The organism is Micromonospora sp. A3M-1-15, assembly GCF_024213425.1.
Lineage (GTDB): Bacteria > Actinomycetota > Actinomycetes > Mycobacteriales > Micromonosporaceae > Micromonospora > Micromonospora chersina.
In genome coordinates, this window is record NZ_JANAVK010000005.1 from 170,533 (window position 1) to 285,875 (window position 115,343).

The 115,343-nt window shown below is 75.0% G+C and carries 63 protein-coding genes (2 of these 63 only partly in view); 30 read left to right on the forward strand and 33 right to left on the reverse strand.

Translation table 11 applies throughout. The features are described 5' to 3' along the window. The 4 genes in view from NLX85_RS24950 to NLX85_RS24965 are tightly spaced (at most 16 nt apart) and all read right to left on the reverse strand, a layout consistent with a single transcriptional unit that may run on beyond the window. Positions 1-16,042 carry the 5' portion of a non-ribosomal peptide synthase/polyketide synthase gene (locus NLX85_RS24950; protein WP_254339038.1) on the reverse strand. 10,199 nt of this gene lie to the left of the window's left edge, so 16,042 of the gene's 26,241 nt are visible here — the first part of the coding sequence; it begins with the start codon at positions 16,040-16,042; its stop codon lies beyond the left edge, outside the window. Next, complete coding sequence (locus NLX85_RS24955; protein WP_254339450.1) at positions 16,042-37,149, reverse strand: non-ribosomal peptide synthase/polyketide synthase; 21,108 nt, start codon at positions 37,147-37,149, stop codon at positions 16,042-16,044. Before NLX85_RS24955 ends, NLX85_RS24950 begins: the two co-directional genes overlap by 1 nt. A 5-nt stretch (positions 37,150-37,154) precedes the next feature. Continuing rightward, positions 37,155-43,553 carry a non-ribosomal peptide synthetase gene (locus NLX85_RS24960; RefSeq protein WP_254339039.1) on the reverse strand — a complete coding sequence of 2,133 codons (6,399 nt, stop codon included), beginning with the start codon at positions 43,551-43,553 and terminating at the stop codon, positions 37,155-37,157. A 16-nt stretch (positions 43,554-43,569) separates the two neighbouring features. Next, a complete protein-coding gene (locus tag NLX85_RS24965; RefSeq protein WP_254339040.1) occupies positions 43,570-43,842 on the reverse strand; it encodes an acyl carrier protein in 273 nt (90 codons plus the stop codon). Between the two features lie 489 nt (positions 43,843-44,331). On the opposite strand from NLX85_RS24965, the gene NLX85_RS24970 reads away from it, so the two are divergent. The 3 genes from NLX85_RS24970 (at position 44,332) to NLX85_RS24980 (ending at position 48,708) form a co-directional block, all read left to right on the forward strand. After that, on the forward strand, positions 44,332-45,921 hold the full coding sequence (locus tag NLX85_RS24970; RefSeq protein ID WP_254339041.1) for an MBL fold metallo-hydrolase: 1,590 nt from the start codon (positions 44,332-44,334) through the stop codon (positions 45,919-45,921). Between the two features lie 10 nt (positions 45,922-45,931). Next, positions 45,932-46,732, forward strand: coding sequence for an alpha/beta fold hydrolase (locus tag NLX85_RS24975; protein ID WP_254339042.1), 801 nt, complete (start codon positions 45,932-45,934; stop codon positions 46,730-46,732). 77 nt (positions 46,733-46,809) lie between these two features. Then, the gene (locus tag NLX85_RS24980) at positions 46,810-48,708 is read left to right on the forward strand and encodes an ABC transporter ATP-binding protein (protein WP_254339044.1); all 1,899 of its coding nucleotides are present in this window, start codon (positions 46,810-46,812) and stop codon (positions 48,706-48,708) included. 81 nt (positions 48,709-48,789) lie between these two features. Here NLX85_RS24980 and NLX85_RS24985 read toward each other — a convergent pair whose 3' ends face one another. After that, a complete protein-coding gene (locus NLX85_RS24985; protein WP_254339046.1) occupies positions 48,790-49,956 on the reverse strand; it encodes an amidohydrolase family protein in 1,167 nt (388 codons plus the stop codon). Positions 49,957-50,123: 167 nt separating this feature from the next. Next, entirely contained in the window at positions 50,124-51,143 is a 1,020-nt protein-coding gene (gene hppD, locus NLX85_RS24990) for a 4-hydroxyphenylpyruvate dioxygenase (protein WP_254339048.1), read from the reverse strand. Between the two features lie 579 nt (positions 51,144-51,722). On the opposite strand from hppD, the gene dpgA reads away from it, so the two are divergent. From dpgA to NLX85_RS25025, 7 genes are all read left to right on the forward strand, one after another. Then, positions 51,723-52,865 (forward strand): 3,5-dihydroxyphenylacetyl-CoA synthase DpgA, encoded by a 1,143-nt coding sequence (gene dpgA / locus NLX85_RS24995; protein WP_254339050.1) that lies wholly within the window; start codon positions 51,723-51,725, stop codon positions 52,863-52,865. Beyond that, positions 52,862-53,560, forward strand: a complete 699-nt coding sequence (gene dpgB / locus NLX85_RS25000; protein WP_254339052.1) for an enoyl-CoA-hydratase DpgB — start codon at positions 52,862-52,864, stop codon at positions 53,558-53,560. The genes dpgA and dpgB overlap by 4 nt, the downstream gene beginning before the upstream one ends. Further along, positions 53,557-54,891, forward strand: coding sequence for a (3,5-dihydroxyphenyl)acetyl-CoA 1,2-dioxygenase DpgC (gene dpgC, locus NLX85_RS25005; RefSeq protein ID WP_254339054.1), 1,335 nt, complete (start codon positions 53,557-53,559; stop codon positions 54,889-54,891). Before dpgB ends, dpgC begins: the two co-directional genes overlap by 4 nt. Then, complete coding sequence (dpgD, locus tag NLX85_RS25010; RefSeq protein WP_254339056.1) at positions 54,888-55,682, forward strand: enoyl-CoA-hydratase DpgD; 795 nt, start codon at positions 54,888-54,890, stop codon at positions 55,680-55,682. Before dpgC ends, dpgD begins: the two co-directional genes overlap by 4 nt. 45 nt (positions 55,683-55,727) lie before the next feature. Beyond that, a complete protein-coding gene (locus NLX85_RS25015) occupies positions 55,728-57,053 on the forward strand; it encodes a PLP-dependent aminotransferase family protein (RefSeq protein ID WP_254339058.1) in 1,326 nt (441 codons plus the stop codon). A gap of 844 nt (positions 57,054-57,897) precedes the next feature. Beyond that, the gene (locus NLX85_RS25020) at positions 57,898-58,914 is read left to right on the forward strand and encodes a ParB/RepB/Spo0J family partition protein (protein WP_254339060.1); all 1,017 of its coding nucleotides are present in this window, start codon (positions 57,898-57,900) and stop codon (positions 58,912-58,914) included. A 93-nt stretch (positions 58,915-59,007) separates the two neighbouring features. Beyond that, positions 59,008-59,691: a nucleotidyltransferase domain-containing protein gene (locus NLX85_RS25025; RefSeq protein WP_254339062.1), complete on the forward strand. Its 684-nt coding sequence runs from the start codon at positions 59,008-59,010 to the stop codon at positions 59,689-59,691. Positions 59,692-59,727: 36 nt separating this feature from the next. Here the strand turns inward: NLX85_RS25025 and NLX85_RS33305 are convergent, their stop codons facing one another. The 3 genes from NLX85_RS33305 to NLX85_RS25045 all read right to left on the reverse strand — a co-directional run bounded on the left by NLX85_RS33305 (position 59,728) and on the right by NLX85_RS25045 (position 64,068). Continuing rightward, entirely contained in the window at positions 59,728-62,418 is a 2,691-nt protein-coding gene (locus tag NLX85_RS33305) for a LuxR family transcriptional regulator (RefSeq protein WP_305885065.1), read from the reverse strand. Positions 62,419-62,458: 40 nt separating this feature from the next. Then, positions 62,459-63,088 carry a TetR/AcrR family transcriptional regulator gene (locus NLX85_RS25040; RefSeq protein ID WP_254339064.1) on the reverse strand — a complete coding sequence of 210 codons (630 nt, stop codon included), beginning with the start codon at positions 63,086-63,088 and terminating at the stop codon, positions 62,459-62,461. 80 nt (positions 63,089-63,168) lie between these two features. Continuing rightward, the gene (locus tag NLX85_RS25045; protein ID WP_254339066.1) at positions 63,169-64,068 is read right to left on the reverse strand and encodes an alpha/beta hydrolase; all 900 of its coding nucleotides are present in this window, start codon (positions 64,066-64,068) and stop codon (positions 63,169-63,171) included. A gap of 137 nt (positions 64,069-64,205) precedes the next feature. Between NLX85_RS25045 and NLX85_RS25050 the strand changes: the two genes are divergently transcribed. Then, on the forward strand, positions 64,206-65,513 hold the full coding sequence (locus NLX85_RS25050; protein WP_254339068.1) for an aminotransferase class V-fold PLP-dependent enzyme: 1,308 nt from the start codon (positions 64,206-64,208) through the stop codon (positions 65,511-65,513). A gap of 133 nt (positions 65,514-65,646) precedes the next feature. After that, positions 65,647-66,285 (forward strand): hypothetical protein, encoded by a 639-nt coding sequence (locus NLX85_RS25055; protein ID WP_254339070.1) that lies wholly within the window; start codon positions 65,647-65,649, stop codon positions 66,283-66,285. Position 66,286: 1 nt separating this feature from the next. On the opposite strand, the gene NLX85_RS25060 is transcribed toward NLX85_RS25055, so the two are convergent. The 5 genes from NLX85_RS25060 to NLX85_RS25080 all read right to left on the reverse strand — a co-directional run bounded on the left by NLX85_RS25060 (position 66,287) and on the right by NLX85_RS25080 (position 73,213). Next, entirely contained in the window at positions 66,287-67,438 is a 1,152-nt protein-coding gene (locus NLX85_RS25060) for a glycosyl hydrolase (protein WP_254339072.1), read from the reverse strand. Between the two features lie 100 nt (positions 67,439-67,538). Beyond that, positions 67,539-68,651, reverse strand: a complete 1,113-nt coding sequence (locus tag NLX85_RS25065) for a glycoside hydrolase family 26 protein (protein WP_254339074.1) — start codon at positions 68,649-68,651, stop codon at positions 67,539-67,541. Further along, positions 68,651-69,763 carry a glycoside hydrolase family 26 protein gene (locus tag NLX85_RS25070; RefSeq protein ID WP_254339076.1) on the reverse strand — a complete coding sequence of 371 codons (1,113 nt, stop codon included), beginning with the start codon at positions 69,761-69,763 and terminating at the stop codon, positions 68,651-68,653. Before NLX85_RS25070 ends, NLX85_RS25065 begins: the two co-directional genes overlap by 1 nt. Continuing rightward, the gene (locus NLX85_RS25075) at positions 69,760-71,670 is read right to left on the reverse strand and encodes a glycosyltransferase family 2 protein (protein ID WP_254339078.1); all 1,911 of its coding nucleotides are present in this window, start codon (positions 71,668-71,670) and stop codon (positions 69,760-69,762) included. The genes NLX85_RS25070 and NLX85_RS25075 overlap by 4 nt, the downstream gene beginning before the upstream one ends. A 70-nt stretch (positions 71,671-71,740) precedes the next feature. Further along, positions 71,741-73,213, reverse strand: a complete 1,473-nt coding sequence (locus tag NLX85_RS25080) for a glycosyltransferase family 39 protein (protein WP_254339080.1) — start codon at positions 73,211-73,213, stop codon at positions 71,741-71,743. A gap of 525 nt (positions 73,214-73,738) precedes the next feature. Here NLX85_RS25080 and NLX85_RS33535 point away from each other — a divergent pair. Beyond that, entirely contained in the window at positions 73,739-74,764 is a 1,026-nt protein-coding gene (locus NLX85_RS33535) for a tetratricopeptide repeat protein (protein ID WP_254339082.1), read from the forward strand. A gap of 4 nt (positions 74,765-74,768) precedes the next feature. Here the strand turns inward: NLX85_RS33535 and NLX85_RS25090 are convergent, their stop codons facing one another. Both NLX85_RS25090 and NLX85_RS25095 read right to left on the reverse strand, forming a co-directional pair. Further along, complete coding sequence (locus tag NLX85_RS25090; protein ID WP_254339084.1) at positions 74,769-75,716, reverse strand: hypothetical protein; 948 nt, start codon at positions 75,714-75,716, stop codon at positions 74,769-74,771. After that, positions 75,713-76,093: a hypothetical protein gene (locus NLX85_RS25095; protein ID WP_254339085.1), complete on the reverse strand. Its 381-nt coding sequence runs from the start codon at positions 76,091-76,093 to the stop codon at positions 75,713-75,715. The genes NLX85_RS25090 and NLX85_RS25095 overlap by 4 nt, the downstream gene beginning before the upstream one ends. Before the next feature lie 168 nt (positions 76,094-76,261). On the opposite strand from NLX85_RS25095, the gene NLX85_RS25100 reads away from it, so the two are divergent. After that, positions 76,262-80,029 carry a CHAT domain-containing protein gene (locus tag NLX85_RS25100; protein ID WP_254339086.1) on the forward strand — a complete coding sequence of 1,256 codons (3,768 nt, stop codon included), beginning with the start codon at positions 76,262-76,264 and terminating at the stop codon, positions 80,027-80,029. 17 nt (positions 80,030-80,046) lie between these two features. Here NLX85_RS25100 and NLX85_RS25105 read toward each other — a convergent pair whose 3' ends face one another. The 3 genes from NLX85_RS25105 to abc-f all read right to left on the reverse strand — a co-directional run bounded on the left by NLX85_RS25105 (position 80,047) and on the right by abc-f (position 84,544). Continuing rightward, complete coding sequence (locus NLX85_RS25105; protein ID WP_254339087.1) at positions 80,047-81,588, reverse strand: long-chain fatty acid--CoA ligase; 1,542 nt, start codon at positions 81,586-81,588, stop codon at positions 80,047-80,049. A 102-nt stretch (positions 81,589-81,690) separates the two neighbouring features. Continuing rightward, the gene (locus NLX85_RS25110; protein WP_254339088.1) at positions 81,691-82,839 is read right to left on the reverse strand and encodes an acyl-CoA dehydrogenase family protein; all 1,149 of its coding nucleotides are present in this window, start codon (positions 82,837-82,839) and stop codon (positions 81,691-81,693) included. 67 nt (positions 82,840-82,906) lie between these two features. After that, positions 82,907-84,544 carry a ribosomal protection-like ABC-F family protein gene (abc-f, locus tag NLX85_RS25115; protein ID WP_254339089.1) on the reverse strand — a complete coding sequence of 546 codons (1,638 nt, stop codon included), beginning with the start codon at positions 84,542-84,544 and terminating at the stop codon, positions 82,907-82,909. 261 nt (positions 84,545-84,805) lie between these two features. On the opposite strand from abc-f, the gene NLX85_RS25120 reads away from it, so the two are divergent. Next, entirely contained in the window at positions 84,806-86,149 is a 1,344-nt protein-coding gene (locus NLX85_RS25120) for a glycoside hydrolase family 18 protein (protein ID WP_254339090.1), read from the forward strand. A gap of 80 nt (positions 86,150-86,229) precedes the next feature. Here the strand turns inward: NLX85_RS25120 and NLX85_RS25125 are convergent, their stop codons facing one another. After that, positions 86,230-86,781, reverse strand: a complete 552-nt coding sequence (locus NLX85_RS25125; protein WP_212835197.1) for a DUF5872 domain-containing protein — start codon at positions 86,779-86,781, stop codon at positions 86,230-86,232. 82 nt (positions 86,782-86,863) lie between these two features. Between NLX85_RS25125 and NLX85_RS25130 the strand changes: the two genes are divergently transcribed. Next, positions 86,864-87,658, forward strand: a complete 795-nt coding sequence (locus NLX85_RS25130; RefSeq protein WP_254339093.1) for a class I SAM-dependent methyltransferase — start codon at positions 86,864-86,866, stop codon at positions 87,656-87,658. Positions 87,659-87,704: 46 nt separating this feature from the next. Here NLX85_RS25130 and NLX85_RS25135 read toward each other — a convergent pair whose 3' ends face one another. After that, positions 87,705-88,277 carry an ABATE domain-containing protein gene (locus tag NLX85_RS25135; protein ID WP_254339095.1) on the reverse strand — a complete coding sequence of 191 codons (573 nt, stop codon included), beginning with the start codon at positions 88,275-88,277 and terminating at the stop codon, positions 87,705-87,707. Positions 88,278-88,429: 152 nt separating this feature from the next. Here NLX85_RS25135 and NLX85_RS25140 point away from each other — a divergent pair, with 152 nt between their 5' ends. From NLX85_RS25140 to NLX85_RS25165, 6 genes are all read left to right on the forward strand, one after another. Beyond that, positions 88,430-89,431: a LacI family DNA-binding transcriptional regulator gene (locus NLX85_RS25140; RefSeq protein ID WP_254339097.1), complete on the forward strand. Its 1,002-nt coding sequence runs from the start codon at positions 88,430-88,432 to the stop codon at positions 89,429-89,431. Positions 89,432-89,562: 131 nt separating this feature from the next. Beyond that, positions 89,563-90,006 (forward strand): YbaB/EbfC family nucleoid-associated protein, encoded by a 444-nt coding sequence (locus tag NLX85_RS25145; RefSeq protein WP_254339099.1) that lies wholly within the window; start codon positions 89,563-89,565, stop codon positions 90,004-90,006. Further along, positions 90,003-90,329 carry a hypothetical protein gene (locus tag NLX85_RS25150; protein ID WP_254339100.1) on the forward strand — a complete coding sequence of 109 codons (327 nt, stop codon included), beginning with the start codon at positions 90,003-90,005 and terminating at the stop codon, positions 90,327-90,329. Before NLX85_RS25145 ends, NLX85_RS25150 begins: the two co-directional genes overlap by 4 nt. Beyond that, a complete protein-coding gene (locus NLX85_RS25155) occupies positions 90,326-91,027 on the forward strand; it encodes a WXG100 family type VII secretion target (protein ID WP_254339102.1) in 702 nt (233 codons plus the stop codon). The genes NLX85_RS25150 and NLX85_RS25155 overlap by 4 nt, the downstream gene beginning before the upstream one ends. Positions 91,028-91,038: 11 nt before the next feature. Then, positions 91,039-91,875, forward strand: coding sequence for a hypothetical protein (locus NLX85_RS25160; protein ID WP_254339104.1), 837 nt, complete (start codon positions 91,039-91,041; stop codon positions 91,873-91,875). A gap of 33 nt (positions 91,876-91,908) precedes the next feature. Further along, positions 91,909-92,598 (forward strand): hypothetical protein, encoded by a 690-nt coding sequence (locus NLX85_RS25165; protein WP_254339106.1) that lies wholly within the window; start codon positions 91,909-91,911, stop codon positions 92,596-92,598. Here NLX85_RS25165 and NLX85_RS25170 read toward each other — a convergent pair. Both NLX85_RS25170 and NLX85_RS25175 read right to left on the reverse strand, forming a co-directional pair. After that, positions 92,588-93,481 carry a hypothetical protein gene (locus tag NLX85_RS25170; RefSeq protein ID WP_254339109.1) on the reverse strand — a complete coding sequence of 298 codons (894 nt, stop codon included), beginning with the start codon at positions 93,479-93,481 and terminating at the stop codon, positions 92,588-92,590. The two genes, NLX85_RS25165 and NLX85_RS25170, sit on opposite strands and share 11 nt — an antisense overlap. 111 nt (positions 93,482-93,592) lie before the next feature. Beyond that, positions 93,593-93,778, reverse strand: coding sequence for a hypothetical protein (locus NLX85_RS25175; protein WP_254339111.1), 186 nt, complete (start codon positions 93,776-93,778; stop codon positions 93,593-93,595). 224 nt (positions 93,779-94,002) lie between these two features. Between NLX85_RS25175 and NLX85_RS25180 the strand changes: the two genes are divergently transcribed. After that, complete coding sequence (locus tag NLX85_RS25180; RefSeq protein WP_254339113.1) at positions 94,003-95,787, forward strand: discoidin domain-containing protein; 1,785 nt, start codon at positions 94,003-94,005, stop codon at positions 95,785-95,787. Positions 95,788-95,905: 118 nt separating this feature from the next. Further along, complete coding sequence (locus NLX85_RS25185) at positions 95,906-96,355, forward strand: VOC family protein (protein WP_091305409.1); 450 nt, start codon at positions 95,906-95,908, stop codon at positions 96,353-96,355. Positions 96,356-96,397: 42 nt separating this feature from the next. Here NLX85_RS25185 and NLX85_RS25190 read toward each other — a convergent pair whose 3' ends face one another. Together NLX85_RS25190 and NLX85_RS25195 are read right to left on the reverse strand one after the other, a co-directional pair. Then, complete coding sequence (locus NLX85_RS25190) at positions 96,398-97,360, reverse strand: N-acetylmuramoyl-L-alanine amidase (protein WP_254339115.1); 963 nt, start codon at positions 97,358-97,360, stop codon at positions 96,398-96,400. Then, complete coding sequence (locus NLX85_RS25195; RefSeq protein WP_254339117.1) at positions 97,360-97,512, reverse strand: hypothetical protein; 153 nt, start codon at positions 97,510-97,512, stop codon at positions 97,360-97,362. Before NLX85_RS25195 ends, NLX85_RS25190 begins: the two co-directional genes overlap by 1 nt. A 170-nt stretch (positions 97,513-97,682) precedes the next feature. Between NLX85_RS25195 and NLX85_RS25200 the strand changes: the two genes are divergently transcribed. After that, complete coding sequence (locus tag NLX85_RS25200) at positions 97,683-99,257, forward strand: FMN-binding glutamate synthase family protein (RefSeq protein ID WP_254339119.1); 1,575 nt, start codon at positions 97,683-97,685, stop codon at positions 99,255-99,257. 18 nt (positions 99,258-99,275) lie between these two features. Here NLX85_RS25200 and NLX85_RS25205 read toward each other — a convergent pair whose 3' ends face one another. Next, complete coding sequence (locus tag NLX85_RS25205; RefSeq protein WP_254339121.1) at positions 99,276-99,905, reverse strand: VOC family protein; 630 nt, start codon at positions 99,903-99,905, stop codon at positions 99,276-99,278. 119 nt (positions 99,906-100,024) lie between these two features. Further along, on the reverse strand, positions 100,025-100,573 hold the full coding sequence (locus NLX85_RS25210; protein ID WP_254339123.1) for a winged helix-turn-helix domain-containing protein: 549 nt from the start codon (positions 100,571-100,573) through the stop codon (positions 100,025-100,027). Positions 100,574-100,868: 295 nt separating this feature from the next. On the opposite strand from NLX85_RS25210, the gene NLX85_RS25215 reads away from it, so the two are divergent. Beyond that, complete coding sequence (locus NLX85_RS25215; protein ID WP_254339125.1) at positions 100,869-105,281, forward strand: S8 family serine peptidase; 4,413 nt, start codon at positions 100,869-100,871, stop codon at positions 105,279-105,281. 102 nt (positions 105,282-105,383) lie between these two features. Here the strand turns inward: NLX85_RS25215 and NLX85_RS25220 are convergent, their stop codons facing one another. Further along, positions 105,384-105,878, reverse strand: coding sequence for a winged helix-turn-helix domain-containing protein (locus tag NLX85_RS25220; RefSeq protein WP_374628381.1), 495 nt, complete (start codon positions 105,876-105,878; stop codon positions 105,384-105,386). A gap of 211 nt (positions 105,879-106,089) precedes the next feature. Between NLX85_RS25220 and NLX85_RS25225 the strand changes: the two genes are divergently transcribed. Beyond that, positions 106,090-106,506, forward strand: a complete 417-nt coding sequence (locus NLX85_RS25225; protein ID WP_254339129.1) for a hypothetical protein — start codon at positions 106,090-106,092, stop codon at positions 106,504-106,506. Between the two features lie 76 nt (positions 106,507-106,582). Here NLX85_RS25225 and NLX85_RS25230 read toward each other — a convergent pair whose 3' ends face one another. The 4 genes from NLX85_RS25230 to NLX85_RS25245 all read right to left on the reverse strand — a co-directional run bounded on the left by NLX85_RS25230 (position 106,583) and on the right by NLX85_RS25245 (position 108,543). Then, on the reverse strand, positions 106,583-107,173 hold the full coding sequence (locus tag NLX85_RS25230; protein WP_254339131.1) for an NADPH-dependent FMN reductase: 591 nt from the start codon (positions 107,171-107,173) through the stop codon (positions 106,583-106,585). Between the two features lie 93 nt (positions 107,174-107,266). Further along, the gene (locus tag NLX85_RS25235; protein WP_254339133.1) at positions 107,267-107,710 is read right to left on the reverse strand and encodes an SRPBCC domain-containing protein; all 444 of its coding nucleotides are present in this window, start codon (positions 107,708-107,710) and stop codon (positions 107,267-107,269) included. Between the two features lie 24 nt (positions 107,711-107,734). Then, entirely contained in the window at positions 107,735-108,085 is a 351-nt protein-coding gene (locus tag NLX85_RS25240) for a metalloregulator ArsR/SmtB family transcription factor (protein WP_254339134.1), read from the reverse strand. Next, positions 108,082-108,543, reverse strand: coding sequence for an SRPBCC family protein (locus NLX85_RS25245; protein WP_254339136.1), 462 nt, complete (start codon positions 108,541-108,543; stop codon positions 108,082-108,084). Before NLX85_RS25245 ends, NLX85_RS25240 begins: the two co-directional genes overlap by 4 nt. A gap of 150 nt (positions 108,544-108,693) precedes the next feature. On the opposite strand from NLX85_RS25245, the gene NLX85_RS33540 reads away from it, so the two are divergent. Together NLX85_RS33540 and NLX85_RS25255 are read left to right on the forward strand one after the other, a co-directional pair. Beyond that, positions 108,694-111,846, forward strand: coding sequence for a hypothetical protein (locus tag NLX85_RS33540; protein ID WP_254339138.1), 3,153 nt, complete (start codon positions 108,694-108,696; stop codon positions 111,844-111,846). A gap of 74 nt (positions 111,847-111,920) precedes the next feature. Beyond that, a complete protein-coding gene (locus tag NLX85_RS25255) occupies positions 111,921-114,161 on the forward strand; it encodes a hypothetical protein (protein WP_254339140.1) in 2,241 nt (746 codons plus the stop codon). Between the two features lie 85 nt (positions 114,162-114,246). On the opposite strand, the gene NLX85_RS25260 is transcribed toward NLX85_RS25255, so the two are convergent. Then, entirely contained in the window at positions 114,247-114,987 is a 741-nt protein-coding gene (locus NLX85_RS25260; RefSeq protein WP_254339142.1) for an SDR family oxidoreductase, read from the reverse strand. 128 nt (positions 114,988-115,115) lie between these two features. Here NLX85_RS25260 and NLX85_RS25265 point away from each other — a divergent pair, with 128 nt between their 5' ends. Continuing rightward, a protein-coding gene (locus NLX85_RS25265) for an Rrf2 family transcriptional regulator (protein WP_254339144.1) crosses the window boundary here: on the forward strand, positions 115,116-115,343 show its 5' portion. It continues 294 nt past the right edge of the window; the window shows 228 of its 522 coding nt (coding positions 1-228); its start codon is at positions 115,116-115,118; its stop codon lies beyond the right edge, outside the window.

Genomic DNA, 115,343 nt, shown 5'->3' on the forward strand with positions numbered 1-115,343 from the left:
CCTCCTGGAGCGGGGCGAGCGGGTAGACGTCGGCGACGTTTGCCGCTCCGCCGGGGACCGCCGCGACCACGGTGGCCAGCTCCTCCGGGGTCAGGTCGACAAGCGGGAGCATCTCCGGGCCGATCTCCCGGGCGCCGTCGGGGATCCGGTTGGGCGGCACGGGCACCGACGTGACGCCCGTGGCGGCGGCCAGGCCGGCCGGGGTGGGGGTGGTGAACAGCGCCCGCACCGGCACCGTCACGCCGAGCCCGCGCAGGTGCTCCACGAGGGCGACGGCGAGCAGCGAGTGCCCGCCGAGGGCGAAGAAGTCGTCGTCCACCCCGACGGCCGGCAGGCCGAGCACGGCGGCGAACGCGGCGCAGAACAGCTCCTCGCGGGCGTCGGCGGGAGCCCGGCCGGCCCCGGCGGCGTGGTCCGGGGCGGGCAGCGCCCGGCGGTCCACCTTGCCGTTGGCGGTCAGCGGCAGCGCGTCGAGCACGACCACCGTCGAGGGCACCAGGTACGCCGGCAGCAGCCCGGTCAGGTGCCCGCGCAGCGCGGCCACGTCCACCCCGGCGGGGCCGGCCGGCACCACGTAGCCGACGAGCCGCCGGTCGCCGGGGCTGTCCTCGCGGACCGCGGCCGTGGCCCGGGCGACGGCGGGGTGCCCGGCCAGCGCGGCCTCCACCTCCCCCAGCTCGATCCGGAAGCCGCGGATCTTCACCTGGTCGTCGGCGCGGCCGACGAACGCGAGGCTGCCGTCGGCCCGCCAGCGGACCACGTCGCCGGTGCGGTACATCCGCTCCCCGGCGGCCCCGTACGGGCAGGCCACGAAGCGCTCGGCGGTGAGGTCGGGGCGGTTCTGGTAGCCCTGGGCCACCTGGGCGCCGGCCAGGTACAGCTCGCCGGGGCAGCCGACCGGGACAGGGCGCAGCGCGGCGTCCAGCACGTACGCCCGGGTGTTCCACAGCGGACGGCCGATCGGCACCTGGCCGGCCGGTTCGCCGCCCAGCTCGGCGGTGGTCGCCCAGACGGTGACCTCGGTCGGGCCGTACAGGTTGGTCACCGAGCGGGCCCGGGCGGTCAGCGCGGCGGCCTGGGCGGGCGGCAGCGCCTCGCCGCCGACCAGCACCCGCAGCCCGGCCAGCGCGTCGGCGTGCCCGGCCGCGAGGGCGTGCCACCAGGCGGGGGTGGCCTGGGCGACGGTCACCCCGGCCCGGCGGATCAGCGCGGCGGCGGCCGCCGGGTCGCGGACCACGGCCTCGTCGGCGAGGACCACGGCGGCGCCGGCGAGCAGCGGCAGGTACAGCTCCAGCACGTGGATGTCGAAGGCCACCGTGGTGACGGCGAGCAGCCGGTCGTCCGGGGTGAGCGGGGTGGTGGCGGCCATGGCGGTGAGGAAGTTGGCCAGCGCGCCGTGCGGGACCACCACGCCCTTGGGCCGGCCGGTGGAGCCGGAGGTGTAGATGACGTAGGCCGGGTGTTCGGGGCGCGGCGCGGCCGCCGGCGCGGGTCCGGCTTCGGCGAGCCCGGCCACGGTGGCCGGGTCGTCCAGCAGCAGCGCGCCGGCGGCCCCGGCGAGGGCGGCGTTGCCGGCGCGGGCCCGGGTGGTGGTGAGCAGCAGCACGGGCCGGGCGTCGGCGAGCATCCAGCCGACCCGCTCGGCCGGGTAGCCGGGGTCGATCGGCAGGTAGGCGGCGCCGGTGCGCAGCACCGCGAGCAGGGCGACCACCAGGTCGGCGGTCCGGTCCAGGCAGATCGCGACGAGCGCGCCGGGGCGGGCGCCGCGGGCGGCGAGGTACCCGGCGAGCCGGTCCACCCGGGCGGCCAGTTCGGCGTGGTCGAGCCGGGTCTCGCCGGCGAGCAGGGCGAGGGCGTCCGGGGTGGCGGCGGCCCGGTCGCGGATCAGGTCGGCGACGGGCCGCGCGGGCACCGGGGCGTCGGTGGCGTTCCACTCCCCGACCACCCGCCGGTGCTCGGCGGGGTCGAGCACGTCGACCGTGCTCAGCCGGGCGTCGGGGTCGGCGGCGAGCCCGGCCAGGACCCGGACGAGGTAGCCGGCGACCCGCTCGACCGTGTGCCGGTCGAACAGGTCGGCGGCGGCGATCAGGGTGCCGCTCATCCCGGCCGGCGCGCCGTCCGGGTCGTACGCCTCGGTGAGGCTGACGTCCAGGTCGAACTTGGCCGGCACGTCGTCGGTGGGGAACGACTCGGTGGACAGCTCGGGCAGCCGGGGCGCGGAACCGGCGCCGGTGGCCAGGTTCTGGAGAGTGAGCAGCACCTGGAACAGCGGGTGCCGGGCCAGCGAGCGGGCCGGGGCCAGCTCCTCGACCAGCCGCTCGAACGGCACGTCCTGGTGGGCGTACGCGTCCAGGGCGGTCTCCCGGACCCGGGCCAGCAGCTCCGCCACGGTCGGGTCGCCGGACAGGTCGGTGCGCATCACGAGGGTGTTGACGAAGAACCCGACGAGGTCGTCGAGGCCCTGGTCGGTGCGCCCGGCCACGGCCGCGCCGATCGGCACGTCGGTGCCGGCGCCGAGCCGGGACAGCACCACCGCGAGGGCGGCCTGCACGGCCATGAACACGGTCACCCCGGTCGCGCGGGCCAGCCCGACGAGGTCGCGGTGCAGCGCGGCGGGCACGTCGACCTCGACCAGGTGCCCCCGGTACGAGGGCTGCGCCGGGCGGGGCCGGTCGGTGGGCAGCTCCAGCTCCTCGGGCGCGCCGGCCAGCACCGCCCGCCAGTGGGCGACCTGCCGGGCGACCGTGCTGTCCGGGTCGTCCTCGGCGCCGAGCAGCTCGCGCTGCCAGAGCGCGTAGTCGGCGTACTGCACCGGCAGCGGGGTCCAGTCGGGGGCCCGGCCGGCGCGGCGCGCCGCGTACGCGGTGGCGACGTCCCGGGACAGCGGGCCCATCGACCAGCCGTCCGCGGCGATGTGGTGCACCACCAGCACGAGCACGTGCTCGTCCGGGGCGACGGCGAAGAGGGTGACCCGCAGCGGCACCTCCACGGCCAGGTCGAACGGGTACGCGGCGGCCTCGGCCACGCGGGCGGCCAGCTCGGCAGGGCGCACCTCGACCACCTCGACCCGGACGCCGGTCTCGGCCACCGGCAGCACCCGCTGGTGCGGCTCGCCGTCGGCGACCTCGTAGACGGTCCGCAGCACCTCGTGCCGGTCGAGGACGTCCCGCACCGCCGCGTCCAGCGCGGCCCGGTCCAGGTCGCCGGTGAGGCGCAGCGCCACCGGGATGTCGTAGGTGGCGCTGGGTCCTTCGAGCTGGCCGAGGAACCACAGCCGGCGCTGGGCGAAGGACAGCGGCACCCGGTCGGGGCGGGGCCGGGCGGTCAGCGCGACCCGGCCGGCCCGCGCGTCGCGCAGCCGCGCGGCGAGCGCCGCCGGGGTACGCGCCTCGAACAGCGCCCGGATCGGCACCTCCAGCCCGAGCAGCGCCCGGACCCGGCTGACCAGGCGGGTGGCGAGCAGGGAGTGCCCGCCGAGGGTGAAGAAGTCGTCGTCCACGCCGACCCGGTCGAGGCCGAGCACGTCGGCGAAGGCGGCGCAGAGCAGCTCCTCGCGGGCGTCGGCCGGGGCCCGGCCGGCGGGGCCGCCGTGGTCGGGGGCGGGCAGGGCGGCCCGGTCGAGCTTGCCGTTGACGGTCAGCGGCAGCGCGTCGAGGGTCACGAACGCGGCCGGCACCAGATACGCGGGCAGCCGCTCGGCGGCGTGCTCCCGCACGGTGTCGGCGATCGGCGCGCCGGCCTCGGCGGGCACCAGGTACGCGACGAGCCGCGGGTCGCCGGGGGTGTCCTCGCGGACCACCACGGCGGCCTGCGCGACGGCCGGGTGGTCGGCCAGCACGGCCCGCACCTCGCCCGGCTCGATCCGGAAACCACGGATCTTCACCTGGTCGTCGGCCCGCCCGGCGAAGACGAGTTGGCCGTCGGCGGTCCACCAGGCCCGGTCGCCGGTGCGGTACATCCGCTCCCCCGGCGCGTACGGGCAGGCCACGAAGCGCTCGGCGGTGAGGCCGGGCCGCCCGACGTAGCCGCGGGCGAGCTGCCGGCCGGCCACGTACAGCTCGCCGGTGACGCCGACGGGCACGGGCTGGAGCCGGTCGTCGAGCACGACGAGGCGGTTGCCGGCGACCGGGCCGCCCATCGGGACCCGCCCGTCGGGGCCGACGTCGACCGCGCCGGCGGTGACCATGACCGTCGCCTCGGTCGGCCCGTACGTGTTGACCAGGTTCCGGCCGGCGGACCAGGCGCGGGCCTGGGCGGTGCTGATCGGCTCGGCGCCGACCAGGATGGTCCGCACCTCGGGCAGTTCGGCCGGGTCGAGGGTGGCCAGCAGGGACGGGACCACGCTGGTGGCGGTGACGCCCTGGGCACGGACCAGGGCGGTGAGCTGCGCGGTGTCGGCGCGCTCGGCGGGCGCGGCGACCACCAGGGTGCCGCCGGCCACCAGGGTGACGGCCACGTCGAGCACCGAGGCGTCGAAGCTGAACGAGGCGAACTGGAGCACCCGGACGCCGGGGGCGGCGCCGAGCACCGGGCCGTAGTGCACCGCCATGCTGGCCAGGGCGGCGTGCGCGACGGCGACGCCCTTGGGCCGGCCGGTCGACCCGGACGTGTAGATGACGTAGGCGAGCTGCTCGGGCGCGACCCGGGGCAGCGGCCGGTCGGCGTCGTCCGCGCCGAGGTCGTCGAGGCGCAGCGCCGGCCGGCCGGGCAGCCGGTCGACCAGCTCGCCGGGGCCGGCCACGAGGGCGGCGCCGCTGTCGGCCAGCATGAACTCCAGCCGGTCGAGGGGGTACTCCGGGTCCAGCGGCACGTACCCGACGCCGGCCCGCCACGCGGCGACGACGGCCACGACCATCTCGGGTCCGCGCGGCAGGCAGAGCCCGACCACCGACTCGGCGCCGAGGCCCCGGGCCAGCAGCGCGCGGGCCAGGCGGGCGGAGCGGTCGTCCAGCTCGGCGTAGGTGAGCGTGACGCCGCCGCCCACGACGGCGAGCGCGCCGGGGTCGGCGGCGGCCCGCGCGGCGATCAGCTCCGGCACGGTCGCCGTGGGCCCGATCCCGACCGGCGGCTCGGGGAGCACCCGGCGCCGCTCGCCGGGGTCGAGCACCCCGATGGCGGCCAGCGACGTGCCGGGTGCCTCGTCGAGGGCGGTGACCAGGTTGGTGAGGGCCGTGGTGAGCAGGGCGCAGACCTGCGCCGGGTCGACGGGCGCCACGGCGGTGGCGGTGATCCCGAAGTGCGGCCCGTCCACGTCGACGGCGACGTCGAGGGGGTAGTTGGTCTGCTCGCGGGCGAAGACGGTGTGCATGCCGCGCATGCCGTCGCCCGCACCAGCCGGGGCCTGGTTGTGCCGGTAGTTGAAGATCGACGTAAAGACGGGGCTGCCGCCGGGCAGGCCGCTGGCGGCCTGGGCCAGGGCGAGCGGGGCGTGCTCGTGCACGAGCAGGTCGGCGAGCTGCGCGCGGAGGCCGTCGAGCGCCTCGGCGACGCCGTGCCCGGCGAGCCGGACCCGGACCGGCAGAGTGTTGATGAACAGGCCGGGCACCCGGTCGGCGCCGGCGCCGGCGTTCATCCGGCCGAACAGGACGCTGCCGAAGACCACGTCGTCCCGGCCGGAGACGGTGCCGAGCACCCGGGCCCAGGCCAGGTGGAACACGGTGGCGGGGCTGACCCCGTGCGTACGGGCCACCGCCCGGATCCGCTCGGCGAGCGCGTCGTCGACGGGGACGTGCGCGTGCACGGCGGCGGCGCCGTCGCCGTGCACGTCGGTGAGGCCGTACGGGGCGGTCGGCTCGGTGACGTCGCCGAGGAGGCGGGCGAAGTGCCGCTGGTGCGCCTCCCGGGAGAGCCCGAGCCGGGCCTGGGCGACGAACTCGCGGAACGGCACGGGCGGCGGCAGCTCGTCGCCGCGCCCGTCGAGGAACGCCTGGAGCTGGTCGAGCACCACGTCCAGGGCGGTGTGGTCCTGGACGAGGTGGTGGACGCGGAGCAGGGCGAGCCAGGCGCCGCCGGCCTCGCCGGCAACGTGCACGTGCAGCAGCGGCGCGGCGCCGAGGTCCATCCGGTCGCCCGCGGCGGCCAGCAGCGCCTCGACCGGGTCGGCGCCGGCCGGGTCGAGCGCGACCTCGCGCACCGGCAGCGGGGCGTGCCGCAGCACCACCTGCACGGGTTCGCGCAGCCCCTCGTGGACGATCGCGGTGCGGTAGACGTCGTTGCGGTCCACCACCCGCTGGAGGGCGGCCAGGAACGCGTCGAGCCGGTCCCGGGAGTCGAAGCGGACCACGGTCGGCGTGACGTAGACGTCGGGACCGTCGCCGAGCAGGTGGTGGAAGAAGATGCCCTCCTGGAGCGGGGCCAGAGGGTAGACGTCGGCCACGTTGGCCGCGCCGCCGCGAACGGCGGCCACCACGGTGGCGACCTCGGCGTCGGTGAGGTCGACAAGCGGCAGCATGGCCGGGGTGATCTCGTCGGCGCCGTCGGGGATGAGGTTCGGCGGGACGGCCACCGCGCCGCCGCCGGCCACGGCGGCCAGCCCGGCCGGGGTGGGCGTGGTGAACAGGGCCCGCACGGACAGGCTGACGCCCCGCTCGCGGAGCCGTTCCACGAGGGAGACCGCGAGCAGGGAGTGGCCGCCGAGGGCGAAGAAGTCGTCGTCGACGCCGACCCAGTCGATGCCGAGGACCTCGGCGAACGCCTGGCAGATCCGCTCCTCACGGGCGGTGGCGGGCGCCCGGCCGGCGCCGGCCGTGCCCGCGTAGTCGGGGGCGGGCAGGGCCTTGCGGTCCAGCTTGCCGTTGACGGTCAGCGGCAGCGCGGCCAGCACCACGAGGGCCGACGGCACCAGGTACCCGGGCAGCCGCGCGGCGGCGAAGTCGCGGACGGCCCCGGCCAGGTCGGTCTCCTCGGCGCCCTCGGCGGGCACCAGGTAGCCGACCAGGCGGGTGTCGCCGGTGTCCTGCCGGGCCACCACGGCGGCCTGCCCGACGGCGGGGTGCTCGGCGAGCGCGGCCGCCACCTCGCCGGGCTCGATGCGGAAGCCGCGGATCTTCACCTGGTCGTCGGCCCGGCCGGCGAAGACCAGCCGGCCGTCGGTCGTCCACCGCGCCCGGTCGCCGGTGCGGTACATCCGCTCCCCCGGCACGAACGGGCAGGCCACGAAGCGCTCGCCGGTCAGGCCGGCCCGGCCCACGTAGCCGCGGGCGAGCTGGGCACCGGCCACGTACAGCTCACCGACCACGCCCGCCGGCACCGGGTTGAGCCACTCGTCGAGCAGGTACACCGACAGGCCGGGCAGGCCGCGGCCGATCACGCTGCCGGCGTCCACGTCGGACGGTTCGAGGGCCTGGTAGGTGACGTGCACCGTGGTCTCGGTGATGCCGTACATGTTGACCAGCCGCGGCCCGGACTCCCCGTGCCAGGCCCACCAGTCGGCCAGCCGGGCCGGGTCGAGGGCCTCGCCGCCGAAGACGACCGCGCGCAGCGCGCTGGGCCGCAGGCCGGCGGCGAGAAGCTGGTAGAAGGCCGACGGGGTCTGCGACAGCATCGTCACGCCCTCGCGGGCGACGAGGTCGGCGAACTCCTGCGGGGACCGGGAGACGGCGTACGGCACCACGACGACGCGGCCGCCGTGCAGCAGGCCGCCCCAGATCTCCCAGACCGAGAAGTCGAACGCGAACGAGTGGAACCAGGTCCACACGTCGTCGGCGCGGAAGTCGAACAGGTCGCCGGTGGCGGCGAACAGGGCCACCACGTCGCGGTGCGACACCAGCACACCCTTCGGGGTGCCGGTCGACCCGGACGTGTAGATCACGTACGCCGGGTGCTCGGGGCGCAGCGGGCGGGTACGGACCGCCCGGCCCGTCCCGGCCGCCGGGTCGGGCTCGTCGAGCACCAGCACGGGCGCGCCGGGCGGCACCACCGCCGCGTGCGCGGTGCTGGTGAGCACGCAGGCCGCGGCCGCGTCGGCGAGCACGAAGGCGATCCGCTCGGCCGGATAGGCGGGGTCGATCGGCAGGTACGCGGCACCGGCCTTGAGCACGCCGAGCATCGCCACCACGAGGTCGGCGGTGCGGGCCATGACCACACCGACGAGGGACTCCGGTCCCACGCCGTGCCCGACGAGCCGGCGGGCCACCGCGTCGGCGCGGGCGTCGAGTTCGGCGTACGTGAGCCGGGTGTCGCCGTCGGTGAGCGCGACGGCGTCGGGGGTGCGGGCGGCCCGCGCCTCGAACAGGTCGGGCAGGGTGACCTCCGGGACCGGCACCGGGGCGGCGTTCCACTCCGTGAGGACGCGGCGGCGCTCGTCGGCGTCGAGCAGGGGCAGCGCGCCGATCCGCTGCCCGGGGTCGCGGGTGAGCGCGTCGAGGACCCGGACCAGCCGGTCGGCGAGGCGGGCGGCGGTGTCCGGCTCGAACAGGTCGGCGGCGGCGATCAGCGCGCCGCGCAGCCCGGCGGGGGCGCCGTCGGCGTCGTACGTCTCGTCGAAGCTGACGTCCAGGTCGAACTTGGCCGGCACCGCGCCGGTCGGCACCACGGTGGCGGCCAGGCCGGGCAGGTCGGCGCGGGGTCCACCGGACCGGTCCGCGTTCTGGAGGGTGAGCATCACCTGGAACAGCGGGTGCCGGGCCAGCGAGCGGGACGGCGCCAACTCCTCCACCAGCCGCTCGAACGGCACGTCCTGGTGGGCGAGGGCCTGCAACGCGTTCTCCCGCACCCGCGTCAGCACCTCGGCGACCGTCGGGTCGCCGGTCAGGTCGGTGCGCATGACCAGGGTGTTGACGAAGAACCCGACGAGGTCGTCGAGCGCCGGGTCGGTCCGGCCGGCGACGGCCGCGCCGACCGGCACGTCGGTGCCGGCGCCGAGCCGGGACAGCAGCACGGCCAGCCCGGCCTGGAGGGTCATGTAGAGGGTGACGCCGTGCCGGCGGGCCAGCCGGTGCAACCGGTCGTGCAGCTCCGCGGGGACGTCCAGGTCGACGAGGTGGCCGCGGTGGCTGGCCTCGGTGGGCCGGGGCCGGTCCGCGGGCAGGTCCAGTTCCTCGGGTACGCCGGCCAGGGCCCGCCGCCAGTGGTCGAGCTGGGCGGCGGCCAGGCTCTCCGGGTCGCCCTCGGCGCCGAGCAGGTCCCGCTGCCAGAGGGCGTAGTCGGCGTACTGGACGGGCAGCGGCGGCCGGTCGGGCGCCTCGCCGCGGAGCCGGGCGGCGTACGCGGTGGAGACGTCGGCGGCGAGCGGGGCCATGGACGCGCCGTCGCCGGCGATGTGGTGCACGACGAGGACCAGCACGTGCTCGTCGGGGGCGACGGCGAGGAGGGTGGCGCGCAGCGGCAGCTCGACGGCCAGGTCGAACGGGTGCGCGGCGGCCCCGGCCACCCGGTCGGCCACCTCGTCGGCGGCCACCTCCACGACCTCGACCCGGAAGCCGGTCTCCTCGACGGACAGCACCCGCTGGTACGGCTCGCCGCCGGCGACGGCGTACCAGGTGCGCAGCACCTCGTGGCGGGCCAGGACGTCGCGGAGCGCGGCGTCGAGGGCGGCCCGGTCGAGGTGGCCGGTAAGCCGCAGCGCGACGGGGATGTTGTAGGTGGCGCTGGGCCCTTCCAACTGGCCGAGGAACCAGAGCCGGCGTTGCGCGAAGGACAGCGGGACGCGCTCGGGGCGCGGCCGGGTGGTCAGCGCGACGCGGCCGGCGCCGGCGCGGGCCAGCCGGTCGGCGAGCGCCGCCGGGGTGCGCGCCTCGAACAGGGCGCGGATCGGCAGTTCGACACCGAAGACCGCGCGGACCCGGCCGACGAGGCGGGTGGCGAGCAGGGAGTGCCCGCCGAGGGCGAAGAAGTCGTCGTCCGGCCCGACGGCGGGCAGGTCGAGCACGTCGGCGAAGACCTGGCAGAGCAGTTCCTGCTGGGCGGTGGCCGGTGCGCGGCCGGCGCCGCCGGCGGTCCAGTCGGGGGCGGGCAGGGCGGCGCGGTCGAGTTTCCCGTTGCCGGTCAGCGGCAGGCGGTCGAGTTCCACGAACGCGGCCGGCACGAGGTACGCGGGCAGCCGCTCCTCGACGTGTGCACGGACGGTGTCGGTGACGGGCTGTCCGGCCTCGGCGGGAACGAGGTAGGCGATGAGGCGCTTGTCGCCTGGGGTGTCCTCGCGGACCAGCACGGCGGCCTGCGCGACGGACGGGTGGGCGGCCAGCACGGCCTCGACCTCGCCGGGCTCGACCCGGTAGCCGCGGATCTTCACCTGGTCGTCGGCGCGGCCGACGAAGACGAGCGTGCCGTCCGGCGTCCAGCGGACCTGGTCGCCGGTGCGGTACATCCGCCCGCCGTCGAACGGGCAGGGCACGAAGCGTTCGGCGGTCAGGGCGGCGCGGCCAAGGTAGCCGCGGGCCACACCGGCCCCGGCCACGTACAGCTCGCCGGGCACCCCGACCGGGACCGGCTGGAGCCGGTCGTCGAGGACGTAGACCCGGGTGTTGTCGAGGGGGCGGCCGATGGGCAGGACGTCGCCGACCTGGGCGGGGTCGGTGACCTCGTGCTGCGTGGCGCAGAGGGTGATCTCCGTGGGGCCGTAGAGCTGACGGACCCGCAGGCCGGGGTTGGCGTCCAGGACCCGGCGGGCCGCCTGCGCGGGCACCACGTCACCGCCGGTCAGCAGTTCCCGGATCCCGGCGAAGCAGCTGGGGTCCTGCTCGGCGAGGACCCGCAGCAGACCCGCCGTGACATGCACGTGGGTCAGGTCATGGCTGGTGACCAGCGCCCGGATCGCCGCCACGTCCGGCACCCCGGCCGGGGCGACGACCACCGTGCCGCCGGAGAGCAGGGGCACCCAGATCTCATACGTGGACGCGTCGAAGGCGTGCGGCGCGTGGAACAGCACCCGAGGGGTGTCACCCCAGCACCTGTCGCGCGCCAGACGCACCACGTCCCGGTGCGTCGTCACCACACCCTTCGGCACACCGGTCGAACCCGACGTGTACATGAGGTACGCCGCCGACGACGGCGACACCGCGGCCGGCGGATCCGCGACGGCGTCAGGCGAGCCGGGTAGGTCCACCCGCAGCAGCGTCAGCCCCTCGGCGCCGGTCACGAACTCGTGCCCGGCCGTCGGCTCGTGGACCAGCACCACCCGGGCGCCGGCGTCGGAGGCCACCGCCCGCATCCGGGCGACCGGCCAGGCGACATCCAACGGCAGGTACGCCGCACCGGCCTTCAGCACCGCCAGCAACGCCACGAGCAGTTCGGCCGAGCGTTCCAGCACCACGGCCACCGGCGACTCCGGACCGACACCCGCCGCCACGAGGCGACGGGCCAGCCGCTCCGCGCGGCAATCCAGCTCGGCGTAGGACAGCGACTCCTCGCCGCAGACCACGGCGATCCCGTCCGGGTCGGCGGCCACCCGGTCGGCGAACGCCTCGGGCACGGACATGTCCACCGCCGGGACGGCAGTGTCGTTCCAGTCGACCAGGACCTGCCGCCGCTCGGCCGGGTCGAGGGCGGCCACGGCGCGCAGCGGGGTGGCCGGTGCGTCGGCCAGGGCGTTGACGAGGTTGTCTAGGCAGGTGACCAGCAGGGCGCCGACCTTCGCGGGGTCGGCGGGGGCCATGGCGTCGACGGTGAGGCTGAAGGCCGCCTCGTCGGCGTCGACGGCCACCGCGAGGGGGTAGTTGGTGAGGTCGCGGGCGGAGACGACCCGCATCCCGTCCAGTTCCTCGCGGGCGGCGGAGGGCTGGCTGTGCCGGTAGTTGAAGATCGACGTGAAGACGGGGCTGCCGCCGGGCAGGCCGCTGGCGGCCTGGGCGAGGGCGAGCGGGGCGTGCTCGTGCACCAGCAGGTCGGCGAGCTGGTCGCGCATGCCGGCCACCGCGTCGGCGACGCTGCCCCGGTCGAGGCGGACCCGGACCGGCAGCGTGTTGATGAACAGGCCGGCGACCCGGTCGGCGCCCGCGCCGCCGTTCATCCGGCCGAAGAGGACGGTGCCGAAGACGACGTCGTCACGGCCGGAGGCGGCGGCGACGGCGCGGGCCCAGGCGAGGTGGAACAGGGTGGCGGGGCTGACCGCGTGGGCGCGGGCCAGCTCGCCGACCCGGCGGGCCAGGTCGCCGTCGACGCGCAGGTGGGCCTGGGCGGAGGCCATGCCGCCGGCGTGCACGTCGAGCAGCCCGTACGGGGCGGTCGGTTCGGTGACGTCGCCGAGCAGGTCGGCGAAGTAGCGCTCATGCTCGGCGCGCGGGACACCGAGCCGGGTCGCCGCGACGAACTCGCGGAACGGCACCGGCGGGGGCAGCTCGTCGCCGCGTCCGGTGAGGTAGGCGCGGAGTTCGTCGAGGAGCACGTCCAGCGCCGTGTGGTCCTGGACGAGGTGGTGGACGCGGATCAGGGCGAGCCACCGCCCGGTGCCGGGTTCGGCGGCGACGCCGGCGGTCATGAGCGGCGCGCGGCGCAGGTCCATGCCGGCCGTGCCGGCGGCGAGGAGCTGGTCGGCCGGGTCGGGGCCGGACGGGTCGAGGCGCAGTTCGGCGACGGGGAGTTCGGCGTGGCGCAGCACCACCTGGACGGGTTCGCGCAGGCCCTCCCAGAGGACGGCGGTGCGGTAGACGTCGGTCCGGTCGACGACCCGCTGGAGGGCGGCGAGGAAGTCGTCGAGGCGGCGCCGGTCGTCGAACTGGACGACGACGGGGGTGACGTAGACGTCGTCGCCGTCGCGGTCGGCCATGAGGTGGTGGAAGAAGATGCCCTCCTGGAGCGGGGCCAGGGGGTAGACGTCGGCGATGTTGGCCGCGCCGCCGGGCACGGCGGCCACGACTGTGGCCAGTTCCGCCTCGGTGAGGTCGACAAGCGGGAGCATGGCCGGGGTGAGCGCGGTGGCGCTGTCGGGGATGAGGTTCGGCGGCACGACCACGTCGCCACTGCCGGCGACGGCGGCCAGGCCGGCCGGGGTGGGGGTGGTGAACAGGGCGCGGACGGACACCGGCACGGCCCGCCGGCGCAGCCACTCGACAAGCGACACCACCAGCAGCGAGTGTCCGCCGAGGGCGAAGAAGTCGTCGTCGACGCCGACCCGGTCGACGCCCAGCACGTCGGCGAACGCCTGGCAGATCAGCTCCTCCCGGACGGTCGCCGGGGCCCGGCCGGCGCCGGCCGCGCGCGCGTAGTCGGGGGCGGGCAGCGCCGCGCGGTCGAGCTTGGCGTTGACGGTGAGCGGCAGCGCGTCGAGCGGGACGAGCGCGGACGGCACCATGTAGCCGGGGAGTCGTTCGGTGGCGTGAGCGCGCACCGCGGGCACGAGCCCGTCGCGGTCGGCGCTGTCGGTGGGCACCAGGTAGGCGACGAGCCGGATGTCGCCGGGGCTGTCCTCCCGGGCGACCACGGCGACCTGTGCCACGTCGGGGTGCTCGGCCAGCACGGCCTCCACCTCGCCGGGCTCGATCCGGAACCCCCGGATCTTCACCTGGTCGTCCGCGCGACCCGCGAACACCAGTTCCCCGCCGGCGGTCCAGCGGACCCGGTCACCGGTCCGATACATCCGGGCACCGGGCTCGAACGGGCACGCCACGAACCGCTCCCCCGTCAGCCCGGCGCGGCCCAGATAGCCCCGCGCCAGCCCGGACCCGGAGACGTACAGTTCGCCGGTGACCCCCGGCGGGACCGGGTTCAGGGCGTCGTCCAGCACGTAGACACGGGTGTTCGCGATCGGCGAGCCGATCGGCACGGCACCACCCGGCAGATCGGCACGGCAGCGCCACACCGCGGCGTTGACGGTCGTCTCCGTCGGCCCGTAACTGTTGAACATCACCCGACCCTCGGCCGTCCACCGCTGAACCAGCTCCGGCGGACACGCGTCACCACCCACGTCCAGGACGAACGACGGATCCAGGGCGTCGTCCGGGACGGTCGCCACCACCGCCGGCGGCAGCGTCGCGTGCGTGACCCGCTGGTCCACGAGGAAACGGGCGAAGTCGGCGCCCAGCCGCTGCTCCGGCGGCACGGTGACCAGCGCCGCACCCGACAACAGCGCGAGGAGCCACTCCTCGCAGAACATGTCGAACCCCACCGACGCGAACTGCGCCACCCGACTACCAGGGCCCACCCCGAACCGGCCATGACTCGCCGACAGGTTCACGAACCCCGCGTGCGACACCACCACACCCTTCGGCCGACCCGTCGACCCCGACGTGTAGATCACGTACGCCGGATGACCCGGCAGCAACGGCGCCGACCGGTCCGCGTCGGTGAGCGGGGTCTTGCGGGCGCGGCCGAGCCGGCGGCGGGTGGCCGGGTCGTCGAGGAGCAGCACGGGCAGTTCCGCGGGTGCGCTCCCGGCGGTGGCGGTCTGCGCGAGGGCCAGCACCGGCGCGGCGTCGGCGAGCACGTAGCCGATCCGGTCGGCCGGCTGGTCCGGGTCGATGGGCAGGTACGCGCCGCCGGCCTTGAGCACACCGAGGATGGCCACCATGAGGTCGGCGGAGCGGGTGAGCAGCAGCGCCACCACCGACTCGGGTCCGACGCCGGCCTTGACGAGGTGCCGGGCCAGCCGGTTCGACCGATCGTCGAGGTGGCGGTAGCTGAGCTTGACGCCGCCGCTGACCACGGCGGGCGCGTCGGGGGTACGGGCGGCCTGGGCGCTGAACAGCGCGGGCACGAGGCCGTCCGGCACCGGCACGGCGGTGGCGTTCCAGTCCCGCAGGATGCGGTCCCGCTCGCCGGGGCCGAGCGGGTCGAGGGTGCGCAGCCGCAGCCCCGGGTCGGCGGCGACGGCGGCGAGGACCCGGGCGATCTGGCCGGCGATCCGCGCCACGGTGTCGGCCTCGAAGAGGTCGGCGGCGCCGACCAGGGAGCCGCGCAGCCCGGCCGGTTCGCCGTCGGCGTGGGACTCGCTGAGCACCAGGTCCAGGTCGAGGCCGCGGACGGCCTGCTCGCCGAAGAGCGGGGTGACCCGCAGGCCGGGCAGCTCCAGCGTGGCGGTGCCCCGGGTGGAGAACAGGTCGGCGGTCTCCACGGTGGCCATCACCTGGAACAGCGGCTGGCGGGCCAGCGAGCGGGCCGGGGCCAGCTCCTCCACCAGCTTCTCGAACGGCACGTCCTGGTGGCCGAACGCGTCCAGGGCGGTCTCCCGCACCCGGTCGAGCACGTCCAGGAAGGTCGGGTCGCCGGTCAGGTCGACCCGGATGACCAGGTTGTTGACGAAGCAGCCGACCAGGTCGTTGAGGCCCTCGTCGGTACGTCCGGCGACAAGCGACCCGAGCGGCACGTCGCGGCCCGCGCCCAGGCGGGACAGCAGCATGGCGGTGGCGGCGTGCAGCACCATGAACAGGGTCGCGCCGTGCGCGCGGGCCAGCTCCAGCAGCCGCCGGTGGGTGTCGGCGGGCAGGCTCAGCTCGGCGGTGTGCGCCCGGTAGGAGGGGGTGACCGGGCGGGGCCGGTCCACCGGCAGCGGCAGCTCCTCGGGCGCCCCGGCCAGGGTGCGCCGCCAGTACGCGACCTGCTCGGCGACCAGGCTCTCCGGGTCGTCCTCGTCGCCGAGGACCTCCCGCTGCCAGAGGGCGTAGTCGGCGTACTGGACGGGCAGCGGGGGCCGGTCGGCGGCGTGGCCGGCGCGGCGGGCGGCGTACGCGCCGGCCAGGTCGCGCAGCAGCGGGCCCATCGACCAGCCGTCGGCGGCGATGTGGTGCACCACCAGCACCAGCACGTGCTCGGTCGGGGACACCGCGAAGAGCCACGCGCGCAGCGGGATCTCCCCGGCCAGGTCGAAGCCGTACGCCATGGCCCGGTCGACCTCGGCGGAGAGCCGGTCGGCGGCGACGTCGACCACGGACAGCGCGAAGCCGGTCGCGTCAAGCGGCAGCACCTGCTGGACCGGCTCGCCGTCGTGCAGCGGGAAGATCGTGCGCAGCACCTCGTGCCGGTCGAGGACGTCCCGTACCGCAGCGGCCAGCGCCGCCCGGTCGAGGTCGCCGTCGAGGCGCAGGGCCACCGGGATGTTGTAGGTGGCGCCGGGCCCCTCCAGCTGCCACAGGAACCACAACCGGCGCTGCGCGAACGACAACGGGACCATCAGTTCTCCTCCTGCTTGCGCATGGGCCGCAGCGCCGGGCGGGCTTTCCTCGCCGGGCGGGCCTGGGACGCCAGCCAGGCGGCGAGCCCGGCCGGCGTGGGGTTCTCGAACAGCACCCGGATCGGCACGTCCACGCCGCTGGCCGCGTGCACCCGGCTGGCGAGCCGGGTCACGAGCAGCGAGTGGCCGCCGAGGGCGAAGAAGTGGTCGTCGGGGCCGACCGCGGGCAGGCCGAGGACCTCGGCGTACGCGGCGCAGGCCAGTTCCTCCTGCGGGGTGGCCGGTGCCCGGCCGGCCGCCGCGCCCCAGTCGGGAGCGGGCAGCGCCGCGCGGTCGACCTTGCCGTTGACGGTCAGCGGCAGGGCCGCCAGCGTCACGAACGCGGCGGGCAGCTGGTAGGCGGGCAGGCGTTCGGCCGCGTAGCCGCGCACCTCGGCGGTCAGGTCGGCGGACGCCGGGTCGGCGGGGACCAGGTAGGCGACCAGGCGCGGGTCGCCGGGTACGTCCTCGCGGGCCACCACGGCGGCATGGGCGACGCCCGGGTGTCCGGTGAGGACGGCGGCCACCTCGTCCGGCTCCACCCGGAAGCCGCGGATCTTGACCTGGTCGTCGACCCGGCCGGCGAAGGTGAGCCGGCCGTCGGCGTCCCAGCGCACCCGGTCGCCGGTGCGGTACATCCGCTCCCCCGGCTCGTACGGGCAGGCCACGAAGCGTTCCGCGGTGAGGGCGGGCCGGCCGGCGTAGCCGCGGGCGAGGCTGGCCCCGGCGACGTACAGCTCACCGGGCACGCCGACCGGGACGGGGGCGAGGGTGTCGTCGAGGACGTACACCCGGGTGTCGAGGATCGCCGCGCCGATGTCGGGGGCGTCGTCGGGGCGCAGCGGGGCGGACATGGTGGCGCAGACCGTGGTCTCGGTCGGCCCGTACGCGTTGACGAAGCGGCGGCCGGGCGCCCACCGGGCCAACAGGTCCGCGCCGAGCGCCTCCCCGGCGGAGACCAGCATGGTGACCGGGTCGAGGTCGCCGGGGCGGGACGCGGCCAGCACGGCCGGCGGCAGGGTGGCGTGGGTGACCCGGTGCCGGGCCAGCACGCCGGCCAGCCCGGCGCCGGGCAGCAGGTCGTCGGCGGGGGCGGTGACCAGGGCGGCGCCGGTGCCGAGCGCCATCACCAGTTCCCAGACCGCCGCGTCGAAGCCGATCGAGGCGAACTGGAGCACCCGGCTGTCCGGGGTGACGCCGAGGCGTTCCACCTGGGTGGTGACCAGGGCGGCCACGCCCCGGTGGGTGACCAGCACGCCCTTGGGGCGGCCGGTGGAGCCGGAGGTGTAGATGAGGTACGCCGGGTGCTCGGGGCGCAGCGGGGCGACCGGGTCGGGGGCGGTCGGGTCGAGGTCGGCGAGCGCGGCGTCGGTCCCCGGGTCGCCGAGCACGGTGACCGGCAGGTCCGCGCCGGCGGGCAGCACGTCGCGCCGCTGGGGGCTGGTCAGCACGTGGACCGGGCGGGCGTCGTCGAGCAGGTACGCCACCCGGGCGGCCGGGTGGGCCGGGTCGACGGGCAGGTAGACGCCGCCGGCCTTGACCACGGCGAGGAACGCGACGACGAGGTCGACCGAGCGGTCCAGCACCACGGCGACCACGGACTCCGGCCCGACGCCACCGGCCACGAGCAGCCGGGCCAACCGGTTGGCGCGGGCGTCCAGCTCGGCGTACCCGATGGTGGTGTCGCCGGCGTGCAGCGCGGCGGCGTCCGGGCGGCGGGCGACCTGCGCGGCGACCAGCTCGGGCACGGTGGCCGGCGGCACGCCGCGCCGGGTGGCGTTCCAGTCGACGAGCAGCCGCCGCCGCTCGGCCGGGTCGAGCAGGTCGACCCGGCTCAGCGGCCGCTGCGGGTCGGTGAGCACGGCGTCGAGGAGGCGGACCAGCCGCTCCGCGAGACCGGCCACGGTGGACCGGTCGAACAGGTCGGTGCGGAACTCCAGCACGCCGCCCAGCCCGGCGGGGCCGCCCCGCTCGTCGTGCCGCTCGGCGAGGGTGAGGGTGAGGTCGTAGCGGGCCAGGCCGTGCGCGGCGGGCTCGGCCGCCACGGTCAGCCCGGGCAGCCGGGGTTCGGCGTCGGGGGCGTTCTGCACGGCGAGGGCCACCTGGAACAGCGGGTGCCGGGCCAGGGACCGCTCCGGGACCAGCCGTTCCACCACGTCCTCGAAGGGCAGGTCCTGGTGGGCGTACGCGGCGAGGTCGGTGGCGCGGACCCGGCGCAGCAGCTCGGTGAAGCTGGGGTCGCCGGAGACGTCGGTGCGCAGCACCAGCATGTTGACGAAGAAGCCGACCAGGTCGTCGAGGGCCTCGTCGGTGCGCCCGGCCAGCGCGGTGCCGATCGGCACGTCGGTGCCGGCGCCGTGCCGGCTGAGCAGGGCGGCGAAGGCGGCCTGGAGGACCATGAAGACGGTGACCCGTTCCGCCGCGGCCAGCTCGACGAGCCGGCGGTGCAGCTCCGCGCCGAGCTCCACCGGCACCTCGTCGCCGTGGTGGCCGGCCACCGTGGGGCGGGGCCGGTCGGTGGGGAGCGGGATCTCCTCCGGGATGCCGGCGAGGGCGTCCCGCCACCAGGCGAGCTGCCGGCTGCGCGGGCTCTCCGGGTCGTCGGCGGCGCCCAGCAGCTCGGCCTGCCAGAGGGCGTAGTCGGCGTACTGCACGGGCAGCGGCGACCACTGCGGCGCCCGTCCCTCGGCGCGGGCCGCGTACGCGGCGGAGACGTCCCGGGTGAGCGGGGCCATCGACCAGCCGTCGGTGGCGATGTGGTGGATGACCAGGACGAGGACGTGCTCGGTGGGGGCGAGGGCGAACAGCCAGGCGCGGACCGGGATCTCGGTGGCCAGGTCGAAGGCGTGGCCGGTGACCCCGGCGACGGCGTCGGCCAGCCCGTCCGGTCCGACCTCGGCGACCGGCAGGTCGACGTCGGCCTCGCCGGCCGGGAGCACCCGCTGGTACGGCTCGCCGTCGTGGGTGGGGATCACGGTGCGCAGCGCCTCGTGCCGGCCGACCACGTCGCGCAGCGCGGACCGCAGCGCGGCCACGTCGAGGGCGCCGGTGAGCCGCAGCGCCATGGTGTTGCTGTAGCTGGCGGTGCTGCCCTCCAACTGGCCGACGAACCAGAGCCGGCGCTGCGCGGAGGACAGTGGCGGCCGCTCGGGTCGTTCCCGGGCGGTCAGCGGGAGCCGGCCGGGGGCGGCGCGGTGCAGCCGGCGGGCCAGCCGGGCCGGGGTGAGCGACTCGAAGAGCGCCCGGATGGAGACCTCGGCGGCGAGCGCCGAGCGGATCCGGCTGACCAGCCGGGTGGCGAGCAGCGAGTTGCCGCCGAGGGTGAAGAAGTCGTCGTCGACGCCGACCCGCTCGACGCCGAGGACCTGCGCGTACGCCTGGCAGATCAGCTCCTCGTACGCGTTCGCCGGCGCCCGCCCGCCGCCCTCGGCCACCTCGGCGGCCGGGACGAGCACCGCCCGGGTGGCCGGCGCCGGGGTCTGCACCGGCCCGACGTCGACGGCCGTGACGGGCAGCTCGGGGGTCCGGTCGAGCGCGGCGGTGAGCTGGTCCAGCGCGGTGTGCAGCAGCGCGGCGACCCGGTCGGCGTCGGCGGGCGCGACGGCGTCGACGGTGACCGCGAAGCCGGTGCCGTGGTCGTCGACGGAGACGGTGACGGGATAGTTGTTCCGTTCCTCGGTGAACAGGGTCCGCACGCCGCTGAGCGGGTCGTCGGGGTCGACGGCGGGCGGCTGCGCGTGCCGGTAGTTGAACAGCGAGCTGAACAGCGGCGCCTGGGCGGGCAGGCCGCTGGCCTGCTGGGCCACCGCGAGGGGGGCGTGCTCGTGGGCGACGAGTTCGGCGAGCCGGTGCCGCACCTGGGTGAGCGCGTCGGCGACGCCGGCGCCGGCGAGCCGAACCCGGACCGGCAGGGTGTTCATGAACAGGCCGGGCACCCGGTCGGCGCCGCTGCTCAACCGGCCCAGCAGGACGGTGCCGAAGACCACGTCGTCGCGGCCGGCGACGGCGGCGAGGACCCGGGCCCAGGCCAGGTGGAACAGGGTGGCCGGGCTGACCCCGTGGGTGCGGGCGGTGGCGCGCAGCCGGTTGGCCAGGCCGGCGTCGAGGGCGGTGTGGGCGCGCCCGGCGTCGCTGCCGTCGCCGTGGATGTCGACCAGGCCGTACGGGGCGGTGGTCCAGGTGACGTCGCCGAGCAGGCCGGCGAAGTACCGTTCGTGCTCGGCGCGGGACACCCCGAGCCGGGCCTCGGCCACGAACCGCCGGAACGGCACGGGCGCGGGCAGTTCCTCGGCGCGGCCGGCGAGGAACGCACGGACCTCGTCGAGCACGACGTCCCGGGCCGTGTGGTCCTGCACGAGGTGGTGCATGCGCAGCAGCGCCAGCCAGCCCGGCCCGTCCGGCTCGGCGGCGACGTGCACGGTGAGCAGCGGCGCGCGGTCCAGCTCCAGCCAGCCGCCGGCGGCGGCGCGGAGCTGGTCGACGGGGTCGCCGCCGGGGTCGAGGGTGACCTCGGTGACCGGCAGCTCGGCGCGGCGCCACACCACCTGGACCGGTTCGGGCAGGTCCTGCCAGGCGACGGCGGTGCGGTAGGCGTCGTGCCGGTCGACCACCCGCTGGAGGGCGGCGAGGAAGCCGTCGAGGTGGGCCCGGTCGGTGAAGCCGAGCACGGTGGGCAGCACGTAGACGTCGTCGCCGTCCCGGTCGGCCATGAGGTGGTGGAAGAAGATGCCTTCCTGGAGCGGCGCCAGGGGGTAGATGTCGGCGACGTTGGCCGCCCCGCCGGGCACCCGGGCCACCACGGCGGCCAGGTCGGCGTCGGTCAGGTCGACAAGCGGCACCATGGCCGCCGTGACGGCCTCGGCGCCCTCCGGGATCCGCCCGTCCGGCACGACGACTGTCGCGCCGTCCGCGGCGGCGGCGAGGCCCGCCGGGGTCGGGCTGACGAAGAGGGTACGCACGGACACGGTGATCCCGTGCCGGCGCAGGTGTTCCACGAGGGAGACGGCGAGCAGCGAGTGCCCGCCCAGGCCGAAGAAGTCGTCGTCCACCCCGACCCAGGGCAGGCCGAGCACCTCGGCGAACGCCGCGCAGACCAGTTCCTCCCGCGCGTCGGCGGGCGCCCGCCCGCTTCCGGCGGCGGCCCGCGGCGCGGGCAGGGCGGCCCGGTCGAGCTTCCCGTTGCCGGTCAGCGGCAGGCTGTCCAGCTCCACGAACGCGGCGGGCACCAGGTAGCCGGGGAGTCGCCGCGCGGCGTGCTCCCGGACCGCGTCGGCGACCGGCGCGCCGGCCTCGACGGGGACGAGGTAGGCCACCAGGCGCTTGTCGCCCGGGGTGTCCTCGCGGACCAGCACGGCGGCCTGCGCCACGGCGGGGTGGGCGGCGAGCACCGCCTCCGCCTCGCCGGGCTCGACCCGGTAGCCGCGGATCTTCACCTGGTCGTCGGCGCGGCCGACGAAGACGAGCGTGCCGTCCGGCGTCCAGCGGACCTGGTCGCCGGTGCGGTACATCCGCCCGCCGTCGAACGGGCAGGGCACGAAGCGTTCGGCCGTCAGGGCGGCGCGGCCAAGGTAGCCGCGGGCCACACCGGCCCCGGCCACGTACAGCTCGCCGGGCACCCCGACCGGGACCGGCTGGAGCCGGTCGTCCAGGACGTAGACCCGGGTGTTGTCGAGGGGGCGGCCGATGGGCAGGACATCGCCGACCTGGGCGGGGTCGGTGACCTCGTGCTGCGTGGCGCACAGGGTGATCTCCGTGGGGCCGTAGAGCTGACGGACCCGGACACCCGGGTTCGCGTCCAGGACGCGGCGGATCGCCTGCGCGGGCACCACGTCGCCGCCGGTGAGCACCTCGCGGAGCCCGGCGAAGCAGGCCGGGTCGCGGTCAGCCAGCACCCGCAGCAGCCCCGCGGTCACGTGCACGTGGGTCAGGTCGTGGCCGGCGACGAGCGCCCGCAGGCGGGCGGCGTCGATGGACTCCGGCGGCGCCACCACCACGGTCCCACCGGACAGCAGCGGCACCCAGATCTCGTAGTCGGAGGCGTCGAAGGCGTGCGGCGCGTGGAACAGCACCCGCGGGGTTCCACCCCAGCAGCGGTCCAGCGCGAGGCGCACCAGGTCGCGGTGGGTGGTGACCACGCCCTTCGGCACGCCCGTCGAGCCGGAGGTGTACATGAGGTACGCCGCCGCCGACGGCGACACCGGGGCCGTGCCGGCATCGACCTCGGCGGCACCGGTGCGGTCGGCCACGTCACCGGCCGCCGCCGTCCCCGACCGATCGAGGTGCAGCAGCGTCAGCCCGTCGGCGCCGGTCACGAACTCGTGCCCCGCCGTCGCCTCGTGGACCAGCACCACCCGGGCGCCCGCGTCGGCGGCCACCGTCCGCATCCGCGCGACGGGCCAGGTCACGTCCAGCGGCAGATAGGCGCCGCCCGCCTTCAGCACGGCCAGCAGCGCCACCAGCAGCTCGGCGGAACGCTCCAGCACCACCGCCACCGGCGACTCCGGGCCCACACCCGCCGCGACAAGGCGGCGGGCCAGGCGCTCGGCGCGGGCGTCCAACTCCCGGTAGGACAGGGAAGCCTCGCCCCAGACCACGGCGAGCCCGTCCGGGTCGGCCGCCACCCGGGCCGCGAACGCCTCGGGCACCGACACGTCCGCCACCGGCACGGCCGTGTCGTTCCAGTCGACCAGCAGTTGCCGCCGTTCGGCCGGGTCGAGCAGGTCGACGGCGGAGATCCGGGTGTCGGGGGCGACGGCCATGGTCCGCAGCACCCGGACCAGCCGGTCGGCGATCCGCTCGGCGGTGGACCGGTCGAAGAGGTCGGCGGCGGCGAGCAGGGTGCCGGCCATCCCGGCCGGCGTCCCGTCCGGGCCGAGCGCCTCGGTCATGCTGAGGTCGAGGTCCACCTTGGCCGGCACGTCGCCGGTGGTGAGCGGGGTGGCGCGCACGCCGGGCAGGTCCAGGGCCGGCCCGGCGGCGTCGCGGGTGGTGTTCTGGAGGGTGAGCAGGACCTGGAACAGCGGGTGCCGGGCCAGCGAGCGGGCCGGGGCCAGCTCCTCGACCAGCTTCTCGAACGGCACGTCCTGGTGGGCGAAGGCGTCCAGGGCGGTGTCGCGGACCCGGGCCAGGGCCTCGGCGACGGTGGGGTCGCCGGCCAGGTCGGTGCGCATGACGAGGGTGTTCACGAAGAACCCGACGAGGTCGTCGAGGCCCTGGTCGGTACGGCCGGCGACGGCCGCGCCGATGGGCAGGTCGGTGCCCGCGCCGAGCCGCGACAGCACCACGGCGAGGGCGGTCTGCACGGTCATGAAGAGGGTCACCCCGGACGCGCGGGCCAGCGCCACGAGGTCGCGGTGCAGGTCGGCGGGGACGGTCACGTCGACCGGGTGGCCGCGGTGGCTCGGTTCGGCCGGGCGGGGCCGGTCGGTGGGCAGGGCCAGTTCCTCCGGTGCCCCGGCGAGGGCCGCCCGCCAGTGGGCGACCTGCCGGGCGATGAGGCTGTCCAGGTCGTTCTCGGCGCCGAGCAGGTCGCGCTGCCAGAGGGCGTAGTCGGCGTACTGGACGGGCAGCAGGGTCCACCCGGGAGCCCGGCAGGCGTGCCGGGCCGCGTACGCGGCGGACAGGTCACGGGCGAGCGGGCCCATGGACCAGCCGTCGCCGGCGATGTGGTGCACGACCAGCACGAGGACGTGCTCGTCGGGCCCGACGGCCAGCAGCGTCGCCCGCAGCGGCGCCTGCACCGCCAGGTCGAACGGGCGCGACGCGACCTCGGCCACCGCCTCGGCGACCCGGTCGGCGGCGACCTCGACCAGATCGAGCCGCACGCCGGCCTCGGCGACCGGCAGCACCCGCTGGTACGGCTCGCCGTCGGCGACCGGGTAGACGGTCCGCAGCACCTCGTGCCGGTCGAGGACGTCGCGTACCGCCGCGTCGAGGGCGGCCCGATCCAGGTCGCCGGTGAGCCGCAGCGCCACCGGGATGTGGTAGGTGGCGCTGGTCCCGTCGAGCTGGGCCAGGAACCACAGCCGGCGCTGCGCGAAGGAGAGCGGGACGCGCTCGGGGCGTACCCCTCGGGTGAGCGCGGCCCGGCCCCGGTCGGCGCCGGCCAGCCGGGCGGCGAGCGCGGCGGGGGTGGGCGCCTCGAAGAGGGTCCGGACGGTGACCTCCACCTCGAAGACCGTGCGGACCCGGCTGACCAGGCGGGTGGCGAGCAGCGAGTGCCCGCCGAGGGCGAAGAAGTCGTCGTCCACGCCGACCGCGGCCCGGCCCAGCACCTCGGCGAAGATCTCGCAGAGCAGTTGTTCGTGGACGGTGGCGGGAGCCCGGCCGGAGCCGCCGCCGGCCAGGTCGGGGGCGGGCAGCGCGGCCCGGTCGAGCTTGCCGTTGACGGTCAGCGGCAGCGCGTCGAGAGCCACGAACGCGGCCGGGACGAGGTAGCCGGGCAGCCGCTCGGCGGCGTATTCCCGCACGGTGTCGGCGATCGGCGCGCCGGCCTCGGCGGGCACCAGGTAGGCGACGAGGCGCTTGTCGCCGGGGACGTCCTCGCGGACCAGCACGGCGGCCTGCGCCACCGCCCGGTGGGCGGCGAGCACCGCCTCGACTTCGCCCGGCTCGACCCGGAAACCGCGGATCTTCACCTGGTCGTCGGCGCGGCCGGCGAAGACCAGACGGCCGTCGTCGTCCCACCGCACCCGGTCGCCGGTGCGGTACATCCGCCCGCCGGAGCCGAACGGGTCGGCGACGAACCGCTCGCCGGTGAGCCCGGGCCGGCCGGCGTAGCCGCGGGCCAGGCCGGCGCCGGCGACGTACAGCTCGCCGGTGACCCCGACCGGCACCGGGGCGAGCGCGTCGTCGAGGACGTAGACGCGGGTGTTGTCCAGCGGCCGGCCGATCGGCAGCACGCCGCCGACCTGGCCGGCGTCAGCGACCTCGTGCTGGGTGGCGCACAGGGTGACCTCGGTGGGGCCGTAGAGCTGCCGGACCCGGACGCCCGGGTTGGCGTCGAGGACCCGGCGGACCGCGCCGGCCGGGACCACGTCGCCGCCGGTGAGCACCTCGCGGACCCCGGCGAAGCAGGCCGGGTCCTGGTCGGCGAGCACCCGCAGCAGGCCGGCGGTGACGTGCACGTGGGTGAGCGCGTGCCCGGTGACCAGGGCGCGCAGCGCGGGGGCGTCGACCGCCTCGGGCGGCGCGACGACCACCGTGCCGCCGGAGAGCAGCGGCACCCAGATCTCGTACGAGGAGGCGTCGAAGGCGTGCGGGGCGTGGAACAGCACGCGGGGCGTCTCGCCCCAGCACCGGTCGGCGGCCAGGCGCACCACGTCGCGGTGGGTGGTGAGCACGCCCTTCGGCACGCCCGTGGAGCCGGAGGTGTACATGAGGTACGCCCCGGCCGAGGGCGGCGCCGGGGCCGGCAGCGCGCCCGGGCCGTCCTCGTCGGTGTCGGCGGCGACGACCGCCGCGCCCTCGGCCGCGGCGGCGGTGACGAAGTCGTGCCCGGCGGTCGGCGCGTGCACCAGGACCACCCGGGCGTCCGCGTCGGCGGCGACGGCCCGCATCCGGGCCGCCGGCCAGGCGACGTCCAGCGGCAGGTAGACGCCGCCGGCCTTGAGCACGGCCAGCAGCGCCACGATCAGCTCGGCGGAGCGTTCCATGACCACCGCGACCGGCGTCTCGGGGCGGACGCCGGCGGCGACCAGCCGGCGGGCCAGCCGGTCGGCCCGCTCGTCCAGTTCCCGGTACGACAGCGCGTCGGCCCCGGCCACGGCCACGGCGTCCGGGTCGGCGGCCACCCGCCGGGCGAACGCCGCGGGCACCGGCTCGTCGGCGACCGGCGCCCCGGTGGCGTTCCACTCCTCGACCACCTGGCGCAGCTCGGCGGCGTCGAGCACCTCCACGGCGCCGAGCGGGGTCTGCGGCGCCTGTTCCAGCGCGGCGGTGAGGCTGTCCAGGCAGGTGAGCAGCAGCGAACCGACCCGGGTCGGGTCCGCCGGGGCGACCGCCTCGACGACCAGGGCGAAGTCGGTGCCGTCGTCGTCGACGGAGACGACCATCGGGTAGTTGGTGTTGTCCCGGTGCAGGACCGCCGTGACCCCGTCCAGGCCGGCGCCGGGGTGCCCGTCGGTGGGCAGGTTGTGCCGGTAGTTGAACAGCGAGGTGAACAGCGGGGCGGCGGCGGGGACGCCGCTGGCGCGTTGGGCGAGCGCGAGGGGGGCGTGCTCGTGCACGAGCAGGTCGGCGAGCTGGTCGCGCAGGGCGGCCAGCGCGTCGGCGACGCCGTGCCGGGCGAGCCGGACCCGCACGGGCAGGGTGTTGATGAACAGGCCGGGGGCCCGGTCGGCGCCGGCGCCGGCGTTCATCCGGCCGAAGAGGATGGTGCCGAAGACCACGTCGTCGCGGCCGGCGAGTGTGCCCAGCAGCCGCGCCCAGGCCAGGTGGAGGATCGTGGCCGGGCTGACCGCGTACGCCCGGGCCAGCTCCCGGACCCGGGCGGTGAGCGCCCGGTCGGCGGTGAGCTGCACCTGGACGGCGGTGGTGCCGTCGTGGTGGGTGTCGGTGAGGCCGTAGGGGGCGGTGGTCTCGGTGACGTCGCCGAGCAGGTCGGTGAAGTACCGTTCGTGCTCCTCGCCGGACACCCCGAGCCGGGCCCGGGCGACGAACTCGCGGAACGGCAGCGGCGGCGGCAGTTCGTCGGCGCGGCCGGTGAGGAAGGCGCGCAGCTCGTCGAGGACCACGTCGAAGGTGGTGTGGTCCTGGACGAGGTGGTGGATGCGGAGCAGCAGCAGCCAGCCGCCGCCCGGGGCGGCGGCCACGTGGGCGCGCATCAGCGGGGCGGCGCCGAGGTCGATCCGGGTGCCGGCGGCGGCCAGCAACGCCTCGACCGGGTCCGCGCCGGCCGGGTCGAGGGTGACCTCCTCGACCGGCAGGTCGGCGTGGCGCCACACCACCTGGACCGGTTCGCGCAGCCCGTCCCAGACCACGCTGGTGCGGTAGATGTCGTTGCGGGCCACGAGGTGGCGCAGCGCGTCCAGGAAGGCGTCCAGCCGGTCGCGGGTGTCCAGGTGCAGCACGTACGGCAGGGCGTAGACGTCGGTGTCGTCGTCCATCAGGTGGTGGAAGAAGATGCCCTCCTGGAGCGGGGCCAGGGGGTAGACGTCGGCGATGTTGGCGGCGCCGCCGGGCACGGCGGCCACGACGCGGGCCAGCTCGGCGTCGGTGAGGTCGACGAGCGGAAGCATGGCCGGGGTGAGGGCGGTGGCGCCGTCGGGGATGAGGTTCGGCGGCACCTGCACCCGGTGCGGTTCGGCGACCGCGGCCAGGCCGGCCGGGGTGGCGGTCTGGAACAGGGCGCGCACCGGCACGCCGAGCCCGCGCCGGCGGAGCTGTTCGACGAGGGCGATGGCGAGCAGGGAGTGCCCGCCGAGGGCGAAGAAGTCGTCATCCACGCCGACCCGCTCCAGGCCCAGCACCTCGGCGAAGGCGGCGCAGAGCAGCTCCTCGGCGGTGGTGGCCGGGGCGCGGCCCGTCGTGGCGGCGGTGTACTCGGGGGCGGGCAGGGCGCGGCGGTCGAGCTTGCCGTTGACGGTCAGCGGCAGCGCGTCGAGCAGCACGAGGGCGGCCGGCACCATGTACGCGGGCAGCCGCTCGGCGGCGAAGCCGCGGACCGCCTCGGCGAGCCCGTCGGTGGCGGCGCCCTCGGCGGGCACCAGGTAGCCGACCAGGCGGGTGTCGCCGGTGTCCTGCCGGGCCACCACGGCGGCCTGCCCGACGGCCGGGTGGTCGGCGAGGACGGCCTGGATCTCGCCGGGCTCGATCCGGAAGCCGCGCACCTTGACCTGGTCGTCGGCGCGGCCGGCGAAGACCAGCCGCCCGCCCGTCGTCCACTTCGCGCGGTCGCCGGTGCGGTACATCCGGCCGCCCGGCGCGCCGAACGGGCAGGCCACGAAGCGCTCGCCGGTCAGGCCGGCCCGGCCCACGTAGCCGCGGGCGAGCTGGGCGCCGGCCACGTAGACCTCGCCGGCCACGCCGGCCGGCACCGGCCGGAGGCGCTCGTCGAGGACGTACACCGACAGGCCGGGCAGGCCGCGGCCGATCACGCTGCCGGCGTCCCCGTCGGCCGGCTCCAGGGCCTGGTAGGTGACGTGCACCGTGGTCTCGGTGATGCCGTACATGTTGACCAGCCGCGGCCCGGAGTCCCCGTGCCGCGCCCACCAGTCCGCCAGCCGGGCCGGCTCCAGGGCCTCGCCGCCGAAGACGACCGCGCGCAGCGCCCCGTCGCGGAGCACGTCGGAGTCCATGAGCTGGTAGAAGGCGGACGGGGTCTGGCTGAGCATGGTGACCCGCTCGCGGACCAGCAGGTCGGCGAACTCCTGCGGGGAGCGGGAGACGGCGTACGGCACCACGACGACGCGGCCGCCGTGCAGCAGCGCGCCCCAGATCTCCCAGACCGAGAAGTCGAACGCGAACGAGTGGAACCAGGACCACACGTCGTCCGCGCCGAACCCGAACAGGTCCTCCGTCGCGGCGAACAGCGCCACCACGTCGCGGTGCGGGATGAGAACCCCCTTCGGGGCGCCTGTCGACCCGGACGTGTAGATCACGTACGCCGGGTGCCCGGGGCGCAGCGGGGCGGCCCGGTCGGCGTCGGTGACCGGCGTGCCGGGCAGGCCGGCCAGCGTCTCGCGTACCGCCGGGTCGTCGAGGACCAGCGGCGGCACGCCCGCCGGGACGGCCCCGGCGGAGGCCGTGGTGGTGACCGCGCAGACCGCGCCGGCGTCGGCGAGCACGAAGCCGATCCGCTCGGCCGGGTACGTCGGGTCGACGGGCAGGTAGCCGGCGCCGGCCTTGAGCACGGCCAGCAGCGCCACCACCAGGTCGGGGGTGCGGTCCATGAGCACGCCGACCAGGGACTCGGGCCCGATGCCGCGCGCGACGAGCAGCCGCGCCAGCCGGTTGGCCCGGTCGGCGACCTCGGCGTAGGTGAGGTGCCGGCGGTCGAAGGAGAGCGCGACCGCTTCCGGCGCCCGGGCCGCCTGCGCGTCGAAGAGATCCGGCAGCGTGCGGTCCGCCACCGGCACGGGGGCCGGATTCCAGGCGGTGAGCAGCCGGCCGCGCTCGTCGGCGTCGAGGACGTCGACGGCGTCCAGCGGGGTGTCGGGTCGGTCGGTCAGCGCGGCGACGATCCCGGCCAGGGCGGTCCGCAGCAGCGCGCAGACCCCGTCGGCGTCGACGGGCCCCTCGACCACCAGGTCGAAGCCGGTCCCGTCGTCGTCCACGGCGACGGTGACCGGGTAGTTGGTGAGGTCGCGGGCGGAGACCACGGTGATGCCGGGCAGGGCGGCGCCGGCCTCCTCGGCGCTGACCTGGTTGTGCCGGTAGTTGAAGATCGACGTGAACAGCGGGCTGCCGCCGGGCACGCCGCTGGCCGCCTGGGCGACGGCGAGCGGGGCGTGCTCGTGCACCAGCAGGTCGGCGAGCTGGTCGCGCAGCGCGGCCAGGGCGTCGGCGACGGTGCGGCGCAGTCCCACCCGCACCGGCAGGGTGTTGATGAACAGGCCGGAGACGCGGTCGGCGCCGGCCCCCGCGTTCATCCGGCCGAACAGGACGGTGCCGAAGACCACGTCGTCGCGGCCGGCCAGCACCCCGAGGACCCGCGCCCACACCAGGTGGAACAGGGTGGCGGGGCTGACCCCGAGGGTCCGGGCCAGGTCGCGGACCCGGGCGGCGAGCGCCGGTTCGACCGTGCGCCGCCCCTGGACGTACGCGGCGCCGTCGCCGTGCACGTCGAGCAGGCCGTACGGGGCGGTGGTCTCGGTGACGTCGCCGAGCAGGTCGGCGAACCAGCGCTCGTGCGCGGCGCGGGACACGCCGAGCCGGGCCTGGGCGACGAACTCGCGGAACGGCACCGGGGTGGGCAGCGTGTCGCCGCGCCCCTCCAGGTAGGCGTGCAGTTCGTGCAGCAGCACCTCGAGGGCCGTGTGGTCCTGCACGAGGTGGTGGATGCGGACCAGCACGAGCCAGCCGTCGCCGCCGGGTTCGGCGGCCACGTACGCGTCGACAAGCGGCGCGCGGCGCAGCTCCATCCAGCCGCCGGCCGCGGCGAGCAGCGCCTCGACCGGGTCGGCGGGGTCGACGGTGACCTCGCGGACGGGCAGGTCGGCGCGGCGGACGACGACCTGGACGGCCTCGCGCAGCCCCTCGTGGACGATCGCGGTGCGGTAGACGTCGTTGCGGTCGACCACCTGCTGGAGGGCGGCCAGGAAGGCGTCGAGCCGCTCGCGGCTGTCGCAGCGCAGCACGGTCGGGGTGACGTAGACGTCGGTGCCGTCCCGGTCGGCCATGAGGTGGTGGAAGAACAGCCCCTCCTGGAGCGGGGCGAGCGGGTAGACGTCGGCCACGTTGGCGGCCCCGCCGGGCACGGCGGCCACGATCGTGGCGACCTCGGCGTCGGTGAGGTCGACCAGCGGGAGCATGGCCGGGGTGAGCGCGGTGGCGCCGTCGGGGATGAGGTTCGGCGGCACGGCCACCGTCCCGGGGCCGGCGGCGGCGGCCAGTCCGGCCGGGGTGGGGGCGGTGAACAGGGCGCGGACGGAGACGGTGACGCCCCGCTGCCGCAGCCGCTCGACGAGGGAGACGGCGAGCAGGCTGTGCCCGCCGAGGGCGAAGAAGTCGTCGTCGACGCCGACCCGGTCGAGGCCGAGGACCTCGGCGAACGCGTCGCAGAGCAGTTCCTCGCGGGCGCTGGTGGGCGCCCGGCCGGCGCCGGCGGCGTACCGGGGGGCGGGCAGCGCCCTGCGGTCGAGCTTGGCGTTGACGGTGAGCGGGAACGCGTCGAGGAGCACCACGGCGGCGGGCACCATGTACGCGGGCAGCCGCCCGGCGGCGTGCGCCCGCAGCGCCTCGGCCAGCCCGTCCCGCCCGGCCCCGTCGGCGGGTACGACGTAGCCGACGAGCCGGATGTCGCCGGGAGTGTCTTCGCGGGCGACCACGGCGACCTGGGCGACGTCGGGGTGCTCGGCCAGCACGGCCTCGACCTCGCCGGGCTCGATCCGGAACCCCCGGATCTTCACCTGGTCGTCCGCGCGACCCGCGAAGACGAGTTCCCCACCGGCGGTCCAGCGGACGCGGTCACCGGTCCGATACATGCGGGCGCCGGGCTCGAACGGGCAGGCCACGAACCGCTCCCCCGTCAGGCCGGCCCGCCCCAGATAGCCGCGCGCCAGCCCGGAACCGGAGACGTACAACTCGCCGGTCACCCCGGCCGGCACCGGGTTCAGCGCGTCGTCCAGCACATAGGCGCGGGTGTTCGCGATCGGCGAGCCGATCGGCACGGCACCACCCGGCAGGTCCGCACGGCAGCGCCACACCGCGGCGTTGACGGTCGTCTCCGTCGGCCCGTAGCTGTTGAACATCACCCGACCGTCCGCCGTCCACCGCTGAACCAGCTCCGGCGGGCACGCGTCACCACCCACGTCCAACACGAACGACGGATCCAGGGCGTCGTCCGGGATGGTCGCCACCACCGCCGGCGGCAGCGTCGCGTGGGTGACCCCGTACTCGTTCAGGAACGCCGCGAAATCCGCACCCAGACGCCGCTCCGGCGGCACCGTCACCAGCGCCGCACCCGACAGCAGCGCGAGGAGCCACTCCTCGCAGAACATGTCGAAACCCACCGACGCGAACTGCGCCACCCGACTACCGGGACCCACCCCGAACCGGCCATGACTCGCCGACAGGTTCACGAACCCCGCGTGCGACACCACCACACCCTTCGGCCGGCCCGTCGACCCCGACGTGTAGATCACGTACGCCGGATGACCCGGCAGCAGCGGCGCCGACCGGTCCGCGTCGGTGAGCGGGGTCGGGTCGAGCGCGGCCAGCGCGGCCACGGTCGGCGGGGCGTCCACGACGAGGACGGTCGCCACGTCGAGCGGCACCCACGGGGCGGTGCGGAGCTGGGCGAGGACGGCCGCCGGCCGGGCGTCGGACAGCACGTGGCCGATGCGTTCGCGCGGCTGGTCGGGGTCGATGGGCAGGTACGCGCCGCCGGCCTTGAGCACGCCGAGGATCGCCACGAGCAGGTGCGGGGAGCGTTCCAGCATGAGCGCGACCACCGACTCCGGTCCGACGCCGGTGGCGACCAGGTGCCGGGCCAGCCGGTTCGCGCGCTCCTCGACCTCCCGGTAGGTCCACTCGACGTCGCCGCCGACCAGCGCGACCGCGTCCGGGGTACGGGCGGCCTGGGCGCTGAACAGCGCGGGCACGAGGCCGTCCGGCACCGGCACGGCGGTGGCGTTCCAGTCCCGCAGGATGCGGTCGAGCCGCGCGGGGTCGAGCGGGTCGACCGTGCCGATCGGGGTGTCCGGGGCGTCTTCGAGGGCGGCGACCAGGTTGGCCAGGCAGGTGACCAGGAGCCGGCAGACCTCGGCCGGGTCGGCGGGGGCGGAGGCCTCGACGATCACCTCGAAGCCGTCCGGGCCCTGGTTGACCGACACGTCGAGGGGATAGTTGGTGGGTTCCTTGGTGAGCACGGCGTCGACCCCGTGGATGCCGGTGCCGGAGCGGCGGACGTCGACCTGGTTGTGCCGGTAGTTGAAGATCGACGTGAACAGCGGGCTGCCGCCGGGCAGGGCGCTGGCCTGCTGGGCGAGGACCAGCGGCGCGTGCTCGTGGGTGAGCAGGTCGGCGAGTTGCCGGCGCATCTCCCCCAGCGCGTCCCGGACGGTCCGGCCGGCGAGCCGGGCGCGGACCGGCAGCATGTTCATGAACAGGCCGGGGGCGCGGTCGGCGCCGGGGCCGGCGAACAGCCGGCCGAGCAGCATGGTGCCGAAGACGACGTCGTCGCGGCCGGACACCGCGGCCACCACCCGCGCCCAGGCCAGGTGGAACAGCGTCGCGGGGCTGACGCCGAGCGTGCGGGCCAGGACGCGGATCCGCTCGGCGAGGTCGTCGGCCACGGCGAGCTGGGCCTGCGCCGCGTCGGTGCCGTCCCCGTGCACGTCCAGCAGGCCGTAGGGGGCGGTGGTCTCGGTGACGTCGCCGAGGAGCCCGGCGAAGAACTCCCGGTGCGCCGCCTCGGGCACGCCGTGCCGGGAGTGGGCGACGAACTCGCGGAACGGCAGCGGCGCGGGCAGCCGGTCGGCGCGGCCGGCCAGGAGGGTGCGGATCTCGTCGAGCACCACTTCCAGGGAGGTGTGGTCCTGCACGAGGTGGTGCATGCGCAGCAACACGAGCCAGCCGTCGCCGGCCGGGTCGGCGGCCACGTGCACGCCGATCAGCGGTGCGCGGTGCAGGTCCAGCCAGCCGCCGGCGGCGGCGCGGAGCTGGTCGACGGGGTCGCCGCCGGGTTCCAGGGTGACCTCGGTGACCGGCAGGTCGGCGCGGCGCCACACGACCTGGACGGGCTCGCGCAGGTTCTCCCAGACGATCGCGGTGCGGTAGACGTCGTGCCGGTCGACGACCCGGCGCAGCGCGTCGAGGAACTCGTCGACCCGCTGCCGGGTGTCGGCGCGGAGCACGAACGGCATGGCGTAGACGTCGGTGCCGCCCTGGTCGGCCATCCGGTGGTGGAAGAGGATGCCCTCCTGGAGCGGGGTGAGGGGATAGACGTCGGCCACGTTGGCGGCGCCCCCGGGCACGGTGGCCACCACGGCGTCGACCTCGGCCGGGGTGAGGTCGACCAGGGGCAGCAGGTCCGGGGTGAGTGCGGTGGCGCCGGCCGGGATGGGGTTCGGCGGCACGGCCACCGCTTCGGGTCCGGCGACGGCGGCGAGCGCGGCCGGCGTCGGGCTGACGAAAAGGGTACGCACGGACACCGCCACGCCGTGCCGGCGCAGGTGTTCCACGAGGGAGACGGCGAGCAGCGAGTGCCCGCCCAGGGCGAAGAAGTCGTCGTCCACGCCGACGGCGGGCAGGCCGAGCACCTCGGCGAACGCCGCGCAGAGCAACTCCTCGCGCGCGTCGGCGGGCGCCCGCCCCGCCCCGGTGGTCGCGGCCCGCGGCACCGGCAGGGCGGCCCGGTCGAGTTTCCCGTTGCCGGTCAGCGGCAGGGTGTCGAGTTCGACGAACGCGGCCGGCACGAGGTATCCGGGCAGCCGTTTGGCGGCGTGTTCCCGCACGGTGTCGGCCACCGGCGCGCCGGCCTCGGCGGGCACCAGGTAGGCGACGAGGCGTTTGTCGCCGGGGGCGTCCTCGCGGACGAGCACGGCCGCCTGCGCGACGCACGGGTGGGCGGCCAGCACGGCCTCGACCTCACCGGGCTCGACCCGGTAGCCGCGGATCTTCACCTGCTCGTCGGTGCGTCCGGCGAACACGAGCCGCCCGTCGGCGTCCCACTTCACCCGGTCGCCCGTGCGGTACATCCGCTCCCCCGCGCCGCCGTACGGGCAGGGCACGAAGCGTTCGGCGGTCAGGGCGGCGCGGCCCAGATAGCCCCGGGCCACACCGGCCCCGGCCACGTACAGCTCGCCGGGCACACCCACCGGCACCGGTTGCAGGCGGTCGTCGAGGACGTAGACCCGGGTGTTGTCGAGGGGCCGGCCGATGGGCAGGACGTCGCCGACCTGCCCCGGGTCGGTGACCTCGTGCTGGGTGGCGCACAGGGTGATCTCGGTGGGCCCGTAGAGCTGACGGACCCGCAGGCCGGGGTTGGCGTCCAGGACCCGGCGCACGGCCTGCGCGGGCACCACGTCACCGCCGGTCAGCAGTTCCCGGATCCCGGCGAAGCAGGTCGGGTCCTGCTCGGCCAGGACCCGCAGCAGGCCGGCCGTGACGTGCACGTGGGTCAGGTCGTGGCCGGTGACCAGGGACCGGATCGCGGCCACGTCGGGCACGCCGGCCGGGGCGACGACGACGGTCCCGCCGGACAGCAGCGGCACCCAGATCTCGTAGGTCGACGCGTCGAAGGCGTGCGGCGCGTGGAACAACACCCGAGGCGTCTCGCCCCAGCACCTGTCGCGAGCCAGACCCACCACGTCCCGGTGCGTCGTCACCACGCCCTTCGGCACACCGGTCGAGCCGGAGGTGTACATGAGGTAGGCCACCGCAGACGGCGACACCGGCCCGTCGACCGCCCGGGCGGCCTCCGCGTCGGCTCCCCGAGCCGCGGCAGCGTCGCCCGTGGTGGCGTCGGCCGTGGCGTCGGCCACGGCGAGTGCGGCGCCGTCACCGGCGGCTACCGCCGTCCCCGTCAGGTCGACCCGCAGCAGCGTGAGGCCTTCGGCGCCGGTCATGAACTCGTGCCCGGCCGTCGCCTCGTGCAGCAGCACCACCCGGGCGCCGGCGTCGGCGGCCACCGCCCGCATCCGAGCGACCGGCCAGGCAATGTCCAGCGGCAGGTAGGCGCCACCGGCCTTCAGCACCGCCAGCAACGCCACCAGCAGCTCGGCCGAACGCTCCAGCACCACCGCCACCGGCGACTCCGGGCCCACGCCCGCCGCCACGAGCCGGCGGGCCAGCCGCTCGGCCCGGGCATCGAACTCGGCGTAGGACAGCGACACCCCACCGGACACCACGGCGACCCCGTCCGGGTCGGCGGCCACGCGCGCCGCGAACGCCTCGGGCACCGACACGTCCACCGTCGGGACGGCAGTGTCGTTCCAGTCGACCAGGACCTGCCGCCGCTCCGCCGGGTCGAGCAGGTCGACGGCGCCGATGCGGGCGTCCGGGTCGGCGGCCATCGCGGTGAGCACCCGGCCCAGGCAGGCGGTGAGCCGGGCGACGGTCGCCGGGTCGAACAGGTCGGCGGCCGCCGTGACCGCGCCCCGGATGCCGGCCGGCCGGCCCCGCCCGTCGTACGTCTCGCCGAGGCTGGCCTCCAGGTCGAACCGGGCGGTCGGGCGGCCGATGGTGAGCGCGTCGGCGCGTACCCCGCCGAGGTCGAGGGTGGCGCCCGTGTCGAGCGGGGCGACGACCACCTGGAAGAGCGGGTGCCGGCCGAGCACCCGGGCGGGGGCAACCTCCTCGACCAGCCGGTCGAACGGCACGTCGGAGTGGGCGAGGGCGCGCACGGCGGCGCCGCGTACCCGGTCGAGGACCTCGGCGAAGGCCGGGTCGCCGGTGAGGTCGGCCCGGACGACAAGCGTGTTCACGAAGAAGCCGACCAGGTCGTTCAGGGCCTCGTCGGCGCGGCCGGCGACGGGCGTGCCGATGGGCAGGTCGGTGCCGGCGCCCAGCCGGGACAGGGTGACGGCCATGGCGGCCTGGTAGAGCATCGGCAGGGTGACCCGGCGCCGCCGGGCCAGCGCGGCGAGCCGCCGGTGCACGTCGGCGGGGAGGCTCAGCCCCCGGGTGTGGCCGCGGTACGAGGGCTCGACCGGGCGGGGCCGGTCGGTGGGCAGCGGCAGTTCCTCGGGGGCGCCGGCCAGCGCCTCCCGCCACCAGGCGAGCTGGGTGGACAGCCGGCTGTCCGGGTCGTCACCGGCGCCGAGCAGGTCCCGCTGCCAGAGGGCGTAGTCGGCGTACCGCACCGGCAGCGGGGTCCACTCCGGCGCCCGCCCTGCGGCGCGGGCCGCGTACGCGGCGGCGAGGTCGCGGGCGAACGGCTCGCCGGACCAGCCGTCGGTGGCGATGTGGTGCACCACCACGACGAGGACGTGCTCGTCGGGCCGGACGGTGAACAGCCACGCCCGGATGGGGATCTCGGTGGCCAGGTCGAAGGCGTACGCGGCGACCCGGGCGACGGCGGCGGGCAGCTCCGCGGCGGTGATCTCGGCGGCGGGCAGATCGGCGGCGGGGGCGACGGCGGGCAGTTCGGGCGTCGGCAGGTCCCAGGGCAGCTCGGCGAAGGCGGCCAGCGGCACCGGCGGCGCGTCGTCGGCGGGCGCCACCCGGACCCGGGTGAGCGCCCAGGTCAGCTCGTCCGGGTCGAGCACCCGCTGGGCCGGTTCCCCGCCGGTCGCCGGGAAGACGGTGCGCAGCGGCTCGTGTCGCCCGATGACGTCGCGCAGTGCGGCGTCCAGCGCGGCCGGGTCGAGCCGGCCGGCCAGCCGCACGATCGTCGGGCTGTTGTACGTGCCGCTCGGCCCCTCGACCCGCCACTGGAACCAGAGCCGCCGCTGGGCGTACGACATGGGAATCACGAGGACGCCTCCCTGTGGCGCGTCGGGCGCAGTGCGGGTCGGGTGTCGGCGGCCCGGTCGGCGTTCGCGGCCAGCCAGGCGGCCAGTTCGGCCGGGGTGGGGGTGGCGAACAGCTCCTCGATGGGCAGCTCCTCGCCGAGCAGGGCGCGGACCCGGCTGACCAGCCGGGTGGCGAGCAGCGAGTGGCCGCCCAGGGAGAAGAAGTCGTCGTCGACGCCGACCGTGGGCACGGCGAGCACCTCGGCGAAGGCGCCGCAGAGGGCGGCCTCGCGGGCGTTGGCCGGGCCGCGGTCGCCGCCGCCGCCGGTGGCGTGGTCGGGGGCGGGCAGGGCGGCCCGGTCGACCTTGCCGTTGAAGGTGAGCGGCAGCGCGTCGAGCAGCACGACGGCGTCGGGCCGGAGGTGGTCGGGGAGCCGGGCGGCGGCGTGCGCCGCGACGGCGGCGGCGAGTCGGTCGCGGTCGGCGTCGGGGTCGTCGGGCACCACGTACGCGACGAGCCGCCGGTCGCCGGGGACGTCCTCGCGGGCGATCACGGCGGCGCGGGAGACGCCCCGGCAGCCGGTGAGCACCTGGGCCACCTCGTCGGGTTCGACGCGGTAGCCGCGGATCTTCACCTGGTCGTCGGTGCGGCCCAGGAAGACGAGCTGACCGTCCGGCGTCCAGCGGGCCAGGTCGCCGGTGCGGTACATCCGCTCCCCGACCGCGAACGGGCACGCCACGAAGCGCGACGCCGTCAGCCCGCGGCGGTTCGCGTACCCGCGGGCCACCTGCGCGCCGGCGATGTACAGCTCCCCCGGCACGCCCGGCGGGACCGGGTGCAGCGCGTCGTCCAGCACGTACAGCCGGGTGTTCGCGATGGGGCGGCCGATGGGCACCACGTCCGCCACCGGGTCGCCGGCGGCGACCTCGTACACGCAGCAGCCGACCACGGTCTCGGTCGGGCCGTACTCGTTGACCACCACCGACTCGGGCGACCGGGCCAGCCAGGCGCGGACGTCGGCGCCGGGCAACGCCTCCCCGCCGACCACCAGCACCCGGCAGGACCGCGCGGCCTGCTCGGCCGTCAGCAGCTCCGCGAGCATGGGCAGGTGGCCGGGGACCGCCTTGACCAGGCCGAAGCCGGCGGACTCCCGGATCAGCGACGCCAGCCCGGTCGCCCCGCCGTCCTCGCTCACCACCACGGCCGACCCGGAGACCAGCGGCAGCAGCAGGCTCGTCACGGTCAGGTCGAAGGCCAGCGACGAGTGCAGCGGCGCCCCGCCGCCGGCGGCCATTCCGTAGGCGCCCGCCGCCCAGGCGATGTAGTTGGTCAGCCCCGCGTGGGTGACGGCCACACCCTTCGGCAGGCCGGTCGACCCCGACGTGTAGATCACGTACGCCACCTGGGCCGGCAGCAGCGGAACGTCGGGCGCGGTGGGCGGGCACAGGGCGAGGGTGGCGGCCACCACGGGGTCGTCCAGGTCCACGGTGGGGACCGGGCCGACGGGCAGCTCGTCGAGCACGTCGGTGGTGCCGAGCAGCACGGCGGCGCGGCTGTCGGTGAGCAGGAACCCGATCCGCTCGGCGGGGTAGCCGGGGTCGATCGGCAGGTAGCCGGCGCCGGCCTTCCAGGCGGCCAGGATGGACACCAGGGCCGCCGTGCCGCGGGGCAGGCAGATGCCGACCATCGACTCCGGGCCGACGCCGGTGGACCGCAGGTGGTGGGCCAGCCGGTTGGCCCGCTCGTCCAGCTCGCGGTAGCTGACCCGGTCGGTGCCGGAGACCACGGCGACCGCGTCCGGGGCGGCCGCCACCCGCGCCGCGATCCGGGCGGGCACGGCCTCCGCGCCCAGGTCGGCGGCGGTGTCGTTCCACTCCACCAGCACCCGCCGCCGGTCCCCGGCGTCGAGCACCGGGACCGCCGGAAGCGGCGTCTCCGGGGCGTCGGCCAGCGCGGTGACCAGGCCGTCCAGGGCGGTCTCCAGCAGGGCGGCGATCCGGGCCGGCTCGGCCGGGGCGACCGCGTCGACGGTGACCGCGAAGCCGTGGTCGAGGTCGCCGACGGAGACGTTGAGCGGGAAGTGGGTGCGCTCCTCGGCGGTGAGCAGCTCGACGCCGGGCAGGTCGACGTCGGCCTCCTGCACGGTGGCGCCGTGCCGGTAGTTGAAGACCGAGGTGACCAGCGGGCTTCCGCTGCGTACCCCGCTGGCCTGCTGGGCGACGGCGAGCGGGGCGTGCTCGTGGACCAGCAGCTCGGCGAGCTGGTCGCGCAGCGCGGTGAGGGCGCCGGCGACGGTGCCGCGCAGGCGGACCCGCACGGGCAGGGTGTTGAGGAACGGCCCGGAGATCCGGTCGGCGCCGGCGCCGGCCTGCATCCGGCCGAACAGGACGGTGCCGAAGACCACGTCGTCCCGACCGGAGATGGCGCCGAGCACCCGCGCCCAGGCGAGGTGCAGGACGGTGGCCGGGCTGAGGTTCCGGGTGCGGGCCACCTCGCGGACGCGGGCGGCGGCCGGGCCGTCGATGACGGTGTGCGCGCGGGTGATGCCGCTGCCGTCGCCGTGCACGTCGACCAGCCCGTACGGGGCGGTGGTCTCGGTGAGGTCGCCGAGCAGCGCGGCGAAGTGCCGCTCCTGCTCGGCCCGGCTGGCGCCGGCGCGCAGCCGGGCCACGAAGTCCCGGAACGGCAGCGGCGCCGGCAGCTCGTCGCCCCGCCCGGCCTGGAACGCGCGCAGCTCGGCGAAGAGCACCTCGGTGGTGGTCCGGTCGCGGACCAGGTGGTGCACCTGCCACAGCGCCAGCCACCGGCCGGTGCCCGGCTCGAGGGCGACCCGGAACCGCAGGAGCGGGGCCCGGTCCAGCGGCAGCCGGGGCAGGCCGGCGGCCATGAGCTGGTCGGCGGGGTCGCCGCCGGCCGGGTCCAGGACGGTCTCCTCGACCGGAACGGGGGCCGTGCGGAGCACCACCTGGACGGGCTCGGGCAGCCCCTCCCAGACGATGGCCGTGCGGTAGATGTCGTGCCGGTCGACCACCCGCTGGAACGCGTCGAGGAAGCCGTCGAGCGCGGCCCGGGAGTCGAAGCGGAGCACGGCCGAGGAGAGGTAGACGTCCACCTCGTCCTCGCCGCGGGTGAGGTGGTGCAGGAGGAGCCCCTCCTGGAAGGGGGCGAGCGGGTAGACGTCGGCGACGTTGCCGGCCCCGCCGGGCACGGCGGCGACCAGCCGGGCCAGCGCGGCCTCGTCCAGGTCGACCAGGGGCAGCATGTCCGGGGTGAGCGCGGTCGCGCCGGCCGGGATGCGGTTCGGCGGCACGGGCACCGGTTCGGGCCCGGCCTCCGCGGCGAGCCGCGCCGGGGTGGCGGTGCGGAACAGCGTGCGCATCGACACGGACAGGCCGCGGCCGCGCAGCCGCTCCAGCAGCGTGACGGCGAGCAGCGAGTTCCCGCCGAGAGCGAAGAAGTCGTCGTCCGGCCCGACCCGCGGCAGGCCCAGCACCTCGGCGTACACCTGGCAGAGCGCCTCCTCGCGGAGGTCGGCGGGCGCGCGGCCGGCGGTGACCGTGAGGTCGGGGGCGGGCAGGGCCCGGCGGTCGACCTTGCCGCTGGGTGCCAGGGGCAGGGCGTCCAGCACCACCACGGCGACCGGCACCATCCAGTGCGGCAGCCGCTCGGCGAGGTCGGCGCGGACCGCGTCGGCCAGGGCGCGCGGGTCGGCGTCCCGGTCGGCCGGCACGACGTACCCGACGAGCTGCCGCTCGCCGGCGGCGTCGGCGCGGGCCACGACGGCGGCCTGGGCCACGCCCGGGTGGGCGGCGGCGGCCACCTGCACCTCGTCCAGCTCGACGCGGTAGCCGCGGATCTTCACCTGGTCGTCGGTGCGGCCCAGGAAGACGAGCTGACCGTCCGGCGTCCAGCGGGCCAGGTCGCCGGTGCGGTACATCCGCTCCCCGGCCGCGAACGGGCACGCCACGAAGCGGGACGCGGTCAGCCCGGGACGGTTCGGGTAGCCGCGGGCCACCTGCGCGCCGGCGATGTACAGCTCGCCGACCGCGCCCGGCGGCACGGGATGCAACGCCTCATCCAACACGAACAGCCGGGTGTTCGCGACGGGGCGGCCGATCGGGACCACGTCCGCCACCGGGTCACCGGCGGCGACCTCGAACACGCAGCAGCCGACGACCGTCTCCGTCGGCCCGTACTCGTTCACCACCACCGACTCCGGCGACCGGGCCAGCCAGGCCCGGACGTCGGCGCCGGGCAGCGCCTCCCCACCGACCACCAGCGTCCGGCAGGAGCGGGCGGCCTCCTCCGGCCGCAGCAGCTCGGCCAGCAGCGGCAGGTGACCCGGCACCACCTTCACCAGCCCGAAGCCGGGTTCCGCCCGGATCAGCGAGGCCAGCCCGGTCGCGCCGCCCTCCTCGCTGACCACGACGGCCGACCCGGTGACCAGGGGCAGCAGCACGCTCGTCACCGTCAGGTCGAAGGCCAGCGACGAGTGCAGCGGCGCGCCGCCGGTGGCGTACGCGCCCGCCGCCCAGCCGAGGTAGTTGGCCAGCCCGGCGTGGGTGACCGCCACGCCCTTCGGCAGCCCGGTCGAGCCCGACGTGTAGATCACGTACGCCACCTGCGCCGGCAGCGGCGCGATCCCCAGGGCGGTGGTGGGCAGGGCGGACAGGGCCGAGTCGTGGACGTCGACGATGGCGGCCGGACCGTCGGCGGGGACGGCCGGCTGCGGGCCGGCGTCCACCCGGACCACCGCCCCGCTGTCCCGCAGCAGGTGGGCGGCCCGCTCCGCGGGCAGGTCCGGGTCGACGGGCAGCCAGGCGGCGCCGGCCTTCCAGGTGGCCAGGATCGCGGTGACCAGTTCGGGGCCCCGGGGCAGGCGGAGCGCCACGACCCGTTCCGGCCCCGCGCCGCGCTCGCGCAGCACCCGGGCCAGCTGGTTGGCCCGCGCGTCCAGCTCCCGGTAGGTGAGCCGCCGGTCGCCGCAGATCAGCGCGACGGCCTCGGGGTGGGCTTCGACCCGCGCCGCGAACCGGGCCGGCACGCTCTCCCCGCCCAGGTCGGCGTCCGTGTCGTTCCACTCCACGAGCACCCGCCGCCGCTCGTCGGCGTCGAGCAGGTCGAGCCGGCCGACGCGGTCGGTGGGCGCCGCGGCGGCGAGCAGCGCCAGGGCGGTACGGAACCGGCGCGAGATCACCGCGCCGGCGTCCGGCTCGTGCAGCTCCGGGTTCAGCTCGACAAGCGTCTGCATCGTCCCGTCGGACGCCCGCTCGTAGAGGTCGACGGTGACGTCGTGGGCCGGGCCGCCGGCCAGGCCGGTGCGGGTGGCCACGGTGTCGCCGAAGCGCGGCGGCCGGTCCAGGGTGAGCACGTTGACGGTGAGGCCGCGCAGCGAGCCCCGGCCGACCAGGCCGAGGTCGCCGAGGATCTCGCCGTGCTGGTAGCGCTGGTGGCGCAGGCCCGCGCGGACCGCCTCGCCGGTCTCCCGCAGCAGCTCGGCGACGGTGGCCGCCGGCCGGACCCGCAGCCGGATCGGCAGCACGTTCGAGGTCATGCCGGGCACCCCCAGCTCGCGGCGGGTCGTGCGGCCGGCGACCGGCACGCCGACCACCACGTCCCGCTCCCCCGTGGTGCGCGCCTGGAGCAGCGCGGCGGCGGCCACGGCCAGGGTGGCGAAGCCGGTACGCAGCCGGCGGGCGGCGGCACGCAGGCCGGCCGCGGTGTCCGGGGTGAGGTCGTGCCGGTGCCGCAGCGGGCGCGGGGGCAGCCGGCGCAGGTGCTCCCCGCCGGTGGTCACGCTCTCCGGCAGCTCGGCGAGGGCGTCGCGCCAGTACCGCCGGTCCCGGTCCCGCTCCGGCGACTCCCGGTACGCGCGGTCGGCGTCGAGCAGCACCGACAGCGGCGGCAGCGGCGTGCCCTCGGCCGTGCCGTCGAGCAGCGCGGTGTACCGCTGCGCGACCCGGGCGGCCAGGGCGGCCAGGCTGCCGCCGTCGAGGAGGAGGTGGTGGGCGCGCTGGTACCAGAGCACCCGGTCCGGGGCGATCCGGAACACCGCGAACCCGCAGAGCGGGCCGTCGCGCAGGTCCGCCGGGCGGTCCAGGTCCTCGGCCATCCACCGCTCGGCCGCGGCCCGCGGGTCGGGCTCGGCGCTGAGGTCGGCGACGTGGACGGGGTGCGGCACCGGGTCGGCGACGTGCTGCCGGGGCGTGCCGCCGTCGGCCCGGAAGCGCAGCCGCAGGGCGTCCGCCTCGGCCAGCGCGCCGCGCAGCGCCCGGACCAGCAGGTCGACGTCGACGTCCCCGTGCAGCTCGTGGTACTCGCCCACGTTGAACACCGGGCTCTCCGGCGCCAACTGCTGGGCGTACCAGACGCCGAGCTGGGCGGCGGTCAGCTCGCGGGGCTCCTGTCCCGACACCACGGTCACCTCCGCCTCACTTCCCGGCCAGCGCCACGAGCTCGGCCGCGACGGCGGCCAGCGAGTCCGCCTCCCAGAGCAGGGTGGGCTCGACCGTCAGCCCGAAGGTCTCCTCGATGTCGCCGCAGAGCGCGAAGGCGTACACCGAGTCCAGCCCGTACTCGGTCAGCGGCGCGTCCGCGTCGATCTCCTCCGCCGGACAGCGCAGGTAGTCGGCGACCCGCTCGACCAGCCAGGACCGGACGAGGTCGGGCGTCAGCCGGTAGGCCGCCAGGTCGGTCTCGGACATGGGGTACCTCCTCGACCCGGCAGCCGCCGGGTGCGTCAGTGGGAAGCGGTACGGCTCGACGGCGACGTCAAGCGGGTCTCGGGCGGCGCCACCACCCCGCCGGGCCGGCGGCCGGACGCCGCCGCGTGGCTGGCCGGTGCATGTACGGTCGTGGATGCACGGGCTCCACAGCGGTCCACTATGGCGCAGCCCCGAGCGGACGATCAACAAGCCCGGAACACCCGCGCACGGCCCTGTTCAACTGCGACATCGCGCCGGTTGCACACCCGCCCGCGCACCGGTCGCACACCCCCGGCGAGGTGTCCGCGCACAGGCTGTACCGCCTCCCGGCGCGGTGCCATAGTGAACCGCGCCCGCGCCGGGTCCACCGACCGGCGTCGCTGGCAGCGCAGTGCCGTGTCCTGTGACGCGCCGTCCGCTCGGCGTGCTGCGGCCTACCTCTTCCGCCGGTCGCGCTCCGGCGTACGACACCCAGGATGGAGAGACGACATGGGCGATGCCGCCGAGCCGAGGTATCTCCGCTCGAACGTGATCCTCGAGCCGCTGGTCGACCGGTTCTACGCGTGGCTGCACACGGTCGCGCCCGTGCAGGCGTCGATGAACCTGGCGTTCCTGCACCTGCCGCTGCTCGAGTCGTACCTGCAGAACCCGTCGGTGCACGTCACGGCGAGCACCAACCCGGCGATGCGCGGCGGCTACTTCGTCGGCATCGAGGAAGAGCGCGCCGGCGAGGTGGCCGACCTGGTCAAGTCGATCAAGGAGGACCGGGCGGAGATGCTGGCCTTCGCGGCCGGCGTCGCCGAGGCCGAGGACATGATCCGCCAGGAGGCCACCGGGTTCGACCTCACGCCGCTCTACCCGAAGCTGCCGGCCGCGCTGAAGGGCCTGGTGGAGATGGCGTACGACACCAGCAACCAGGCGTCGCTGCACTTCCTGGAGGCGCTGCTCTACCACAGCCCCGCGTACGACGAGGGCCGCCAGTCGGTGCAGCTCTCGCTCGACGACGGCGTGGAGCGGCCGTTCATCCTCAGCACGCCGCGGCTGTCGAAGCCCGGGGTGCTCGACCTGCCGCTGCCGTTCCGCCACCCGGGCCTGGCCGAGCTGGTCGCCGCCCGGGTCCGCCCCACCACGCTGGACCGGCTGCGCGAGGCGCTGGAGCTGGACGACAGCCAGGCGGGCGCGCTCGACCGGCTGCTCACCGACCGGCCGAGCCTCTCCCCCGACCGGCACATCGACGGCGGCGGCCGGATCCGCTACTACGGCCACGCGTGCCTCGTGTTCCAGACCGAGCAGGCGGCCATCGTGACCGACCCGTTCATCAGCACCGACAACCGCCACGGCGACCGGTTCACCCTGGACGACCTGCCGGACCACATCGACCTGGTGCTCATCACCCACGGCCACCAGGACCACATCGTGCTGGAGACGCTGCTCCAGCTGCGCGGCCGGATCGGCGCCGTGGTGGTGCCGCGCACCTCCCGGGGCAACCTGCCGGACCCGTCGATGGGGCTCTACCTCAAGCACCTGGGCCTGCCGGTGGTCGAGGTGGACGACTTCGACGAGGTGGCCTTCCCCGGCGGCACGGTGACCGCCACGCCGTTCCTCGGCGAGCACGCCGACCTCGACATCCGCGGCAAGTCGACCTACTGGCTCCGGCTGGCCGGCAAGTCGATTTTCGTGGGCGCCGACTCCTCCGGCATCGACCCGACCCTCTACCGCTACGTGCGGGGCCACCTCGGGAAGGCGGACATCGCCTTCCTCGGCATGGAGTGCGACGGCGCGCCGCTGACCTGGCTCTACAAGGGTCTGCTCACCAAGCCGGTCAGCAAGAAGATGAGCGACTCGCGCAAGCTGTCCGGCTCGAACGCCGCCCAGGCGGGCCAGATCATGACCGAGCTCGGCGCGGACGAGGGCTACATCTACGCCATGGGCGAGGAGAGCTGGCAGGGCCACGTCATGGCCACCACGTACACCGAGGACACCTACCAGCTCAAGCAGATCGAGGAGTTCCTGAGCTGGTGCGGGGACCGGGGGCTGACCGGCGAGCACCTGTTCAACAAGCGCGAGTGGCGCTGGTGACGTCCCCACCATGGACTTCCTGACCAGCAACGGGATCCGGCTCGCCTACCAGCGCTCCGGCGCGGGCGAGCCGGTTCTCCTGATCATGGGCTCGGACTCGGCCGGGCGGGCCTGGACCATGCACCAGACCCCCGCCCTGCACCGGGCCGGCTACGCCACGGTCGTCTTCGACAACCGGGGCATCCCGCCGTCGGACGCGCCCGCCGGCAAGTACGCGCTGGCGGACATGGTGGCCGACACCCGGGGCCTCATCGAGGCGCTGGGCCTGGTCCCGTGCCGGATCGTGGGCACCTCGCTGGGCGCGATGATCGCCCAGGAGCTGGCCATCGACCATCCGGAGCTGGTGCGGTGCGCGGTGCTCGTGGCCACCCGGGGCCGGCTGGACGCGGCCCGGCGGGCCCAGCACGAGGCCGGTCTCGCGCTGATCGAGTCGGGGCTGCGGCTGCCCGCCGCGTACGAGGCGGCGCACAAGGTGTTCACCATGTTCTCGCCGGCCACCCTGAACGACGACACCGCGGTGGCCGGCTGGCTGGACCTCTTCGAGCTGTCCGGTGCCGGCCTCACCAGCAGCGGCCAGGCATGGGCCGACCTGACCGGCGACCGGCTCGCGGCGCTGGGCCGGGTCACCGCCCCGTGCCGGGTGGTCGCCTTCGCCGACGACCTGATCACCCCGCCGCACCTGTGCGCCGAGGTGGCCGAGGCGATCCCCGACTGCGACCTGGTCGAGATCCCCGACTGCGGCCACCTCGGCTACCTGGAGCGCCCGGACGAGCTGAACCGGGCGCTCATCGAATTTTTCGACACCCACTAGCCGTCCGCCGGCCACCCCGGCGACGGCGCGACCACGAAGAGGGTTTTGTGGCCACGATGGACGGCCCAGGCTTGGGCGTGCTCGGTCTCCGCGTCGAGAATCTGGTTGAACCGCAGAAGATCAAACCCGGCACCGTACGCCGGATCCTGCCGTACGCCCTGCGCTACCGCTGGTCGCTGCTCGTGGTGCTGCTGACCACGATCGTCGAGTCGGTCATCACGGTGGCGAGCCCGCTGCTGCTCAAGATGATCATCGACGACGGCATCATCCCCGGGAAGAAGTCGGTGGTGGTCGGGCTGGCCGCGCTGGTCGCCGGCCTGGCACTGGTGAACGTCGTGGCGATCTACGCGCAGACCTGGTTCTCCGGGCGGGTCGGGCAGGGGCTCATCTACGACCTGCGCACCAAGGTCTTCGCGCACGTGCAGCGGCAGCCGCTGGCGTTCTTCACCCGCACCCAGACCGGGTCGCTGGTCAGCCGGCTCAACACCGACGTGGTCGGCGCCGAGCAGGCGGTCAGCTCGCTGCTGTCCCAGACGGTCTCCACGGTGCTGACCCTGGTCCTGGTGCTGGTCACCATGTTCTGGCTGTCCTGGCCGCTCACCGTGGCGGCGCTGGTGCTGATTCCGATCTTCTTCCTCCCCGGCAAGCTGGTCGCCGGGCGGCTGGAGCGGCTGGCCCGCGGCGGCATGCAGATCGACGCCGAACTGGGCTCGATGATGGCCGAACGGTTCAACGTCTCCGGCGCCATGCTGGTCAAGCTCTACGGCCGCCCGGCCGAGGAGGAGAAGACCTTCTCCGGCAAGGCCGCCCGGGTCCGCGACATCGCCATCTCCATGGCGGTGCACGGCCGGATCCTGTTCATCCTGGCCACCCTCCTCGCCACCGTCACCACCGCGCTGGTGTACGGCTTCGGCGGCAGCCTCGTGATCGACGGCCGCCTGGGCGTCGGCACCCTGGTCGCCATGGTGGCCCTGCTGCTCCAGCTGTACGGCCCGATCAACCAGCTCACCAACATCCAGGTCGACGTGATGACCGCCCTGGTCAGCTTCGACCGGGTCTTCGAGGTCCTCGACCTCAAGCCGCTCATCGCCGAGCGCCCCGGCGCCCGGGACCTGCCGGCCACCTCGGCCGGCACCGCCCCGGACGTGGAGTTCGACAAGGTGACGTTCCGCTACCCCGCCGCCGACGAGGTCTCGCTGGCCTCGCTGGAGACCCTCTCGCTGCCCGGCCGCGAGAAGGGCGGCAGCACCCAGATCCTCACCGACGTGAGCTTCGTGGCGCCGGCGGGCGCGCTCACCGCGCTGGTCGGGCCGTCCGGCGCCGGCAAGACCACCATCACCCACCTGGTGCCCCGGCTCTACGACCCCAGCGCCGGCGCGGTGCGGATCGGCGGGCACGACGTCCGCGAACTGACCCTGCGCTCGCTCGGCGACACGGTCGGCGTGGTCACCCAGGACGCGCACCTGTTCCACGACACCATCCGGGCCAACCTGCTCTACGCCCGCCCCGACGCCACCGAGCGCGAGCTGGTGGAGGCGTGCGAGGCGGCCCGGATCTGGGAACCCATCTCGGAGCTGCCCGACGGGCTGGACACCGTCGTCGGCGACCGCGGCTACCGGCTGTCCGGCGGCGAGAAGCAGCGCCTCGCCGTGGCCCGGCTGCTGCTGAAGTCCCCGCCCATCGTGGTCCTCGACGAGGCCACCGCCCACCTGGACTCCGAGTCCGAGGCGGCCATCCAGCGGGCGCTGAAGACGGCGCTGGCCGGGCGTACCTCACTGGTCATCGCGCACCGCCTCTCCACCATCCTGGACGCCGACCAGATCCTGGTCATCGACGGCGGCCGGATCCAGGAGCGCGGCACGCACGAGGAGCTGCTCGCCCTCGACGGCCTGTACGCCGAGCTGTACCGCACCCAGTTCGCCCACCAGCGCGGCGCCGACCCCGATCCCCTCCTCCCCGCCGCCCACCCCGCCTGACCCCGCGTTGTCGATCAGGAAGTGCGCGTCAGGTAGCAGGCGCACTTCCTGATCAATCGCGTCTGGAGGCGCCCGGCCGGGTCAGCGCACCCGCCGGCCGGCGCGGAACACGGCCGTGACGGCGCGGACAGCGGTGACGTCGGCGAGGGGATCGCCTTCCACGGCGAGCAGGTCGGCGTCGAAGCCGGGCGCCAGCCGTCCCTTGCGGTCGCCGACCCGGCACGCCTGTGCGGCCAGCGAGGTCATCGCGCGCAGCGCCTCGACCGGCGGGAACCCGCAGTCGACCAGCATCGCGGCGCCGTACGGGAGGACGTCGTGCGGCTTCGGCGGCCCGATGCCGGCGTCGCTGCCACAGACCACCGTGACGCCGGCTTCCCGCATCCGGCGCAGGTTGGCCAGGAACCCGTCGATCCGGGCGGATATCCGCGGCGGGGGTGCGGATCCGGGAACGACCCCGAGGGTCGCCGAGACGACGATGCCCGCCCGCGCGATCGCCTCGATCAGGTCCGGGCGTGAGTCCACCCCGTCGTCCGTCATGAACGAGCAGTGCTCGATCGTGTCGACTCCCGCGGCGACGGCGCTCTCGATTCCCGACACGCCATGGGCGTGCACCGCCACGGGCAATCCGTGAAGATGGGCCTCCTCGACGGCCGCGCGCAGCTCGTCCGGCCCGTACTGCGCCTCGTGCGAACGGGTCCCGGGTGTCATCTCGCCGCCGGTCGCCATCACCTTGATCACGTCGACGCCCCGCTCGGCGCGGACACGTACCGCGGCCCGGACGCCGTCGACCCCGTCCGCCGCCCCGCCGAGGAACCAGCAGTGGCCCTGGCTGGTGGTGACGGGCGGGCCGGCCGCGAGGATCTGCGGACCGGCAGCGGGCTCGGCACGAAGCTCGTCGCGCAGCCGCACCGCCAGATAGGCCCGGTCGCCCAGGTCCCGCACGGTCGTGATGCCCGCCGCCAGGCAGGTGCGCGCCGCGGTGCGCATGCGGCCGAGCAGTTCCTCGTCCGAGAGCCGCTCCAGGGCGCCGACCGGGTCCGCGCTGGCGTCGAAGACCAGATGCACGTGGGCGTCGACAAGGCCGGGCAGCAGTGTCGTGCCGCCCAGGTCGATCACCTCCGCGCCCGGCGGCGGCGCACCACCGGCCCGCACGTCGACGATGCGCCCGTGGTCGACAAGGACCAGGGGCCGCTCGACCAGGACGGGACTGACGCCGTCGAACGCGGCACCGCCACGAATCGCCAACATGTCGACCACCACCACGCCATCGACAGGCTTCCGGCACACCCCCGTGGCAGTCAGCTAAACGTGCCCGACCCGCCGCCGCCATCGGCCGAGCGGTCGCGCTGTCGGGCGGGCGGTCGCGGTGTCGGGCGGGCGGCGGCGGGCCGGACCGGGCCGGCCCGCCGTCGGGGTCAGTCGGCGGTGAGGCGGTCCCGCTCCACCGCCTCGTACAGCGCGCGGATGTTGCGGCTGCCGAAGCCGCGCGAGCCGCGCCGCTGGATGAGCTCGTAGAAGAGGGTGTTCGCCTCGTAGGGCGACCGGGTGAAGAGCTGGAGCAGGTAGCCCCACTCGTCGCGGTCGGCCAGCACGTTGGTCTCGCGGAGCTGGGAGATCTCCTCGGTCATCCCGGTGAACCGGTCGGCGAGCATCTCGTAGTAGGTGTCCGGGGTGTTGAGGAACTCCACGCCCAGGGCACCGTACTCGCGTACCGCGGGGACGATCTCGTCGACCAGGAAGGCGAGGTGCTGCACGCCGGGGCCGCCGTTGCGGCCGAGGAACGCGTCGAGCTGCCCGGGGCTCCTGGTCGGGTCCGGCGCGACGAGGGTGAAGGTCACCTCGCCGGAGGCGCTGCGGACCACGATCGAGTCCATGGCCTGGTCGCCCACCGCCACGTACTCGCTGAAGTACCGGTCCAGCCCGAGGGCCGCGCCGTAGTAGTCGGCGTGCTGTTCGAGGGTGCCGCCGGCCAGGCAGACCGCCACGTGGTCGAGCTTGCGGATCCTTCCGGCGGGGCCGTCCGGGGCGGTCGACGGCGTCCAGTCGCCGATCGCGGGCAGCCGGTCGGTCGGGCCGCCGGTGGCGGGCAGCAGGGTGTGGCCGACGTCGCCGAAGCCGGTGACCACGGGGTGGCCGCGGAAGGAGCGGCTCACGGTGGCGCCGGCCGCCGCGGCGGCCTCGACGGTGGCGTCCACGTCGTCACAGGTCAGCGCGATGTCCGCGATGCCGTCGCCGTGCCCGTCGAGAAACTTCCAGGTCTTCGGCCCGGCCGTGACGATGATCTTCACGGTGCCCTGCCGGAGCAGGGTGGAGCGGGTGTCGTCCACCGCGGACTCGGCGACCTGCCGGAATCCGAAGCGGGAGACGAAGTAGTCGACCGCGGACCGCTGATCGCCCACGTACAGCTCGACGTATTCAATCTCTCGTGCAACCACGGAGCTTCCTTTCGCAGCCGGGGATGGCGGAAGGGGACGGGTCCACGCCGACACGGCAGGGACCGCCGACCATCACCAAGAGGGGTTTCCGTCCGCCGGGCCGGAGGCCGGCGCGAGCGCGACAGCCGTTGCCCCGCCGGACGGAGCCGAGGCCGAGAGCTGCCCGTTTCCTACGCACGGTCACTATGGCCCACCGTCACGGCGTCCATCAACGCGCCGCCGCCGGGCCGGTCACGGGCCCGAGGAGGGTCGCTGTGCGACTGCGCTTCGCCGCCAGTTGGACAGCCGCCGCGACCGGCCACTGTGCCCGGTCGCCGGTCGCTGCCCGATTGATCGGGGCAGGAAGCGGTGCCACAGTACGATCCGCGCCGCCGCCGGGGTGCCGACGCGGCGCCGAGACCGGTCGGCCCGGGCGCCCCGCCGCCCGCGCCTCGACCCCGCTTCCCCGACCCGCCGCGACGGCCCCGCGCCGCCGACCGCCCGGGGAGGACCCGCCGTCCGACAGGAGAGGGTGACCGACATGACCACGGTCGTGTGCCGTCCGCGCAGCAAGCCCCGCATGTGGGGGTGGACTTTCCGATGACCACCACGCTCAGCGCACCCGAGCAGGGCGTACTCCGTCTCCCCGCCGCCCGCCCCCGCAGCCGCCCGGCCGCCCCGCCGGCGGCCCGGATCACCGGGGTCGGCACCGCGGTGACCGCCGACTCGTACAGTCAGCGGGAGCTGCTCGACATCTTCGACATCACCGACCCGCGGATCCGGTCGGTCTTCCTCAACAGCGCCATCGACCGCCGGCACCTCACCCTGCCGCCCCGGGACGCCGCCGGCGCGGTGCTCCCCGAGAGCCAGGGCGCGCTCCTGGCCAAGCACCGGCGGCTGGCCGTCGAGATGGGCGCGAACGCCGTACGCGAGTGCCTCGCCCGCATCGGCGCCGACCCGCGCGACATCGACTACCTGTGCTGCGTCACCACCACCGGCTTCCTCACCCCGGGGCTGAGCGCCTTCCTCATCCGGGAGCTGGGCATCGAGGTCCGCTGCCACCGGGTGGACGTGGTGGGCATGGGCTGCAACGCCGGCCTGAACGCGCTCGGCGGGACCGCCGCCTGGTCCGTCGCCCACCCCGGACGCCTCGCCCTCATGGTGTGCACGGAGGCGTGCTCCGCCGCGTACGTGATCGACGGGAGCATGCGGACGGCGGTGGTGAACAGCCTGTTCGGCGACGGCGCGGCCGCGATCGCCCTGGTCGCTCCCGCGGACGGCGACGCCGCTGCGGAGCCGGCCGGCCCACGGATCCTGTCGTTCGCCAGTCACCTCATCACCGACGCCATGGGCGCCATGCGCTACGACTGGGACGACGACCAGCACAAGTTCAGCTTCTACCTGGACCCGGACATCCCCTACGTGGTCGGCGCGCACGCGGAGCGGGTCGTCGACCGGCTCCTCGGCGAGCACCACCTGCGCCGCAGCGACATCCGGCACTGGCTGGTGCACTCCGGCGGCAAGAAGGTGATCGACGCGGTCCGCGTCAACCTCGGGCTGTCCCGGCACGACGTCCGGCACACCATCGGCGTGCTGCGTGACCACGGCAACCTGTCGAGCGGTTCGTTCCTCTTCTCCTACCGGCGGCTGATCGAGGAGGGCGTGGTGCGGCGTGGCGACCAAGGCGTCATGATGACCATGGGTCCGGGCTCCACCATCGAGACGGCGCTGGTCCAGTGGTGACCGCGCCGGCCGCGAACGGCTTCGCGGAGACGAGCCCCGAGCCGGACCTGCCGACGCTGCGCGTCGACGGCGCCGCTCCCCTGACCACCGAGATGGTCGCCGCGCTGCGCGCCCTCTGCGACCGGGTGGAGGATCGGGGCGACCCGCTGGTCGTGCTGCACGTGTCGGGCGCGCCCGGCCCGGGCTGGGCCGACGACCTCACCGTCGCCCTGGTCAGTCGCTGGGAACGCGAGCTGCGCCGGTTGGAGTGCCTGCCGGCGACCTCGGTGGCGGTGGCGCACGGCGACTGCGGCGGCGCGGCGCTGGACGCGCTGCTCGCCACCGACCACCGGATCGCGGCCGGCCCGGCCCGGCTGGTGCTGCCGCTGGTCACCGGCGCGACCTGGCCGGGCATGGCCGTCTACCGGCTCACCCAGCAGTGCGCCGACCGGTCGGCGGTCCGCCGGGCGGTCCTGCACGGCACGCCGCTGGACACCGCCACCGCCCTGGCCGGGCACCTGCTCGACGAGGTGACCGACGACGTCCCCGCGGCGCTCGCCGCGGCGGCCGGCCGGGCCGCCGGGCTGCCCGGCGCGGAGCTGGCGGTGCGGCGCCGGCTGCTCTTCGAGGCGGCCACGGCCGGCTTCGACGAGGCGCTCGGCGTCCACCTCGCCGCCTGCGACCGGATGCTGCGCCGGCGGGAGGAGGCGTCGTGACCGGCCTGCTCTCCGAGGCCCCGGCGGCGGCCACGGAGGCCGTCCGGGCCGACCTGGCCACCGCCCGCGCGGTCCTCACCCGGGAGGCCCGCCGGGTGGAGGCGGTGCTCGCCGCGCTGCCCGTGCCGGACCTACGCTCGCCGCACCAGCGGGCCGCCGCGGAGACGGCCAAGGACCGGGTACGCCGGCTGCGCGCCGCCTTCCTCGACGCGCATGTGGACGCCGTCTACGACGAGGTGACCGCCGGCCGGGAGCTGCGCCTGGCCGAGCTCTGCGCGGCGGCCGCCCGGGCCTTCCCCGGGCTGGTGCCCGACGCGGCGCGGCTCGCGGCCGAGCGCGCCCGCCCGCAGCTGCGCAAGGAGGGGCACGAGATCGACCAGGGCCTCTTCCTGGGGCGCGTGCTCGGCTCCCCCACGTCCGGCCGACACCTGCTGGACGCCATGCTGCGGCCCACACCCCGGGCCCGGGAGCTGCTGCCCGAGTTCCGCCGCACCGGCGCGCTCGACCTCGGCTCGGTGCGGCTGCGCCGGGAGGACGGGGCGGCGCGGATCACCATGTGCCGCGACGACTGCCTCAACGCCGAGGACGAGCGCCAGGTCGACGACATGGAGACCGCCGTCGACCTGGCCCTGCTGGACCCCGGGGTCGAGGTCGGCGTGGTGCGGGGCGGGGTCATGACCCACCCCCGACACGAGGGGCGGCGCGTGTTCAGCGCGGGCATCAACCTCAAGGCGCTGCACGCCGGGCAGATCACGCTGACCGGCTTCCTGCTCCGCCGGGAGCTGGGCTACCTGGCCAAGATCCGGGGCGGCCTGCGCGACGAGGAGGCGCCGTGGCACGCGCCGACGGTGCAGAAGCCGTGGATCGCCGCGGTGGACACCTTCGCCATCGGCGGCGGGATGCAGCTGTTGCTGGTCTTCGACCACGTGATCGCCGCCGACGACGCGTACCTCAGCCTGCCGGCCGCCCAGGAGGGGATCGTGCCCGGGGTGGCCAACCTGCGGCTGACCCGGATCGCCGGCCCCCGGCTGGCCCGGCAGGTGATCCTGCTGGGCCGCCGCATCCGGGCCATCGAACCGGAGGCGCGCCTGCTGCTGGACGAGGTGGTGGAGCCGGCCGCGGTGGACGGGGCGGTCGAGGACGCGGTGGCCCGGCTGCGGCAGCCGGCGGTGGCGCCGAACCGGCGGATGCTGAGCGTCGGCGAGGAGTCGCCGGAGGAGTTCCGCCGCTACCTGGCCGAGTTCGCGGTGCAGCAGGCGCTGCGGCTCTACAGCGACGACGTGATCGGCAAGGTGGGCCGGTTCGGCCACCCGGGAGGACCGCCGCGGTGACCCCTCGCGTGCGGTACGAGAAGGCCGACCACGTCGCCCGGGTGACGCTGGACCGGCCCGAGGTGCTGAACGCGATGGACCTGCGCATGCACGCCGAGCTGGCCGAGGTCTGGGACGACGTGGAGGCCGACGACGACATCCGGGTGGTCGTGCTGACCGGCGCCGGGGACCGGGCCTTCTCCGTCGGGCAGGACCTGCGGGAGCGGGCCCGGCTGGACGCCGACGGCGTGCCGCCGAGCAGCTTCGGCTCGCACGGGCAGCCCGGCTGGCCCCGGCTCACCGAGCGCTTCGACCTCTCCAAGCCCGTGCTGGCCCGGGTCGACGGGTACGCCCTCGGCGGCGGTTTCGAGCTGGCCCTGGCCTGCGACCTGGTCGTCGCCTCCGACCGGGCCGTCTTCGCCCTGCCCGAGCCGCGCCTCGGGCTGGTTCCGGGGGCGGGCGGGGCGTTCCGGCTCAGCCGGCAGGTGCCGTTGAAGGCGGCCATGGGCTACCTGCTCACCGGCCGCCGGATGGACGCCGGCACCGCCTACGCCCTGGGGCTGGTCAACGAGGTGGTGCCGGCCGCCGAGCTGGACCGCTGCGTGGCCGGCTGGGTGGCCGACCTGCTGGCCTGCGCGCCGCTGGCGCTGCGGGCGATCAAGCAGGCGGTGCTGGGGTCGTTGGACCGGCCGCTGCCCGAGGCGTTCGCCGGCCGGTACGGCTGGGAGGAGCGCCGCCGGGCCAGCCGGGACGCCGTGGAGGGCCCGCGGGCCTTCGCCGAGAAACGCGCGCCGGTCTGGCTGGGCCGGTGAGCCCGTGCCCCGGACCGACCGGCGCACCACCACGACGGGAGTGAGATGACCACCTTGCCGAATCCGCGCCCCGGGCGCGTCCTGCGCCGGGACGAGCTGCACGACAGCCTCTCCGATCCGCTGCTGGACACGATGAACTTCCTCAACGAGGTCACCTCCCGCTACCCGCGGGCGATCTCGTTCGCGCCCGGCCGCCCGTTCGACGGCTTCTTCGACCTCGACCAGGTCTTCGACAGCATCCGCACCTACCTGGACCACCTCGCCGCGCAGGGCCGCTCCCCCGCCGCCATCAAGGACGCGATGTTCCAGTACGGCCCGGCCGCCGGCCGGATCCGCGAGATCATCGCCGACTGGCTGCGCCGCGACGAGGGCATCGACGTGCCGGCGGAGTCGGTCGTGGTCACCGTCGGCTGCCAGGAGGCGATGGTGCTGGCGCTGCGGGCCCTCATCCGCGGCCCGGAGGACGCCCTGCTCGTCTCCAGCCCCTGCTACGTCGGCATCACGGGTGCGGCCCGGCTGCTCGACATCGCGACCACCGCGGTGCCGGAGCGGGAGGACGGGTTCCACCCGGAGGACCTGGTGGCCGCGCTGCGGGCCGAGCGGGCGCGGGGCCGTCACCCCCGGGCGTGCTACGTCATCCCCGACCACACCAACCCGTCGGGCCTGTCGATGTCGCTGGCGGCGCGGCACGAGCTGCTCCGACTGGCCGAGGAGCACGACTTCCTGGTGCTGGAGGACAGCCCGTACCGGCTGGTGAGCCCGGGCCGCCAGCTGCCCACGCTCAAGTCGCTGGACACCGCCCGGCGGGTGGTGCACCTCGGCTCGTTCTCCAAGACGCTCTTCCCCGGGGCGCGGGTGGGCTTCGCCGTGGCCGACCAGGAGGTCGCGGACGGCGCGGGCGGCACCGGCCTGCTGGCCGACGAGCTCAGCAAGATCAAGAGCATGGTCACCGTGAACACCTCGCCGCTGAGCCAGGCCGCGGTGGCCGGCATGCTGCTCGCCGCGGGCGGGACGGCCGCCGACCTGAACGCCGAGACGTCCGCCTACTACGGCGAGGCGATGCGGCACACCCTGAAGCGGCTCGACGAGCGGCTGCCGGCGCCGCGTCGGACCGAGTTGGGCGTGCGGTGGAACCAGCCGGCCGGCGGGTTCTTCCTCGCCCTGACGGTGCCGTTCCGGGCCGACAACGCCGCGCTGGCCCGGTGCGCCCGCGACTTCGGCGTGATCTGGACGCCGATGTCGTACTTCTATCCGGAGGGCGGCGGCGAGCACGGGATCCGGCTGTCGATCAGCTACCTCACGCAGGAGGAGATCGACGAGGGCGTCACACGGCTCGCCCGGTTCGTCGAGGCGGAGGCCGCCGCGGCCTGATCCGATCGCCGGGAGGTGGCGGCGCGAGAAACGCGCCGCCACCTCCTTCTTCGTCATGCGCCCGCACGGGGCGACCAACCGATGTGTGGCGCTCGCCACATGCGCCGGGGATGCCGACATCCGACACGCGGGCCGGGCGGCCGAATGCGTCCGGCCATCCGCTCGACCCACCGCAATCCCGTCCGGGAACCGCGCGATGACCTGCGAATTCAGTGGAAAGCGCGGAGGACGGGGCCGCCATGCGCAGCATCCGTTTACGCACGCATCCCGACGGCTCCTCCATCCACCAATCTTTTCCTACTGGTTAACCGAACCGTGATGTGCGGGGGACTTACGCGAACGTCGTCGCGTCGGGTTGACACACCGTGTGCGGGCATCCCCCGCTCCCGTCGCGCGAATGCCGGTGGCCGCGTGCCTATTTTTCCGGACACAGCCGGTCAGGACCGGCATCCGCAGCGAACCCGGCAACCACCTCACGAGACCACAGATTCGGTCGGCGACGCTCGACCTCACGCCCGAAAAAACCGTCACGCCGGCATTCATCAGGAATGGCGGACACTACGCATCGCCATGGATCGAGAACGGTGCGCTTTGGGCAATGTGTCCCGTTCGCGCGTTAACCGAACGTTCGGATCATGGATCAACGCCGCGGTCAAGTGCCCTGCAGTCGCGTCCCGCACAAATCCCGCGTGCAATACTTTGCAGCGGAGCCCCATGGTCGATAGAGTCAGTCATCGATACGTCGCGGCGTTACGCGGGCGATCGGTCCCGTTCAACGCCGGGTCGACACATCACCGCGTTGAGGGGAATCAGAGCCAACGGGGGGTTGGTGTTGGAACATCAGATGGTCAACGATTTCGCTGATCGGATGAAGGCGGAGCAGAATTACAGCGAACTGATTGATAAATTGCCGATCGAACAACTGCCCGTCGAATCTCTCCAGATGCTCGATTCACCCCGCCTGCACGGCGAGAACCACGAGCACACGCGCATGCTGGCCAGCATCGACGCCCCGCTCCCGCCGATCATCGTGCACCGCGCCACCATGCGGGTCATCGACGGGGCGCACCGCCTCGGCGCCGCACGGATCCGCGGTGACGAGGTCATCGAGGCGCGGATGTTCGAGGGCTCCGAACGCGAGGCGTTCGTGCTCGGCGTCAAGGCGAACATCGCGCACGGCCTGCCGCTGTCGGTGGCCGAGCGCACCACCGCCGCCGAACGCATCATCACCAGCCACCCGTCCTGGTCGGACCGGACCATCGCGGCGTCCACCGGGCTGAGCGCCCGCACCATCGGCAACATCCGCCGCCGCCTGGAGTCCCAGGGCGGCGCGGGCGAACAGGTGACGGCCCGCATCGGCCGGGACGGGCGGGTCCGGCCACTGAACAACGTGGAGGGCCGACTCAAGGCGGTCAGCTACATCAAGAGCCAGCCCGACGCGTCGCTGCGGGAGATCGCCAAGAACGCCGGGGTGTCCCCGTCCACCGCACGCGACGTGCGCAACCGGCTGCAACGGGGCGAGGACCCGTTACCGCCCGCCCGGTGCGCCACCAACCGGCGCCCCGGCGGGGCGCACCTCACGCTCGAACCGAAGGACCCCCCGCCCGCGCCCCGACCGAACCTCGTCTCCATGCTCCAGGGGCTCAAACAGGACCCGTCGCTGCGCTTCACCGATTCCGGGCGGGAGCTGCTGCGCTGGATGTTCGCCCGGGCCATCCAGAACAACGAATGGGACGGGCTGGTCGACAAGGTACCGCCGCACTGCGCGTACGTCATCGCCAACGTCGCGCGGCAGTGCGCGCAGGAGTGGCAGGAGTTCGCCGAGACGCTGGAACAGCAGGGCGCCGATCGCAGCGCCTGAGCCGGACCGCCCAGGTGTGCGACTGCGGACCGTCCGCAGTCGCACACCTGGACCGCGTCCCCATGACCCCGTCGAGCGGCGGAGGATACGTCCGTGGACCCCTACGCCGACCTGCTGTCCCGGGCCGCCGCCAACCCGGACGTGCTGGGCCTGATCCTGACCGGTTCGCACGCGCGCGGCTTGGCCGGGCCGGCGTCCGACCACGATGTCATCGTCGTGGTGTCCGACGAGCGGCAGTGGCGGCCGACCAGCCGCTCGCCCGAGCTCGACGAGATCGTCTACACCCGGGACCAGCTCGCGGACACCTCCGGCCAGTGGCAGCGGTACGCGTTCCGGGGCGCACGGATCCTTCTCGACCGGACCGACGGCCAGCTCGCCGAGCTGGTCGAGGCGCAGGCCACCCTCACCGGGCCGGAGGCTGCGGCGTGGGCCCGGGAAGGGCTCGACGGCTACGTCAACCAGATCTACCGGGCGGCGAAGAACCGTCGCGACGGCGCCCCGGTGCTGGCGCGCCTGGAGGAGATGGAGAGCATCTCCTGGTTCATGACGGCGCTGTTCGCCATGCACGGACGGGTGCGGCCGTACCACAAGTACCTGCGCTGGGAGCTGCGCACATTCCCGCTGGGCGAGCCGTGGCACGCCGACACCCTGCCCGAGCGGCTGGCCGACGACCCGTCCGGTCTCTTCCCCGACCTGGAGCGGTTGGCCCGGGCGAAGGGCCACGGCGACGTACTGGATGCCTGGGGCCCGGACCTGGACCTGTTGCGGCGGGACTGAGCGCCGGCAGTGACTGCTCGGCGCGCACGGGGAGCCCTAGGCGAAGAGGCGGGCCAGCTCGGTGCGGGAGCGGACGCCGAGCCGGTGGAAGATGTTGCGCAGGTGGTGGTCGATGGTCCGGGTGGAGAGCGACATCCGGCTGGCGATCTCCCGGTTGGTGGCCCCCTCGGCGACCAGCTGGGCGATGTGCAGCTGCTGGCCGGTCAGCAGCTGCGCCGGCGGCCGGTGCGACGAGCCGACCGACTCCCCCGCCGCGCGCAGCTCCGCGCCGGCCTGTTCGGCCCAGACCGTCGCGCCGAGCAGCGTGAACGTCTCCCGCGCCCGGTGCAGGTACGCCCGGGCGTCCCGCGGCCGGCGGGCCCGGCGCAGTTCCCGGCCGAACAGCAGCTCGGTGCGGGCCCGCTCGAACCGGTCGGTGTCGGTGGGGTGCAGCCGCAGCGCCGTGCGGAACTCCCGCTCGGCCTCGGCGCTGCCCCGGGGCGCCAGCAGCGCGTGGCAGCGGGCGGAGAGCGCGCGCCGCGACGGGCTCGCCGTGCTGCTGGCCCAGCGGTCGAAGACGGCGAGCGCCGCGGTGGGCCGCCCCCCGTCGTGCGCGGCGGCCTCCACCAGGTAGGGCGTGGCCATCACCTGCACGAGCACCTGACCCCGGGCGGTGCCGGTGCGGGCCAGCGACGCCAGCCGGGCGGCCGCGTCGGCGTGCCGGCCGTCGACGAGGTCGAGCACGCCGAGCGCCCACTGCGCGTACGCGTAGGGGCGGCTGCCCGGGGTGGCGCCGTCGCCGATCTCGGCGATGCGGGCGAGGCTGGTGGCCCGGTCGGCCCGCACCGCGGCCAGCACGGCGAGGATGCCGAGGTGGACCCGGGCGCAGGTGCGCTGACCGGTGGCTCGGGCGGTCGCGAGCCCCTCGCGGGCGGTCTCGGCCGACGTGGCGTGCCGGCCCAGCCAGTACTCGGCGACCGCCCGCAACTCCAGGGCGCGGGGCAGCACGGACAGCTCGCCGCGGGCGCGGGCCAGCTCGACGGCGCGGTCGGCGAGCCGGTGCGCCGCGCCGTCCACGGCCACCAGCAGCCCGGCCACCGCGCCACAGATCAGCGCGGCCGGGGTGAGCGCCGGTCCGGTCAGCCGGCCGCCGAGCACGACGACCCGGCGCAGGGCGGGTCCACCCTGGTCGTGGTCACCGCGCAGGGTCGCCCCGACGCCGGCCGCGAACGTGGTCAGCAGCTCCACGTCCGGCTCGTCGCCGGGTCGGCGCAGCGCCCACGCCCGGCGGGCCACCTCGGCGTACCGGTAGTGGTCGCCGGTGAGGCAGATGGCCTCGCCGGCCCGGACCAGGCCGAGCAGGGCCGCCCCGCGGTCGGCCGGTGCGACGGCCCCGGCGGCGGCGAGCAGCGTGGCGACCGCCGTGGCCGGCGCGTCGCAGCGCAGTTGCATCTCGCCGCGCAGCAGGTCGGCGCGGCCGGCCGCGACCGGGTCGGCGGGCAGCCCGGAGAGCAGGCGCCGGGCCTGGTCGGGGTTGCCGGCCGTCCAGGCGCAGCGGGCGGCGGCGACCGCCCGCTCGGCGGCGCGGGCGGGGTCGTCGCTGAGTTCGGCGGCGCGGCGCAGCGCGGCGGCGACGCCCGCCCGGTCGTCGGCGCCGGCGGCCGCCGCCTCCAGCTCGTCCGCCAGCGCGGGGTCGGGGCCGTCGGTGGCGGCGGCGCGGTGCAGGGCCCGGCGCAGCGGCCGGCCGTCCAGCGCCCGGGCCAGCAGCAGGTGCGCCGCCCGCCGGTCGGCCAACGGCGCGACGAGTTCGATCATCGTCCGGGTCAGGGGGCTGGGGAAGGTCACGCCCGCCGGGCCGGCGCGCAGCAGGCCGGCGGCCTCGGCCGGCGCGAGCGCCTCGGCGGCCAGTCCGGCGGTGCGCGCGGCGCGGGCCAGGGTGGCCGGATCCCCGTCGGGGTCGAGCGCGGCGAGCAGCAGCACCCGGCGGGTGTCCGGGGGAAGCCGGTCGAGGCGGGCCCGGTAGGCGGCGCCGAGCGCCCCGTCGGCCGGCGGGGCGGCGGGCAGCGGCTCCTCCCCGTGCCACTGGCCGGGGGTGAGCGCGTCGGCGAGGTCGACGAGCGCCTGCGGGTTGCCGCAGCTGACCGCCGCCAGGTCGGCGGCCACCGCGGCCGGCGGCGGCCCGGACCGCCGGTCGGCGAGCAGCGCCGCGCACTGCTCCTCGTCCAGCGGGGACAGCCGGTGGGTCGGGATGCCGTCGGCCGCCGCCGCGCTGCCCGCGGTGACCAGGAGTGCGACCGGCAGCCGGTGCAGCCGGCGGGCCACGACGGCGAGCGTCTCGCCGGTCTCCGGGTCGCCGGCGTCGACGTCGTCCATCGTGCACAGCAGTGGACGGTCGCGGGCCGCGGCGGCCAGCAGGGCGAGCACGGCGGTGGCGAGGGCCAGCCGCCGCGCGGCCGGGCAGCCGCCGCCGGCCAGGGCGCGCCGCAGCACCCGCCGCTGCGGGTCGGGCAGCGAGCCGGCCCGGTCGAGCACCGGATCGAGGAGGCGTTGCAGGCCGGCGTACGGCAGGGTCGCCTCGTCGGCCAGCCCCGCAGCGGCGAGGACCGCCCGCTCCCCGGCGTGCCGCCGGGCGTACGCCAGCACCGCGCCACGGCCGGAGCCGGGCTCGCCGTGCAGGAGCAGCGCTCCGCCGTCCGGCCCGTCGAGCAGGCGGCCGATCGCCCGGCACTCGCCGTCCCGGCCGTGCAAGGTTATTTGCACTCTGAATGCACTAACCATGCATTCAGTTTTACCTGTCGGCAACCTCCCGGAAAAGAGGTGGCCCGGCGGGATCCGCCAGCAGCGCCGCCACGGTGCGCGCCATCACGGCGCGGGCCGCACCCACGCCGAGCCCCAGCCCGTCGCGCAGCATCGACCAGGCCGACCACATGCTCGCCGCCACCAGGGCGTGCACCAGGCTGTCCCGCCCCGGACCGGCCCGGTCCAGCTCGGGCGCGAAGAGCCGCTCGACCTCGTCGCGGACCCGGTCGACGTGCTTGAGGCGGTTGCGGTGCAACTGCGGGGAGAGCGGCTCGCGCAGCTGCGCGGCCCGGGCGGACGGGGCGATGAGCTGCAGCAGCCGGGCGCGCTGCCGGCAGTAGGCGTCGACCCGCTCGGCCAGCGGCAGCGCCGCCGGGATCGGCCGCCACGCGGCGTCCTGCCGGCGGAGCAGTTCCTCGCCGCTGGCCTCGAAGAGCGTCTCCATGTCCTTGAAGTTGGTCCACAGCGTGCGGAGCGAGACGCCGGCCCGCTCGGCGATCCGGTCGCCCGTCGGTCGCAGGTCACCCTCGCCGACCAGGGCGAGGTGGGCCTCGACGATCGCCGCCCGGGTACGCGCGGCCCGCGCGGTCCGTCCGTCGACCCGGCCGGTGGCGCCCATCCCGTCCGCCTCCTTTGTGCACGCTGAGTGTAGACAGGTCGGCGGGGCGGCCGCCGTGGCGGCCGCCCCGGGTTCGCGGCTCAGGAGCTGGGGCAGGTGTTGCGGTACTCCTCGATGGCGAGCCCGCTCGGGCCCGGGCAGAGGAACTGCTCGTACCGGGTGTCGTTGTCGACGAAGCGCTTCAGCCAGGCCACCATCTGCTTGGCCATCGGCGTGTTCACCGACTGCGGGAAGAAGTGGCTCGCGCCGTTCAACTCCAGGTAGGCCTTCTCGGACGAGGCCGGGATGCTGTTGTAGAACGGCTCCGAGTGAGTGGCGACCGGGGCGATGGTGTCGCTCTCGCCACCGACGATGAGCGTCGGCACCGTCACCCCGCCCCAGGTCTTGTCCAGGTTCCACGGTGCTAGCGGGACGGCGGCCTGCAGCGAGGGCCGGGCGGCGGCGGCCTCCAGGGTGCCGCCCCCGCCCATCGAGTGCCCGGCCACGGCGAGCCGGCTGGCGTCGATCCGGCCGCGCACGGTGCTGCGCTGGGTCAGGTAGTCCAGCGCGGCCAGGAGTTGGCGCCCGCGGCTGTCGGGCTGGTCGAGCAGCGTGTTGGTCTCGATGCCGATGACCACGAAGCCGTGCGAGGCGATCCGCGGCCCGAGCCAGCTGAGGCTCGACCAGGTGGCCGTGTAGCCGGGCGAGATGGCGACGGCGCCGAAGGTGCCCTCGCTGGTGCTGGTCGGGTAGTAGACGACCCCGCCGCCGAAGCCGGTGACGCTCAGCGAGGAGACGCTGTAGGACGAGGTGGCGAAGGGGCCGCGGCTGGCCTCCAGGATGGCGCTGGTGGGCGCGGGGCCGCGCTCGTAGGGGTTGTCGGCGGCCTGCGCGCCGGCCGGGACGGCCACGGCGCCGCCGACGGCCAGGACGGCCGCCACGGCGAGTCGCGCCAGGGCCTTGACGGGGGTACGGGGACGGGTGGTGGTGGCTGATCGCACGTCGGTTGCTCCTTGTCGGGTCGGAGATCCATCGACACGCGTCAGTATTGGAGCTGCCGCCGGGCGGCCGCATCGGCGAAATCACCGGTCGTCGGCGTGGTGACCTGACCGTGACGTGGACAGTGGACGATGGGCGGATGCAGCTCACCCGACGGAACCTGCTCGGCGTGACCGCGGCGGCCGGCGTGACCGGCCTGGCCACCGGCTGCGAGCCGGAGCGGCGGGAGTCCGGGGCGGCGGCGAGCGCCACGCCGACCCTGGACCCGGCGGACTGGGACAGCGTGCGGGCCCAGTTCGCGCTCGACCGCAGCCGAGCGCACCTGGCCACCTTCGTCTTCGCGCCCCACCCCGCCCCGGTGCGCGCCGCCGTCGCGGCGCACCGGGACGGGCTCGACCGCGACGCGATGGGCTACCTGGGCGCCAACGAGGAACGCCTCGACGGCGCGGTGCTCGGGGCGGCGGCCCGCCACCTCGACACCCGCCCCGACCAGATCGCGCTGACCGACTCGACCACCATGGGTCTCGGGCTGGTCTACACGGCGGTCCGGCTGCGGCCCGGCGAGGAGGTGCTCACCACCGAGCACGACTTCTACGCCACCCACGAGTCGCTGCGGCTGCGCGCCGAGCGGGACGGGGTGACCGTCCGCCGGGTACGCCTCTACCGCGACCCGGCGGTGACCAGCGTCGACGAGATGGTCGGCAACCTCGCGGCGGCGGTGTCCGCCCGCACCCGGGTGGTCGCCCTGACCTGGGTGCACTCCAGCACCGGGGTGAAGCTGCCGGTCCGGCGGCTCGCCGAGGCGGTCCGCGCCCGCAGCCCCGAGGCGCTGGTGTGCGTCGACGGGGTGCACGGCTTCGCCGCCGACGCCGCGACCCCGGAGCAGCTCGGCTGCGACGTGCTGGTCTCGGGCTGCCACAAGTGGCTGCTGGGGCCGCGGGGCACCGGGCTGGTCTGGGGCAGCACCCGGGCGTGGAGCCGGATGACCCCGGTCATCCCCACCTTCGACCGGCGCAGCATCGGCCGCTGGCTGTTCGCCGGCACGGGCGGGCAGCCCACGCCGGCGGGCCCCGCGCACACGCCCGGCGGCTACCACAGCTTCGAGCACCGGTGGGCGCTCGCCGACGCGTTCGAGTTCCACCGGCAGATCGGTCCGGACCGGGTCGCCGCCCGCAACCGGGACCTGGCCGACCGGCTCAAGGAGGGCCTGGCCGGCATCCGTGGCATCCGGCTGGTCACCCCGCGCTCGGCCGAGCTCTCCGCGGGGGTGGTCTGCTGCCAGGTGCCCGACATCCCGGTGGGTGAGGCGGTGGGCCGGCTGTACGCCGCCGGCGTGATCGCCAGCAGCACCCCGTACAACCCGTCCTACCTGCGCTTCGGCGCGACCATCGCGAACAGCGAGGCGGACGTCGACTCCGCCGTGCAGGCGGTGCGCGGTCTGGTGTGACCCCGGCGCCACCCCGGAACCCGTCCCGCGGGCCGGGCCGGTCGGGCGCCGATCCGCCGCGAGAGGCAGGTGTGCCGCCGGGTTTTCCGGGAAAGGCACGCCGGACGGGCCGGCGGGGGGCGACGGAGGTCAGGTGGGCAACGGGACGCAGGATCCGGGCGAGCCGCGGGCGGGAGCCGCCGAGGTCCGGCGCGCGGCGGCCGAGGGCGACCGGGGGCAACCCGCCGGCGTGCACCACAGCCACCCGACGATGTCCGACCCGGACGTGGTCCTCCAGATCCCCCACCTGCGGGTGGACGACGTCTGCGTCGAGGGCGACGACGTGGACGCGCACGTGTCGCTGCGCGCCCGGCTGGGCAGCCTGCTCCAGCTCGACGTCGGTGTGCAGGCCCGGCTGGGCACGGCCCGGGTCGACGTCCGCGGCGTGACGACGGAGGCGATGCTGGAGGTCCGGCTCGACGAGCTGAACGCCATCCTCGACCGGGCCCTGAGCACCGTCGACCGCAACCCGCAGATCGTCGAGGCGGTGGTCGGGACCGTCGACACCACGATCGACCAGGAGGGCCGGACCGCGCAGCAGGCGCTCGGCCCGCAGGAGCCGCCGTCCCGGACGCTCCAGGAGGCGGCCGAGGCCGCGGGTGGGACGGCCGGCCCGCCGGGACGTACGGCGTGGCGGCGGATGCGGAAGCTCGCCGGGGGCGGCCGCCCGCTGCGGCGGGTGGCGGCGCGGCTGCTGCCGCGCTCCGGCCGCCCGTCGGGGTGCGACGGATGAGCTACTCCAGCTCCGTGCGCGGGAGAAGGTCGGGCGACCAGCGGATGTCGTAGCGCGAGTCGGCGACCGACTGGGCGAAGGCCGTCGAGGCGGCGGGCGAGGCGGCGATCCGCCAGTCCAGCTCCTTGTCGACCTCGAACCAGATGAGCCCGATGACGTCCCGGTGCTTCGGCAGCGCCCGGAAGGTCTCCCGGATCCACCGGGCCTTGTGGCCGCGGCCGTCGCTGGCGCCGGTCTCGGTGACGACCAGCGGCCGCCGGCTGAAGGTGCGGATCTCCGCGATGGTGGGGCCGAAGATGGCGTCGAAGGTCGAGTATTTCGACCACGCTCCGGTGCCGTAGTAGCCGGTGGTGCCCACCCAGTCGACGTAGTCGTCGCCCGGGTAGAAGCCGGAGAGGTTGCCTGTCGTCTTGCTCCACCGGGCGTTCGGGCTCCACACCCAGATGACGTTTGTGGCCCCCGCCTCCTCGAAGAGGTCGTGCACGTGCCGCCACGCCTGGACGTACTCGCCGGGCCGGTTGCCGTTGGCCTTCTCGCACCACGGGTACCAGTCGCCGTTCATCTCGTGGGCGAACCGGATGGCGACCGGGTAGCCGAGCGACTTCACGCCCTCGGCCCAGGAGCGCAGATAGCCGTCGAAGTCGCCGTCCACGATCCGCGACAGCCGGTAGCGCGCCTGGGTGGACCGCAGCCGGTCGATCTGGCGTGCGGTCAGCTTCTTCTGCTTCCGGGCCGCCTGGTCCACGCGGTAGTCCCAGGGTTCCCAGCCCAGCATGGGCAGCATCCCGCGGTCCTTGATCCGGTCGAAGAGCACCCGGTCGAACGTGCCGGACTCCCAGCCCACCCCGAAGAGCATCACCTGCGGCTCGCGCCGTGCGGCGGCGGCGAACCGGTCCACCGCCGTGAAGTCGTACGGCCCCTTGTCGGTCATCACGCCGAAGAACGCCTTGCCGGCCGGCGGGAAGAGCTCCGCAGCCGGCTGGAGTGGCGGTCCGTCGGCGTCGGCCGGCACCACCGTGCCCGATTCGCCCGTCCCCGGCGGGCCGGGCGCGGCGCTCTTCCCGCCCCCGCTCGTGGTGACCGGCGCCAGCGCGAAGGCGTAGGCCAGCAGCAGCGCGGCGACAACCACCATGAAGACCCTCGGCCGGGTCACCCTCACCACGTCATGACCTTCTCCACCGCCACCCGCGCCGCCGCCGGTCCCCACTCGAACCTGGACAGGTTATACCGATTGATCCTTTATGTCCGGAGAACTAGTTCGCCAGCGTCGTGCGCGGGCGCATGTCGGGCGACCAGCCGAACCGGTAGCGGGGGTCGGCGACCGCCGTGGCGAAGGCCTCCGCCACGGCCGGCGAACTGACGATGCGCCAGTCCAGTTCCTTGTCCACCTCGAACCAGATGAGCCCGATGACGTCCCGGTGACGCGGCAGTGCGCGGAACATCTCGGTGATCCATTCGGCCTTGCGCCCCGTGGCGTCGGAGGCGCCGGTCTCGGTGACGACCAACGGCTTCCCGCTGAACTCTCGGATCTCGGTGATGGTGGGACCGAAGATCTCGTCGAAGGACCGGTAGTCCGAATGGAACCCGATGCCGTAGTAGCCCGAGAGGCCGACCCAGTCGACGACGTCGTCGCCCGGATAGAACGCGGAGAGCTTCGGCGTCGAGTCGTCCCATCTGGCGTTCGGGCTCCACACCCAGGTCACGTTGGTGGCCCCGGCCGCCCGGAAGACCTCGTGCACGTGGCGCCAGGCCCTGACGTACTCCCCCGGCCGGTTGCCGTTGCTCGCCTCGGACCACGGATACCAGTCACCGTTCATCTCGTGCGCGAACCGGACGGCCACCGGGTAGCCGAGTGACCTGATCCCGTCCGCCCAGGACCGCAGGTAGCTGTCGAAATCCCCACCCGCGATGCGGGACAGCCGGTAGGTGGGCTGGTTCGACCGGAGCTGATCGATCTCGCGGACCGGCAGGCCCCTCCTGCGGGCCGCCTCGTCCACCGTGTTGTCCCAGGGCTCCCACGCCAGCAGCGGCAGCATGCCGCGGTTGCTGATCCGGTCGAACGGCGTCCGGTCGAACCTGTCGGACCCCCACCACGAGCTGAGCATCATCACCTGCGGCTGGTGCCTCGCGGCCGCCGCGAACGCGTCCGCCGCCGCGAAGTCCTGCGGGCCCTTCTCGGTCATGACGCCGACGAACGCCTTGCCGGCCGGCGGGAAGAGTTCCGCGGCCGGCCTCGCCTCCGCGGCCCGGTCGTGCCGGCCGTCCTCCCGGTCGCCGAACACGGTGCCCGACGCCATGGTGACCGCGTAGGTCAGCAGCGGCACGCCGACCAGCACCATGAGGACCCGCGGTACGGTCACCCTCATCAGTCCTCCAGCTTCGTGCGCGGGAGCATGTCCGGCGACCAGGTGACCTGGTAGCGAGGGGCGGCGACGGCCCGGGCGAAGGCCGTGGTCACGGCCGGGGAACTGACGATGCGCCAGTCCAGTTCCTTGTTCACCTCGAACCAGATCAGTCCGATGATGAACGGGTACCTGGGCAGGGTCTGGAAGGCCTCCGTGATCCATTCCGCCTTCCGCCCGATGTGGTCGGAACCGCCGGTCTCGGTGATGACCATCGGCTTCCTGCTGACGGTGCGGATCTCGGTGATGGTCTTCTTGAAGACCTCGTCGAAGGAGAGGTACGGCGCGAAGTCGTACTTGCCGTAGTAGCCCGTGACACCGACCCAGTCCACGTAGTCGTCGCCCGGGTAGTAGGTGGAGATCGCGGGGGTCAGGTCGGTGTACCTGACGTTCGGGCTCCACACCCAGGTGACGTTCGTGGCACCGGCCGCCCGGAACACGTCCTGCACGTGGCGCCAGGCCTTCACGTAGTCACCCGGCCGGTTGCCGTTGACCAGCTCGCACCACGGGTACCAGTAGCCGTTCATCTCGTGGGCGAAGCGGATGGCCACCGGGTAGCCGAGCGACTTGATCCCCTCGGCCCAGGACCGCACGTAGGTGTCGAACTCTCCGCCCGCGATGCGGGACAGCCGGTAGGTGGGTTGATCCGAGCGGACCGCGTCGATCTGCTGGGCGGTCAGCTTCTGCTGCCGGGCCTGTTCATCGAGGCGGTAGTCCCAGGGTTCCCAGCCCAGCATCGGCATCATGCCGCGGTCACGGATCCGGTCGAAGAGCGCCCGGTCGAACGTGGCGGACGCCCACCCCTCGCTGAAGAGCATGACCTGCGGCTGGTGCCCGGCGGCCGCCGTGAACCTGTCCACCGGCGTGAAGTCGTGGGGACCCTTGTCGGTCATGACGCCGATGAACGTCTTCCCCGCCGGCGGGAAGGGTCCTCGGGGTCGGGGCGCCTTCGCCTCCGCCGTCACCGTCCCGCCCGGGCGCTCGGAGGTGGCGGTGGGCGCCACGGCGAAGGCGTACGTCAGCAGCAGCGCGCCGGCCAACACCAGCACGACCCGCGGAAAGGTGAATCTGATCATCGCAGGACCTCCTCGGCGGCGACCCGTGACCTCGGCGGGTGGACCTCCTCGGTCGCCGCGCGGGCGGGGGCGGGTTCGGCCGCCTCGTCGTCCTGCCGGCCGGCCCGCAGGTTCGACGCGAGCGCGATCAGTGGCGGACCGAGACCGGTCAGGAGGGTCAGGACGGGCCACACCCGCAGCAGGGGTGAGCTGTTGTCCAGCACGAAGCTCGCCCCGAGCAGACCGGCGGAGACGCCGGCCCAGCAGAGGTGCAGCCGGAACGTGCGGAACGACTCGATGGTGCGCAGCCTCCCCTTGGCCGTCACCACGAACCCGAGTTTGCGGCGCAGCAGCGCGGTGAACCCGGCGGCCACGTAGACGGGCCCGGCGAACAGTGCCAGGGCCATGCCGGCCAGGCCGATCTCCTCCCGTTCGTGCGGGGCGATGTTGAAGCGGCGGAGCCAGAGCCACAGCACGAACCAGGTGCCGAAGGTCGAGCCCCAGAGCACCGACCACACGGTGACGTCGAGCTGCGCCGAACCGATGCCGGTGAGCAGGTACATGGCGGTGGCGAGGTTGCCCAGGAGCAGGCTGACCGCGACGCTCGGGTAGTAGAACTGGAGCAGGCGGTACTGCCAGCGGCGCCGGGACGGCAGCTCGCGCGGTGCGCGCAGTTCGGGCCGGACGAGGATCTCGCAGATCCCGGCCGCCCAGCGCTTCTGCTGGTTGAAGTAGTCCGCCCAGGAGGTCGGGCCTTCGCCGATGGCCACCACGTCGGGCGTGTAGACGCCCTTCCACTTGTTGCCCGTCTCGGGATTGGTGGCGGCGTGGATCCGGATGCTGGTCAGGTGGTCCTCGATGATCGAGTCCTGGTAGCCGCCGATGGTCCGCCAGGCCGCCGGCCGGTAGAGGTGGCCGGTGCCGGTGAGCAGCGGCGCGTCCAGCCCGTTTCCGCCACGGGCGATGAGGCCGTTGTAGAGGTACTGCTGCACGGAGGCGCCGTGCGCGACGAAGTTCTGGTGCATGTTGCCGTACACCTGGGGGGTCACCACGAAGGCGACGTCCGGGTCGCGGAAGTAGCCCAGGGTGCGTTCGAGGAAGTTGGGCAGCGGCACGTGGTCCGGGTCGACGTTGGCCACCACGTCGTACCGGTTCTCGTGCTCGGCCCGCCAGGCGTTGTGGTTGCCGGACTTGGTCCGGGCCCGGAACTCCCCGCCGGGCTGGTTGTACTCCGGCCGGCCGTTGCGGCTGAAATGGTGGACGCCGAGCCGCGCGGCCATCTCCTTCACCGCCGGGTCGTCCCCCTCGTCGAGGATCCAGACGTCCACCTGGCCGCAGTAGACGAGCTGGCGCAGCCGGCCCAGCGTCCGCTCCGCCACGTCGAGCGGCTCCTTGCTCGGCACGATCGTGGTGAGCAGGGCCACCCGCAGGCCGACCGGCGGGTCGACCGGCACCGGGTCCCGGGCGCGGAATGCGAACACCCACACCACCACGTTCTGCGCCAGGCGGATCAACTCGACGCCGACGACCACGCAGAAGGCCAGCCGTGCCGCGATGGTCTCCCAGCCGCCGGGCCCGACCACGCCGGGGCCGGGCACGTGCTGCGGCAGCAGCAGCCAGCCGACGAACAGCAGCCCGGCCGCGCTGTTGACCAGCACGAGCAGGGTCAGCACCAGCCGCGCCGCGGGCGAGGCGACGTGCCGGAACTCCACCGCCGCCCCGGGGCGCCCCGGCGCGACCAGCGGCCCGGCGGTGGCGCCGCACCTGGCGTACGCCAGGCGGGCCCGGATGTTCAGCTGCCGCCGGTCCGGTCCGTTCCGGGCGGGAGGCCCGGTCGGGGCGGGCGCCGGCGGACGTTTGCCCGCGGTGCCCGGCGTGCCGGCCCGGGACGGGCGTGTATCGGCGGCGATGGCCACGTTTTCCCCCATGGTGATCTCGCCACGAACCCGACAGAGGCTGAGCCTGGGCGGGCAGTGGAGTCGGACAGGTACTGATCGGTCAGCGGGCGGTGCGGTCGTCCACGAGGAGGGCCAGCGTGAACCCGGCCGGGTGCCAGACCTGCGCCACCTGGTATCCGCTGCGCAGCAGCCGCTCCGTCGCGCCGCCGACGGGCGGCACGGGATCCGTGCGTTCGCCGGGGCGGATCACCCAGAGCCGCCGGACGCCCGACAGGCAACCGGCACAGCCGTGCCCGGGCGCCGCGGCGAGCAGGTCCGTCGGCCGCCGGTCGGCCGGCAGGTAGCGGGCCATCAGGGTCCGCGCGTCCGCGTCGCCGTAGACCACGCCGTCGCCGGGCAGCCGCCGGGCGCCGACGATCTCGGCGACCTCGCGGGTGGCCTGCCCGTGCCCGTCGGACTCACGGATGGCCGCCTGGGCCGGCGCGGCGATCAGGGCCAGCGCCGCCAGCGCCGGCGCCCACCAGCGGGCGCGCACCCGGGACAGGGCGGCCGCGGCCAGCACCGCCCAGGCCGGCAGGGTGAACAGCAGACTCGGCGGTGACCAGACCGGCGTCGCCTGCGCGAGGAGCAGCAGGCCGAGCGGCGGCAGCACCGCCCACGCGGTGCAGACCGCCGCGGTGCGCCGCAGTGGGAGGCTGAACAGCGCCAGCCCCAGCAGCACCGCACCGAGCGCGGCGACCCCGAACACCTCCCCGGGGGTCGCGGCGAGGGTCGACAGGTCGGGGCGGGCCGCCGGCGCGATCTGCCCGCCGGCGCGTACCCCGGACCAGAGCAGCGCGGCGGCGGGAAGCGTGCCGAGGGCCGCGGCGGCCAGCCACCGACCGGCCGCTCCGCGCCGGAAGGCGAGCACGACCCAGCCGTGACCGACCAGCAGCAGGAGCGCCACGGCGTGGCACAGGCCCAGCAGGACCACGGCGCCGGCGTACGGTGCGAGGCGGCGCAGGCTCGGCCGGTCCATGGCGGGCAGCAGGAACCAGGTGGCGAGCACCGCGGCGAACAGGGCCGGCGCGTACGGCTGGGCCTCCTGGGCGTACCGGGTGACGCTCGGCAGCAGCGCGAAGATCACTCCGGCCAGGACCCCGGTGCCCGGCGCGAACATGCGGGCGGCCAGCGCGCCGACGAGCGCCGCGGCCGCTGTCACGGCCAGCAGGGACGGCACGCGCAGGGCGAGGTCGGAGGTGCCGAACGCCGCCGCCCAGGCGCGCATGAGCAGGTGGTACGGCACGAGCGTGACGTCGCCGCCGGGCAGCCGGTCCGGCCAGGGGGAGGTGGCGGCCCGCCAGGTGGCCAGCTCCGCCAGGCGCAGGCCGGGCGTGCCGGCCCCCACGATGCCGAGCGTCCCGGCCAGCAGCGCCGGCAGCAGCCAGGCGGCGAGCCGCCACCGGGAGGTGTCGGCCGGTGGACGGTGCGCGCGGGCCCGGGATCCGGCCACGCGGTCCTCGCCCCACGGGTCCTCGACCCGGATGTCCCCCGGCCCGATCCGGGGCAGGATCATGGTGTCCGCGTCCATCATCGTTGACTCACGCATTCCTGTGGGTGCCGGCGACCGAGGCCCAGCCGTGCCGGGGCGCGACGCCGGATGGGCGTGGGCGCGACGGGTCCGGCCGCACGGCGCGGCCGGCTCCGGGAGTCCCGGTTCGACGACTGGATGACACCGACGAGCTTAGTAAGTCAGACCGACATAACGCTCATATCCGACGAAAAGGACGGGTCGCTACCCGGACGGGGGAGGCGCCCCCGGAGCGGTCAGGTCAGCGGCGACGGGGACTCGGCGGTCGGGCGCACCCGCATGGTGGGCAGGTCGAGCACCGACAGCCGCCAGCCCTTGGCCGGGTCGGCGTCGATCGCCCGCTTGAACGCGATCCGCCGGCCGTCCGGGCCGATGAGCCCGAGCGGTGGCCACGACGCCGCCCGGGGCCTGCGCAGCTTCGTCGCCGGGATGGGCGGGGCCTGCCACTGACGAACCCGTCCGGGCGGGTCCGCGCAGCCACCGGTTCCGGGGCCGCGCGGGCCCGCCCCGGGATGGAAGGATGACCGGGTGCCATCGCTCGCGCTACCGCACGTGACCTTCCTCGGTGGACACCCGCGTCGCACGAACGAGACGAGCGGGCTCACGGCCGTCCTCGACCGCTCCGGCATCGATCTGCGCCGGCCGATCCGCCGGTTCCTGCGCGTCCCCTGGCCCACCCTGCGCGGGCTGGACATCCGCACCCCGAGCCTGCTCGCCATGGCGCTCGACCACCACGGCCCGCGCTACGGCGGCGCGTACGTCGACCTGCACCTGGACCACGGGGTGTGCCGGTTGCACGTCCCCGGCGCGCCGGGGCCGGAGCTGCGGGAGCAGCTCGCCGCATGGGCGGCGGACGAGGCGGGGCCGGCCGAGCCGCTGCCCGGCACGCCCCCACCGCCGCCGCGCCAGGTGCGCGGCCCGGTCGAGGTGGCCCGGATGTCCCTCGACATCTGGCGGGCCGCCGACGTCGGCCGGGAGGCCGTTCCCGACCGGGGCACCCTGGCGTACCGGCTCAGTGTTGCCGAGGACCATCGCCACAGTGGCCGGTTCGCCGAAGCCCTCGCCCTCCTCGAACCCCTGGCCGCCGGAGCGACGGCGGCGTTCGGGCAGCTCGACGAGGCCACGCTGACCGTCCGCAACGCGATCGGTCAGGTATACCTGGCGGCGGGGCAGGTCGACGACGGGCTGGACGTGCTGCGGGAGGTGGTGGCCGCCGCCGAGCACCGGCAGGGCGCCGACGGCGAGCTGACCCTGGTCATCCGGAACAACCTGGCGATCGGCTACCAGCAGGCGGGCCAGTACGCGCAGGCCATTGAGCTGCACGAACGCAACATCCGGCACAGCGAGCGCAGGCACGGGCGGCTGAGTCGGCAGACGGCCGGCCGGCGCAACAACCTGGCCGCCGCCCTGGCGCTGGCCGGCTACCGGCGGCGGGCGATCGAGAGCTACTGGGGGGTCCTCGACGCGCTGGCGGACGGCGCCCACGACGACACCCTGGCGGTCACCGCCCGGCAGAACCTGGCCATCCTGCACAACCCGTCCTGGCGGCCGTGACCGGTCACGGGCGGGGTGACGAGCGGTCGGCGGAGCCGGCCCGGCGGGCGCGCGGGACCACGTCGTCCTTGCGGACGATCGCCGTAACCTGCTCGCCGATTTCACGGGTGAGCCGGTCCGGACAGGGCAGTCCGAGCCTGACCGCCAGGTCCCGGCCGTACAGGTCGACGGCGGCCTCGGCCAGGTCGGCGTAGACCGCGACGGCCAGGCGGGCGCGGTAGCGTGCGGTGAGCAGCGCCACCAGGCCGACGACCAGGGCCGGCCACCAGAACGCCCCGAGGACGGCATACAGCAGGCCCCAGCCGACCAGCCGGGCCGCCGCCCCGCACCGGTCCTGTGCCGCCGCCAGTTCGCTCCGCGCCTCGTCCGGGAGGAGCAGCCACAGGCGCGGCCACCCGCTCGCCAGGTCGATGCCGTAGCCGCGGTGCACCCGGACGTCCGTCGCGTGCAGCCGGTCGCCGACCCAGGTGGGGCGCGCCGGCTCCACGAGGCAGATCGCCGCCCGGCGGCCGATGGCCCGGCGCGCCCGGTCGCGAAGCGCGGTGTCGCCGGTGTCCGCGAGCAGCGCGCGTTCCGCGGCCAGCACGGCCCCATCCGCCCGCTCCCACCGCTGGCGACGCCTGGCGACGAGCCGGCGCAGCACCGGTCCGGCCCCGGTCAGGCTCCACGTCCAGGCGACGAGCACGCCCACCGACTGCGCGACGAGCCCGGCCGCCGCCGCGCCGAGCAGGAACGTCACCGCGTCGATCAGCAGGCGCGCTCCCGATCCACCGGCCCGCCCGGCGGCCAGCCCGTCCCACCAGGCCGCCACGGCCCGCTGGTCCACGGCGTGCCGCTGGCCCAGGACGGAGGCCAGCACCACCGCGGCGGCGAACATCGCCCCCGGCAGCAGCAGCGCGGTCGTCCAGCGGGTCACCAGCTGCTTGCCCAGCTCGGCGAGGAAGGCGTTCACAACGTGATCCGGCGCTGCCCGAACGGCGCACCGGTCAGGCCGCACACCGGCCGGTCACCGTCGTCCGCGGGGACCGCCCGGGGACACGGCTGCGGGCTCGGGCAGCTCCAGGCGACCAGCGTCGGATGCCCGCCCCCGCCGAGCCACGGCTCGAACGCGCGTACGCCGAGGGTCAGCCCGTCGATGCCGTGGCGGGCGAAGGCGTCGTCGAGCCGGTCGAGGTCCTCCGCCAGGCGCTGGTCCAGGCGACCCCGGCCGACGGCGTCGGCGATCCGGTCGAGCACTTCGGCGACGCCGTAGCGCTCGGCATGCTCGCGCAGTTGCTGCCCGGCCGCCTGACGGCACAGCCGTCCGACGCGCTCCGCGACGAGTTCCAAGGCTGCTCCTCCGGCACCGGTCGGCTTCCGCTGCCACAGTAGTGACCCGGGCAAGCCGCCACCGTCCCTCAGGGTGGGTGTCGGCCGGCTTCCGCACACCGGCCGGGGCGGGCAGGATGGGCACCGGAGATCGTGGGCCGACGCCGGCGCACCGGAATCGAGTAGGCGATGTCGAGACGGACCACCAGCGCCGCCGTACGGCGGGTCGCGGCGGTGACCGCCGAGTACGAGCGCACCGGTGACCCGTCCGTCCTCACCGGACCGGAGCTGTCGTCCGACGCGCACCTGCTCGCCGTCGAGGCCGGTGACCGCGGCGCCGGCCGGACGGCCGCGCGGGCGCTGGCCCGGCTCCACTGGTACCGCTACCTCGACCTGCCCGGGGTGGACGGCCTGCGGGAGCGCCGGGAGGCCGTCGCGTTGTTCCGCCAGGGGTGCCGCGACGACCCGGACGGGGTGCCCGAGCCGATCCGCGACGAGTACCGGGCGGGCGACCGGCCCGCGGCGCCGCGCCTGTCCGACGTCCTGCTCAGCCAGCAGCAGGCGGACCGGGTCGAGGGGCTGCGGCAGCGGCACCGGGCCGGTTCCGGGAAGGCCCTGCGGATGCTCGTCACGCTGTACCGCGAGTGGCTGCCGCACCTGGCCCGTGAGAGCGGCGAGGCGGTCGCCCTGCTCCGCGCCGCGCTGCTGACCGACCTGTCCGAGGCGCTGGCGACGCTGGCCGAGGAGGGCGGTGACGGCGGGACCTACGACGAGGCCCTGGAGGCCGCGACCCAGGCCCTGGGCGCCACCTCGGCGCGGGACCCGCACCGGCCGCACCGGCTGGTCCGCCGCGGCAGCCTGTTCGAACTCTACTTCGACCGGGGCGCCGGCCCGCGGGCCCTGGAACTGGCCGTCGGCGAGTACCGCCGGGCGGCGCAGCTCGGCTGGGCGCGCCACCCCGTCGATCCACGGGTGGTGGCCCGGCTCGGTGCGGCGCTGTGCCGGCTGCACGAGATACCGGAACAGGCGTCGGTGGAGCTTCTGCTCGAGGCGACCGCGGCCTGGCGCGACGCGGTCCACACCACCGCGCCGGACCAGCCGGGGGCGGCGCCGGCCCTCCAGCGGCTGAACACCGTCGCCAACCTGCTGGCCCGCGAGGTCGGTCCCGACCTGGCCGGCACCATCGTCACCGCGGCCGACCAGCAGGCGGTGCTCGACGACCTGCTGTGGCAGGCCGAGGAACTGGCCGGACGGGGCGCGGTGGACGCCACGCCGCCGGCGCTGGCCGAGCGGTACGAGTCGGCGGTCGTGCTGGTCGCCGCGGTGCCCGGCTTCCACCCGCGGCGGCCGCAGGCCCTGCTCCTGCTGGGCGAGGCGGAGCTGGCCCGCTGGGAACACGGCGGCGACCTGTCCGGCGCGGCGCGGGCGGCGACCTGGGCGCAGCTCGCCCTGGACGCCGCCGGGCCGGGGCATCCACTGCGGCGGCAGGCGCTCAACCTGCTGGCGGGCGCGGCCGCCCAGGCGGGGGTGCACGGCAAGGCCCAGGACCTGGTCGAGGTCGCCCTCTCCGCCGCGCGTGCGGCGCTGGACCTGGCCGACGGGCAGCCGGACACGCGCCCGGAGCAGCTCGCGATCCTCGCTGGCACCCTGGCCGACGCCGGCTGGCTGGCCGACGACCCGGAGCTGGTGGACGAGGCGCTGCGCTACCAGCGGGAGGCGTTGGCGCACACCCCCGTGGAGCACGAGTCGTACCCGCTGCGGCTGATGCGGCTCGCCGGCATGCTGTCCCGCCGGGCGGCGATGGCGCCCGACGACGCGCTGCTCACGGAGGCCGTGGAGACCAGCCGCCGCGCCGCCGAGGCGCTGCCCGGTGACGACCCCCGCCGGGTCGGCTTCCTGTACAACCAGGCGAGCAGCCGGTCCCTGCTGGCGGTACGCCAGGGCGACGAGGCCGGCCTGGCGGCGGCCGAACGCACGTTCCGCGACGCGCTCGCCCTGCTTCCGCCGGAGCACCCGGACCAGCCCCGGATCGGCAGCTCGATCGCCGACACCCGGTACCAGCGGTACCGGCTCGGCGGGGACCTCGACGTGCTGGCCGACGCCGTGCGGCTGGCCCGGGAGGCGGTGGCGCAGACCCCGACCGGGCACCACTGGTGGCCGGTGCGGGCCCGGCTGCTCGCCCGGGCCGCGGCCGAGCTGGGCCGGTCGGGCGGTCCGGACGCCGAGCGGGCGCGGCGCGAGGCCATCTCGACGTACGCCGCCCTCGCCGCGTCGTCCGGCGTGGACCCGGCGACCCGGATCGACGCCGAACGCCGGCAGGCCGAGCTGGCGCGGGAGGCCGGCGACCCGGCCGCCCGACTGGCCGCGCTGGAGCGTGCCGTGCGGCACCTGCCGGACTCGGTCGACCGGTCGTCGTCCGGTCGCCGCCGGCTCGGCACGGTCGCCGCGCTGGGCGGGGTGGCCGCCGAGGCCGCCGCCGCGGCGATCGCGGCGGACGACGCCGACGGCGCCGTCGAACTCCTGGAACGCGGCCGGGGTCTGCTGTTCCACGAGGCCCTGGGGATCCGCGGTGGCCGGGTGGAGCTGCGCGCGGTCGACGCCCGGCTCGCCGCGGAACTCGACCGGATCGACCGGGAGCTGGCCGAGGCGGACGCCTACACGCAGGTCCGGAAGTTCACCGTCGAGGTGGAACGCCGGACGGCGTCCGGCGAGGTGGTGGCCAGCTCCACCCGGGACTGGGATCCCCGACCGGTCTGGCTGGCAAGGACCCGGCAGCTCGCCGCCGAGCGGGACCGGGTGGTCGAGCGGATCCGCCGGCTGCCGGGGTTCGGCCAGTTCCTGCGGCCGCCGTCGATGCCGCTGCTGCGGCAGCGGCTGGCCGGGATGCCGGTCGTCGTCGTGACCACGCACGGCGACCGGGGTGACGCCCTGCTCGTCCCGGCGGACCCGGAGCGGCCCGTGCGGCCGGTGCGCCTGCCCGACCTGCGCGCGGTCACCGTCCGGCGGAGCGTCGCCCGCTGGTACGCGGCGGTGGCCGAGGCGACCGACCCGGCGGTGCCGTTCGACCGGCGCGCCGCCGCCCAGGAGGAGTTGCACCGCATCCTGGCCTGGTTGTGGGGCGCCGTCGCCGGGCCGGTGCTCGACCTGCTGGCCCCCGTGGACGACCCGCCGCCGCGGATCTGGTGGTGCCCGGTCGGCGCGCTGGCGCGGCTCCCGCTGCACGCGGCCGGTCACCACCGCGAGCCGGGCGGCCGGCGTACCGTCCTCGATCGTGCGGTGTCGTCCTGGACGCCGACCCTCACGTCCCTGGCCCACGCGGCGGCGGACCGGCCGCCGCGGCCGGCCGCCGCCACGGCCGCCGTCGTCGGCGTGCCGACCGCGCGGGACCTGCCGGCGCTGTCCCAGGTACGCGCCGAGGTCGAGCAGGTGGCCGCGCTGATGCCCGGCTCGACGGTGCTGACCGGCACCGAGGTGGCGGCCGACGCGGTGGAGGACGCGCTGCGGGAGCACCCGATCGCGCACTTCGCCTGCCACGGCGAGGCGGACGCCGGCGTCGCCGCCATGCTGACCAGCGGGCTGCGTCTCGGCGCCGGGGGCACGCTCAGCCCGCACCGGGTGGGCTCCTACCAGCTGGAGCGGGCCGAACTGGCCTTCCTGTCCGCGTGCGGCTCCGCCGAGACGCACCCCGGGTTCACCGACGAGCCGCTGCACCTGGCCGCGGCGTTCCAGCTCGCCGGTTTCCGGGGGGTGATCGGCACGACGTGGCGCACCCCGGACAGCGCGCGGATCGCCGCGTCGTTCTACGCCGGGCTGACGGACGACGGCACCCGCCCGCCGGACACCGCCGCGGCGGCCCGGGTGCTCGCCGAGACGGTACGGGCCGTCCGCGACGAGTTCCCGGCGACGCCGACCCGGTGGGCCGGGTACCTCCACGTCGGACTGAACCGGTCGCTGTGAGCGCCCGGCCGTCGCCGTCAGTCCACCGGCGGCGCCAGCGTGCGGCGCAGTTCCCGCTTGAGCACCTTGTGGCTCGGCCCGATCGGCAGCGCGTCGACGTACCGGACCTGGCGCGGGTACTTGTGGCGGCCCAGGTGCTCGCGGGACCAGTCGATCAGCTCCTGCTCGCCGGGCAGGCCGGGGCCGGCCGGGTCGGGCACGACGACCGCGCAGACCTCCTCGCCGTGCCGGGGGTCGGGCACGCCGACCACCGCCACCTGGCCGACCGCCGGGTGCCGGGCCAGGACCTCCTCGACCTCGCGCGGGTAGACGTTGAAGCCACCCCGGATGATCATGTCCTTCTTGCGGTCCACGATGGTGATGAAGCCGTCGGCCTCCTTGCGCCCCAGGTCCCCGCTGCGGAACCAGCCGTCGACCACCGCCTCCGCGGTCGCCTCGGGCCGCCCCAGGTAGCCGGCGAAGACGTTGTGGCCCCGGATGACGATCTCGCCGAGCTCGCCGGTCGGCAGCAGCTCGATCCGGTCGTCCAGGTCGGCGCGGGCGATCTCCACCTCCACGCCCCAGACCGGGTGCCCGATGGTCCCGGGCCGGGTGCCGAAGTGCGGCTGGTTGGTCGTCGCCGTGGGCGAGGTCTCGGAGAGCCCGTAGCCCTCGAAGATCGTGGTGTCGAAGGCGGCGTGGAACCGTTCCAGCACGGCGACCGGCAGCGACGCGCCGCCGGAGACGCAGAGGCGCAACCGGGGCAGGGTGTCGCGGTCCCGGGCCGCGTCGAGCAGCGCCACGTACATGGTCGGCACGCCGTGGAAGACGTTCACCCCCTCGCTCACCATGAGGTCGATGGCGGCCGGCCCGGTGAACCGGCTCAGCAGCACCAGGGTCCCGCCGACGCGGAAGGTGCCGTTCATGGCCACGGTCTGGCCGAAGCTGTGGAACAGCGGCAGGCAGCCGAGCACCACGTCGGTGGACCGCGCGTCGTTGGCGTCGAAGACGTTGACGGTGGCGTTCATGACCAGGTTGAGGTGGGTGAGCAGGGCACCCTTGGGCACGCCGGTGGTGCCGCTGGTGTAAAGCACGACAGCGGTGTCCTCCGCCTGGCGGGTGACGTACGACGGCAGCTCCGGCAGCGGCGCGCTCACCTCCTCCAGACGGGACACACCCGCGCCGGCCGGGCCGACGGTGACCAGCGGCACGCCCGCCGCCTCGGCGGCGGCGGCCCCCAGGGCGAGCTGCGAGCCGTGGCAGACCAGCAGCTTCGCGCCGCTGTCGCGGAGCACGTGCACCGCCTCGTCGACGGTCAGCAGCAGGTGCACGGGCACCAGCACCGCGCCCGCGGCGAGGGCGCCGTAGTAGACCCGGGGGAAGTCGACCACGTTGGGGGCCAGCAGGGCCACCGGATCGCCCGGGGCGACGCCCAGCTCCCGCAGCCCGGCGGCGTGGCCGCGGGCCTGCCGCCACAGCTCGGCGTACGTGACCCGGGTGTCGCCGTCGACCACGGCCACCGTGTCCGGGTGCCGCCGGGCGGCCTCGGCCAGCACCATGGCCAGCGACAGCGCGGTCATCGGGCCGCGCTCCGGAACGGCCGGCCGCCCGTCGCGGTCGACTCCTCGATGCAGGCGTAGCTCCTCATGCCGGATGCCCTCCCGGGTCGGTGTGGTGGCGGATCAGAAGGCGTTGACGCCGGTGAGCGCGCGTCCGATGAGCAGTTGCTGGATCTGGCTGGTGCCCTCGTAGAGGGTCGCGACGCGGGCGTCGCGCAGGTACTTGCCGACCGGGAACTCGTCGATGTAGCCGTACCCGCCGAAGACCTGGACGGCGTTGTCGGCCGCGCGGACGGCGGCCTCGCTGGCGAAGAGCTTGGCCATCGAGGCCTCGGTGGCGAACGGCTCGCCGCGGTCGACGAGGTCGGCCACCCGCCACACCAGCAGCCGGGCGGCGGCGGTGTCGACGGCGATGCCGGCGATCAACTGCTGCACGAGCTGGTGCCCGGCGATGGGCTTGCCGAACTGGACGCGCTGCCCGGCGTAGCCGACCGCGGCGTCCAGGCAGCCCTGCGCGATGCCGACGCAGCCGGCCGCCACCGACATGCGGCCCTTGGCCAGGGTGGCCAGGGCCAGCCGGAAGCCGCCGCCCTCCGGGCCGAGGCGCGCCGAGTCGGGGACCCGGACGCCGTCGAACCGCAGTTCCCCGGTGGCCTGCCCGCGCAGGCCGAGCTTGCCGTGGATCTCCCGCCGGGTGAGCCCGGCGGCCCCGGTGGGCACCAGGAACGCCGTGATGCCCCGGTGCCCCGGGCCGCCGGTGCGGGCGAACACCAGGGCCACGTCGGCGGTGGTGCCGTTGGTGATGAACGTCTTCGTGCCGGTGATCAGCCAGTCGCCACCGTCGCGGATCGCCCGGGTGCGCAGCGCGGCCGCGTCCGAGCCGCTGTCCGGTTCGGTGAGGGCGAAGCAGCCCAGCGCGGCGCCGCAGCAGAGCCGGGGCAGCCACTCCTCCTTCTGCGCGGCCGAGCCGTGCGCGGCGACGGACTTGGCCACCAGCCCGAGCGACACCGAGACGATGCCGCGGACGGCGGAGTCGCCCCGGCCCAGCTCCTCCAGGACCAGGCAGTAGGTGAGGTGGTCGCCGCCGGACCCGCCGTCCTCCTCGGCGACGGTGAGGCCGAGGAAGCCGAGCCGCCCGAGCTTCCCGACGATGTCGGGGTCGACCGCCTCCCGCCGGTCCCAGGCCGCCGCGTGCGGCGCCACCTCCCGGTCGACGAACTCGGCGGCGAGCCGCCGGGCCGCCACCTGCTCGGCGGAGAGCTGAAGGTCCATGCGGCTTAAACTAGCGGTGCAAGTTTAAGTCCGTCCAGACCCCGCTCCCGCCGAGCCGCGACGAGGCTCAGGCCGGGTCGGGCGCGGGCACCTCGCGGAGCCGGCCACCGTCGAGGCGGAGCCACCGCCGCACGCCGATCTCGGCGAGGAACCGCTCGTCGTGGCTCACCACCACGAACGCTCCCCGGTACGCGCCGAGGGCGTTCTCCAGCTGGCCCGCGCTGACCAGGTCGAGGTTGTTCGTCGGCTCGTCCAGCAGCAGCAGGTGGGGGGCCGGCTGGGCGTACAGGACACAGGCGAGGGTGGCCCGCAGCCGTTCCCCGCCGGACAGCACGCCGACCGGCAGGTGGGCGCGCGCGCCGCGGAAGAGGAACCGGGCGAGGAGGTTCATCCGCTCCGCCGGCGGCCGGTCCGGGGCGAACGCGGCGAAGTTCTCCGCCACCGTCCGGTCCGGATCGAGCAGGTCCAGCCGCTGCGACAGGTACGCGACCCGGCCGTCGCCCCGGCGCACCTCCCCGCCCTCCGGGTCGAGGTCGCCGCGCAGCAGCCGGAGCAGGGTGGACTTGCCGGCGCCGTTGGGGCCGGTCAGGGCGATCCGCTCCGGTCCCCGGATGCTCAGGTCCACCCCCGCCCCGGCGAAGACGGCCCGGCCGTCGTGGTGGACCTGCATCCGCTCCCCCGCCACGACCGTCCGGCCGGCCGGGACGGTGGTCTCCGGCAGGTCCAGGGTCAGCGTCTGGTCCTCGCGCAGCGCCCTGCTGGCCTCGTCGAGCCGGGACTGGGCCTCACTCACCCGGTTGGCGTGCAACTGCCGGGACCGGCCGGCCGACTCCTGGGCGCTGCGCTTGAGTCCCCCGGCGACGATCCGGGCCAGGCCGGCGCTGTCGAGGTTGCGGGCGGCGTTTCCGGCCCGCCGTTCGGCCCGCTCCCGGGCCTGCTGCATCTCGCGCTTCTCCCGCTTCACCTCCTGCTCGGCGCCCCGCACGGTGCGCTCGGCCGCCTCCCGGGCCGCCCGGGAAGCCTCCTCGTACGCGGTGAAGTTGCCGCCGAACAGTCGCACCTCCCCGCGGTCGAGTTCGGCGATGCGGTCCATCCGGTCCAGCAGGGCACGGTCGTGGCTGACCAGCAGCAGGCAGCCGGACCACTCCTGGAGCACCCCGTAGAGGCGGTGCCGCGCGTCGAGGTCCAGGTTGTTCGTCGGCTCGTCGAGCAGCAGCACGTCGGGTCGGCGGAGCAGTTGCGCGGCGAGGCCGAGAGAGACCACCTGCCCGCCGCTGAGCGTGGCCAGCCGCCGGTCGAGCGCGACGTCCGCCAGACCCAGGCGGTCGAGTTCGGCCCGGCTGCGCTCCTCCACGTCCCAGTCGTCACCGACGGTGGCGAAGTGCTCCTCGCGGGCGTCGCCGGCCTCGATGGCGTGCAGCGCCCGGAGCACCGCGTCGACACCCAGCACCTGAGCCACGGTCAGGTCGCCCGCGAGGGGCAGGTTCTGCGGCAGGTAGCCGAGCACGCCGTCCACCGTCACGGCGCCGCCGGTGGGGGTGAGGTCGCCGGCGATCAGCCGCAACAGGGTGGTCTTGCCGGCGCCGTTGGGCGCGACCAGGCCGGTGCGGCCGGGCGGCACGGTGAAGGACAGGTCCTGGAAGACCGGGGTGTCGTCGGGCCAGGAGAAGGAGAGGTTGGTGCAGACGACGCAGGCGTCGGACATGGAAGAGACCTCACGGTGGAGCCGGGCAGGGCACGGCCGCCCGGGATGACGGGACAGGGATGCGACGAGGTGGCCGGGAATCACCCGGAGATGTCGTCGTCGCCCGTCATGTCGGTCTCCTTCGAGTCGGCGCACCGTCTCCCGACGCGCGCACCTGCCAGCCTAGCAACTCCGCGCGGCACCCTTGACCGCGAATCACGACCGGCTTAGCTTCATCGATCAGAAAGGTCTCTTTACTAATCCGGCCCCTTGGGAGTGCCGATGCGACCGTTCCGCCACCGCCGCCTCACCGCCCTCGCCGCCCTGTCGACCGTGCTGGTCGCGGCCGCCCCACCGAGCGCCGCGGGCGCCGCGGACGGCTCGCCCCGCCGGGACGGATACCACCGGGTCGGCTACTTCACCCAGTGGGGCATCTACGGCCGGGCCTTCCCGGTGAAGAAGCTGGACACCTCCGGGGCGGCGAGCCGCCTCACCCACGTCAACTACGCCTTCGGCAACGTCAGCGAGGACGGACGGTGCTACGTGGACGGCGGGCCCGGTGAGGGCGACGCCTGGGCCGACTACCAGCGCCCCGTCCCGGCGGAGGAGAGCGTCGACGGCGTGGCCGACACCTGGGGCGAGCCGCTCAACGGCAACTTCGGCCAGCTGGCCAGGCTCAAGGAGCGCCACCCCGACCTCAAGGTGATGATCTCGCTGGGCGGGTGGAGCTGGTCGACGTACTTCTCCAACGCCGCGCGCACCGACGCGTCCCGCCGGGCGTTCGTCGCCTCCTGCATCGACCTCTACCTCAAGGGAAACCTCCCGGTCCTCGACGGCGGCAGCGGCGGCCCGGGCGCCGCCGCGGGCGTCTTCGACGGCATCGACCTGGACTGGGAGTGGCCGAACTGGCCGGGCGAGCCGGGCAACGTGGTCCGCGCCGAGGACCGGGAGAACTTCACCAAGCTGCTCGCCGAGTTCCGCCGGCAGCTCGACGCGTACGGCCGGCAGGCCCGGAAGCACTACGCGCTGACCGCGTTCCTGCCGGCCAACCCGGCGGCCATGGACGCCGGGTACGAGGGCCGGAAGATCTTCCGGTACCTGGACTTCGCCACCGTGCAGGGGTACGACTTCCACGGCTCCTGGGATCAGGTGACCAACCAGCAGTCCGCGCTGCGCGTGCCGGCGGGCGCGCCGGACAGCCCGGACTTCTCCGCGCAGGTGGCGATCGACGGCTGGCTCGCCCGTGGCGCGCCGCGCGGGAAGCTGGTCCTGGGCATCCCGTACTACGGTCGCGGCTGGACCGGCGTCACCGGGGGCGGGGACGGGCTGTTCCAGCCCGCGGCCGGGCCCGCACCGGCCACCTTCGAGGCCGGCTATGAGGACTACAAGCAGCTCAAGACCCTGCCCGGCAAGGGCTTCACCGTCCACCGCGACCTGCGCGCCGGGCACGCCTGGCTGTTCGACGGCACGACCTTCTGGACGTACGACGACCCGGCGGTCGTGTTCCAGAAGACGCTGTACATCCGGCGGGCCGGCCTGGCCGGGGCGATGGTCTGGTCGCTGGACGGCGACGACGACAACGCCACGCTGACCCGGACGATCAGCGTGGGCCTCGCGACGCCGTAGCGCGACTCGCCGCCTCCGCCGCCGAGCCGCCCTCCCGGGCCCGGCGGCGGGGGCGGGGCGCGGCGCGGCGCGGCACACCGTCAGCGCCGGGCCAGCTCCGCCTCCATCCGCTGCAGGAGCGTCTTGCGGGCCTTGCCGTCGCGCTCGCGCCGCAGCGCCGAGCGGAGCTGGCGCGTGTCGAGGCCGCGGACCAGCTTGACCGCCTCCGTGACCGGCAGGTCCGACAACGGCCCGGCGGCGGAGGCCTCGCGGCGGGCACGCTTCGCCGGCCCCGTGTTGGACACGAACTGCCGCCCGGACCGGGACGCCTGCCGTTTCTTCGTGTCGGTGTCGCGGCGCTGCTCCTCCGACAGCTGTTGCCATGCCCGTTTCGGCAGGTAACGGGCGGTCTCGCCGTCGCGGCGCGCCCGCGTGGAGCCGGACCGGGTCTGCCAGTCCTCGGCGCCCCACCGCTGCAGCGACCGCTGCCGCTGGTCCCTGGGTCCCTCGAAGCCCCCGCCGCGCTTCTTGTACTCGTTCGTGAGCAGCTGGGACTTCCGCGCCGACCACTGCCCCGGGCGGCCGCCCTTGTCGGAGGCCTGGATCTCCGCCTTGAGCTGCTCCCGGAGTTCGGGCTTCGTGTACCTGGCCATGCAGGGGCGTTCCCGCAGCGGCGGGCCACATGCGTCCGGCCGGCCGAATCGGCGCGGGCTCCGGCGGCCGTATCCTGCCGGAGTGGCGAAGCCGGTCTGGGCCGATGGTGCGGCCTACGAGGCGTACGTCGGCCGGTGGAGCCGGCTGGTCGCGCGTGACTTCCTGCGCCGGCTGGCGCTCCCGCCCGGCCTGCGCTGGCTCGACGTGGGCTGCGGCACCGGCGCGCTGACCGCGGCCGTGCTGGCCGAGGCGGACCCCGCGCAGGTCACCGGCGTCGACCCCGCGGCGGGCTTCCTGGCCCACGCCCGCGACCGGGTCGACGACCCGCGGGCCGCCTTCGGGGTCGGTGACGCCCGCGCGCTGCCGGTGGATGACGCCGATGTGGACGTCGTGGTGAGCGGGCTGGCGCTCAACTTCGTGCCCGACCCGGCGCGGGCGGTGGCCGAGTTCGCCCGGGTCCTCCGGCCCGGTGGCGTGGCGGCCGCGTACGTCTGGGACTACGCCGAGGGCATGGCCATGATGCGCCACTTCTGGGCGGCCGCCGAGGCGCTCGATCCGGCGGTGGCGGAGCTGTCCGAGGGGCGCCGGTTCCCGCTGTGCCGCCCCGAGGCGCTGCGCGCCCTGTGGACGGACGCCGGATTCACCGCGGTGGCCGTCGAGCCGGTGGTGGTGCCCACGGTGTTCGCCGACGTCGACGCCTACTGGGCGCCGTTCCTCGGTGGCCAGGGCGCGGCGCCGGCGTACGTGGCGTCCCTGGCCGAGCCGGACCGGGCGGCGCTGCACGACCTGCTCGTCACCCGCCTGCCGGTCGAGGCGGACGGGTCCGTCCGGCTCACCGCCCGGGCGTGGGCGGTGCGGGGCACCGCCCCGTCGTGACCGCGCCCGCCGGGCGCGGGGCCGGGCCGGGCGACCGGCCGCCGGGTCAGGTGTCCGGCGCCCGGGACCGGCGGCCGCGCCGGACGGCGTAGGCCCGCCGCATCTTCACGTAGTTGCCGCAGCCGGCCATGGAACACCAGCGGCGGGCCTGGTTGCGCGAGGCGTCGTAGTAGGCCCACCGGCAGGTGTCCCGATCGCACACCTTGAGCCGGGTCCACACCTGGTCCTGCGCGCACTGCCGAATCGCGTCGAGCAGGGCGGCCAGCGCCACGTCGAGGAGGGCGGGCCGGGCGGGCGCCAGGCGCGGCCCGCCGTCCGCGAACGTCATCCGCACGGGCGCCGCGGCCAGGGCCTCGTCGAGGCGTCGCAGCGCGCCGGGGTCGGCGGGGTGGCCGGCGTGGCCGAGCAGCACCTCGCGCAGCCCCTCGCGGACCGTGCGGGCCGCGGCGAGGTCCGCCGGGCCCAGCCGGGCGTCGGCGGGGATCACCCCGCGCTCGGCGAGCCAGTCCCGCAGCGCGTCCGGCGTGGCCAGCGACTCCTCGTCGACCTGCGGCTCGAAGGTGTTGACGAAGTCGCGCACGAGTCGCACGGCGGCCGGCACCGGTCGCTCGTCGCCCACCGTCGTCCTCCTCGCGTCCACACCAGCGTAATCCCTTGACCGGTGTAGCTGCCCTCTGGGATCGTCCGGTGTGTACACCAGCGGAACCGGTTGGCCGGTGTGAACAGGGAACCGCCCGGTTCCGTCGCCGGCCCACGGCGGGAGGACGGATCGTGGCCACCACGCTCAGGGACGTGGCGCGGCACGCCCGCGTGTCGGTGAAGACCGTCTCGAACGTCATCAACGACTACCCGCACGTCAGCGACGACGTACGCCGCCGGGTGCGGGAGGCCGTCCGGGCACTCGGCTACCGGCCCAACCTCGCGGCCCGCACCCTGCGCACCGGCCGCACCGGCCTGCTCGCGCTGGTCGTCGCCGACGTCGAGGCGCCCGGCCTGCATGGGCTGGCGCGTGAGGTCGTCCGCGCGGCGACGAGCCAGGGCTTCCGGGTCGTCGTCGCGCCACACGGGCCCGACAGCGGGCCGCCCGCGCGGGTCGCCGGCCCGCCGGGCGTCGACGCCGTCCTCCTCGCCACCGACGTGGCGCCGTCGCGCCTGATCGACGCCCAACTCGGCGCCGGCACTCCCCTGGTCCTGCTCGGCGAGAGCGGGGATCCGCGCTGCGACCGGGTCGCGCTCGACGGCGTCCGGGCCGCGGCGGACGCCACCGAGCACCTGCTCCACACCGGACGGCAGCGGATCGCCGCCATCGGCGCCCGGCCCGGTGAGGCGACCGGACCGCCGCAGCCGCGCACACTCGGCTACCAGCTGGCGGTTCGCCGGGCCGGTCTCGACCTGCCCGCCGGCTACCTGCGCACCACCCCCCAGCACCGGTACGAGGACGGCTACCGGGCCGCCCGGCGGCTGTTCGCCCACGAGCACCGCCCGGACGCCGTCTTCTGCTACTCCGACCGGCTCGCCATCGGCGCCCTGCGGGCCGCCACCGACGCCGGGCTGCGGGTGCCCGCGGACGTGGCGGTGATCGGGATCGGTGACAGCGCCGAGGGCCGCTACTCGCAACCGACGCTGACCTCGGTCTCGGCCGACCCCGCGTTCCTCGCCCGGACGGCGGTCGCCCTGGCCCTCGCCCGGCTCGACCGCCCGGACGCCCCGCCCGCCCGGATCACCGCGCCGCACGCGATCCTGCCCCGGGAGAGCACCCGCCCGGCCGGCTGACGGCCGACGGTCCACACCCGCGTCACGGCGCCTCCCGGACGTGAAGCGGTGTTCTACAATCGACGCCGCCCTGCGAGGGCTGCCGCTCGGCAGTCCGCACGGGATCCGGGCCTACTCGGGGGAGGCGCATGGTGAGCGGGGCTCTGGGCGGCGACGTGCTGGATCCGGACGGCGCCATGGACCGGATGCGGGCCTGGAAGGGCCGCATCGACAAGCTCGCCGCCGACACGAAGGTGATGAGCGACCGCCTGCAGGAGCTGCGGGTCACGGTCGAGGACGACAACGGCCTGGCCGAGGTCACCGTCGACTCGACCGGCGCGCTGCTGGACCTGCGACTGGGTCGCCAGATCCAGCGGGTCTCCCCCGAGGTGGTGGCCGAGGCGGTCATGGCGGCCATCCGGCGGGCGAAGGGACAGCTCGCCGAGCGGTCGCAGGAGATCATCGCGGAGACCGTCGGCACCGACTCGGCGGCCGCGCGGGCGATCGCCGAGCGGGTGGGCCGGCAGCTGCGCCCCGACCCGGAGGCCGGCTGGGGCGAGCCCGGCCCGTACGACGGCCACGGCTGGCGGCGATGAGCGGCCCGGCCGGCTGGGTGGCCGACACCGAGCAGATCCGGGCCCACGCCGCGTCCATCGAGGCGTTGCGCGCACGGTTCGAAGCGGTCCGCGGCGCGAGCGCGCACATCGCCCGGGACGACCGGGCGTACGGGCTGCTCTGCGGGTGGATCTCGGGGATCCTGGAGGACCGGCACACCCGCCAGGACGAACTGGTCGCGTACGTCGACGAGAACCTCCGGCTGGTCGCCGACGGGCTGCGCCGCACCGCCGACAACTACGACGGCGTGGACGGTGACGCGGCCAGCTCGATGAGCGCGATCAGCCGGCGGTTGCGGGCATGACCGACGAGTCGCTGGTCGCCGACGTCCGGTCCACCCGGGAGGTGTGGACGGGGTCGTCGCTGGCCGACGGCGTCGAGGGCCTGGTGGACGCGATCCGCAGCGAGGGCTGGGTCGACGACCTGCTCGCCGGCGCGGCCTTCGGGCTGGACGTCGCCGCCACGGTGCTGGACCCGTTCAGCGCGTTGCTGGCCAACGGCCTCGGCTGGGCGATGGAATACTTCGAGCCGCTGCGCGAGATGCTCGACTGGCTGACCGGCATGCCCGACGTGGTCGCGTCGCACGCGGCGACCTGGGACAACATGGCCGGGCACCTCCAGCGGATGGCGGCCGACCTCCAGGCGCACCTGGCCGGCGACCTGCCGGACTGGCGGGGGCACGCCGCCGAGGCGTACCAGTCGCTCATGAAGAACAACGTGGACGCGATCGCCGGCCTGGGTGGCGCGTCCGCGGCCATGGCGGCCGCCACGCAGGCCGCCGGGAACCTCGTCTCGTTCACCCGCGACATCGTCCGTGACCTCATCGCGGATCTCGTGGCGCGCGTCATCGTCTGGGCGGTCGAGGCGATCTTCGTGGTGACCATCCCGGTGATCGCCGCGCAGATCACCGCCGCCGTGCTCAAGTGGGCGGGCCGGATCCTGAGCTACACCACGGCGCTCGTCACCAGCCTCACCAACCTGTCCAAGCTCGTCAACGGCTGACCGGGGGGATCGTGGCGAAGCCCAGGGGACCGCACGGCGGCACCGGTGACGGCGGCGACGGCGGGCACGTCGGCGACGGCGGGGAGGTCGGCGACGGCGGTGTGCCCCGGCAGCGGGGCGGCGCACAGCACGGCAGGCCCACCACGGTCGCCGAGACCCACCGGGCCGTCACGCAGGCGGCGGAGAGCGGGCGGCCCGGCGGCCCGAGGTCGACCGACGGCAGGCCCGGCGGGTCCGAGGGGGACGCCGACCCGCAGCGCCCGCAGAACGACCCGGAGCTGGACAAGCACGACCCGAAGAGCCTGGAGGAGATCGCCAAGGCCCGCAAGCAGATCGCCGGCCAGCTCCAGGAGATGGTCGACGACGCGTGGGACCACGTCGACCAGAACCGCGACTCGATCCTCCAGCAGGAGGGCTACCAGCGGCAGCGGGAGAAGCTCATCGAGAAGGGCTACCCCGAGGACGTGGCGGACCTGATCGTGGAGCGCACGGCGATGGGCACCGAGGCCCACCGTGGGCTGGCCAACGCGATCGACAGCGAGGCGACCACCATGCTGGAACCGGAGACGGGTTTCCGGCTGCGCACCGAGGTCGGCTACGACGCCCAGGGCGTCGAGACGCCGAAGGTGAAGGACCAGGACTTCCGGCCGGACGTCATCCTCGAGCGGCAGCACAAGGACCCGGTGACCGAGGAGACCGACTGGGAGGTCGCGCACGCCTACGACCTCAAGACCGGCCTGAAGACCGGCATCGAGCCGAGCTGGGCCAACAAGGTGCAGCGGGTGCTGGGCCTGCCCGAGCCGCCGGAGGAGCTACGGCCGACACAGCGACCGCTGAGCGTAGACTGACCGGGCCCCGCCACCGACCCGTGAAAGGTGCGTATGTCCTCTGCTGACAGGGCGCGGCGGTGGCGGCACGTCCTCACCGAGCTGCGGCCCGACCTGCCGGGAGAGTGGTCCGTGCGGGGCACCGGCCTCGGCACGGTGCTGGTGCGCGAGCCGCTGGACTGGGCACTGGCCTGGATCGGCTACTCGGGCTCGCCCACCCGGCCCGTGGGCTGGGTCGCCGCCGGGGTGCAGCCGCTCGTGACGCCCTTCACCAGCTGGATCATGACCTACGGCGTCCGGAGCGACGAGGTCCGGTCCGGGCCGTCCACCATCGACCTGTCCGCCGACGAGGCGGCGGAGCAGGCGCGGCGGTTCGTGCGGGACGCCGGCCTGGCCAAGCTCGACAGCTGGCCCGCCGAGCGCCTCGCCGACGTGGCCGAGCGCGACTTCGCCCAGGACCCGCGCCGGCGCCGCACGCACTGGCACCAGCTGCCCGGATGGCGGGTGGTGAACGGCACGGCGTCCCCCGTCGAGCCGGCGACCCAGCTCGTCGAGCTGTGCCACGAACGGGCCGCCGGAACCTCCGGCACGGGCGCCCGGCAGTTGGCGGAGCAGGCCGCGTTCCACGAAGGGCTCGTGCGGGCCTGGCAGGACGGGGAACGGGAGGCGGCGCTGGAGTTCCTGACCGCGCAGCGGGATCAGGCGCTGGCCGCCCGGAAGCTCGACCGGGCGCTCACCCCGTAGGAGAGTCCAGCCGCGCCACGACGGGAGCCAGCGCCTCGGGCAACCGCACCTGCACGGCCCCGCCGGACTCCGCCGGCACGACGCGCACCGGGTGGAACTCGCCCTCGCGCCACCAGAAGACCTGCTCGGAGCAGGGATCGGTGGCGGCCTCGAACATGGACCCGGCCAGGCGGTGCAGCGCCACGGCGGCCTCCCGCAGGCCCTGGTCCACCGGGTGCAGCAGCACCGCGCTGTACCGCGGCGCCGCGACCAGCGCGCCGTGCTCGGCGGCCTCGGGCAGGAACCGCTTGACCGACATGAGGGCGGTCGTCACGAACGGGTTGCCGTCGGCGGCGAGCAGGCGCACCGACCCGCCGGTGGGCAGCTCGTGGTCCCGCACGTCGAGGGTGGTCAGTTCGCGCTCCACGGTCTGCCGCACGGCGATGCGCACCAGCTCGGCGGGCTCGCGGTCCAGTCGCGCCGCCTGCGCGAGGGTCAGCAGGTCCAGCCGCCCGGGCCGGTCCACCACGACCGCCGCGGTGAAGTGCGTGCCGAACGGCACGGCCAGGTAGTCGTCGGTCTCGCTGGTCGGGGCCGCCGGGGTGAGGCGGAGCCGCAGCTGCGCGACGTCGACCGGCCCCAGGTCGGCCGAGACGCTGTCCGGCAGCTCCCGGCGGACCGCCGCGATCCAGTCGGCCACCAGCTCGGGCCACGCCTGCCGGGGCTGGTCCGCACAGCTGCGCAGCAACGGGACCAGAGAGATCCGGGCGCGGCCGCCGGGCACGGCGACGACGATCTCGTCGCTGTCCGCCGCGACGCGCGCTCCCGGCAGGCGGGCCGGGAGCACGTCCTCGACCAGCGCGCGGACGTTGCCCATCAGGTCTGCGTTCTGCGGCGACGGCACGCTGCATTCATACCATCGGCCCGCGAACGGCGGCGAACCCCGAAGGCGTCGCCGGACGGGCGGGGTCGCCGGCGCGCGACGCACCGGCGGCCCCGACACCGCCCGCGGCGGTCAGAACCCCGTCATCCCCGCCCCGTACGGGTAGAGCGGGTTGCCGTACGTCGTCGCCGGTGGCTGTCCGGCGTCGATGCTGGCCCGGATCTGGGCCCGTTCGGTCGTGGTGGCCCCCAGGTCGTACGGCAGGTCCCAGGACTCGACGGCGTCGGCCGGCACGTCGGTGCCGCCGGGCCGCACCACGTCCGCCAGGCTGCGCGGGAGCTCCCGTTAACGGGCTGATGGCCGAGAGGGTGAGAGCGCTCGCGAACAGCTTCCATCGAGTCACTTCTATCAGTCAATGAAAAGCGGAAAGTCCGGAATCGATCTTTCTCGACCCGCGGACCCCCGTCTTGACAGAAGCGCGGGCGGAGGCGACTCTCGTGGCCGAGAGCGCTCTCCGTCGGATTCCACCCGTAGGAGATGCCATGCACACCGCCCCACCCCGCCATCGGCGCCGGCCCCACCGCACCGGCCGCCGCCTCCTCACCGCCCTGGCCGCCGTCCTGGCGCTGCTCGCCGGCGGCGCCGTCGCCGCCGGGCCGTTCGCCGCGAGCGCCGCGTCCGCCCTGATCTCCCAGGGGCGGCCGACGACCGCGTCGTCGAGCGAGAACGCCGACACGCCGGCCACCGCCGCCACCGACGGCGACCCGAGCACCCGCTGGTCGAGCCAGTTCGGAGACCCGCAGTGGCTCCAGGTCGATCTCGGCGCCACCGCGACGATCGACCAGGTGCGGCTGGTCTGGGAGGCCGCCTACGCCCGGGCCTTCGAGATCCAGGTCGCCGCGAACCCGGCCGGCCCGTGGACCACCGTGTACGGCACCACCGCCGGGACCGGCGGCACGCAGGCCCTCGCCGTCTCCGGCACCGGCCGCTACGTGCGCCTGTACGGCACCGCCCGGGCCACCGCCTACGGCTACTCCCTCTGGGAGTTCCAGGTCTACGGCGCCATCGGGCCCGCCGGCTGCGCCGGCAACGCCGCGCTCAACCGCCCGGCGGTCGCCTCGTCGACCGAGAGCGCCACCACACCGGCCTCCGCCGCGGTCGACGGCAACTCCGGCACCCGCTGGTCCAGCGGCTTCGCCGATCCGCAGTGGCTCCGCGTGGACCTCGGCGCGACGCAGACCCTCTGCCAGGTCACCCTTCAGTGGGAGGCCGCGTACGCCCGGGCCTTCCAGGTCCAGGTCTCCGCCAACCCGGACGGTCCGTGGACCACCGTCTACGCCACGACCACCGGCGCCGGCGGCACCCAGACGCTCGACGTGACCGGCTCCGGGCGCTACGTGCGGGTGTACGGCACGGCGCGGGCCACCGCCTACGGCTACTCGCTCTGGGAGTTCGCGGTGCGCACCACGTCCGGCTCCACCCCGCCCCCGACGACCCCGCCGCCCTCGGGCGGCTTCTGGGGCGACACCGGCTCGATCCCCCCGGCCGCGAACGTGCTCATGGTGAAGGTGCTCAACCGGACCAACGGCCGCTACCCCGACAGCCAGGTGTACTGGAGCTACAACGGGCAGACCCACTCGATCGCGGAGCAGCCCTACTTCGACATGCCGGTCAACACCGCCGGCCGGATGTACTTCCATCTCGGGTCGCCCACCAGCCAGTACAGCGACTTCATCGAGTTCACGGTCGGGCCGGACCAGTTCAACGGCAACACCACCCGGGTCGACGCGTTCGGCCTGAAGCTGGCCATGCGGTTGCGCGCCCACGACGGGCGGGACGTGGCCGTCGGCGAGACCGAGGCGACCTTCACCGAGGACCGGGCGGTGACCTTCCAACGGTTCGCGGACGCCATGCCGGCCGAGTTCAAGCACCTGGCCACCGTCGAGGCGCCGTACCGCATCCCGTCGCCGGGGAACACGCCGCAGTTCCGGCCCGGCGGACAGTACGACAACTACCTCAGCGGCTACGCGTCGTCGGTGGGGTTGCCGGCCACCACCTCGGACATCTTCGGCTGCGCCGGCCCGCTCGCTGGCAACCCGGCCGGCTGCGCGGCGCTCAACCGCCACGTCGCGCACCTGCCGCCGGCGCAGTGGTCGGACCCGAGCCTGTTCTACCAGCAGGCGCCGGCCAACTACTACGCGAAGTTCTGGCACGACCGCGCCATCGGCGGCCGGTCGTACGGCTTCCCGTACGACGACGTCGCCGACCAGTCCTCGTTCGTGTCGGCGGCGGATCCGGCGTGGCTGCTGGTCGCCGTGGGCTGGTGACACGGGACCGTCCGCGCGGTCCCGGGGCCCGGCCGGTCACCGGCCGGTCGGGCCCCGGGGCGACCGGGTGTGGCCCGCGCGTACCCGGGTAACCGGCGGAGCCGAGGAAGGGGGCGTCGTGACGGATGAGGCACCGGACTACTTCCAGCCCGAGCACGGCCTGGTCGTCACCCACCTGTTGATCGTGCGGGACGTGGACCGCTCGCGGGAGTTCTACCGCGACGTGCTCGGCGCCACGGTGGTGCGGGACCGGCGGCCTGCCGTGCTCCGCCTGCACAACAGCTACCTCGTGCTCAACGACGAGGGTGGCCCGACCGACGACAAGCCGACCGTGACGGCGCGGGCGCCGGCCGACCCGGACACCCTGAGCGGGGCGCTCAACATCCGGGTCACCGACGTGCGGGCGGTCTACGAGCTGTGGCGGTCCCGCGGCGGCGAGTTCCTGACGGAGCCGAAGGACCACGGGATGGAGATCCGGTGCTACCTGCGCGATCCCGACGGGTATCTCATCGAGCTGGGCCAGGGCACCGGCATCCTGGCGGAGATGGGCCGGCCCGTGCCGGGCTGAGCCCCGGCCGGGCGGTCCCGGCCGGGGGTTGCCCGGGGCGGGTCAGACCCGGGTGAGCCGGACGGCGTCGGCGACGACCAGGCCGCCGGCCGAACTCCACCGGCTCACCGCCACCCGGTTGGCGTCCCCCGCCGGCAGGGCGAAGGTGCCGAGGATACGCCACTGGCCGCCGGTCGCCCGCTGGTCGACGTGGACCGTCTGGTTGCCGGTCGTGGTGGCGACGATGTACGGCGTCGCGCCGTTGTAGCCGGCGTTGGCCGGCCACCAGGCGTCGACGCGGTAGGTGGCGGAGGCGGGGACGTTGAACCGGTACCAGGCGGGGTCGCTGGCCGCGACCGGGTCGGCGTAGCGGTAGTCCGCGCCGTAGCGCTGCCCCGAGTAGGACGAGACGCCCCAGTTGGCGCTGGCGGTGAAGCGCCCGGCGGTGGCGTTGTCCACGATCGAGGACCAGGCCGTGCCACCGGCCATCTTCGCGGCGACGTCGGCTCGCATCGCGTCCAGGTCGATGAAGGACGGGTCGATCTTGCCGGTGGTGCTGGTCTCCCGGTGCCCGCGGGCGTAGCTGGCGTCCCGGCCGAGCCGGGTGAGGACGGCCGCGGTGGCGGCCACGGAGGCGTCGTACTGGGCCGCCGTCATCTCCTGGCTGACCCCGTTGTAGTCGATCTCCCAGCCGATCAGCATGGTGTTGCCGTCGCCGGCCGGGATCGGCCCGCTGCCGCCGCTGGTGCCGGCGTGGTTGCAGCGTCCCGCCGAGATCACGTGGAAGACGCCGTGGTAGTCGACGAGGGCCTGGCAGAGCGGGCCGGGCAGGTCGGAACGGCCGTTGATGCAGATGTTGAGCGCCGGGTGCGGGTTGGTGGCGCTGGAGGTGGAGGCGGTGTGGTGCCACAGCACCCCGATCGGGTCGAACGAGCCGGGGCGCATCCGGTTGAGCCAGTCACCCTCGACGACGACCTGCACCCCGGCCGCCCGCAGCACGTCCACCAGCCAGGGGATGGTCGCCATCAGGAGTCCCCGAGCAGGTCGGCCAGGCACTCGGCCTTCGGGGCGGCGGCCGCCGCGCGGGGACGCGCCGCGACGGTCAGCGCGGCGGCGACCAGGGCGGGGATGCCGAGCAGTGCTCGGCGCCGCGGACGGACGGTTCGTGACGTGGGCATGGCACTCCTTCGGCGACCGGGCGAGGAACGTTGCGCGGACGCTATACCGTCACGAACGTCTATGTCGATACCCTTCAGTCTCGATCCTCGGGCTGAAGGAAATTGGCAGTCCCGGGCGGCGCTCCCCGCCGGGCCGTTTGGCCGGCGGCGATCCCGGAAAGAGTGGCGGCATGAGCTGGGCCCGAAGAGCCGTACCCGCCGCCGTCGCCGCCGTGGCGGCCCTCGCCGCACGTGACCTGCTCCAGCGCGACCACGCGCTGCTGCGCACCTTCCCCGTCCTCGGCCGCGCCCGCTACCTCCTGGAGTCGATCGGGCCCGAGCTGCGCCAGTACATCGTGGCGGGCAACAACGAGGAGCGGCCGTTCACCCGCGACCAGCGGCGCTGGGTGTACGCGTCGGCGAAGCAGGAGAACAACTACTTCGGGTTCGGCACCGACAACGACATCGAGTACACCCCCGGATACCCGATCATCAAGCACCGCACCTTCGGCCGGGCGGTGCCGCCGTCCTCCCCCGCCGCCGGGCACGACGTCACGCTCCCCTGCGCGAAGGTGCTCGGCGGCGCCCGGGGCCGTGCCCGCGCGTTCCGCCCGGAGTCGGTGGTCAACATCTCCGGCATGAGCTTCGGCTCGCTCTCCGGCAACGCCGTCGAGGCGCTCAACCGGGGCGCCGCCCTGGCCGGCTGCCTGCAGAACACCGGCGAGGGTGGGCTGTCGCCGTACCACCGCAACGGCGGCGACCTGGTCTTCCAGATCGGCACCGCGTACTTCGGGTGCCGGGACGAGCGCGGCCGGTTCAGTCTCGACCGGCTCAAGGACCTCGTGGCGGGAGCGCCGGTCCGGGCGCTGGAGATCAAGCTCAGCCAGGGCGCGAAGCCCAGCCTCGGCGGCCTGCTGCCGGCCGCGAAGGTCTCCGCCGAGATCGCCGCCACCCGGGGCATCCCCCGGGGACGGGACTGCGTGAGCCCGTCGCGGCACGCCGAGTTCTCCGACTGCGACAGCCTGCTCGACTGGGTGGAACTGCTCGCCGCCGAGACCGGCCTGCCGGTCGGCATCAAGTCCGCCGTCGGCGACCTGGGCTTCTGGGCGGAGCTGGCCACGCTCATGCGCGACACCGGCCGGGGCGTGGACTTCGTGACCGTCGACGGCGGCGAGGGCGGCACCGGGGCCGCGCCGCTGATCTTCACCGACTCGGTGTCGCTGCCGTTCCAGCAGGGCTTCTCCCGGGTCTACCGGGTCTTCGCCGAACGGAACCTGCACGAGCAGGTGGTCTTCGTCGGCGCCGGAAAGCTCGGGCTGCCGGACAACGCCGTGGTGGCGTTCGCGCTCGGCGCCGACATGGTGAACGTCGGCCGGGAGGCGATGCTGGCGATCGGCTGCATCCAGGCGCAGAAGTGCCACACCGACACCTGCCCCACCGGCGTGGCGACGCAGAACCCGTGGCTGGCCCGGGGCGTCGACCCGGCCCGCAAGTCGGTGCGGGCCGCCAACTACGTGCGGACGCTGCGGCGCGACCTGGTCAAGGTCGCCGAGGCGTGCGGCGTCGAGCACCCCGGGCTCATCGACACCGGCGCGGTCGAGGTGCTCGACGGCCGCACCGCCTCCACCCCGCTGGACCGGGTGTACGGGTACCGCCCCGGGTGGGGGCTGCCCTCCGCCGCCGACCGCGCCGAGATCATCCGGCTGATGACCGCCGAGGCGCCGCAGGGCGGCAGTGCGCCGCCCTCACCGACCGCCGTGGGCTGACCCGCGCCCGCGGCCTGCTCACTTCGGCAGTTCCGCGCCCGTCTGCTCACTGACCAGGTACGCCGCGTACCAGTCGGGCCAGTTCGGGTCGGTCGCGCCGGTGCGCTTCTCGTGCTCGCCGTGGGCGGCGGCGGCCCGGCGGAGCGCGGCCGCGAGGTCGTTGCCGGAGGCGAACGACGGCGCGTCGGACTCGACGCGCCCCGGCAGCCGCGTGGTGATCTCCTGGAGCAGCCAGGTGTTGCCGTCCGGGTCGCTGAACTCGGCGCGCGAGAGGTAGCTGCGGCGCTCCGGGTCCGGACCGCCGGCCGGGCCGCCCGGGCCGGGGTGGAAGATCTCGCTCACCTCGACGCCGGCGGCGAGCATCGCGCTCCGGGCCGCCTCGATGTCCGCGACGATCAGGTACGCCTTGCCCGACCCGGGCGCGGCGGCGGTGAGAGTGGGGCCGAACTGGACCGAGCATCCGGAGCCCGGCGGCGTGAACTGGACGATCCCGGGCGGCGTGCGGTCGAGCCGCCACCCGAGGCGCCCGTAGAACTCCTTGGCGCGGTCGACATCCGCCACCGGGATGACGACCACCTCGAGCTTCAGGTCGATGTTCCGGATCGGCGTCCCGCTCGCGTCGTTGCGGCGGACATCCGTCGCGCTCATCGCGACCTCCCTGGTGGGCCTGGCCTCTCGCCCGCCACGTTACTGCTCCCCCACCCCCGAGCTGCCCCGTTTCCGCATCGCCGTGCGGGCCGTGCGGCGCTCGGCGGCCGCCCGACGGGTCACCGCCCGGCGCCCGAGGGCCGGTGGTCGGCGAGCCGGAGTCCGACACCGCGTACCGCGACGACGGTCACGCCGGTGCCCAGCTTGTCGAGCTTGCGCCGCAGCCGCTTGACCAGCGACTGCACGTCCGCCTTCCGCTGCAACCCCTCGTCGTGCCAGACCGTGCGGTGCAGGTCGGCGTAGCTCCAGACCCGGACCGGCTCGGCGGTCAGGCAGGCCAGGAGGTCCCGCTCCAGCCGGGTGAGGACCACCTCCCGGTTCCCCCACCGGGCCGTGGACCGCGTCCCGTCGACGACCAGTGCGTCGTCCGGCGCCCGGGGCGCCGGGGCGACGGCCGGCGGAGGACCGACGGCCGCCGGCGACCCCGGTGGCGTGATCAGCCTCCGTAGTTCGTCGAGGTCGGCGACCAGGAGCAGCGGTGCCACGCCGTCGAGGAGCTCGGTGAGCCGGATCCGTTCGGCCGGCGACGGCGTCACCCCGATCACCAGCGGGAAGGAGGTCTCCCCCGGATCGGTGCCGCCCGCCGCACCTGTCTCGTTCCCGATCACCGCACCCACCCCCAGGAACAACGACAAAGGTTGCCTGCCTTGGGAATCGCCGTGACAGAAATTGTCAACCACGGCGTCCATTGGCGAACTGTTGGTGACAAGTTGCTCACGTACGGTTCTTGATCGCGCTTTCCTGCCGATCATAGTGTCCACTCAGGCAGCCGGCGTAGACCCGCACGGCGCCTAGGGGGCCTGGGGGTTCGTCCACACCGCTGTTGATCCGACGGGAGAGGTCTCCCTGCGCCCTTCCGCCATGGCTCGAACATCGCGGGTCGTTCTGGAGGAGGCAGCACCGATGCTGAGACGTCCACACAGGAGGGGCCTGGCCGGTCGGCTGGTGAGCGCGGGCGCCGTCCTGGTCCTCGCCGCGACCGGCCTGGCCGCCACGGGAACCGGCGCACAGGCTGCGCAGACCGGCACGGGAACCGGCGCCACGGCCGACGACAAGATCCGCCCCGAGCTCACCCGGCAACTCCAGGGCAAGAGCGAGGGCGACTTCTGGATCCACTTCAGGGACCGGGCCGACCTCGGCAGGGCCGCCGCGGACAGGGACTGGGTCAAGCGCGGCGCCGCCGTCGCGGACGCGCTGAGGAAGACCGCCGCCGAGAGCCAGGCCAGGATCCGCGCCGAACTCGACAGCTCGGGCACGAAGTACCAGGCGTTCTGGGCGACCAACGCCATCAAGGTCAGCGGCGGCTCCCTCACGATGGCCCAGAACCTCGCCGCCCACGCCGAGGTGGACGGCCTGTACGCCCCGACGGAGTACAAGCTGCCCGAGGTCACCGAGGGCACCGACGAGAAGTCGGTGAACGCCCTGGAGTGGGGCATCGCGAACATCAACGCCGACGACGTCTGGTCCCAGTACGGCGTCAAGGGCGCCGGCATCACGGTGGCCAGCATCGACAGCGGCGTGCAGTTCGACCACCCGGCGCTGGTCAACTCGTACCGCGGCAACAACGGTGACGGCACCTTCGACCATGACTACAACTGGTTCGACGCCGCCGGCGACTGCGCCACCGCGCCCTGCGACTCCGACGGCCACGGCACCCACACGATGGGCACCATGGCCGGCTCGGACGGGGCCAACCAGATCGGCGTCGCCCCCGGCGTCAAGTGGATCGCCGCGAACGGGTGCTGCCCGACCGACGCCGCGCTGATCTCCTCCGGCCAGTGGATGCTCGAGCCCACCGACCTCAACGGGCAGAACCCGGACGCCGGCAAGCGGCCGAACATCATCAACAACTCGTGGGGCACCACGCTGCCCTCCACCGAGCCGTTCATGGAGGACGTGACCGACGCGTGGACCGCCTCGGGCATCTTCGGCACCTGGTCCAACGGCAACAACGGGCCCGCGTGCCAGACCAGCGGCTCGCCGGGCAGCCTGTCCAGCAACTACTCGGCCGGCGCGTACGACGTCAACAACAACATCGCCAGCTTCTCCTCCCGCGGCACGGGCCAGAACGGCGAGATCAAGCCGAACCTGTCGGCGCCCGGGGTCAACGTCCGGTCCAGCGTCCCGGGCAACTCGTACGCCAGCTACAGCGGCACCTCGATGGCGGCGCCGCACCTCGCCGGCGCGGTCGCGCTGCTCTGGTCGGCGGCACCCACGCTGGTGGGCGACGTCGCCGCGACACGCGCGCTGCTGGACGACACGGCCGTGGACAAGGCCGACACCCAGTGCGGCGGCGGCACGGACGACAACAACGTCTACGGCGAGGGCCGGCTGGACGCGCTCGCGCTGCTCAACGCCGCCCCGATCGGCGACAACGGCACCCTGGCCGGCAAGGTGACCGACGCGGGAACGGGCGCCCCCGTCGCCGGCGCCACCGTCGCCCTGACCGGCGCCGCGACCCGCTCGCTGACCACCGGCGCCGACGGGACGTACTCGTCGCTGCTGCTGGCCGGCGACTACCAGGTCGCCGTCTCGGCGTTCGGCTACCAGACGCGGACGCTGTCGGCGACGGTCACCACGAACGCGACCACCACCCTCGACGTGGCGCTGACCGCGGTGCCGAGCGTCACCGTCGGCGGGCAGGTCACCGACGGCTCCGGCCACGGATGGCCGCTCTACGCGAAGGTCAGCGTCGAGGGCCTGTCCGTCTCCGACTACACGACGCCGGGCAACGGCCGCTACAGCCTCAAGCTCCCGGCGGGCGCGACCTACCGCCTGAAGGTGGAGTCGCAGTACCCGGGCTACCAGAGCGTGACCAGGGAGGTCGTGGTCGGCTCCGGCAACGTCACCAGCAACATCGCCGTACCGGCCGACCCCGCCTCGTGCACCACGGCGCCCGGCTACACCAACAGCTCGGACGGGGAGTACGAGACCTTCGACGGGGACACCGTGCCCGAGGGCTGGTCCGTGGTCGACAACGCCGGCTCCGGCCAGGTCTGGAAGTTCACCGACAGCGGTGAGCGGGGCAACCTGACCGGCGGCGCCGGCCGGTTCGCCATCATCGACAGCGACGACTACGGCAGCGGCGGGCGGCAGGACACGTCGCTGGTCAGCCCGGTCGTCGACCTGACCGACGTCGCCACGCCGGTGATCCGGTTCAACCAGGACTACAACTGGCTGAACTCCGACCGCGCGGACGTCGACCTCAGCCTGGACGGGGGCACCACCTGGAGCAACGTGCTCCGGCAGGCGGCCGACGTCCGGGGGCCGAGGGTGACCGAGGTGCCCATCCCGCAGGCCGCGGGCCAGGCGCAGGTCCGGGTCCGGTTCCACTACTACGACGCCTCCTGGGAATGGTGGTGGCAGGTCGACAACGTGCTGATCGGCAGCCGGATCATCTGCAAGCCGGTCGACGGCGGCCTGGTGCTGGGGCACGTCCGGGACAAGAACGACAACGGTTACGTCAACGGCGCCACCGTCACCAGTGACGACCGCCCGGCGGAGAAGGCCACCACGGTGGCGACGCCGGACGACACGGAACTGGCCGACGGCTTCTACTGGATGTTCTCGTCGCTGACCGGCGCGCATCCGTTCACCGCCCGGGCCGGCAACTACGTCAGCCAGACCAAGCAGGTCGACGTCGAGACCGACTGGGCGACGGCGGCGAACTTCCAGCTCGCCGCGGGCCGGCTGGCGGTGCAGCCGACATCGGTGACCGGCACGGTCCGGATGCCCACCGGCAAGGTCAACAAGACCTTCACGGTGACCAACACCGGCGGGGCGCCCGTCAACGTCGAGTTCACCGAACGCGACGGCGGGTTCGTGCTCCAGCGGGCCGACGGGTCCCGGCTTTCCGAGCAGGAGCTGCTCGGCTCCACCGGCGCGCCGGCGCAGCGGCTCACCGCCCCGACGTCGTTCGCCGCCCGCCCGTCCGGCAAGTCCGCCACCGGAGCCGCCGCCACGCCGGCCGGTCCCCAGGCGGCGCCCTGGACGGGCATCGCCAACTACCCGGCCAACGTCATGGACAACCGGGTCGTGAACCTCGACGGCAAGGTCTACTCCATCGCCGGCGGTGACGGCACGACGTCCAGCGCGAAGAACTACGCGTACGACCCGATCGCCCAGAGCTGGACGGCCGTCGCCGACCTTCCGGGCGCGCGCAACGCCATGACGGTCGGTGTCGTCGACGGCAGGATCATCGCCACCGGCGGCTGGGGCGCCTCCGGTCCGGACGGCACCACCTGGTCGTACGACCCGGCGGCCAACACCTGGACCAGGAAGGCGGACAACCCCGCGCCGCGGGCCGCCGCCGGCCAGGCCGTCGCGGACGGCAAGCTGTACGCCGTCGGCGGCTGCACCACGGCCAGCTGCCTGCCGATGTCCAACTCGGTGGTCCGGTACGACCCGGGCGCCGACACCTGGGAGACCCTGCCCAACTATCCGAAGTCGGTGGCGTTCCTGTCCTGCGGCGGGATCGGTGGCACCGTCTATTGCACCGGCGGCAACGACGGCACCACCTCGCAGAAGGCCAGCTACGCCTTCGACCCCGGCGCCAACGCCTGGACCGCCGTGGCGGACGCGCCGGCCGACAACTGGGCCAGCTCGTTCGCCGTCGCGAACGGCAGGCTCCTGGTCGTCGGTGGTTCGCAGGGCGGGGCGATCACCAACGCCGGCTTCGCGTACGACCCGGCGACCGACTCGTGGGCGAACCTGCCCAACGCCAACGCCCCCCGCTACCGCGGTGGCGCGGCGTGCGGCTTCTACAAGGTCGGCGGCTCCTCGGGCGGCTTCACCGCCACGAAGGACAGCGAGGTGCTGCCGGGCTTCGAGGAGTGCGCCGAGGGGCCGGCGGACGTCAGCTGGCTGACCGTCGACACGTCGAAGGTCACCCTCGCGCCGGGTGCGAAGGTCACCGTCACGGTCGGCATGACCGCCAGCGTGGACCAGCCCGGCACCTACTCGGCGTCGGTCGCGATCAGGGAGAACACGCCGTACACCGTGGAGCCGGTGGCGGTCAGCATGGTCGCGCAGCCGCCGACCACCTGGGGCAAGCTGATGGGCACCGTCTCCGGCACGAGCTGCCAGGGCGCCACCGGGCCGCTGCCCGGCGCGGTCGTCCAGGTCGACTCGTGGGCGATGTCCTGGACGTTCGCCACCGACGCCGACGGCGGATACGCCTACTGGATGGACCGGCGCAACAACCCGCTCACCATCATCGTCGCCAAGGACGGCTGGAAGCCCCAGACCCGTCAGGCGAGGATCAGCACCGCCACGCCCACCGTGGAGGACTTCACCCTGTCACCCATCCGCTGCTGACCACTGGTCGCCGCTCTCGGAGGTTCGGCCCGCCCGGTGTCTTCCGCCGGGCGGGCCGCGCCGTGTCGACGGCCCGGTCGGGGCGACGCCGGGGATCCGTGCTCAGGACGCGAGGCGGAAGCCGACGCCACGTACCGCCTGGATCGTCGGCGCCGCGCCCAGCCGGCCGAGCTTGCGGCGGACCCGGCGCACCACCGAGTGCACGTCGGAGCCGCGTCCCAGGTGGTCGTTGCCCCAGACCGCGCGGTGCAGCCGCGCGTAGGTCCACACCTCGCCCGGCGTGCCGGTGAGGCAGACCAGCAGGTCGTGCTCCAGCGGCGTCAGCCCGACCTCCCGCTCCCGCCAGCGCAGGACGCGCCGGTCGGAGTCGACGTCCAGCCCGGGCACGGGCCGGCGGGCCGGCGCGGAGGCGTCGGCGACCGCCTCGGGGGCGGCCGGGGCGTCCGCGGGGCGGCGGACCAGATCGAGGAACCGTCGTGCCTGGTGGACGCTCGACACGATCAGGAACGCCTCGGTGCCGCCGAGCAGTTGGGCGAGCTGCCGGCGTTCCGCCGCCGAGGACGCGATGCCAATGACCAAGGACGCGTTCCCTGTCATCACTCGCCCTTCCGTTTCCCACCCTTTCGTGAGGCTGGTGCGCCGCAGCGGGCAGTTACCGCGCCGCTGCGGCGCAGGTGGTCGCACGCGGCCGCCAGGCGTGGGTGGTTGCGGACACCTGCGGGTCGGCTCCGGGAAAGGCGTGCGGGACCTGCGTTTCCGTGGTGAGGCGTTGCTGGTCTGCTGACCGCGATCATATAGCCGATCACCGATGTTCGGTATAGCCGTTAACGCCACCGCAACAGCCGTCGAGAAGATGACGACGGCAATGTCTCCGGCGGCGCCGCCACGCCGGCCGGAACAGCCCGAACGGGTCAACCGCACCGAACGCGCCGCGCTGCCGCTCTCGCGCCTTCACGATGGGACCGGAGACACCGGTGGTGAAGGGAGAGATCAGGTGAAGCGTAGGCGTGCCAGAAGAAGCCGGCTGCTGCAGGCGGCGGTGTTGTCCCTGTCCGCGGTGACGGTCGGGTTGGCGGTCCTGCGTGCGGCGCGGCGCACCGCGGGAGCGGCGCCGGCCGACGCGTGGGCCGGTACGGACGGCGCCGTCGCCCCTGACCGCATGGACGCGCCAGCCCTCGGCGGCGCCGCGACGGGTCGCGGCCGGGAGACGGCGACGAGCCGCTGACCGGTGAGCCGGAACGCCGCGGGAACCGGTCCCTGGGCGGACCGCCGCGGTGGGCGGAACTCGTCGGTCCGACGGGCTACGCGCCGGACTGAGGGGTGGCCATCGTGGTGCCGGCCCGCAGGTGCGCCAGGGCGCCGCTCCAGGCGGCCAACTGGTCGAGCATCGTGTTCACCGCACCGACCTGGTGATCACCGGGCTTGAAGACGCTGAAGTTCTCGAAGTCGGTGAAGAGCGACAGCGCGACCTGCGCCCGCACGTCCGCCATCTGCAGCTCGGCGACAACCAGGCGGAGGTGCTCCACCGCCCGGGTGCCGCCGACGCTGCCGTAGCTGACGAACCCGGCCGCCTTGTTGTTCCATTCGGCGTAGAGGAAGTCGATCGCGTTCTTCAGCGCGCCGGAGGTGGAGTGGTTGTACTCCGGGGTGACGAAGACGTAGCCGTCGTAGGAGGCGATCTTCTCGGCCCACCGCAGGGTGTGCGGCTGGGTGTACTGGCCGAGTGACGGCGGCGCCATCTCGTCGAGGTGGGGAAGGTTGAAGTCCTTGATGTCGACGAGTTCGTACTGGGCGTCGTCCCGCTGGGTGGCGATTTCGTGCACCCAGCGGGCCACCGTCTCCCCGTTACGTCCGGGACGCGTGCTCCCGATGATGATGCCGATCCTGGTCATTGCCGTCCCTTCCGTCCGTGGGCCCGGCGAGCGCGGGCACGGGCGGCGTCTACCCGGTCGGCATGGTTTCGAACGGCATCAGCACCGGGCGGCTCAGTGCCAGTCGCTGATCTGCACGTCCCGCGGCGCCGGCGCCCCCTCGCCGGTCTCCACCAGCGACTTCAGGCTCATGAGGTAGGAGCCCCACTTGGTGCTGCAGTGGTGCATGAACTCCACCGGCTCCCGCCAGCCCCGGTGCGTGAACAGCACGATCGTGTAGTCGCCGTCCTGGCGCAGCTCCCAGTCGACGGTGGTCCCGATCCACTCCTCGGGCCCGTCGACCACCCGCCACCCCACCCGCTCGGACGGCCGCAGCTCGACGACCTCCATGTCGAAGCCGCCGGGCAGGAACCGGAACTCCAGGACGCCGCCGACGTCGGCGCTGCCCTTCGTGTCGTCGGTCCACCAGCCGGCGAGGCCCTCGACGGTCGTCAACGCCTCGTACACCTTCTCCGGCGTCGGGGTCTTGACCCCGACCCGGTGCAGGATGTCCACCATCTCGTCTCTCCTTGATCTCGTTGGTCAGTCCTGTCGGGTGCGCTGGATCGCCTCGGCGATCCGCTTGATCCGCTGCAGTCGGGCGTCCCACGCCGATCCGACCGACGCCAGCTGGGCCACGGCGCGGGCGAGCTGCGCGTCGTCCACCCGGTACCGCTTCTCGCGGCCCGCCGGCGTCGCCCGGACCAGGCCGACCCGGTCGAGGACGCCGAGGTGCTTGGCCACCGCCTGGCGGGTGACGGGCATCTGCTGGCTCAGCGTGGTCGCGGTGCCGTGGCCCTCCACGAGCAGCAGGTCGAGCATCCGCCGCCGGGTCGGGTCCCCGATCGCGGACCAGAGGTCGTCGTCGACCTGCTCGGCCACCCCGGTGCTCACGCCGGCACCTCCAGCGTCGCCGCGTACGACACCAGCCGCGGCAGGTAGAAGTCCCAGCCGGTGACGTGCTCCCGGTACTGCTGCTCCAGGACGGCCACCTCCCAGCCCATCTCGCGGAAGCCGCTCTCGGTCATCCGGAGCAGCGTTCCGCCGCCGGACGGGGTCAGGTCGAAGGTGACCAGCAGCGAGTTGCCCTCCACCGCGGCCTCGCCGGCCGGCTGCGTCCACCGGAACGAGAACCGCCGCGGCGGCCGCGCGTCGACCACGGTGAACGGCACCACCGCCCCGCCCGCGTCGGGGTCGCCGAAGATGATTTCGCCCGTCGACCCGGGCGTCGGGTCGTACCGGGCGTCGTCCGGCCACCACTGCTTGAGGTGGTCGGGGCTGCTCACCACCTCGAAGACGATCTCGGGCGACGCCTCGACGTAGATCTCGCGCTCGATGGTTCCGAACTCCACGACAACCTCCTGCAACGTTTGGTTGCGCATGACGCTACCCCGGCGCCGCGCCTCGCGCAACCATTCGTTGCGCTTCCGAGGCCGGACGGAGGGGCCCGCGCACCGGATTCGATGAGCCGTCGGCGGCGGAAGCGCCCCTACCATGCGAGCGTGATTCGCGTCGCTCCGGTCCGGCGGCCGTACCCGCTGCTCGCCGCCGCGCTCGTCGTGTTGCTGCTCGGCGCGGGCGTGGCCTGGGGCGTCGACGGCGCGCTCGGGCTGAGCCACCGCCCCGCCGCCGTGCCGCGCGAGGACGTCGCGGCCGCGCCCCGGCGGGTCGCCGCGCCGGCGCCGCCGCTGGTCGCCGTGGTCGTGCCGGACGAGCCGCGTACCCGCAAGGCCGCGGCCGCCGTCGCGGACGCGCTCGTCTCCCGCGGCCTGCCCCGCCCCGTCGTCACCCCCGCCGCGCCGGGCCCGGCCGCACCCCGGACCGGCTCCCCGACCGGCCCGCGCGCACCGGACCTCTCGGCGGTGACCACGCTGCGGGCGGGCGTGCTCGCCACGCCGGACCCGGCTCCGGAGTCGTACCGGATCGACGTCCGCGGGAGCGAGCTGACTGTCGAGGGGGGCGACGTGGCGGGCGTCGCGGCCGGGCTGTACCGGCTCGCCGACCGGATCCGCTCCGGCGCCGAGGCGCTGCCCGCCGCCGACGCGGACCGGCTGGTCGCGCCCCGGCTCGGCCTGCGGCTGACCGACGCCGGCTCGGTGGGCCGCGAGCCGGACCCGGCGGCCTTCGCGGTGGGCGACGACTACAACCTGAACACCGACGTGGTCGGGGAGGCGCTGCTGCCGCGGGCGCCGTGGGTGGACGCCGGCGCGGTGGCCCGCATCGGGGCGCAGTTCCGGCAGTTCGTCGACCACTCGGTGGCGCAGGGCTACAACGCCGTCGTCGTGCCGGGCTTTCTGGAGTACGTCACCTTCGCGAAGGTCGGCGACGGGCACGCCGTCTACCCGCCCGGCGACCCGCACGTCGACCGTGCCAGGGCGATGGTCGCGGCGTTCGGCCCGGTCTTCGGGTACGCCGAGGAGATGGGCCTGAAGGTCTTCCTGCTCACCGACATGCTCGCGGTGTCGCCGCCGCTGGAGGCGTACCTGACCCGGACCGTCGGCGGCCTCGACGTGACCGATCCCCGGCTGTGGGCGGTCTACCGGGCCGGGCTGGCCGAGCTGTTCGAGAGCCTGCCCTTCGTCGACGGCCTGATGGTCCGCGTCGGCGAGGGCGGCGAGGTGTACGCCGGGGACGGCTGGGACTACTCGTCGAAGCTCGCGGTCACCACCGAGGCGTCCGTGCGCGCGATGCTGCGGGCGCTGCTCGACACCGCGGGAAAGACCGGCCGGGAGATCATCTTCCGCACCTGGACCGTCGGCGTCGGCGCCGTCGGCGACCTGCACACCAACCCCGGGTCGTACGCGCGGGTGCTGGGCGGGTTCGACGACCCGCACCTGATCGTGTCCACCAAGTACACCCTCGGCGACTTCTACAGCCACCTGCCGCTGAACACCACCCTGCTGGCCGGCACGCACCGCCGCATCGTGGAGTTCCAGGCCCGGCGCGAGTTCGAGGGGTTCGGCGCGTTGCCCAACGACCTCGGCCCGCTGCACCGCCAGGCGCTGCGCGAGTTCCTCGCCGCCAACCCGAGGGTCGAGGGCGTCTGGAACTGGACCCAGGACGGCGGCCCGCTGCGGGCCGGGCCCATGTCGCTCTACCTGCGCGACGGATTCTGGCAGCTCTACGACCTCAACACGTACGCCGTCGCGCGGCTGGCCTGGGATCCGGACGTCGACCCCGCGCAGGTCACGGCGGACTGGGCGTACCGCACGTTCTCCGCCGACCCGGCCACCGTCGCCGCGATCGGGCAGGCCATGGCGCTGTCCCGGGCCGCGGTCACCAAGGGCCTCTACATCGGCCCGTACGCGGACCGGTCGGTGCGGGCGCTCGGGCTGGAGCCGCCGCCCATGATGTGGATCTTCGAGTGGGACATCCCCACCGGCGACTCCGCCGCGCTCGACAGCATCTACGCGGTGACCGGCGACCGGGTCGACGCGGCGATCGACGAGGGCGGGCAGGCCGTCGCGCTGGCCCGGCGCATGCGCGACCTGGTCGCCGCCACCGACCCGGCCACCTGGCGCGACGCCGGGCTGCGCGAGCACTTCACCGACACGCTCGACTACGAGGTGAACCTGTTCGAGGCGCTGGCGGCCTACCGGACCATGGTGCTGCGGCACGCGCAGTGGCTGGACACCGGCGCCCCTGAGGCCTACGCGGGCTGGCGGGCGGCCGAGACGGCGTACCACGCGGCGCGGGACGCCCATCGCCAGCGCTACGCCGCCGACCTGGACCTGCCCGCGTACAACTTCACCGCCGCGGACCTCGGGGCGCGGCGCGCGGACCGGGACCCGGCCATGGCGTGGGCGGCCCGGGCGCTGCTCGCGCTGATCCTCGCGGTGGTGCTGCTCGGCCTGCGCGGTCGCGGGTTCGGCGGCGGCGCCGCGCGCGGGCTGCTGCTCGGCGCGGTCCGGCCGTGGCGGGTGGCGGCGCTGCCGGCGCCCGTGTCCCGGGCGGACCGGATCCTGGTCTGGCTGGTGCCGGCCGTGGTCCTGGTGGCGAGCCGGCTCGTGTTCACCTGGTTCGCGGCCCCCGCGCACCTGCTGGTCGCCCTCGGCGGGTGGGCGCTGTTCGCCCTCGTCGTACGCCTCGTCGTCGGCCGGCGCGACCCGTTCCACCTGTGGGCCGTGGTCGGCGGGGTCGCGCTGCTGCGCAGCACGCTGCTCCTGGCGGCGCTCGCCGGGCGCGGGCCGGGGCGGTACTGGTTCGCCTTCTGGACCGCGCCGGCCCAGCGCGCCGCCTACCTCACCGTCGCGTTCGCGGCGTTCTGCTGGCTCTTCGTGGCCACCGCCGTCGTCCTCCGCGACCGGTACCACCTGCCGCGGCGCCGCGCCGTCGGGCTGACCCTGACCGCCGCGGGCGTTCCGCTCGGCCTGCTGGCCGGCCTGGTCGCGGCGATCGGCCTGGAGCGCGCGCTGACGGTGTGGAACGACCAGTTGGCGCTGCTGCCCTGGGGCCTGTCCCGCATCCTCGGCATCACCGTCTACCTGGGCATTCCCGCCGGCCTACCGGCCTACACCGCAGTCACCGGCGCCGCCCTGGTCGCCGTCGGCCTGCTGCTGTCGGCCGTGCGGAAGGACCACAGGCACCGCCGGGCGCGACAACCCCGGTCGGCACCGGCGTCCCGCCCCGGGGTTGGGCCCGACCGGGTGGGGTAGACCGCCCCGATGGCGCGGGCGGGCTACGGCCGGGTTGACCCGGTTCGGACCCCCCAGGACGGCTCGGGGGGCCGATGTCGGATGCAGCGCGGCGCAGCGGGCCGGGGACGTCCGACGACGTGGTGGAGCTGCGGGTGCACGGTGCCGCCGCCGCGGGCGCCGGCCAGGCCCTGGACCTGCCGCCGGTCGAGCAGGTCGCGGGCGACCGCAGCGGCGGCTTCTACCGGCCCCGCCACCGCTGTCCGGGGGCCGGCGCCGCCGACGGGGTGACGGTGGAGGCGTACCGCTGGGGCGACCTGCCCTCCGGAACCATGGGCCGGACCCTGTCGCTGGTGTTGCTGCTGCCGTTCATGCTTGTCAACCTGGCTGTCTGGATGCGCCCGGGGAATCACGGCCCGGACGCGACGGTCAGGTCGCTGTGCCGGCTGCTGGCGCTCACGATCACCGCGCTGTACGTGCTCGCCTTCGCCGGGGTCGCGTTGGACCTCGTCGCCTGGAAGTGCCTGGCCGCACCGCGCTGCCCGGCCGGGCGCAGCTGGCTGTCCTGGCTGGCCGGACGACCGGCCGGCCTGCGGCTGGCGGTCCTGGCCCTGGTCCCGGCCGCCGCCGTCGGCCTGGTCTGGCGTGCCAGCACCCGCCCGGGGCGGGTGTTCGACGCGTTCCGCCCACCCGAGGCGGAGGTCTCCGGGCACCGGCTCGGCACCGTCGGCAGGTGGGACGCCGAGCCGCTGGTGGGTCGGCTGCGCTCCGTCCACGTCGCGGCGGCGTTCGCGACCCTGGACGTCACGCTGCTCGCCGCCCGCGCCTCCCCCGGCGCCTCGGCCGGCACCGTCGCGCTGGCCGTCGTGACCGGCGCGGTCCTGGCCACCTGCGTGGTCCTGCTCTGCACGCCCGCGCTGATCGACCGGGCAGCCGGGGACCGGCGACTCGACCGGGTCACCAGCACGTTGCGGACCATCGCCCTCGTCCTGACCGTCGTGGTCGCGGTCCACGTCCTGACCGGCCCGGCGCGCTGGCACGAGGGAGGCGACCTCCCCGGCTACGACGGGATCCTCACCTGGCTGTTCGTCACCCAGACCACCCTGCTGGCCGCGCTGGGAGCTGTGCTGCTGTGGCGCCGGGACCGCCGGCCGGACGCCACGCCGCTGCTCGGGCTGGGAGCGCTGGCGAGCAGCGCCGCGGCGATCGGTCTGGCCGTGGCCTACTCCGCCGAGATGGTCCACCGGGTGGCGGACTTCCTGGACCGCAACGCGCCGACGGCGGGACCGGCCGCCGGACCGCCCCGGGCGTACCTCTGGGCGATCTACGGCTTCTTCCGGGCGGCGCTGTTCACGCTGGTCGTGGCGGGCCTGGTGACGCTGGCCTCCCGAACCGGCCGGTTCCGCGCCGCGGCGGCGATCGTCGCGCGCGACCATCCGGACCCGCCGGCCGAGGCCGGGCCCCGGCTGCGGCAGGTGCGTCGGGCGATCGCGAAAGCCCGGTTCACCGAGAGCCTGATCCCGCTGGCCGTGGTCTACGCCTGCCTCGCCGGGCTCGGCACGGCCACCACCACCATCGGCGTGCTGGGGCTGCGTCCCGGTGACGTCCTCGAGCGGTACGGCGGCGTGCCGGCCGACCTGGTCGCCTTCGCCATCACGTTCGGCAGCTGGGTGGTCGCCGCGATCATCCTCGGCCTGGTGGTCGGCGCGATCTTCGCCTACCGGACACCCGGGTTCCGGCGCCACGTCGGCGTCCTGTGGGACCTGGGCACGTTCTGGCCCCGGGCCGCGCACCCCTTCGCGCCACCCTGCTACGCCGAACGGGCCGTGCCGGAGCTGACCCGGCGGATCACGTACCTGGTCGTCCGCGGCAACGCGGTGCTGCTCACGGGGCACAGCCACGGTTCGGTCCTGGCCGCCGCGACGGTGCTCCAGTTGCCGCCCCGGATCAGCGGCCGGGTGGCCCTGCTCACCCACGGCGCGCCCCTGCGCCGGCTCTACGCCCGGCTCTTCCCCGCCTACCTCGACGACGAGGCGCTGCACGAGATCGGCGCCCGGGTCGGCTGGCGGTGGCTGAACCTGTGGCGGGACACCGATCCCGTCGGTGGCTGGATCTTCTCCGCCCACCGGCCGGGGGCGCCGGCCTCGGTCGGCGGACCGGCCGCGGCCGTGGACCGCCGGTTACGGGATCCCGTCGAGGTGGTGGCCCCGCCCGGCGACAGCGTCCCGCCGCCGATCCAGGGACACCGGCCCTGCGAATCCGACCGGCGGTTCGCGCAGGCGGCGCGCGAGCTGGTCGAACGCCTCCGCGAGCCACCGGACCCGGGGCCGCGGTGAGCCGGATCGCTCCATCACCGCGCTCCGGCGGGCGACGTCTCCCGGCCCCGGCCGGGAGACGTCCACCGGTGGCCGCGCGTCCCGGTCAGCGGCTGGACCGCATCCAGTCCTGGTAGTGCGTGGGCGCGAGGTGCGCGTCCGGGCCCGCGATCAGCACGTCCTGCCCGGCCACCGCGAACATGCCCGCCTTGTCGTCGGTGACGACGTTCCGGTCGTCCTGCTGCGCGGCCAGGGTGACCCGCCCGAGCTCGTCGAGGGCGAAGACGTCCGGGCCGGCGACGTTGCGGATGCCGTTCAGCGGCGCCCCGGTGGCGACGTCGACGACCGCGTCGACGACGTCCGCGGCGGCCATCGGCTGGATCCGGGTGGCGGGCAGCCGGACGGTGCTGTCGTCGGCGGTCCAGGACAGGACCGCGTTCATGAACTCGAAGAACTGGGTGGCACGCACGATGGAGTACGGGGTGGGCCCCTGCCGCAGCAGGTCCTCCTGGATGGTCTTGGCGCGGTAGTAGTCGAGCTCGGGGACCTGGTCCACGCCGACGATCGAGAGGACCACCTGGTGCCCGACGCCGGCCCGCTCCCCGGCGGCCAGCAGGTTGTTCATGGTGGTACGGAAGAAGTCGATCGAGGCGTCGTCGAAGGTCGGCGAGTTGGCGACGTTGACGACGACCTGCGCGCCCTCCAGTGCCCGGTCCAGGCCCTCCCCGCTGAGCAGGTCGACGCCCGTCGAGGGCGCCGCGGGGACGGCCTCGTGTCCGGCCGCCCTCAGCTTCTGGACGACCTGCGAGCCGATCAGTCCGGTGCCACCGATGACTGTGAGCTTCATGGCTCTCACCCTTCCACGACGTGCCACAGGGCACGCCGGCTTCGCCGAGGACGCGCCTCGAACTCGGACACTTCTTGTCCGAGACAATAATCGGATAGTCTTTGTCCGAGTCAAGCGGGGGTGGTCGGGTGAAGCTGTCAGGTGGGGTCGAGTGGGCACTGCACTGCTGCGTGGTGCTGACCACGGCGACGGAACCCGTACCGGCCGCCCGGCTCGCGGAACTGCACGACGTCTCCGGTAGCTACCTGGCCAAACAGCTGCAGGCGCTCTCCCGCGCCGGCCTGGTGACCTCCGTCCAGGGCAAGGCGGGCGGCTACGTCCTCACCCGGGCCCCCGAGCTGATCACCGTCCTCGAC

Excerpts from the sequence above, each read along its gene's own strand:
- NLX85_RS24955 (WP_254339450.1), bottom strand. The coding sequence starts at position 37,149 with ATGTCGTACGCCCAGCGGCGGCTCTGGTTCCAGTGGCGGGTCGAGGGG.
- NLX85_RS24965 (WP_254339040.1), bottom strand. The coding sequence starts at position 43,842 with ATGTCCGAGACCGACCTGGCGGCCTACCGGCTGACGCCCGACCTCGTC.
- NLX85_RS24970 (WP_254339041.1), top strand. The coding sequence starts at position 44,332 with ATGGGCGATGCCGCCGAGCCGAGGTATCTCCGCTCGAACGTGATCCTC.
- NLX85_RS24975 (WP_254339042.1), top strand. The coding sequence starts at position 45,932 with ATGGACTTCCTGACCAGCAACGGGATCCGGCTCGCCTACCAGCGCTCC.
- NLX85_RS24985 (WP_254339046.1), bottom strand. The coding sequence starts at position 49,956 with ATGTTGGCGATTCGTGGCGGTGCCGCGTTCGACGGCGTCAGTCCCGTC.
- dpgA (WP_254339050.1), top strand. The coding sequence starts at position 51,723 with ATGACCACCACGCTCAGCGCACCCGAGCAGGGCGTACTCCGTCTCCCC.
- NLX85_RS25015 (WP_254339058.1), top strand. The coding sequence starts at position 55,728 with ATGACCACCTTGCCGAATCCGCGCCCCGGGCGCGTCCTGCGCCGGGAC.
- NLX85_RS25020 (WP_254339060.1), top strand. The coding sequence starts at position 57,898 with ATGGTCAACGATTTCGCTGATCGGATGAAGGCGGAGCAGAATTACAGC.
- NLX85_RS25040 (WP_254339064.1), bottom strand. The coding sequence starts at position 63,088 with ATGGGCGCCACCGGCCGGGTCGACGGACGGACCGCGCGGGCCGCGCGT.
- NLX85_RS25050 (WP_254339068.1), top strand. The coding sequence starts at position 64,206 with ATGCAGCTCACCCGACGGAACCTGCTCGGCGTGACCGCGGCGGCCGGC.
- NLX85_RS25065 (WP_254339074.1), bottom strand. The coding sequence starts at position 68,651 with ATGAGGGTGACCGTACCGCGGGTCCTCATGGTGCTGGTCGGCGTGCCG.
- NLX85_RS25070 (WP_254339076.1), bottom strand. The coding sequence starts at position 69,763 with ATGATCAGATTCACCTTTCCGCGGGTCGTGCTGGTGTTGGCCGGCGCG.
- NLX85_RS25075 (WP_254339078.1), bottom strand. The coding sequence starts at position 71,670 with ATGGGGGAAAACGTGGCCATCGCCGCCGATACACGCCCGTCCCGGGCC.
- NLX85_RS25080 (WP_254339080.1), bottom strand. The coding sequence starts at position 73,213 with ATGATGGACGCGGACACCATGATCCTGCCCCGGATCGGGCCGGGGGAC.
- NLX85_RS25100 (WP_254339086.1), top strand. The coding sequence starts at position 76,262 with ATGTCGAGACGGACCACCAGCGCCGCCGTACGGCGGGTCGCGGCGGTG.
- NLX85_RS25105 (WP_254339087.1), bottom strand. The coding sequence starts at position 81,588 with ATGACCGCGCTGTCGCTGGCCATGGTGCTGGCCGAGGCCGCCCGGCGG.
- NLX85_RS25110 (WP_254339088.1), bottom strand. The coding sequence starts at position 82,839 with ATGGACCTTCAGCTCTCCGCCGAGCAGGTGGCGGCCCGGCGGCTCGCC.
- abc-f (WP_254339089.1), bottom strand. The coding sequence starts at position 84,544 with ATGTCCGACGCCTGCGTCGTCTGCACCAACCTCTCCTTCTCCTGGCCC.
- NLX85_RS25120 (WP_254339090.1), top strand. The coding sequence starts at position 84,806 with ATGCGACCGTTCCGCCACCGCCGCCTCACCGCCCTCGCCGCCCTGTCG.
- NLX85_RS25125 (WP_212835197.1), bottom strand. The coding sequence starts at position 86,781 with ATGGCCAGGTACACGAAGCCCGAACTCCGGGAGCAGCTCAAGGCGGAG.
- NLX85_RS25150 (WP_254339100.1), top strand. The coding sequence starts at position 90,003 with ATGAGCGGCCCGGCCGGCTGGGTGGCCGACACCGAGCAGATCCGGGCC.
- NLX85_RS25155 (WP_254339102.1), top strand. The coding sequence starts at position 90,326 with ATGACCGACGAGTCGCTGGTCGCCGACGTCCGGTCCACCCGGGAGGTG.
- NLX85_RS25165 (WP_254339106.1), top strand. The coding sequence starts at position 91,909 with ATGTCCTCTGCTGACAGGGCGCGGCGGTGGCGGCACGTCCTCACCGAG.
- NLX85_RS25180 (WP_254339113.1), top strand. The coding sequence starts at position 94,003 with ATGCACACCGCCCCACCCCGCCATCGGCGCCGGCCCCACCGCACCGGC.
- NLX85_RS25190 (WP_254339115.1), bottom strand. The coding sequence starts at position 97,360 with ATGGCGACCATCCCCTGGCTGGTGGACGTGCTGCGGGCGGCCGGGGTG.
- NLX85_RS25195 (WP_254339117.1), bottom strand. The coding sequence starts at position 97,512 with ATGCCCACGTCACGAACCGTCCGTCCGCGGCGCCGAGCACTGCTCGGC.
- NLX85_RS25200 (WP_254339119.1), top strand. The coding sequence starts at position 97,683 with ATGAGCTGGGCCCGAAGAGCCGTACCCGCCGCCGTCGCCGCCGTGGCG.
- NLX85_RS25205 (WP_254339121.1), bottom strand. The coding sequence starts at position 99,905 with ATGAGCGCGACGGATGTCCGCCGCAACGACGCGAGCGGGACGCCGATC.
- NLX85_RS25215 (WP_254339125.1), top strand. The coding sequence starts at position 100,869 with ATGCTGAGACGTCCACACAGGAGGGGCCTGGCCGGTCGGCTGGTGAGC.
- NLX85_RS25220 (WP_374628381.1), bottom strand. The coding sequence starts at position 105,878 with ATGACAGGGAACGCGTCCTTGGTCATTGGCATCGCGTCCTCGGCGGCG.
- NLX85_RS25225 (WP_254339129.1), top strand. The coding sequence starts at position 106,090 with ATGTTCGGTATAGCCGTTAACGCCACCGCAACAGCCGTCGAGAAGATG.
- NLX85_RS25230 (WP_254339131.1), bottom strand. The coding sequence starts at position 107,173 with ATGACCAGGATCGGCATCATCATCGGGAGCACGCGTCCCGGACGTAAC.
- NLX85_RS25235 (WP_254339133.1), bottom strand. The coding sequence starts at position 107,710 with ATGGTGGACATCCTGCACCGGGTCGGGGTCAAGACCCCGACGCCGGAG.
- NLX85_RS25255 (WP_254339140.1), top strand. The coding sequence starts at position 111,921 with ATGTCGGATGCAGCGCGGCGCAGCGGGCCGGGGACGTCCGACGACGTG.
- NLX85_RS25260 (WP_254339142.1), bottom strand. The coding sequence starts at position 114,987 with ATGAAGCTCACAGTCATCGGTGGCACCGGACTGATCGGCTCGCAGGTC.